This is a genomic window from Pseudoroseomonas sp. WGS1072 (assembly GCF_049340465.1).
Lineage (GTDB): Bacteria > Pseudomonadota > Alphaproteobacteria > Acetobacterales > Acetobacteraceae > Pseudoroseomonas.
Genome location: NZ_JBMPSU010000004.1, coordinates 1 through 92363, shown reverse-complemented (window position 1 = coordinate 92363; position 92363 = coordinate 1). Strand labels below are relative to the sequence as shown.

The following is a 92363-nucleotide window of genomic DNA, read 5'->3' as shown; positions in this document are numbered from 1 at the left end:
CTAGAGCATTTTCCATCTACTCCGGCTCATATCCGGCGGCGGTGAAGTAGTTGGCGCATTCTGCTGGTGTGAAGGCATCGAGGAGTTGGCCGATGGTGGCCCAGAGCCCGTCCAGGGTGCGCTCCGCCGCCTTGCGCAGGAGCGCCTTCAGCTTGGAGAAGGCATTCTCGATTGGATTGAAGTCCGGCGAGTAGGGCGGAAGGAACAGCAGGGACGCACCCGTGGCCTCGATAGCCCGGCGGGCCTCGTGGCGCTTATGCGCAGCCAGGTTGTCCAGGATGACGGTGTCGCCGGCGCACAGGGTTGGACAGAGGACCTTCTCGACATAGGCCTGGAAGGCCTGCGCGGTCATGGGCCCATCGAGCAGCATAGGCGCGGTCAGGCCTGTGAGGCGGAGACCGGCGACGAAGGTGGTGGTCTTCCAATGTCCGTGCGGCACGCCTGCACGCAGGCGCTCGCCACGTGGGGCACGGCCCCGCAGTCGCGCCATCTTGGTGCTGGCACCGGTTTCATCGATGAACACCAGGCGATCAGGATGAAAGTCAGGCTGCCGATCGAACCAGGCTTCGCGGGCCGCGGCGATGTCCGGCCGGTCCTGCTCGGCGGCGTGCGCGGTTTTTTTTGAAGGTGATCGCCCGTGCCGCGAAGAAGCGCCAGAGCGTGCCAATCCCCGCCGAGAGGCCGCGCTCGTCATGCAGCCGCTGCTGCATCTCGCGGAGGGTAATGAGGGGCCTGACGGCGACCAGGTCGAGCAGGAAATCGGCCTGCCCATCAAGCTTGGAGCCTCTGGGCTGCCCCTGGCGGCGTGCCGCCGTCTCACCCTCATCCCGCGCTCGCCGTACCCACACAACGGCTGTTGCCACACCCACTCCGAAATGGGCTGCGGCCTGCCGTGCCGACATCCCGCGTGCCGTTGCGTCGAGCACACGCGTCCGGAGATCCTGGCTGTAGGCTCGGGCCATCCTGTCCTCCCTCGCAGGAGGAAAAGCGAATCACATCCCGCCGCAGAAGGGAATCCTCTTCTGAATCGGTGAACGCGGAAACTGCTCTAGACCATGTCTCGCATCTTGCGCAAAGCCCGGGTGTGAAGGTCGAGTGGTGCATGCTGCGGTCGTGCCCCGGGTGGTGGTGTAGGAGGCAGCCGCCCAAGTTAGGGCGGCCATCGCGGTGATCCTCGGTAGGGTTGTGTTGCAACACGCAACTCTGACGCAAGGACGCCACGATGACCGACGAGAGGATTGCCCTTCGCGAGCTTCTGGAGAAGGGCTCTGACGCGACTTTTCTGCGGGAGATGATCGGCTTTGCCGCCCAGCGGCTGATGGAGCTGGAGACGGACGGCCGCTGCGGTGCGGGGCATGGCGAGCGCAGCGCCGAGCGGGTGAACCAGCGCAACGGTTATCGCGAGCGGGATTGGCAGACCCGAGCCGGCACGGTGGAGCTTCGCATCCCCAAGCTCCGCAAGGGCAGCTACTTCCCGGCTTTCCTGGAGCCTCGGCGGCTGGCGGAGAAGGCGCTGACGGCAGTCATCCAGGAGGCCTATGTCCAGGGCATTTCCACGCGCTCGGTGGACGACCTGGTCCGGGCCATGGGGATGGAGGGCATTTCCAAGAGCCAGGTCTCCCGGCTCTGCGCCGAGATCGACGGCCGGGTGCAGGACTTCCTGGGCCGCCCTATCGAGGGCGACTGGCCCTACCTGTGGCTCGACGCCACCTACGTGAAGGTGCGCGAGGCTGGCCGCATTGTCTCGGTCGCGGTCACCATCGCGGTAGGCGTCAACAGTGACGGACGCCGCGAGGTGCTCGGCATGGCGGTCGGCGCCTCCGAGGCGGAGACCTTCTGGACGGACTTCCTCCGCGGCCTGACCCGGCGCGGCCTGCGCGGCGTCAAGCTGGTCATCTCCGACGCCCATGAGGGCCTCAAGGCCGCAGTGGCCAAGGTGCTCCGGGCCACATGGCAAAGGTGCCGCGTGCATTTCGGCCGAAACGCCGCCGCCCATGCGGGCAAGACCCAGCGCCGCATCGTCTCGGCTTGGATCGGCACCGCCTATGCCGAGGCCGATGCCGCGGCCGCCCATGCCCAGTGGCGATCCGTGGCCGACCAGCTCCGCCCCAGGGTGCCGAAACTCGCCAGCCTGATGGATGCGGCCGAGGAGGACGTGCTGGCTTTCATGGATTTCCCGCGGGAGCACCGCGCCAAGCTCCACAGCACCAACCCCATCGAGCGCCTCAACGGCGAAATCAAGCGGCGCACCGACGTCGTCGGCATCTTCCCCAACGAAGCCGCCATCACCAGGCTCGTCGGCGCTCTGCTCCTCGAGCAGTCCGACGAATGGGCCACACAGCGGTCGCGCTACATGACGCTGGAGACCATCGGCGCTGTGAGCGATACTGCCCCCGTCAGCCTGCCCGCCGCGGCAGCCTGACACCGCGGCTCAGCCCGCTGAGGAGCGCCGCTCCTACACCACAGGGTGGGACACGATCCATGCTGCTGCTCTCCAAGACGCAAGGAACTGGCAAAGACAGTGTCCTGCTGCCGGTGCGGACGGGCGCGGTGGGGGCAGACAACTGGAGTGTGGTGCAGCTCCAGGATCTGCAGAGCGCCTATAATGGGCACTGGGCTGAAAGCCAGGTGGTGCTGGTCATTGAGCTGCCCGATGGTCAGCAGCGCAGCGTGGTCGAAATCATGAAAGGCCATATTGCCAGTGTGGCCGGCGACAGGACGGTCAATCCTAAGTATGTGACGCCGTACCGGGTTCCCGACCGCATCAGCTGGATCGCTACGACGAATCACGAAGATGCAGTGGATTTAAAAGATGACGACCGGCGCTTCGCCGTATTGCAGACGCGCGAAGAACGCATGTCCGAAGCCTTGGCCAATGAGTTGCATAGCTTCTATGACGCAGCAGCCAGCCAACGTGGTCTGCAGTTGGTGGGCGAGTGGCTGAGGCAGCGGACGATCTCAGCGGACTTCAACCCGAAGCGCTGCCCTCCGCCTAGCCTCGCCAAGCAGGCCATGCAACGTAACAGCATCAGTGGCGCACCGGCCGAGCAGTTGCTCGATCGGCTGACGCATCAGGATGCGCAAGGCAGCCTGGCGCACCGGACCTTGCTCTGGCACCGCGAGGTGCAAGAGATCATCCAAGCCGCGCAGCGGGACTCCCGCTGGAGGGGCAAGAATGGCCACGTAGAAAGGGCCATGAAGTCGGCCGGCTGGCAGCGGCACGGCAGCTCGGGGGCCGATGGACGACTGCAGATCAGGGCGTCACGCGCCGTGGATGGCAAGCGACCTGGCACCAGTCTGACGGTCTGGTCACGCGCGGATGATAAACAGCTGAATGCCTTGTCACCACGTTTAGTGGTCCACCGACTGCTCGCCGAGCTACGTGAAGCCGGCCGCGTGGTTCTGGCCCAGGACCTCGCGAAACTTCTGAAGTGAGTGGCGGCAGGCGCGGGGCCGGCGCATGCTGGCCTCAACGCGGAACGCGCGCCCGGAAGGGAAACGTCCATGACCGGCTGAGTGGCTGTGAGGCAGGGAGGGTATACGGTGTCAACAGCATGGACACCTCGAACTACCCGCTGCTGCATGGCCTTCGCGTGCAGGATGGTCGCCTCAGGCCGTGACGTGCCCCTGTTGACCCGGCTGGGTCACCGGCTTTGGGCGGCGGGTTCTGCCCTTCGTGGACGCTGTGGGGTTATGCGGGCGCAGCTCGGGCGCTGAGCCAGGCCAGGCGGGTGAAGTTGTAAGCCAAGTTGGCGATGCCGATCTTCACCTGGGCCCGGGCCAGGCCGATGGTGCGGACGAACAGCGCCATGCGGTGTTTCTGGGCGGCAAAGACATGCTCGATGCCGGAGCGGATCCGGGCGCGTGATGCATTGGCTTTCGCCTGCTGCTCAGGGAGTTCGCGCCGTGGCGGTCTGCGGAACAGGATGCGCTCGCTCAGCCCGCGCCGTTCCAGCGCTTCCAGATTGCGCTTCGTGCGGTAGGCCGTGTCCGCCCAGACGCGGCTGGCCGTGTTCTCGGGATCGAGCAGGGCAGGAAAGCTACGGCTGTCGTGCTGGGCGGCATCAGTGACCGTCCAGCGGCGGATCAGCCCGTACCGCCGGTCGATGCCGATATGGCTCTTGTAGCCAAAAACCGGCACCGCGATCTGAATGGCTTGGCGCTGCGCACCTTCTGGTTTGGGTTTGGTTCTGCCGCGCTTGAGCGTCCAACGCGCGTCGCGATCCTTCTGCGCCCGCTTGGCCTTTGACCAGTGCGTCGGCGTGTTGCCCTCACGAATAGTGGCTTTCTCATCGAGGGTGAGCTTCTGGCGTGGCGCGGCGATCAGGGTCGCGTCGATGATCTGCCCGCCCATGGCCAAATAGCCTTGCTCGACCAGCACCGCGTCGAAGCGGCGGAACAGCCCTTCGATGGCACCCGCCTGCTTGAGCTGCTCGCGATAGAGCCAGATCGTCTTGGCGTCGGGCACTGCCTGGTGCAGGCCGAGACCTGCGAAGCGCATGAAGGACAGCCGGTCCCGCAATTGGAACTCGGTCTGCTCGTCGGAGAGGCTGTAGAGCGCCTGCAGCACCAGGATGCGGAACATCAGCACCGCGTCATAGGGCGGGCGACCACCGCGGCTGCGATCCGACCGCGCCAGCGCCGCCTCCAGCACGGGCCGGAAGACCTCGAAGCCGACCGCGGCCGCAAGACGTTCCAGCGGATCGCCGGCGGCAGAGAGGGCCGCATACCGCTCATCGACATCGAAGAAGCCAGGCTGACCCGCCATCGCCACTGCCTCCGCTGACCGGAGCCAGTGAATCACCTCAGCGCACTAGCAGCGAGGTATTTCGAAGTGTCCAGCTGGCGGCCGGCATGAACATCGTCGACGCTGCGCGCAACGCGGGATTCGCGCCCAATACAGCCAGCCGGAAGGCTTACCTCTTCATTCGGCGGCCGCCCGTCGCAGCACGCCTTCGGGAACTCGGCACCAGCGTCGAGGAAGTCCGCGCCCGCACCTCTTCTGGTGCTCGCGCCTGCGGCCCGGAAGAAAGCTATTTCCCGGTCGCTAGAATTCACCGACGGGCCTCCGTGGCACTGGAAGCGGCTCTCACCGCGGCAGCAGTGCCGGAGGTGCTGCCGGCTGTCCAGACGGCCCTCGCTCCAGTCCTTCCCACAGACACCCCTCGCTTGTCGGAGATGGGCAGCGACGCCGTTCGGAACTGGCTGATCGATTTCCTGACTGGCGTTGCCGAGGATGCGCGGGCAAAGCACGACCGGCGCGCCGCGATCGCCGCCAGCGCGGAAATTGCCAGGCTGCACGCCCTGCACGCGCGGCAGACGGATCCCGGCCACGGCAGCGTGCTCGACAGGCTGACCGGCCAGCAACTGCTGCTCTTGCACCAGCTGCTGGAGCAGGATGGAGGTAGCCCAGTGATCGACGGCGACGCTGAAGAGGCCGAAGCCGGCGGTCAACGGGAGCTGGCGGTTGCGGCCGATCCGACGGCGGCAGAGCGGACCCGGTAGGCGAGGGGAAGTCATCCCTCCTACCTTGCCCTATGGGGCGTGACCGCAAGGCTCAGGCGGGTTTTGTCTGCTTGCTAAAGGAAGCAGACAGATCTATGTCTCGTCCATGCAAGCCGACAAGCAGACAACCTCGCGTCGCGCCAACCCTTCCACGAAGGTCGGACGGGTGGTCGGCTATTGCCGCGTCAGTACGGTGCAGCAGGCCGATGCGGGCGAGAGCCTGCTGGTGCAGCAGCGGCAGATCGAGGGCTGGTGCCACATGGCCGGTCAGACCCTCTCCGAGGTCTTCGTGGAGCGCGGCGTCAGCGGCAGCCTGCCCCTGGCCGAGCGGCCGGAAGGCAGCCGCCTCTGGACGAGCCTGCGCGCCGGCGACACCGTCGTGGTGGCCAAGCTGGACCGCCTGTTCCGCTCGGCGCTCGATGCGCTGCAGGCGGTGGAGGCGCTGAAGCAGCGCGGCGTGCACCTGGTGCTGCTGGACCTCGGCGGCGACATCAGCGGCAACGGGTTGAGCCGGCTCTTCCTGACCATCGCCGCCGCCTTTGCCGAGGCCGAGCGCGACCGCATCCGTGAGCGCATCACCCAGGTCAAGCGCGACCAGCGCGGCCGCGGCCGCTACCTGGGCGGCAAGGTCCCCTTCGGCTTCCGCCCGACCGCGGAGGGCGGTCTGGAGGCTGTGCCGGAGGAGCAGGCGGTCATCGCCACGGCGTGCCAGCTGCGGTCCAAGGGGGCGAGCCTGCGTGCCATCCGTGACGCGGTGGCCGAGCAGCACGGCAGCCGCCTCTCGCTGGATGCCCTGGCGCGGGTGACCCGGGATCCGCCGGGATGACGGGCCACAGGACAAACCCTGGCGAGCACTCAGACCCCCCCGCCGGGTAGGCCCCCCGGGGTACTCATCGCGCCCTGACTATCCCTCTCTCAGAACAGCGGCCTCTTCTCGGCCCTGTGGTCACGTCGCGGGCGTTTGTCACGGCACCTCGCCGTTCTGCCGACTCCGCCAACTGCGCAGCATGGAGGGCTGGATCCCCAACTCGCCGGCGACTTGCATCAGCGGGCAGCCGCTGGAGCGCAACAGCGCGACCGCCTTCTGCTTGAACTCCGGCGTGAACTCTCGCCGCGTCTTGTTCATCGGACACCTTGCTCCCAGGGAGCTTACTCAGGGGTGATCCACCAATTCGAAGGAGGATCAGCGGTCGTGCCCCGGGTGGTGGTGTAGGAGGCAGCCGCCCAAGTTAGGGCGGCCATCGCGGTGATCCTCGGTAGGGTTGTGTTGCAACACGCAACTCTGACGCAAGGACGCCACGATGACCGACGAGAGGATTGCCCTTCGCGAGCTTCTGGAGAAGGGCTCTGACGCGACTTTTCTGCGGGAGATGATCGGCTTTGCCGCCCAGCGGCTGATGGAGCTGGAGACGGACGGCCGCTGCGGTGCGGGGCATGGCGAGCGCAGCGCCGAGCGGGTGAACCAGCGCAACGGTTATCGCGAGCGGGATTGGCAGACCCGAGCCGGCACGGTGGAGCTTCGCATCCCCAAGCTCCGCAAGGGCAGCTACTTCCCGGCTTTCCTGGAGCCTCGGCGGCTGGCGGAGAAGGCGCTGACGGCAGTCATCCAGGAGGCCTATGTCCAGGGCATTTCCACGCGCTCGGTGGACGACCTGGTCCGGGCCATGGGGATGGAGGGCATTTCCAAGAGCCAGGTCTCCCGGCTCTGCGCCGAGATCGACGGCCGGGTGCAGGACTTCCTGGGCCGCCCTATCGAGGGCGACTGGCCCTACCTGTGGCTCGACGCCACCTACGTGAAGGTGCGCGAGGCTGGCCGCATTGTCTCGGTCGCGGTCACCATCGCGGTAGGCGTCAACAGTGACGGACGCCGCGAGGTGCTCGGCATGGCGGTCGGCGCCTCCGAGGCGGAGACCTTCTGGACGGACTTCCTCCGCGGCCTGACCCGGCGCGGCCTGCGCGGCGTCAAGCTGGTCATCTCCGACGCCCATGAGGGCCTCAAGGCCGCAGTGGCCAAGGTGCTCCGGGCCACATGGCAAAGGTGCCGCGTGCATTTCGGCCGAAACGCCGCCGCCCATGCGGGCAAGACCCAGCGCCGCATCGTCTCGGCTTGGATCGGCACCGCCTATGCCGAGGCCGATGCCGCGGCCGCCCATGCCCAGTGGCGATCCGTGGCCGACCAGCTCCGCCCCAGGGTGCCGAAACTCGCCAGCCTGATGGATGCGGCCGAGGAGGACGTGCTGGCTTTCATGGATTTCCCGCGGGAGCACCGTATCCATACGGACACTTCGAAATACCTCGCTGCTAGTGCGCTGAGGTGATTCACTGGCTCCGGTCAGCGGAGGCAGTGGCGATGGCGGGTCAGCCTGGCTTCTTCGATGTCGATGAGCGGTATGCGGCCCTCTCTGCCGCCGGCGATCCGCTGGAACGTCTTGCGGCCGCGGTCGGCTTCGAGGTCTTCCGGCCCGTGCTGGAGGCGGCGCTGGCGCGGTCGGATCGCAGCCGCGGTGGTCGCCCGCCCTATGACGCGGTGCTGATGTTCCGCATCCTGGTGCTGCAGGCGCTCTACAGCCTCTCCGACGAGCAGACCGAGTTCCAATTGCGGGACCGGCTGTCCTTCATGCGCTTCGCAGGTCTCGGCCTGCACCAGGCAGTGCCCGACGCCAAGACGATCTGGCTCTATCGCGAGCAGCTCAAGCAGGCGGGTGCCATCGAAGGGCTGTTCCGCCGCTTCGACGCGGTGCTGGTCGAGCAAGGCTATTTGGCCATGGGCGGGCAGATCATCGACGCGACCCTGATCGCCGCGCCACGCCAGAAGCTCACCCTCGATGAGAAAGCCACTATTCGTGAGGGCAACACGCCGACGCACTGGTCAAAGGCCAAGCGGGCGCAGAAGGATCGCGACGCGCGTTGGACGCTCAAGCGCGGCAGAACCAAACCCAAACCAGAAGGTGCGCAGCGCCAAGCCATTCAGATCGCGGTGCCGGTTTTTGGCTACAAGAGCCATATCGGCATCGACCGGCGGTACGGGCTGATCCGCCGCTGGACGGTCACTGATGCCGCCCAGCACGACAGCCGTAGCTTTCCTGCCCTGCTCGATCCCGAGAACACGGCCAGCCGCGTCTGGGCGGACACGGCCTACCGCACGAAGCGCAATCTGGAAGCGCTGGAACGGCGCGGGCTGAGCGAGCGCATCCTGTTCCGCAGACCGCCACGGCGCGAACTCCCTGAGCAGCAGGCGAAAGCCAATGCATCACGCGCCCGGATCCGCTCCGGCATCGAGCATGTCTTTGCCGCCCAGAAACACCGCATGGCGCTGTTCGTCCGCACCATCGGCCTGGCCCGGGCCCAGGTGAAGATCGGCATCGCCAACTTGGCTTACAACTTCACCCGCCTGGCCTGGCTCAGCGCCCGAGCTGCGCCCGCATAACCCCACAGCGTCCACGAAGGGCAGAACCCGCCGCCCAAAGCCGGTGACCCAGCCGGGTCAACAGGGGCACGTCACGGCCTGAGGCGACCATCCTGCACGCGAAGGCCATGCAGCAGCGGGTAGTTCGAGGTGTCCATACGGCCAAGGCCGCGGATGCCGAGGTCAGGTGGTGGGCGGCGTTCGCCGCTACCGGTCGGGGCTGAGCTCCTCGGGGGTGCCGATCCTGGGAGGGCCGTGATCAGCTTGCTGGCTTGCGCCTGACGGCTGGTTTGCGTGACCATGCCTTGGCGAGGTCCGCGACGGCCTTCGCATGCTCGTCGATGTCGATCTTGGCTGGGTCGAATGGCTCGCCCGCCCCCTCGCTCATCTCAGCATGGTTCTCGTGCTTTGGATCGGCGATGGCCTGGAGGAATTCAGCGTAGCCCCAGGGACCACCAACGTCCTCGGGCGGGCAGCGTCCGGTCGCGTCGATCAGGAGCGGGTATGTGAGGCCCGCGCGACCTCCGTGACGCGCTCGATCTTGACCGTGTGCTCCCAGCCATCACCGAAGTCGTAGAGGTACTTCAGCGTCTTCGCACCGGTGTCCTCGAGGACATCGACGAGGCGTGCCTTGCGCGCATCGAGAGGGCCTCCGCCCCAGTCCGGGTCGGGCATGCCCCAGCCCACATCGCGGGCCCGGATTTCGTAGAGATGGCTGTTGGTCCAGCCCATTGCGGCCTGGAGGACGAGGTGCAGGCGATCGAGGCGGATCGTCAGCGGCACCTCGACCCGGCGCAGGACCACGGGCTTGACCTCATCGAGGGTGATCTTGAGAGGGGCAATGCTGTTGCTGGTCATGCCGCCACCTTCCGTCGCTGCATCTCCCGCGCCCAGTTCCAGGGCATCAGCTCATCCAGTTTCGAGAGGGGATGGTCGGCGATCCTGGCCAGCATATCGGCAAGCCAGGCACGCGGGTCGACGTCGTTCAGCTTGGCCGTGGCGACGAGGGAGTACATGGCGGCAGCACGCTCGCCACCGCGGTCGCTTCCCGCAAAAAGCCATGCCTTTCGGCCCAGAGCCACACCGCGCAGCTCGCGTTCGGCTGCATTATTCGTCAAGCAGATCCGGCCATCGGTCAGGAACCGGGTGAACGCGTCCCAGCGCTTGAGCATGTAATCCATGGCCTTGGCGAGGTCGGCATGCCGCGACAGCCTGCCGCGTTGCTCACGCATCCAGACCTCGAGCTCGGCCGCCAGAGGCGCGATGTGCTCGCGACGCACGGCAAGGCGCTGTTCGGCCGGCAGCCCGTTGATGGCGCGCTCGGCATCAAAGATCGCGTCGATCCGCCGCACCGCCTCGGCCGCGAGTGGTGCGCGAGCAACCTCGGCGAGCTTGAACAGTTTGCGCCGGCCATGGGCCCAGCACGTTGCCTCGGTGATCGGGCCGGGCTTGCGTCCCGCTTCGTAGAGATTGTTGAACCCGGCATAAGCGTCCGCCTGCAGGATCCCCGTGTATCCGGCCAGGTGTCGGTTCGGGTGCTCGGCCGTGCGGTCCCGCGAATACCGGAACATCGCCGCCGGTGGTGCCGGCCCGGCAAAGGGCCGGTCGTCGCGCACATAGGTCCAGAGGCGGGCCGTGACGGTCTTGCCGCGGGCCATGAGCGGGACGGTGGTGTCGTCGCCATGCAGGCGTTCCGCCGCCAGGACATGGGCATCGATCCGCGCCACCAGAGGCGCCAGCATGGCCGTGCAGGTGCCGACCCAGTCGGCCATGGTGGAGACGCTCAGTTCAACCCCTTCGCGGGCAAAGGTCTCGCTCTGGCGGTTCAGCGGCAGGTGTTGGCCGAACTTGGCCTCCAGGATCATCGCCAGCAGGTTCGGCCCGGCCCGTCCGCGGGCGATGGGGTGGAATGGTGCCGGTGGCTGTGTGATGGTCTCGCAGGCGCGGCAGCTGAGCCGCTCCCGCACGGTCTGGATCACCTTCCAACTCCGGGGCACCACCTCGAGCGTCTCCGTGATGTCCTCGCCCAGCTTGGCGAGCTTGCCGCCGCAGCAGGGGCAGGCAGAGGGCGACGGGAGCACCACCCGCTCGCGCGGCAGATGGGCCGGCAGGGGCGCGCGAACGGGCTGGCGGCGCGGCGGGAGGCCGGCGCGATCGCCGCTCCCCTGCCTGCCGGTCTCGTTCCCGGTCTTGGCCGCGTCCTCGCTGGCGGCCGTGACCAGCTCGTCGAGCTCGAGTTCCAGCTGGTCGAGCAGCTTGCGGCCGCGCTCGGAGGAGGCGCCGAACCGGTCATGCTTGAGCTTGGCGATCAGCAGCTTGAGATGCGCCACCATCGCCTCGGCGCCCGAGGCACGCGCCTCGGCCTCGCGGCGCGCCAGTTGTTCGGCCGCAAGGGCGGCGCGCAGGGCGGCGACATCATCGGGCAAGGCGTCCGGCGTGGGTGTCACGCCGTGGATGGAATCACAGATCCGCGCCTGGCTGGTAGTCGAAATGCGTGCCGATCTGCCTTATCCCGCGACCTCCGGGCGCCATGTCCGTTGTGGGTTCCGCCAGTCGATCCCGTCGAGCATGTAGGCGAGTTGGGATCCCGAGATCACCACAGAGCCATCCGCCGGCGAGGGCCAGATGAACCGCCCGCGCTCCAGCCTTTTCGCGTAGAGCGACATACCGACCCCGTCGTGCCAGACGACCTTGAGCAGGTCACCTCGGCGCCCACGAAAGACGTAGAGATCACCGGCATAGGGATCACGCCCCAGCGACTGCTGCACCTGCAGCGCCAAGCCATTCATGCCGCGCCGCATGTCGGTGTGGCCCACGGCCAGCCAGACCCGCACACCCGTAGGAACCGGGATCATCCGCGCAACGCCGCCACCACGCGCCGCAGCACCGCCGAGCCGATCTCCTCGCCCACCCGGATCACCGTACCATTCGGCAGAGTAATCTCGATCCGCCCTCCACCAACCTCGCATCTCGCCCCGTCCGGGCCAGAGGGCGCTGAGGACGCGGCTGGCACACTCCCGCGCGGGGCGGGCACATCCGCCGTCACCTGCACCGGCACGAACATCGGCACCGGCTCGGGCGCCAGCGCCCCCTCCCGCACCTGCGTGCGCCAAGTCCACAGCACGCTCCGGCTCACCTCGTGCCGCCGCGCCACCTCAGCGAAGCGCGCCCCGGGCTCCCCGGCCTCCGCCACGATCCGCAGCTTGTCCTCAAGCCGCCAACGACGCCGCCGTTCAACCCCGGTGATGATCTCCATGCCTCGCTACCCCGATCTTAAAGACGCTCCTACGAACGTCGCTAAGATCAGAAGACAGGTTCAGCCGAGAGACGAAAGGCGGCCGTCGGCGGATGGGTACGGAGCACCGCGCCAAGCTCCACAGCACCAACCCCATCGAGCGCCTCAACGGCGAAATCAAGCGGCGCACCGACGTCGTCGGCATCTTCCCCAACGAAGCCGCCATCACCAGGCTCGTCGGCGCTCTGCTCCTCGAGCAGTCCGACGAATGGGCCACACAGCGGTCGCGCTACATGACGCTGGAGACCATCGGCGCTGTGAGCGATACTGCCCCCGTCAGCCTGCCCGCCGCGGCAGCCTGACACCGCGGCTCAGCCCGCTGAGGAGCGCCGCTCCTACACCACAGGGTGGGACACGATCGGATCAGCCTGCGCATGCCTCATTGCTGAGGACGCAAAGGAGGCCTCACAACCGGACAGCTAAACATGCCGTTCAACTGGATGCAGGGGCATGAGGATCCATGAATAAGGGCGGTGTAGCCACTTCTGTGAATTCGCCGCTGAACATCTTTTCTCTGACGGCATCACTTTCTTCGAAGGAGGAAAGGCTATTAAAATTTACATCGTTGAGCAACACGCCTACGATCCGGTGATGCAATTGCGGCGAGTTCGCTAATTTACGGGCAACTATGTGGCGGGAAGTCTGACCCCACCGCACCACTAAAAGAACATGTTCAAGGGCAGCCATGATAGCGCGTGCCTCGGCGCATGAGTCGACAGTGGGTATGTCGACAACCACTAGATCATACTCGCTGCACAGTTTCTCAAATGACGTAGCTATTTCGGCCGGCCGGAGGGCCGCAGTGCCCGAATGGGAATCTCCTGAATTCAGGCATAAGAAGTGAAGCTGCCCTGTCTGGAACCGCAGAAGCAATGAGACCGACATGTGGTGGCGCTGCAAGGCAGGATTTGCATCAGCTACGAACCGGGATGAGAGGTCGCTGCGTCGTAGATTGCCATCAACGAGTAGGACGGAGAGCCCCTCACTCGCTAGCAAGGTAGCAAGATTAGCTGCAACCGTTGTCTTGCCCTCTCGCGGAAGCACAGAGCCCACACCAACCACCGCGCCCTTCTCTGACCGCTCCGCAATGGCCACGTAAGCAGCACGCAAAGTATCGGCGAAGCGAGATTTCGGATGATCTATAGCGTATCGCATCTCCCGCGGGATGCTTTGTGCCACCGCCTTGCTAGGCGGCTTCCGGCGCAGGTGAGGCAAAAATCCGATGAATGGCAAGCCAAGAGTGCTACGCACTGACTGTGCCGTTCGGAAGCTGACGTCCAGGAGCTCTCGTATCCCGGCGATACCTGCCCCGAGCAGAAGGCCAGCCGCTACGCTGAGGAGAAGCACCATGCTCTTGCGGGGACGAGTAGGTTTGTCGGGCTCGGTTGCCGCAACGATCATCCGTCCCGCTGCAACGACACCAACCGGGTACCGAGCCATTGCTTGTAGCCGCAACGAGACCCCCTCCAGCTCGGTACGCAGTTGCTCGGCCCTGAAATCCAGCTCGCGCTTTGCAACAAGGGCCTGATCCGTGCTTCGGCCACCGCGAAATATGTGGGCGCTCTGCTGTTCAACAGCTGCGATTTCCTGCGCTAGATTCACGGAGCGGGCCTGTAGTTGAGCCAGTGCCTGACGGGTGCCTTCTTCCTGCACCTTCCGCTGGTTATCAATGAATGCAAAGCCGAAGGCATTAGCAACGTCTGCAGCGAGAGGTGCAGAGGCTGATCTGTAGCTGACCAAGAAGACATAGGTGCGCTCAAGGCGGCTGACACTAAGATTCCTTCTGAGTGTCTCAAGTTCCGACAGGTTTGTGTCGCCGCTAGCCGCTTGCCGCAGGCCAGCTAATTCAGCATCTTGGCGCAGCGCAGCCTTCTGGTCCGGCGATAGTGCTTGCAGCACGGCATCCAGGGTTATGTCAGCCGCGAGAAGCTCGACCTGTGTATCGACGCGAACTGCATCAACCGCAGCTTGCGATGCATCGGTCCCGCCGCCCACAAGCTGCGCCTCTCCCACAGCCAGCAGCCGCGCCGTCGCAGTATAGAGAGGCTGGGCAATCTGCAGGTAAGCCAAGCCAACAATCAGACTACCCGCAAGACTAGCGACGAGGAACCACTTCTGCCGCCTAGCCGCCGCGACGAGCCGCAGAACGTTTAGGGTCTCTTCCGGTTCGGGTCGAAGCCGGTATTGGCTATGAAGGCTCGCCGGCTCGATCCGTATGTCGCCTGAAGAGTATTCCGACCGCCCTGATGGTTCAGGCGAATGACGGAATCTAAGCATAACGAGGGTTGCCTCCAGTGCTCTGTCAATCTGGTCTGTTTGATGCCGGGTTCAGGTCGCGCACCGCTCCACCCGGGTGGGATGTAGCGACGGCTTCTAGCGGCGCAGCGCGGCCTGCTGGAGGAACCATTGATAGGTTGCCGCAACACCCTCTTCCAGCGGGATCTGGGGCCGCCAGCCGAGCTCCGTGAGCCTGGACACGTCCATACGCTTCAGCATGGTGCCATCGGGCTTGGATTGATCCCAGACAACCTTTCCTTCATAGCCTGTCACGGACGCGATTAACTCGGCAAGTTCAGCAATCGTAATATCGGTTCCGGTTCCAACATTGATAGTCTCGTCCTGCGAGTAGTTCTTCAAGAGGAACACGCAGGCATCAGCTAAATCGTCAACATGCAGGAACTCACGACGTGGACGGCCGGATCCCCAGCACACCACTTCCGAAAGATTGTCGAGCCGCGCGCGATGGAAGCGCTGCAGCAGGCCGGGCAGAACGTGGCTGCGTTCTGGGTGGAAATAGTCGTTAGGACCATACAGATTAGATGGCATCGCGCTAATGAAGTCGGCGCCATACTGCTTGCGGTAGGCCTCACATAGCTTCAGTCCGGCAATCTTGGCGACGGCATACCATTGGTTTGTGGGTTCGAGAGGGCCACTCAGCAATGCTGACTCGACAATTGGCTGTGGTGCCGCACCGGGATAAACGCAGGAGGATCCCAAAAATAGCAGTTTTCCGACTCGAGCCCTGAATGAAGCCTCGATGATATTCGACGCTATCATCAGGTTCTCGTACAGGAACTCTGCGGGATAGGTATCATTGGCCAGGATTCCGCCGACCTTCGCCGCCGCTACAATAACGACGTCGGGTCGGCTGTCCTGCAGGAACTTGCGAACATCCTGTTGCTCAATGAGATTGACATCGCGTCGATCGGCCGTGAGGACTGTGCACCCCTCATGTGACAAGCGCCGCATGCAGGCCGAACCCACCATCCCGCGATGGCCAGCAACAAAGACCCGGCGGCCGGCGATGGGGAAATGCATCAAGGCGCTCCATTCTCGGGGAGTTCGGCCGTAAGGGGTCGTAGCGCTCCCGGCTGCAGTGTCTTCATCGCCGCGACGTCGCTGTCAACCATCTCTGTGACGAGTTCCTGAAGGCTGATCCGCGGGAACCATGACAAGACCTCCTTCGCCTTCGATGGGTCGCCGACCAGCAGATCCACCTCGGTGGGACGGAAGTAAGCCTGGTCGATGCGCACAAGCACCTTTCCGGTATCCTCACACCGCCCCTCTTCCTCGACATGCGAGCCATGCCAGCCGATTTCGATGCCCACCCGGCGGAACGCAAGTTCAACGAAATGCCTAACGGTGTGACACTCTCCCGTTGCAAGAACGAAATCATCTGGAACAGGGTTCTGCACAATACGCCACATCCCTTCGACGTAATCGCGCGCGTGACCCCAATCTCTTTTGGCGTCAAGATTCCCGAGCCATAAGCAGTCCTGAAGACCCAGACTAATAGCCGCCGCAGCTCGAGTGATCTTGCGCGTCACAAAGGTCTCGCCGCGCCGAGGGCTCTCATGGTTGAATAGAATGCCGTTGGAAGCATGCATTCCGTAGGCCTCCCTATAGTTTACTGTCATCCAGTAGCCATACAGCTTGGCCACAGCATAGGGGCTACGCGGGTAGAAAGACGTTGTCTCGGACTGGGGTATGGCCTGCACCTTACCATAAAGTTCACTAGTTGAAGCCTGATAGAAGCGGGTCCGTTTTTCCATATTGAGGATGCGGATCGCTTCCAGCAGCCGCAGTGTGCCGAGCGCATCTGAGTTACCTGTGTATTCTGGTGCCTCGAAGCTAACTCGGACATGCGATTGTGCTCCGAGGTTGTAAATCTCGTCCGGCTGGGTTTCCTGAAGAATGCGGATCAGGTTTGTTGAATCGGTGAGATCACCGTAATGCAGCGAGAAGCGGAGCGGTCTTTCATGAGGATCCTGATATAGGTGGTCGACCCGTCCGGTATTGAAGGATGATGAGCGGCGCTTAATACCGTGGACCTGATATCCTTTCTGAAGCAAAAGCTCCGCAAGATAGGACCCATCCTGCCCCGTAACGCCCGTGATTAATGCAACCTTGGGTTTAGAAGCAGCGCCAGGCGCGTCCGCAGAATGCCCGCTCATATCGTCTCCTGATACCACATTTTGTCCTTTTTATATACTAATTGCTAAATCGATCACAGTTCTTTCCTTCACTCCTTTTTTTTGCAACTCATTTTTTGAGTCCGCAGCAACGGCATGCCTAGGCGGCGTGGACAAATTCCGATGAGCGCAGCAGCGCTCAGTCAGGGTTGTTCCGCCTAGCGGTTTTGACTGCCCAGCGGACGAGAAGGCCGACCCCGATGGCGATGACAGCGGAGGGTAGTAAGACTTGGGTCAGAAAGCCCTTCTTGCACGCGGTGTCCGGCACGCAGTCCACCAACGCATCGACAAGCAGCAGGAACATGAAGACAGGTACGCCCAGGACGGCGGAGGCTATACATCCCCAGCGGCCTTCGACCGTCGCCCCACCTTTATATCCACCATCGGTCATTGGCATTGGGTAGCCCAGTGCTCTCTATTCGCAAAGAGGCCCGTCCATCTTGATTCAAGAACCAGATTGACGCGAGCTGATGATATTGATTCAAGGCTGCTTTTTGGAGGCAGGCTTGAGCCGTGGCGATCTCACTGAAGCGGAATGGCGCGTCCTGAAGGATTTGCTGCCGATCGAGCCCGAGAACCGTGGTCGCGGCAGGCGTCCTGAACAGAACCGCTCTGTCATCAACGGCATCCTCTGGCGCCTCCGCTGCGGCGCTCCATGGCGTGACGTTCCACCAAAATACGGAAGCTGGAACACCATTTATCGACGGTTCCGGCGCTGGAGCGAGGCCGGTGTCTGGGAGACCGTGGCGGTAACACTCGCTGAGGTCATGGCAGACAGCGGCCATTACAGCATCGACAGCACCACCGTTCGCGCCCATGTCTCGGCAGCGGGCGGAAAAGGGGGACTCATCGACGCGCTCTTGGCCGCTCGCGGGGCGGGTTCACTAGTAAGCTTCACTGCCTGGCTGATGCCCTCGGACGACCGCTCGCCTTCCATCTGACGGTTGGCGAAGCGGCAGATTGCAAGGCATATGACGCTCTGATCGGCTTGCCCGAACACGCGCCCGATGCCCTGCTCGCCGACAAGGGGTACGATGCAGACGCCATCCGTGCTGATCTGGCGGAACGGAAGATCAAGGCTGTCATACCCGGTCGGTCAAATCGCCGTGTGAGGATCGAGCATGACCGGGTCCTCTACAAACAACGTAACCGCATCGAGCGCATGTTCGGCCACCTGAAGATCAACCGTGCCATCGCCACCCGCTACGATCAACTGGCCAACAGCTTCCTCGGCATGGTCCATCTCGCCACCGCCAGATACTGGCTCAAATTTGTCCACGCCGCCTAGGCGCCGCGGCAGGCTCTTCGTTCATTTAGCGAGCATGCGTGAAAGAGGCAGGCGGTAGTGACAAATAGTAGCGACATCCACCATGCAGGCACGGCCCGCCAGGCGCCGATCAAGCACATGCTTTTACGATTACGCGGCCCAGTTCTCGCCGTCCTCGATCAGGCCCTCTATGCCTTATCGAACCTGATGCTGCAGGTGCTGGTCGCGCGCTCTGTAACGGAGGATGCCTTCGGGGCCTTCACGGTGGCAACCAGCCTCTTCGTCATCCTCGCCATGGCTCATCAAACTATCCTTGTCGAACCGATGTTTGTACTCGGCCCGAGGCACTATTCCCGCGAACTGGGTCGTTACTACGACATATTGCGCGGGCGCTGGTCAGCCGGCGCGGGGTTGGGTGCTATGATGCTCTGCCTGTTGTCCGCTTGGGCATTCCGTCAATGGGAAAGTACAGAGATCGCATTATGCATGATCGCCTACGCGCTGGCAGCACCTCTTATCCTCTATTTTTGGCTGATGAGGCGGATGGCGTTCGCCTTGCTGCGGATCGATTTAGCCGTGATCGCCAACGGGATCTATTGTACTATCATGCTACTCAGCTTGGCCGGCTTCATGCTTGTCGGCTTGGCGAATGCCTATAGTGGCATTGCCCTTTCCGCCGCCGCATCACTGGTGGGGGCGCTGATCATCCGGATGCGGCTGCCGTGGCCGCAGCGAGGCCAAGATCAGCCGGGCGGCGTCTTCCGTGAACATCTTCAATATGGCAGGTGGGCCTTCGGAAGTGAGGTTCTCAGTTGGGGAATCGCGAATTGCGCCATGCTTATCCTTCCTATTTGGATGGGCCTCGCCACTTCCGCTTTGCTCCGGATCCTGATCCTGCTCTTTATGCCAATGCTACAGATTTGCTCTGTGATGGCACTGCTGCTGCTGCGGCGTTCCGCTAAAGCTTCCCCTGAGATATCCCAATCCCGCGGTGCCTTACGCCACTGCCTGATCTTCCTCGCCGCCGGCTCCGCCTACGGCATCGGCGTCGTGCTGCTGGCGCCGCCGCTCATCCCATTGGTGTTCGGATCGCAGTACGTGGTGGAGCCTGGTTGGATTCTCCTGGCGGCGGTTTCTGGCGCCTTCACGGTGGGTGCGCAGCCGCTGTTTACCGCATTGAGAGCTGCTGAAAGGCCCCGTGACGTGATGATCGCGCACATGGTGGCATTCATTCTGATCATAAGCCTCCTATATGGATTAGAAGATGCGGGCATTGCCGGGGCTTTGATAGCTCAAACCGTCGGGTGGCTCGCGGCGATGCTTTCAGCAATTTTCTTCCTCGCCCGATTGGATAGGCACTTGGCGTAGGAAGCCCTCAGAGATGGTGAGTTCGCCTAGAGGGCGGCATGCGCGCCTCTGGAAACGCCATGACCGCCTAGTGCAATGCGCTCCCCTACTCGTATCATGTTTCGATTTAGTAACTTATAGTTGCTGTTTTGCCGTTCGAGCTCTTCTAGAGCAGTTTCCGCGTTCACCGATTCAGAAGAGGATTCCCTTCTGCGGCGGGATGTGATTCGCTTTTCCTCCTGCGAGGGAGGACAGGATGGCCCGAGCCTACAGCCAGGATCTCCGGACGCGTGTGCTCGACGCAACGGCACGCGGGATGTCGGCACGGCAGGCCGCAGCCCATTTCGGAGTGGGTGTGGCAACAGCCGTTGTGTGGGTACGGCGAGCGCGGGATGAGGGTGAGACGGCGGCACGCCGCCAGGGGCAGCCCAGAGGCTCCAAGCTTGATGGGCAGGCCGATTTCCTGCTCGACCTGGTCGCCGTCAGGCCCCTCATTACCCTCCGCGAGATGCAGCAGCGGCTGCATGACGAGCGCGGCCTCTCGGCGGGGATTGGCACGCTCTGGCGCTTCTTCGCGGCACGGGCGATCACCTTCAAAAAAAACCGCGCACGCCGCCGAGCAGGACCGGCCGGACATCGCCGCGGCCCGCGAAGCCTGGTTCGATCGGCAGCCTGACTTTCATCCTGATCGCCTGGTGTTCATCGATGAAACCGGTGCCAGCACCAAGATGGCGCGACTGCGGGGCCGTGCCCCACGTGGCGAGCGCCTGCGTGCAGGCGTGCCGCACGGACATTGGAAGACCACCACCTTCGTCGCCGGTCTCCGCCTCACAGGCCTGACCGCGCCTATGCTGCTCGATGGGCCCATGACCGCGCAGGCCTTCCAGGCCTATGTCGAGAAGGTCCTCTGTCCAACCCTGTGCGCCGGCGACACCGTCATCCTGGACAACCTGGCTGCGCATAAGCGCCACGAGGCCCGCCGGGCTATCGAGGCCACGGGTGCGTCCCTGCTGTTCCTTCCGCCCTACTCGCCGGACTTCAATCCAATCGAGAATGCCTTCTCCAAGCTGAAGGCGCTCCTGCGCAAGGCGGCGGAGCGCACCCTGGACGGGCTCTGGGCCACCATCGGCCAACTCCTCGATGCCTTCACACCAGCAGAATGCGCCAACTACTTCACCGCCGCCGGATATGAGCCGGAGTAGATGGAAAATGCTCTAGAGCGGTTTTCGATCAGGCTGCATCGTACCCTGCGGCGGCGAAGTAGTTGGTGCATTCAGTGGGCGTGAAGGTGTCGATGATCCGGCCGATAGCGTTCCAGAGGTCCTCGACACTGCGCTCGGCGGCCTTGCGGAGGCTGGCCTTCAGCTTGGCGAAGGCGTTCTCGATGGGGTTGAACTCGGGGCTGTAGGGCGGGAGATAAAGCAGGCTTGCCCCGGCGGCTTCGATTGCAGCCCTGACGCCCGCGCCCTTGTGGCTGCCCAGGTTGTCCATGATGACGATGTCACCGGGCGCCAGTTCGGGTACCAGCACCTGGTCGACGTAGGCTTGGAAGGCGGCGCCGTTGATCGGCCCGTCGAGCACCATTGGCGCGACCATGCCGCTATTCCGCAGCCCAGCGATAAAGGTCGTGGTCTTCCAGTGCCCGTGCGGAATTGCGGCCCGCAGCCGTTGGCCACGACGTGCTCGACCATGGGTGCGCGCCATCTTCGTCGACGCCCAGGTTTCATCGATAAACACCAGGCGGTCCGGTTCGAGATCGGGCTGGCCCTCGAACCAGTCCCAGCGCCGTTTCAGGATGTCCGGACGGTCCTGTTCCGCGGCATACGCCGTCTTTTTTTGCGCGTGATCTGGCGCCGCTGAAAGAACCGCCAGATCGTCGTGATGCCTGCCGCCACACCGGCCCTGGCGAGCTCAGCCCGGATCTCCGTCAGCGCGATGTCAGACTTCCGCTCGACGAGCGCCAGGATCAGCGCTGCGTGGGCTTCGATGTGCGAGGACCGGCGGTCGCCGCCCAGCGGTCCGGGTGCGACTGACCCCGCTTCCCGCGACAGAGCGCGCCAGCGGATTGCGCTGGAGGCACTCACCCCGAAGCGGGCTGCCGCCGCCCGGCAGGATGCTCCTGCCGCCATTGCCGCCACCACTCGCTCGCGCAGATCCACCGACAGCGCTTTCGACATGCCCGTCGCCCCTCCAATACCAGGGCAACTGAATCACCTTCCGCCCGGCGCCGGGATCACAAGCGATTCAGTCAGGCCGAAAACCGCTCTAGGTTGTATTTTCTAGTTACACTCCCGCGTGGCGGATAATATTTCTTCGGCTTTCGCTAAATAGTTAAGTATTGAACCTATTTTAGGTAAATAAAATGTGAAACGAGGCCGAAATATTGCGGCGCACGCAACCTTTGTATTATCCCCGATACAGAAGTAGCCCCCCCTCGCCGGGCGACGTTCACTTCCATAGCGCGGACGATAAATTCAAAGGAGCGTGCGTTGCACGATTCGATGTCTGCTGGCTACGCCAGTACGCCTCCGGAGATTGCTTCCAAGCAGCCGCCCTGCGGGTTTCCCAGCGAAAGCGCGATTTCACCACCCCGCTTCGATGTCCTCGCAACGTCCATCAGCATCGTCAATCCGGCGCTCTTCTGCGACACCGTCGACGCGTTTTTCGCCATGAAAGAACGTCAGCCGGGTGCCTATGTCGTGTTTCGAGACGTACACGGTGTTGTCCGCGCTATCGACGAGCCACGGCTTCAAGAAGCGCATCGTAAGGCTCTCATAGTGGCGCCAGACGGGCTACCACTCGCATGGCTGGGTCATATTCGCGGCCATCGCGGCATCCAACGCGTTTGCGGTCCCGATACCCTGCCCCTGATGTGCGCTCATGGTCTTACCAAGGGCCGACGGCACGTTTTCGTCGGCGGAACGCCGGAGACGCTCGCCGCCCTCGCGAAAAACCTTGAAGCACGCTTCCCCGGCCTCATTATCGCGGCTCTCATCTCGCCACCGTTCCGGGCGTTGAGCGAGGACGAGACACTGGATCTCGTGCGGCGCATCAACGATGCGAAGCCTGACTTTATCTGGGTTGGCCTTGGTTCGCCAAAGCAGGACCTGTGGATGCTGGACCACGCGAGGCAGTTTCCTGGAGCGTTGTGCATGGGTGTCGGAGCGGCATTTGATATGCACGCTGGCCACGTCAAACGTTGCCCAGACTGGTTACAAAGCCTTGGACTTGAGTGGTCCTACAGGGCAGCTCAGGAGCCCGGCCGGTTGCTGAAACGCTATCTGTCAGTCGTTCCAAGATTCCTGTGGCTGCTGACAACTGAATCGCTTCGGCGCCGTGGGGCAACTGTAGAGATCGGCAGGTAGATATGCGCAGATCTTCGTCAGAAGCATGCCGTGGTGTGCGGTTCGATGAACATCAGGCGGCTTGCAAGCCCGCCAGTCAAAACCGAGACGTGCTCCCATGGTGTAGCTCCCCACTGTTCAAGAAATCAGCCGATCTATTGATATCGATCTTACTCCTCTTCTTCCTTTCGCCACTGATGCTGCTCATTGGCGTGGCCGTGCGCCTAAATAGCCCCGGCCCAATCTTCTTCGTGCAGGAGCGGTACGGCCTGAATGGCAAGGTCATCAAGGTCTTCAAGTTCCGCACCATGAAGAGTGATTGCGAGGACAGGCTAGGTACTAAGCAAGCATCCGCTAATGATCCGAGAATAACGGGCGTCGGTACGATCCTTCGAAAGACAAGCCTAGATGAGTTGCCACAGCTCTTCAATGTCATCCGCGGCGACATGGCCCTTGTCGGCCCACGACCGCATGCTTTGGGCATGCGGGTTGAAGGCCATCTCAATCACGAAGTGGTTCCAGCCTATTTCGATCGGTACCGGGTCAAACCAGGCATGACAGGTCTCGCTCAGATTAACGGCTTGCGTGGAACTGCGGATACGGCTGACCACCTTCTGAGTCGATTTAGGTATGATATTGAGTACATAGAGCGACAGTCGTTGTTGTTTGATATCCAGATCATGGCCAGGACGGCATGGATGCTGTTGAGCGTTGACAACCTGAAAAGTGAACGACCGGCTCGATCGATCGGCGAAGACAAACTGAATCCTCGCTTGATCTCCCACAGCCCGGTGGAACAGTGATGTCGGGGGACAACTGAGCGTGCTATCACTCGACATTGTGCGGGCTGCGGCCATTTTACTTGTTACTAATTCGCATCTTGAGGCTTTTCTGCCATGGCCTGCGCTAGCAACGGGCGGCATGCTCGGAAACGGTCTATTTTTCTTTGCTTCCGGCTTCGCAGTCACTCTCGCATTGCGGCGGGCGGGGCACGGTTTCGGCGCCTGGTATGCTAGGCGCATAAAAAGGATCTTTATCCCTTACCTGTTGATTGCGGTTCCTCTGCTGTTCCTAGGGTGGAAAGCGGTATCTGACGTCGAGGATTTGTTGTGGTTTCTGCTGGCGCCACGAGAGTTCTGGTTTCTTCCCGCGATAGCTATACTCTACATCCCTTCATATTGGTTGATCCGTCATGCTTCCCTGCGCAGCACACGGATCGTGTTGTTTTCGAACCTCGCTACATTTGTTGTTGTTGCTCCATTCTTTGCAGATCTTAGTCAATGGAGCATTGAGCAGAACGCCCCGCTGAAGACCTTCTTCTACTTCAGCCTGATGACGGCGGGCATCCTCAAGGCGAGACTTCCGGAGCCTAGCCACCATTCGCTACTACCAGCCTTAACGCGACTGGCGACGGCGACGGCCCTTTACTTTGGCTTCCTGGCATTCCTTGCCTACACTGACATGTTCGAGATTCAGGCACTCGCACATCTTCTATCCTTCATCTGGGTTCTATCTGCATTCGATGTCGCAGCGCATCCTGAAGTGGAGAAGATTTTTCGGCGCTACCTGAATAGTTCTATAATCTTCCTTAGCCGGACAACATTGCAGATCTACCTCGTGCAGGTTCCACTCGTCACCCTGAGCAGTCTCCGGGATTGGCCATTTCCGCTGAACATTCTATTTCTGCTCACGTCGATCATCGTGTTGGCAGCGGTACTCGCCTATCTGGCCAAGCATTTCCTGGACAGATTGGGGACGAGGTGGTTTAGAACTGCGTAGTAGAACAAGCATGCCCGATACGTCATCGAACCCGACCCCTGCCCTGGCCGCTACATGCGGAGCAGGAGCTGGAGCTGTGCCCGCGCCCATCCTGCTTTCCGCCTTTGCATGCGATCCCCGAACAGGGTCCGAACCTTATGTGGGTTGGCAATGGACCCTAATGCTCGAGCACGATTTTGATCTTCATGTCCTGACCCGATCGTACAGTCGGAAGCTTATTGAAACCGAACCACCACGGGAGAATGTGCGCTTTCATTATTTCGATCTGCCATTCTGTAGCGGCTTCAATCATCATTGGCGATTCATCAAGTTATACTACTGTTGTTGGCAGCTGGCGGTTCTGCCTTATGTCCTTACACTGCATCTGCGTACCCGCTTCGCCATTATGCAGCATCTCACCTACAACAATTTGGATGTGCCGGGTTTTCTCTGGCTGTGTCCCGGGACGCGCTTTGTGTGGGGTCCTGTCGGGGGCGGTCAAGTTCCGCCAGCTAGCTTGCGCGCGATCTACGGAAGAAACTGGTGGAAGGAGCGACTGAGGGCGCTTCTGAAAGCTTCAGCTCGCTATAATCCGCTGGTACGCTTGGCTTTGAGACGCGCTCGCCACGTGTTCTTTGCCAATGAGGAAACAGCCCAGCGCGTTGCTGATCTGCCCCGCGCATGGTCGATCATGCTGGAGACGGCGATTGACGAGGGCAAATCAGGATTGCCGCTTCCCGCTTCTCGGCCGGGCCGTCCGGTGCAGATCCTGTGGCTAAGCCACGTCTTCCCGCGAAAGGGTCTTGCGTTGGCCATCGATGCCTTCACCGAGGCTTGCCGAAAGGCGGGCGATAGTTATGACATGAAGCTGGTGGTTGTCGGCGATGGCCCGGCCCTACCCCAGGCTCGCCTGCAGGCGGAGCGGTCGGCAGCCAAGGACCACATCGCCCTGCTTGGCGCCGTTGACCACGATGTGGTTCAGGCTTTGATGCGTTCGGCAGATGTCTTTCTGTTCACTAGCGTTCAGGATACGTCAGGTAATGTTATCCTTGAGGCGATGATCAATGGCGTGCCGGTGGTCGCGCTAGATCACCAGGGCGCTAAATCGATCACTGCTCATCAAGGAAGCATCCTTGTTCCTGTCGGCTCCTATGCGGACACCGTGTCCGGTATTGCAGCAGCCATCAACGCACTAGCGGAGGATCCGCATCGGCGGCACGTTCTCGGCATGGCCGCAAAACAAAGGGCGGTTGAGCAGCATACCTGGCGCTCGAAGCGGAAGCAGGTTCAGACGTTGTATCAGGCGTTGCTGAAATAAATAGCGACGGCGGACCTGCGCTGTTCTGGTCTGTCTTCGTGCAACGGATAGGCTGCATGGGTTTGGAGTTCACTGGTGCCCTTTGCGGTGTAGGTCGGCGGCAGATCCCTATGCTCGCAATAGCTGCCACGCTGCAGAGGCAGGCAAAGGCGCAGTCTCGTGTCGGTCAACTTGCGGCGGGAGGGCGCTATCCGCAATTCCTGAGTGGATCTGTCCGAAGCCTACTCAGCCGGGTTCAGCATCATGCCCGTGATACAATGGCTGGGGCCTCCTTCCTTTACCTCAACCACTTCGGCAGCGCGGAAGCTTCGCCAGGCCAAACGGCCAGACTTTACGTTTGGGTGGAGTATCCGAGCGGCCATTTTTATCAACTGACTTTCGCCGGACAACTCTCGGCATATCTACAGGATGGCGCGGAGCGACTCTCCGATCCTCTGCCCGTTAGCATTCCGGCCGGTGCGCGCTTCTGGGAATGGACTTATTATGAAGGCACGACTGGCGTGCTGTTCTGCATGACGAATAATCAGGTGGACGCGGCTATTTTGGGCGAACCGGTACCGCCGCGATGGCCTGTTCCCGGCATGGCGCCATCATCCCGGGTCTACGGCGCTACAGCAATCATCGGCGTCACCGATCGCCCCGCTATTTTACTTCTTGGCGACAGCCGTGCTGCGGGGACAATGGGCGGATCAATCGGCAACGATGGCGGTAATGTCCTGCCTTCCATCAGCAGAGATTTCGCGTTTATCAATGCAGCAGTTCCAGGTGAGACACTCTGGCAGGCACTCACGGCAGCGAACCACCGGCGTTCACTGGCGAGGTTTTGCTCTCACGTCGTGATATCAGGCGGCGTCAATGATTTGATGGGCACAGATGCCCAACAGGTCATTGAAACTGTCACGCGCCTGGTTGCCACCTTTCCGCTGCCGGTGTTCCTCGTTACCGTCGAGCCTTTCTCCTCTGGGGGCTTCCAGGCGGCTGATGGAGGCGACCAGGTTATCAACCCAATTTTCGAAGCCCGGCGCCGGCTCTACAATCAGGCTGTCCGGGACGGCATTCCTGGGGCGGCCGGGTATTTCGACATTGCGAGCTTGGCTGAACTGCCTGGACATCCGGGAAAGTGGCGACCGGGCCTGACGGAGGACGGTTTGCATGGAAATGGCGAGTTCGCACGACATGTCGTATCCAGCCGAGTTATTTCGGCAGAGGTTTTCCGCCGGTAGGACAATGCGCACTGCTCGCGAGCCTTTGGCGTGCGAGTGACGTAGTCAGGGGATAGGGAATGAGTGTCTGGGTTGCAGCTAAGCGTCGTCTGTTTGTACGTGGGCCTGTCCGGATCGGGCGGGATTTTCACCTTGGTGCGCTATCGTGGATATCTGCATCGTTGTCTCTCGACATTGGTGATGACGTTTATGTGGGAAAGATGTGCACGATCCAATGCAATGGGCGGATCGGAAGCGGTGTTCTGATCGCGAACCAGGTCGGCATCGTCGGACGCATGGATCACGATTTCCGGCAGATCGGTACCAACATCCGGCGGGCGCGATGGATCGGCGCGGACCTTTCCCTGCAGACTGATTCACGCAATGCCGTCGATATCCGTGACGATGTCTGGGTTGGCTATGGTGCCATTATTCTCAGCGGGGTCGTGATCGGACGGGGGGCCATCATCAGTGCCGGTGCAGTCGTCCGCTCCGATGTGGCCGCTTACGACATCGTGGCAGGCAACCCCGCGGCCCCAGTTGGCCGGCGCTTCGCCCCGCAGCAAATTATCGAGCATGAGGCCATGCTACGGAAGCGTGGCCGAACTGCCCAGAACGCCTAGAAGCGTCTTCTGGACACTTCGAAATACCTCGCTGCTAGTGCGCTGAGGTGATTCACTGGCTCCGGTCAGCGGAGGCAGTGGCGATGGCGGGTCAGCCTGGCTTCTTCGATGTCGATGAGCGGTATGCGGCCCTCTCTGCCGCCGGCGATCCGCTGGAACGTCTTGCGGCCGCGGTCGGCTTCGAGGTCTTCCGGCCCGTGCTGGAGGCGGCGCTGGCGCGGTCGGATCGCAGCCGCGGTGGTCGCCCGCCCTATGACGCGGTGCTGATGTTCCGCATCCTGGTGCTGCAGGCGCTCTACAGCCTCTCCGACGAGCAGACCGAGTTCCAATTGCGGGACCGGCTGTCCTTCATGCGCTTCGCAGGTCTCGGCCTGCACCAGGCAGTGCCCGACGCCAAGACGATCTGGCTCTATCGCGAGCAGCTCAAGCAGGCGGGTGCCATCGAAGGGCTGTTCCGCCGCTTCGACGCGGTGCTGGTCGAGCAAGGCTATTTGGCCATGGGCGGGCAGATCATCGACGCGACCCTGATCGCCGCGCCACGCCAGAAGCTCACCCTCGATGAGAAAGCCACTATTCGTGAGGGCAACACGCCGACGCACTGGTCAAAGGCCAAGCGGGCGCAGAAGGATCGCGACGCGCGTTGGACGCTCAAGCGCGGCAGAACCAAACCCAAACCAGAAGGTGCGCAGCGCCAAGCCATTCAGATCGCGGTGCCGGTTTTTGGCTACAAGAGCCATATCGGCATCGACCGGCGGTACGGGCTGATCCGCCGCTGGACGGTCACTGATGCCGCCCAGCACGACAGCCGTAGCTTTCCTGCCCTGCTCGATCCCGAGAACACGGCCAGCCGCGTCTGGGCGGACACGGCCTACCGCACGAAGCGCAATCTGGAAGCGCTGGAACGGCGCGGGCTGAGCGAGCGCATCCTGTTCCGCAGACCGCCACGGCGCGAACTCCCTGAGCAGCAGGCGAAAGCCAATGCATCACGCGCCCGGATCCGCTCCGGCATCGAGCATGTCTTTGCCGCCCAGAAACACCGCATGGCGCTGTTCGTCCGCACCATCGGCCTGGCCCGGGCCCAGGTGAAGATCGGCATCGCCAACTTGGCTTACAACTTCACCCGCCTGGCCTGGCTCAGCGCCCGAGCTGCGCCCGCATAACCCCACAGCGTCCACGAAGGGCAGAACCCGCCGCCCAAAGCCGGTGACCCAGCCGGGTCAACAGGGGCACGTCACGGCCTGAGGCGACCATCCTGCACGCGAAGGCCATGCAGCAGCGGGTAGTTCGAGGTGTCCTTCTGCCTCTTTTTGCTGGCGCATAACTCTCAAAAAATGCACATAAGAGGTTCATGAACAGAAATGAGGCGAGGACTTCTAACTATGCGCGTCCGACTAGTGGTGGCGACTGTGCTGGTGGGGTTGGCCGTACATGGTATCCCAGGATCCTCGTCGCAGGCACAGACTCGTTCCGACATACCACTTACGGAGGGCGACATCATTGAGCTGACCGTGATTGGCGTGCCCGAGCTCAGCCAACGCGTGCAGGTGGATGCGAATGGCCAAATTGCGCTTCCCCTGGCTGGCGAACGGCGGGCAGCCGGGCTGACCGAGGCGGAACTGCGTCAGGGCGTGCAGGAGGATTATGAGAAGGTTGTCTTGCGGCGCACAGATTCTTCCGGGCGGGAGAGCCAACATGGCATTGCTGCGCAAGAGGTGTACCTTCGAGTTGTGGAACACGCACCGATTTATGTCAGCGGACTAGTTGGCCGACCTGGTACCGTCGCCTATCGGCCGGGCTTGACGGTGCGCCAAGCGCTGGCGATGGCAGGAGGCATTGGTAGCCCCAATACTGAGCGCCCCTCTCTTTCTAATCTACTGGAACTTCGCACGCAGGCCCGCCTGACACGGCTCGACCTGAGCGTGGAGCTTGCACGGGATTGGACGATTCGGAACGTTCTCGCGTTAGCGAATGGCGATCAGCAGGCATCCTCACGGATCGCAGGAGACGAGGCTATTTGGCAAGCGGAGCAGGAGAAGCTCCAGGTCATCACGTCAAGCCATGAAGCGAGGTTGCAACGGCTGAAGGAGGCCATCGCCTTCGCTGACCAACGTATCACTGCGCTTGTTAGTCAACAGGAAGGCGAAGAGGCCGGTGCGGCGTTGGATTCTGCCGAAGTTGAAAAGGCCAACGACCTCTACCGGCGCGGCCTAGTCAGTAGCACGCGTGTCACCGAAGTGCGTCGATCGGCTCTCCTTGCTGCCAGCCGAGCACTGCAAACCTCTGTTGCGGCAGCGGATGCACGTCGCCAGAAGCAGGATCTGGAAGCCCAGCTACAGAAATTGTCGGAAGATTTCCGGATCGACTTGCTGAAGGATTTGACAGCGGCAACGGCTCGGATTCTCACCTTGCGTGAGCAAGTGCAGGCTATTGAGGCGCGGCTGACGATGTTTGGCCACCCTATGCGAGGGAATGGGCAGCTTGAGGTAAATTACGATCTTGTCTTGTATCGGCGTAACGGCACAGAGACAGGGCAGCGGATCGACAGCAATGCAACCTTGCGGCCAGGCGATACGGTGGAAGTGAAGTCGGCCGAAGACGCTAGCTGATAATTTGGAGATCTCGCCCGTGGCTGCACTATCATTACGGTCTTAAATGCGAAGCTCGGCTTATATCGGCTTGATGGCCTTGGTGCTCGCGCTGGTTAGCGGGAACATCCTCTTCACCAGTGCGTTCATGCTGCTGCGTGTTCCCCCCGCCGGCGCCGGAGTGCCTATCAACGAAGCAGCTCTTGTCGCTACGCTTCTGGTTGTCCTTTTCTCGCGCCAGTCCATCGCAGGCTTCGTGCACACCCCTATTTTTTTTCCATTAATGGTCTTTTGGTCCATTGCATCAATCCAATTGACCCTGGGCGTTTTCGGAGGCGGCGGCATATGGGCCGTTCGTGATGCAGCGAATGCGATCGAAATTGGCTTCTTGTTCGTTGGATACTGCCTCGCTCTTGATCAGCGGTTCGATCGTCCGTTTGCATCCTGGTTCGTGACGATCTTTGTCGTCGCAGCTCTCTACTTATTGCTCTATCCGTTTCAGGGCAGCTTGGTGGGCTTCTCGCCTACCATCTCATCACTTTCCGGGTATGATGCGGCGTTCCTGTTCTCCTACGGAAATCCAGCCTCTACCGGGGTTGCCGCCGCCTGCCTTCTAATCGTTTTGCATAGCCACCGTCTGGTATGGCGATTGGTTCTCACCGGCGCCGTCGTGATGACGCTGATTGTTTTTGTTCAGGCCCGCATTGCCTATCTCCAGCTCGTCCTTCTATTTGGGTTGATCGTAGTTCTGCGACCGGGACGAGTTCTCAGCCTTCTGGCCATGGCTGTCGGGGCCCTGACAATGATGCTGTTGTTCCTGGCCAGCGGTATTGAACTGTCCGGCCGCCTTGGACAGACCTTCAGCTTTGACTTCCTCATGAATCACATCCAAGCGATCTGGGGTGGCGGAGACACCACGGTACGCGACGCTGCCGAAGGGGTAGATCTCCGCCTCGAATGGTGGCTTAGCATTCACGAGCGCTTACAAAATGACTTTGTTACCTTCATCTTCGGTCTCGGTTACGGCATTCCGCTGACGTCCTTCCGGGGCCTCAGCGACGATATCGTCCGGGAGCCCCACAACTCTTTCGTCTCAATTTATGGCCGCCTTGGCATGTTCGGACTTGCCGCCTTCCTCATTCTGCAAACAAGCATCGTCCAAGCGACGATACGCGTGATTCGGGCGGCGCACCGGCTGAGCAATCCTGCCTTACATGACATCGGGATGACGATCTTGTGCTTTTTGGGCGTCCATTTGATTTATTCAGTTGCGGAAGGAGGGTTCGAAGTAAGCTTCATTGCTGTACCCTATTACTTTTTCGCCGGTGTGATGCTGGCATTCGACCGTCGGATACGGGTTGGAAACCTGGCGCCTGACGCCGCCAGACTCACGGTCAAGCAAGAAGAGGAGGTGTCCCAGGCATACCTAACCCGGCTTGATTCGGCGCGATGAGCCTCGACATCCCCTTCGGACGCCGAGCTCTGTTGGCCGCAGCAGTGACGCGCCCGACGAGCCTGCCATGTTTTCTTGCTGACGAAGGCATTATCCGCGGGATCAGTACCATTCCGCCGCAAATGAATTGGGAGGCAGCCTCCTACGGCCTGACCAGCCGGCGCGTCGCGGCACTGCATTCAGCTGGCTTTAATACGCTTCGACTGTTCCTGCCGCTCCAGCCCTTTCTTGAAGCAGCGTCGGTTCGGACCGCGCTCACTTCTTTTGTAGAGCCCTGGCTAGATTATATCGCAAGAGGTACCTCCTTGGGCTTCAGAGTGCTGGTGAGTTGGGGAAGCACTTACGAGGAGCGTCTTGAGATCCTCCAGAAAGCCTTTGTGGCCCAGCGCTTCCACCATGTGCTTGCGGCGGTGTCGTCCGGCCTTGCCTCGCGCTTCAGCCCGCAGCAGGTGGCCCTAGAGATTATGAACGAACCGCCAGAAGATGCTGAGTTGAGGCGCCTGGGCTTCGCGCCATGGTCGGGTTCATTCGCGCCAGCCCTCGCTGATACAGTCCGGCTGCATGCGCCCGACCTGACCATTGTTGTCCAATCGGCTTCTGGTGGCTGGGCGGAGGCAATTCCGGATTTTGATCCGGAACGCTTTGATACCAACACCATGCTGTGCTTCCACTTCTACACGCCCGGTGAGTTCACCCATCAAGGTGCCCACTACCCCAACCTGTATGATATCCCGTTTCCGATCACGCGATATCCCGGAGGTAAGGCAAAGATGCACGTAGATGTGGATGCCCGTATCAGGGCAGATCCCCATTTATCGCTGGAGGAGCGAAGGGCCCAACTGGAACGCCATCGGATATTGCTGGATTACCTATGGTATGCGCCTGCTCCGCTTGGGCCGTCCTGGGTGACTTGGCCCAAGCTTGACGCCTGGATTGCCAAACATCGCATCAATCCACTTCGGCTCCTTTGCGGAGAGTTTGGCGTAGTCAGCCATTTCAATTTCAACGGCAGCCGCGGCTGCGACGTAAATTCCCGTGCTCGCTACCTGAAGGCAGTACGTCTGGCTGTGGAGAACCGGGGCTTCGGAGGGTGGGTCGCGCATCAAGCTATGGGCGATTTCAACCTCATGGAACAAACCAGCGTATCGCAACATGGCGAGGCGCTCATCCCCGAAATCACCGCGGCCTTGTTTGGGTAGCCGAAGCCTTTATGCCGCTTGTCTAATTGCGGCTTCCCTCGTCAACGCCTCTGCGCTCGCCGCATCCACCCTCGGATCTTGGTTGTCTCTGCGGTCGACCCTGCTGGCCTCCGCAACATGCGCCTCGAGACAGTGCCGCTCCATGTCGAATGCGCGGCCCGGACGAATCAGCCGCGAGACCCAACCCGGGGTGGCCCCATCCGCGTCCCGACGGGGACACCTGCGTCCGCCTGCTCAGCGGAGCTCTTGCATGCGCTGCGTCATGCGGTAGCGGCCGCGACGGCCATCTGACGATGGCCACGCCTGGAGCAGCCTGCCGGTTTTACACATGGCATGCAGCACCACGCCAATCTTCCGGGCCACTGCCACCGCGGCGCGCTTGACACCAAGACGCTCCACAAGGTCGATGCCCAAGACCTTCAAGGCCGAGATACGCCCCGATCGTGCGTGACCGCGGGAAATGTGCCGGCGCCTTGATGGCGGCCGCATAATACCAAGTCCCTGTGATCAGAACCCATGCCTGTAGCGCCTTCCGCAGCGGTGGGGATCTGCCCCAGCGCTCTATAGGTTCTGATCAAAGAGACTTGGTATAACTCGCAGCTACGGCGAGCTCAACGCCGGGACAGGTCAATAGCAGCCGGCAGGTCGCATCCTCCCTGGCAGCCTTGATGAGGCGCTTGGACACGTCGAAGTACCTGCTGCTGAGTGGCCTGTGTGAGCAGGGTCATCGCCTCAGGTTGTGCTTGCTGTGATCGTGTCCCACCCTGTGGTGTAGGAGCGGCGCTCCTCAGCGGGCTGAGCCGCGGTGTCAGGCTGCCGCGGCGGGCAGGCTGACGGGGGCAGTATCGCTCACAGCGCCGATGGTCTCCAGCGTCATGTAGCGCGACCGCTGTGTGGCCCATTCGTCGGACTGCTCGAGGAGCAGAGCGCCGACGAGCCTGGTGATGGCGGCTTCGTTGGGGAAGATGCCGACGACGTCGGTGCGCCGCTTGATTTCGCCGTTGAGGCGCTCGATGGGGTTGGTGCTGTGGAGCTTGGCGCGGTGCTCCCGCGGGAAATCCATGAAAGCCAGCACGTCCTCCTCGGCCGCATCCATCAGGCTGGCGAGTTTCGGCACCCTGGGGCGGAGCTGGTCGGCCACGGATCGCCACTGGGCATGGGCGGCCGCGGCATCGGCCTCGGCATAGGCGGTGCCGATCCAAGCCGAGACGATGCGGCGCTGGGTCTTGCCCGCATGGGCGGCGGCGTTTCGGCCGAAATGCACGCGGCACCTTTGCCATGTGGCCCGGAGCACCTTGGCCACTGCGGCCTTGAGGCCCTCATGGGCGTCGGAGATGACCAGCTTGACGCCGCGCAGGCCGCGCCGGGTCAGGCCGCGGAGGAAGTCCGTCCAGAAGGTCTCCGCCTCGGAGGCGCCGACCGCCATGCCGAGCACCTCGCGGCGTCCGTCACTGTTGACGCCTACCGCGATGGTGACCGCGACCGAGACAATGCGGCCAGCCTCGCGCACCTTCACGTAGGTGGCGTCGAGCCACAGGTAGGGCCAGTCGCCCTCGATAGGGCGGCCCAGGAAGTCCTGCACCCGGCCGTCGATCTCGGCGCAGAGCCGGGAGACCTGGCTCTTGGAAATGCCCTCCATCCCCATGGCCCGGACCAGGTCGTCCACCGAGCGCGTGGAAATGCCCTGGACATAGGCCTCCTGGATGACTGCCGTCAGCGCCTTCTCCGCCAGCCGCCGAGGCTCCAGGAAAGCCGGGAAGTAGCTGCCCTTGCGGAGCTTGGGGATGCGAAGCTCCACCGTGCCGGCTCGGGTCTGCCAATCCCGCTCGCGATAACCGTTGCGCTGGTTCACCCGCTCGGCGCTGCGCTCGCCATGCCCCGCACCGCAGCGGCCGTCCGTCTCCAGCTCCATCAGCCGCTGGGCGGCAAAGCCGATCATCTCCCGCAGAAAAGTCGCGTCAGAGCCCTTCTCCAGAAGCTCGCGAAGGGCAATCCTCTCGTCGGTCATCGTGGCGTCCTTGCGTCAGAGTTGCGTGTTGCAACACAACCCTACCGAGGATCACCGCGATGGCCGCCCTAACTTGGGCGGCTGCCTCCTACACCACCACCCGGGGCACGACCGGCCGCGCCATTCCAGCGCCTCCAGATTGCGCTTGGTGCGGTAGCCGGTGTCGGCCCAGACGCGGCTAGCGGTGTTCCCGGCATCCAGAAGACCCACGAAGCTGCGGCTGTCATGTTGGGCCGCATCGGTGACCGTCCAGCGGCGGATCAGGCCGTGCCGCCGGTCGACGCCGATATGGCCCTTGTAGCCGAAAACCGGCACCGCGATCTGGATGGCCTGGCGCGGCGCGCCTTCTGACTTGGGTCTGGCTCTGCCGCGCTTGAGCGTCCACTGCGCATCCCGGTCTTTTTTCGCCCGCTTGGCTCGCGACCAGTCCGCGGGTGTACCGCCCTCCCGGATAGTCGCCTTCTCCTCTAGGGTGAGCTTCTGGTGTGGCGCGGCGATGAGGGTGGCGTCGATGATCTGCCCGCCCATGGCCAGATAACCCTTGGCTGCCAGCACCTCGTCAAAGCGGCGGAACAGCCGGTTGATGGCGTCCGCCTGCTTCAGCTGCTCGCGGTAGAGCCAGATCGTCTTGGTGTCCGGCACCGCCTGGTGCAGCCCGAAGCCCGCGAAGCGCATGAAGGACAGCCGGTCCCGTAGCTGGAATTCGGCTTGCTCGTCGGACAAACTGTAGAGCGCCTGCAGCACCAGAATGCGGAACATCAGCACCGCATCATACAGCGGGCGTCCACCGCGGCTGCGACCTGACCGCGCTGGGGCTGCATCCAGCACGGGGCGGAAGATCTCGAAGTCGACCACGGCCGCGAGCCGTTCCAGTGGATCGCCCGCCGCCGACAAGGCCGCGTAGCGCTCATCCACATCGAAGAAGCCAGGCTGACCCGCCACCGCCACTACCTCCACTGACCAAAGCCAGTGAATCGCCTCATACCAAGTCTCTTTGACCAGAACCTATAGACGTTGAGGCAGATACCCTCTGCTGCGGGAGGCGCTACAGGCATAGGTTCTGATCACAGGGACTTGGTATCAGCGCCTCAGTCGCGAGGTTTTTCGAAGTGTCCGAGTGTCCGGTCAAAAGGTCGTGCCCCGGGTGGTGGTGTAGGAGGCAGCCGCCCAAGTTAGGGCGGCCATCGCGGTGATCCTCGGTAGGGTTGTGTTGCAACACGCAACTCTGACGCAAGGACGCCACGATGACCGACGAGAGGATTGCCCTTCGCGAGCTTCTGGAGAAGGGCTCTGACGCGACTTTTCTGCGGGAGATGATCGGCTTTGCCGCCCAGCGGCTGATGGAGCTGGAGACGGACGGCCGCTGCGGTGCGGGGCATGGCGAGCGCAGCGCCGAGCGGGTGAACCAGCGCAACGGTTATCGCGAGCGGGATTGGCAGACCCGAGCCGGCACGGTGGAGCTTCGCATCCCCAAGCTCCGCAAGGGCAGCTACTTCCCGGCTTTCCTGGAGCCTCGGCGGCTGGCGGAGAAGGCGCTGACGGCAGTCATCCAGGAGGCCTATGTCCAGGGCATTTCCACGCGCTCGGTGGACGACCTGGTCCGGGCCATGGGGATGGAGGGCATTTCCAAGAGCCAGGTCTCCCGGCTCTGCGCCGAGATCGACGGCCGGGTGCAGGACTTCCTGGGCCGCCCTATCGAGGGCGACTGGCCCTACCTGTGGCTCGACGCCACCTACGTGAAGGTGCGCGAGGCTGGCCGCATTGTCTCGGTCGCGGTCACCATCGCGGTAGGCGTCAACAGTGACGGACGCCGCGAGGTGCTCGGCATGGCGGTCGGCGCCTCCGAGGCGGAGACCTTCTGGACGGACTTCCTCCGCGGCCTGACCCGGCGCGGCCTGCGCGGCGTCAAGCTGGTCATCTCCGACGCCCATGAGGGCCTCAAGGCCGCAGTGGCCAAGGTGCTCCGGGCCACATGGCAAAGGTGCCGCGTGCATTTCGGCCGAAACGCCGCCGCCCATGCGGGCAAGACCCAGCGCCGCATCGTCTCGGCTTGGATCGGCACCGCCTATGCCGAGGCCGATGCCGCGGCCGCCCATGCCCAGTGGCGATCCGTGGCCGACCAGCTCCGCCCCAGGGTGCCGAAACTCGCCAGCCTGATGGATGCGGCCGAGGAGGACGTGCTGGCTTTCATGGATTTCCCGCGGGAGCACCGCGCCAAGCTCCACAGCACCAACCCCATCGAGCGCCTCAACGGCGAAATCAAGCGGCGCACCGACGTCGTCGGCATCTTCCCCAACGAAGCCGCCATCACCAGGCTCGTCGGCGCTCTGCTCCTCGAGCAGTCCGACGAATGGGCCACACAGCGGTCGCGCTACATGACGCTGGAGACCATCGGCGCTGTGAGCGATACTGCCCCCGTCAGCCTGCCCGCCGCGGCAGCCTGACACCGCGGCTCAGCCCGCTGAGGAGCGCCGCTCCTACACCACAGGGTGGGACACGATCCTCAAAAAAAGCATGGTCGCGGATGGGGACAACGACGAATGAGATATCCCGCATCCGAGAAGCTCGAGATCATCAGAACCGTCGAGCAGTCGCACCTGTCGGCCAAGCGCACGCTGGACCAACTCGGCATCCCTCGTCGGACATTCTACCGCTGGTATGATCGCTACCTCGAAGGCGGGCCGGAGGCGTTGGAAGATCGGCCATCGGCGCCGAGCCGGGTGTGGAACCGCATCCCGGCGGGCATCCACGACCAGATCATCGAGCTGGCGCTGGAACAGTCTGAGCTGAGCCCCCGGGAACTGGCCGTGCGCTTCACCGATGGGCAGCGCTACTTCGTGTCGGAATCCACGGTTTACCGCCTGTTGAAGGCCCACGACCTGATCACCAGCCCGGCCTATGTCGTGATCAAGGCTGCCGATCAGTTCCACACGAAAACCACGCGGCCGAACGAGATGTGGCAGACCGACTTCACCTACTTCAAGATCATCGGGTGGGGCTGGATGTATCTGTCGACCGTGCTCGACGACTTCTCGCGCTACATCATCGCCTGGAAGCTGTGCACCAACATGCGAGCCGAGGACGTCACCGACACGCTGAACCTCGCCCTGGCGGCTTCTGGTTGCGACAGCGCCACGGTGCTGCACAAACCCCGGCTACTCAGCGATAATGGCCCCAGCTACATCGCGGGTGAGCTGGCGGAATACATCGAGGCCCGGAAGATGAGCCATGTCCGCGGCGCCCCGTGTCATCCCCAAACCCAGGGCAAGATCGAGCGCTGGCACCAGACCCTGAAAAACCGCATCTTGCTGGAAAACTACTTCCTGCCCGGCGACCTCGAAGCCCACATCGAGGCCTTCGTCGAGCACTACAATCACCAGCGATACCACGAGAGCCTGGCCAACGTGACGCCTGCCGACGCCTACTTCGGCAGGGCTCCGGCAATCATCAAACTGCGCGAAAGGATCAAGCGACAGACCATCGAACATCGGCGCTTGCAGCACCGCAAGTTCGCCGCCTAACATCAACCCCCTGACGAGGTCCGCACTCCGCTAATCTACGCCGCGAGTTGTGCCGAATGTTCTGACGACGGACAAGATCCGACACCGCTCGCCGCAACCGGCTGTTCTCCTGCTCGAGCTGCTTGAGCCGACGCACCTGGTCCAGCTTCAGGCCGCCATACTCCGCACGCCAGCGATAGTACGGGGCCTGCGTGACCCCGATTGCCCGAGCACCCTCGGCCACCGTCTTGCCCTGGCCCACCAAGACCTCAACCTGCCGGAGCTTGGCCACGATCTCCTCCGGCTTGTGCTGCTTCCGAGCCATCCCAACCCTCCGAACTGCACCACCGATCTCACATGATCGGCGGCTCACTTCTACGGAGGCAGGTCACCGGCGTAGAGCCCGATAATTATAGTTTATCGGGCTTTCTAATAAGAAAGCGCTGGTTGCCCTATTTGACGCGGGGTGGCACAGTCTCGGCATGCGGCGACTGCGAAACGAAGCGGAGACCCTGTTACTTCGGCGCGGAGCTTCGGCCCGGCTGTCGCACGATGTCGCACGCCGGATTGGGGGACGATCGCACCCCAGTCTAGGGCGTCCGGGCCCAACAGATCGGGCGAGAGTTCTCGAAACCAATGTGCCCGGCTGTGCTATAGAGAGCGGATGTCCGCGTTGTCGCCCATCGAGTCCGAGTTCTCCTCGACCGAGGAAGGCGAGGCCTATGAGCACTGGCTCCGCACGAAGGTGGCGGCGAGCCTTGCGGACCCACGGCCGCACCTCCCGCATGACGCGGTTATGGCCGAGGTCGAGGCCATCCTCGCCGAGGCCGAACAGCCGTCGCAGCGCTAGGCCGCCGCGTACTGCCGATTGTCTGGCAAGCCAGCGCCAGGGACGACCTGCTCACTATCATTCTCTACATCACGAAGCGGAATCCGGCGGCGGCCCGACGCCTCAAAGGCGTGGTCGAGGAGGCGGTGTTGCCACTGGCCGAACACCCCTACCTGTTCCGGCCGGGGCGTGTTCCGGGGACCCGCGAACTGGTAGCGCACCCGAACTACATCATCATCTATCGCGTCGCATAACACGCGGTGGAGATCGTGAGTGTTGTCCACGCGCGGCAGCGCTACCCCTAGCAGAAGCGGCTGAGCGGCCCGGCCCGTTTGGCTCAGCGTCCACTTGCCTGGCCCTCCCATGACGTCCCCTCGTGCTTCTGCGGGGGCTGCCGTGCCCGAAGGGAAGGGCGAGATCTTGCCGCCCACTCGCCCTGTCCTGGCCACCCCCTTGCTTCGCGCCGCAGTGGGCCAGAGCCCGGCTGCCGTGCTGGCGCTGCTCTCCGGCCCGGTCGGCGAAGCCGTCGCCAAGGCGTCCGGTTATGCCGGCAAGGCGCTGTCCGAGAACACGCGTCGCGCCTACGCGACCGACTGGAGCCTGTTCTCGGCCTGGTGCGAGGCGGGTGGCGTGTCGCCGCTGCCGGCCGAGCCGTTGGTGATTGCCGGGTATCTGGCGAGCCTCGCCGGGCAGCTCGGCCGTTCGGGGCTGCGCCGCCGGCTCGCCGCCATCGCGGAGATGCACCGGCGCACCGGTCATCCGGTCGAGCCCGGGCATCCCGCCATCCGCATGACACTGCGCGGCATCTTCGCCAGCCACGGCAAGCCGGCCCGGCCCGCCGCCGCGCTGACCTCGGCTGAGGTGAAGCGGCTGCTCGCCAGCTGCGGCACCGACATGGCGGGCTTGCGGGACAAGGCGCTGCTGCTGACCGGCTTCGCAGGAGCGCTGCGACGCTCCGAGCTGGTCGCGCTCGACCGCGAGGCGCTGCGCTTCACCAGCGAGGGCATGACCTTGCAGATCTTGCGCTCCAAGCGCGACCAGGAAGGCGAGGGGGCCACGGTCGGCATCCCGCGGGGACTCAATCCCCTGACCTGCCCGGTGCGGGCGGTGGAGGAGTGGCTGCGGCGGGCGCGGATCGAGTACGGAGCGGTGTTCCGCGGCCTCAGCGGGCGCGGCGTGCTCGAGGGACGACTCGACACCAAGAGCGTGTGGCGGATCCTGCGCAAGCGGGCCGAGCTCGCCGGGCTCACCGTGGATGAGACCGAGCGTCTGTCCCCGCATGGGCTGCGGGCCGGCTTCATCACGGAGGCCTACCTCAAGGGCGCGCTGGACGAGCAGGTGATGCACCACACCCGCCAGAAGAGCATCGCCACCACCCAGGGCTATCGCCGCCGGGCCAAGATCACCCAGGACAGTCCGGCCCGACTGCTCGACCTGTAGGGCAGGGCAGTGGTCTCCCGTCTTTCTCCGGCCGCCCCGAATGCACCGGCCCCGACGGCACTCCCGGCGCCGGCACACACCGACTGGCTGCGCAATGTGCTGGTGGTGAGCGGGCCAACGGAAGGGACAGGTCGGTTCCGGGCGGCAGCCGCCGGGGCAGGGGTGATCCCCTGGGTGCTGGATCTCGACGGCATGGAGGAGGACTGGTTTCTGTCGCTCGCGGCGCCAGCCGAGGGCAAGCGGGCAATCAGTGTGCAGGGCGCGCGGATCCTGGCTCGGCGGCTGCGGGATGCCACTCATGCCAACCACCAGCGGGCGATCGCCCGCATCGGCACAGATCGAAGCCACCCCTTCGACCTGCACCGCCTGCTGCCGGTCCCATCCGGCATTCTGCGCCTCGGGCCCAACGACCCGCAGAGCCGCACTTGGCTGTGGACGCATTGGGGCACCACCCGTCCGCTGCGGCATGTGCGGGAGCTGGAGTCCACCCTCGACGGCCGGAAGCGGCGGATGGCGGAACTGCGGGTGGAATTCTGGTCGGCGGACTGGTCGCCGTGGCAGGCGCTGCGCCGGCTCCGAAGGTACTGGCCAGCTCTGAGCTTCACCCTCCAGCCGGACTACGCGGACGGTGAGGGCGATGAGCCCACGAGCGAACTTATCGCACCCATCCAGCACAAGCAGGGCAATCGGGACAGGAAAGACAACCGAGAAAAGTCGACCCGAGCGGCCAGGGCGCAGCGTGGCTGACGCCGCCGCCGCAGCCGAGGTTGAGGATGGTTGGCAGGAAAACGAAGGGCCCGGCGGGCGCCCCCGGCCGGCCGATATGCCTCACCTCAGTGTGCAAGGCTTCGAGGGCCCGCTCGATTTCCTGCTGGAGATGGTGCGCCGGCATCAACTCGACCTCGGCCGGCTGTCGATCGTCCCTCTGACCGACCAGCTGGTGGCCGCGCTGGAGAGTGGTGTCACCCGGCTGGAACGCCGGGCCGACTGGCTGGTGATGGCGAGCGAGCTCTTGCGGCTCCGGGCGCAGTTGCTCGCTCCTGCTAGTCCACAGGCCGCCGAAGAGGCTGCGGCGGAAGCCGATCAACGGCTCGGGCAGCTGGAAGAACTTGCGGCGATGAAGGCGGCCGCCGCCTGGCTCGCCGCTCGGCCGCAACTTGGACAGGACGTCTTCACGCGCGGCAATCAGGAGCGGCCGGCGCCGAAGCCGCAGGCGGAGCTCTACGTCGCCTTCCTTGAGGCGACCCTTGTCATGCTGGAAGGACGAGAACGACAGGGGGATAAGGCACCACTGGCCTACCGGCCCTCGATTCCGAACCTCTGGCGCGTCCCGGATGCCTTGGACCACATCCGCAGCATTCTGGGACAGCGGCCAGAGGGTGGCGATCTGGCTCTGTTCCTGCCGCCGCTCTCAGTGGGGGATACGCACCAGCTGCTGAACGCCCGTGCTGCGCTCGCCAGCACCTTTGTGGCGGCCCTGGAGCTGGCCAGGAATGGCGCTGCGGAAGTCTCTTCGTCGGACACCCGTAGTCGTGTTCATCTCCGCCAAAGTAGCGCATATCGGCATTGAAGGGGCCTGCGCGCTCGCCGACCTCATCACAGCGGGCAACACTGGATCCGCACCTTCACGCCGATGGGATGGCGAGGCTCGTTCGGTGGGATCGCGGCCCCTTTGCCTTCCTGCTTCGCCGGCCACGTCCTACGTGAGGTTCCGTTGCTCTGTCGAAATTATAAGCCATTGATTTGATGAAAAAGCATTGTCTGGATATGGACAATCAGCTCGCGCGCTTTGCGGAAATGGCAGCAGCCGTGGCGCGTCAGGTGGGCGGTGCATGGCATCAAGCGCCTGCTCGCGGCGGCGCTGGGCCCCCCCGTGCCGCCGAGGTCGTTCCCCTGCCGGTGGCGCGCGATGGAAAGCTCAGCCGCAAGCCGCGCTCTGTCGGGGCCATGGTGCGGGAGTTCCAGGAGGGCGCGGGCAAGCTCCTGGTGCAGGAGGGGTGGTGATGATCAGCCTGGGAGAGGCGCTTGCTTCCATCGCGTCGCGCGACCATGCCATGACCGTCCCGGATCGGTCGCGCGACCTTCCACGACCTTCCACGCGACCGCTCAAGCGCTGCCTGCCGTGCGCGATGTTCCTTGGTCCACATCCAGCCCATCTGGGCACGTGGGAACGCCCAAACACCTCACCACCAGCATTCTCAAACGGGCACTGAGGGATAACCTGTCCGTGCCTTGCCTTCATGCGATGCCGAGGAACACGGCAAGTGAGCGGGTCACTGACAACAGGGCGTCGTCCTCCAGTCGGCCGAACGGCGCGCTGAGCTTGTCGCGCTTCACGCTCATGGTCTTGTCCACCATGATCTGCGAAGGCTTGCGCAGGCCATTTTTTGCGCTCGGCTGCACTGTGGGCCGGATCAGCGGAGCATCCACCAGTGTCCCCGACACCAGCAGCACCGTCACCGTGCCGATCTGGTCGAACTGATCCGCCTGGACCACCAGTGCAGGGCGCGGCTTGCCGAAGTCACCGGTGAGGGCGACCGTCACCAGATCCCCTCGTCTCACCCTTCGTCGTCCATATCGGTCAGCGCTGCATCGAGAAACCTGTCGAGTTCGGAATCGGCCGCATCCGCCGCCGCAACGAGGCGCGACTGTCGGCGGCACTCCTCCGCAAAGCCTGGCTGGCGGGTGTCGGGCACCCAGATTTGCACTGGTCGCAGCCCGGCGGCCCGCAGGGCCTCCCGGTGCTTCTGGACACGCTTGCGAAGAGGGACAGGCATGGCAGCCTCCGGCATGGGTTACATGTAACCTATGCCGCTCCCTAACGGGGTTCAAGGCCGCTGCGTAGCCCGTCGCGTCCACCTTGTTGCACGGGTTAGCGGTGAGGAGGTGATGAGCCAGAGCGCCTCTGTGGTCAGCTGATGCGGACGTAATCCAGGCGACCCAGGTCCAACATGCGGTTCAGGGCCGCCGCCGTGATGGATACCTCGGTTGCCTGACGCCGATCAGTTCGGGAGCGCAGGCCGGGACCGATGACACGTTTCCAACGTGACACGTCGGGCTCGACGAGCGCGCGCCAGTTGTAGCCGGAGGCCTTCTGCCATCCCATGCGGCCGCGTTCGGCAATGCTTTGCAGATGCTGGTCCCGCCTCGTCGGCGCGGTCCCGGCTGTTGCACTCAGCACCGCGCTCGATCGTGGCGGGACAACGACATCCGCATGCGGATGTCGTGCCGCGACCGCAGCATAAACGTCGTCGCGGACGTAGGCGCCGTCGCCAGTGAGGGAGGCGACTTAGCCAGCGCCTTCGTAGCGGGCCGACTTGCGCACCGTCATCTGCATCAGGACCGGTCAGCTTCGTCGCGACGATCCGGCCGGTGTCGGCGTCCGTGGCAAGGTGTAGCTTCCTTCAGCGCCGTCGCGATCGCCAGATCCGAGTAGATGGGCTGGCCGCCTCGCGTGGTGCGGGGCTCAGCTTGCTGCCCTTCGATCGCCTCCTCCGAGAACCAGACCGTCAGGCTGCCGCGGGCACGCAGGCCCGCCTCGTACGCAGGCCAATTCCTGACCCGGTGCTGCTGTGGAATTCGATGCCGCCGGTCGGCGTTCGCCTTGAAGGGCAAGGGAGTGCTCTCCCACGCGGGGCTAGACCCCACCCTATCCCAAGGAAATCACCCGCTCGATCCATGCACCACGCCAATGTCGCGCGCCACGGTGCGGCCCGCTGTTGGACAGGCGGACCGGCGACGGAAAACTTGCCATGGGCGATGCGTTCTGCAGGCCTTGAGGGATAACAGGGCGTGATGAACTTTCGGAAGAAGCTCCGGTACGCCTGGCCAGCCAATCCGCAGGGCAAGAGCGTGGCGGAAGTGCCCTCGGGAAGTTTCTGCTCGGGCTGCCCGTACCACACGCTCAACCCGCTGAAAGCCACGGGCGAGGAGGGCTACTGCACCCTGCTAAATGTCGGCGACTGGATGCGGGGCGAGTTGCCGCTGCTGTGGGATGGCATCAAGATCTGCCACATCCGGCCGCTAGAGCAGTTTCCGCGTTCACCGATTCAGAAGAGGATTCCCTTCTGCGGCGGGATGTGATTCGCTTTTCCTCCTGCGAGGGAGGACAGGATGGCCCGAGCCTACAGCCAGGATCTCCGGACGCGTGTGCTCGACGCAACGGCACGCGGGATGTCGGCACGGCAGGCCGCAGCCCATTTCGGAGTGGGTGTGGCAACAGCCGTTGTGTGGGTACGGCGAGCGCGGGATGAGGGTGAGACGGCGGCACGCCGCCAGGGGCAGCCCAGAGGCTCCAAGCTTGATGGGCAGGCCGATTTCCTGCTCGACCTGGTCGCCGTCAGGCCCCTCATTACCCTCCGCGAGATGCAGCAGCGGCTGCATGACGAGCGCGGCCTCTCGGCGGGGATTGGCACGCTCTGGCGCTTCTTCGCGGCACGGGCGATCACCTTCAAAAAAAACCGCGCACGCCGCCGAGCAGGACCGGCCGGACATCGCCGCGGCCCGCGAAGCCTGGTTCGATCGGCAGCCTGACTTTCATCCTGATCGCCTGGTGTTCATCGATGAAACCGGTGCCAGCACCAAGATGGCGCGACTGCGGGGCCGTGCCCCACGTGGCGAGCGCCTGCGTGCAGGCGTGCCGCACGGACATTGGAAGACCACCACCTTCGTCGCCGGTCTCCGCCTCACAGGCCTGACCGCGCCTATGCTGCTCGATGGGCCCATGACCGCGCAGGCCTTCCAGGCCTATGTCGAGAAGGTCCTCTGTCCAACCCTGTGCGCCGGCGACACCGTCATCCTGGACAACCTGGCTGCGCATAAGCGCCACGAGGCCCGCCGGGCTATCGAGGCCACGGGTGCGTCCCTGCTGTTCCTTCCGCCCTACTCGCCGGACTTCAATCCAATCGAGAATGCCTTCTCCAAGCTGAAGGCGCTCCTGCGCAAGGCGGCGGAGCGCACCCTGGACGGGCTCTGGGCCACCATCGGCCAACTCCTCGATGCCTTCACACCAGCAGAATGCGCCAACTACTTCACCGCCGCCGGATATGAGCCGGAGTAGATGGAAAATGCTCTAGAAGTGGGGGCGACGCGTGCGGAGCGCCGCTATCGCGCAGCGTCTGGCGCCTCGCATCGCCGGGGCGGCGGCTGGGCCGTGTTGTTCGCCTGCAATGCTGCATGGCGGCCGCGACACGGCCGGCGCGCCGGCTGGAAGAACCGCTCTCCCTGGGAGTGGTAGACCTATACCGGCCTTGGTCCCGCCGATACGTGCAGGGCGCCGGGCGCTTCTGTCGCCGCGTTCGCCTGGAGATCGGCCAGCGCCCAGCCCTGCAGGAACGGCGCCGGCGGCAGGATGATCCAGCCATCCGCATCGCCCACGGCAACGAACTCCTGGGCCGCCACGCCCAGCGCGGTGAGAGCGCAGACCAGCGCGGCCCGTTCGTCGTGGTTGGTCACGGCGGCCAGAAATTGGGTGAGGGAGCGTCCGGGCAGGAGATGGTTCAGCAAGCGCTGCAAGCCGCCCGTGCGGGCCAGGTGCTGAAAGAACACGTCCGAGCGGTCCTGCCGCCGGGCCGGGACAGCCGCGGGATCTTCCAGCATCACGCCAAGGAAGCTGTTGGGGAAGGCCTCCACCACCGCCTTGGCATCGATCGGGACCGCATGACGGGTCGGCGCCAGATCACCATGCGCCAGGATGATCCGGGCGCAGCTGTTGGCCGCGGCGTTGAGGGCCTGCCCCACCGGCGCACTGGCCTGTCCGGGCTTGCCGATCCGTGGCTGCAGCCGGCGCGTCAGCATCCGCTCAGCCGTACGGTAACGTCCAATGACATCGAAGCCCGCCCGCAGGGGGCCATCCAGGGCCGCCGCCTCCAAGCGCCCAGGACGAGCGACGCTGCGCAGCACATGGAGCCGCTCTTCAGGCTGCGCCCGGAAGCGCTGCAGTGTCCAGCGGATCTCCTGGCGGTCCCAATCGAGCCGGCAGACAGCACTGCTGGCCTGGGTCAGCGAATAGCCAACGTCGACGCCCAACACGGAGCCTGCCTCCGGCAGGTTGCGGTGCGCCGGCCCCCGCCAGCTGGAGAACAGCTTAGCGAACAAGGATGATAAGTTCGGAATAGGGCGGCAGCAGCGGATCGGCGGTGTAGAAGCGCACCGGCTCCGCTATGGCCTGGGCCACCAGCAGGCGGTCGAAGGGATCCCGGTGGTGTGGCGGCAAGCGCGCGACCAGCACTGCCGCGGCGGAGCGCACGGGCAACTCGACGAAGCCGGTGTCCAGCGCCGCCTGGAGGATCTGCTGCGGCTCGAAGGCGAAGTCCACCCGACCGAGCCCGGCCTTGATGGCGATCTCCCAAAGACTGGCCGCGCTGAACAACACCTCGTTGTCAGGCTCCTCCAGCGCCGCGCGCGTGACGGCGTCCAGCCGCTCGGGCGTGGCCAGCGCCCAGAGCAGCAGGTGGGTGTCGAGCAGCAGGCGCATCAGCGCCCTTCGAAGGCGTCGAGCACGGCGTCCGGCAGCGGCGCGTCGAAGTCGACCGGCACGGTGAGCTGGCCGGCCAGCCGGCCCAGGCGGCGGCGCGGCCGGTCAGGGGCGTCCTGCAACGGCACCAAGCGGGCGACCGGGCGGCCGGCGCGGGCGATGAGGATTTCCTCGCCGGCGGCGGCGGCGTCCACCAAACGCGAAAGGTGGGTCTTGGCGGCGTGGATGTTGACGGTCTGCATGAGAGCCTCCGGCCACCAAGATAAGGAGTTGACTAAGCTTAGTCCAGGCAGGAATGCTTCTTGGTTCAGGGTGCCGCCCGACCAGGAAGGTCCTGCTTGGCTCGCAGCGCCTCCCAGAGCTGCCCCGGGCCGAGCAGGGTTGCCAGGATACGGCCGCGGATGTTGTCCGAGTTGAGCACCTGACGGCTCATGGTCTGATGTGCGGCCATGGCGTCCATGATAGCGTTCATCAGCTTGTCGCTAAGGTTCGGCGAGTTGCCGAACTGCTCCTTGGTGTTGACCGCCGCCTGGCTGCGGAGCAGTTCCGACTCCAGCATCTTTTCCTTGAGCACCGTGTCCACATAGGCCACGGCATCCCCCTCGGTGATCTCGCCCTCGAAAAGATCGTTCATCGCCAGGATGATCTCCTGCAGGCGCAGCTTGTGCTTGTCCTGCATCTGGCCGGAGCCCACCTGCGTGATCGGCGTCAGGGACGGGCCCGCCTCACCGCCCAAGAGGTTGAGCTTCTGCTGCCCGAGGTCGCGCATGCGGTGGTGCGTCAGCTTCAGGACCGAGAGGTCCAGCCCCTCGCGCTCACTGCCTGGTTCGCCACGGCGCGCATCCGGGTGGACGACGGCGCCGTGTGGGGCAACAACCGGCACCTACCGGGTGATGAGGCCTGGCTGGTGGGCAAATGGCGCGCGGGTGGCGAGCGAAAGTACTACCTAAGCAACCTGCCTGCGGGCACGCCGCTGCGAGTGCTGGCAACCGCCCTCAAGGCCCGTTGGGTCTGCGAGGGTGATCATCGCAGCTCCTGAACCTTCCCGGAGGCGACGGATCAGCTCGGGAGAGCGGGGGGCTGGAGCAGCATCAGGACCTGCCGGCGGAGGGCAGGGGGAGAGAGGCCCTGGATTCTCAAATCAATCTCAAAAACGGCCGGTTTCCAGGCGCGTCTCACCGTCTCATTGTCTCAGTGACAGTGAGATGGTGAGACAGTCTCAGATCGGGGTTTCAGGCCGGGAGGGAGGCGGAGGCGCGGGCGCGCGCGGCCTGCGCAATCGGGTTTCGTCCAGGCAATTCGGCACATGGATCGCGGCAGGAAGGGCCGGCGGATTGCGGACGGCATGGAGCACCCCGGCCATTTCATCCCGGCGCTCGCGCAGCGGCCGCGCATAGGGCGCCAGGCTGTCCATCAGGTCGGCCCCGCGCATCCACCAGCCGCCGGCATCGCGCAGGACCACGGCCGCCAGCTCGGCCTTGAAGCACATCACCGGCAGCACGCTGAGGTAGTCGATCGCCGCGCTGATCTCCTCCTCCAGCGTCTCGGGATCCGGGCGGTTCTTGGCCAGGAACGAGATGCGCAGGAGGAAGCCCCGGATCATCGCCCGATCCGCCGGCTGGAGCAGCTCGGTCAGCGCGGCGAGCCGCTCCTCGGCCTCCGCCACCGCCGCGTCGCCCAGCGGGATCGGCATGACCATGGGGGCCCGCCAGATCGCCACCGCCGCCTGCAATTCGCCGCTCATGGGCCGGTTCATGATGGCCAGGGCCATCCGGCGGGCCGTGAGCAGATCGCCACCACTGCGCGGCGGCGGCGTGGGATCCGCATCCCGCGACGGTCGCGTGGAAGGTCGTGGAAGGTCGCGCGACCGATCCGGGACGGTCATGGCATGGTCGCGCGACGCGATGGAAGCGAGCGTCTCTCCCAGGCTGATCATCACCACCCCTCCTGCACGAGGTGCTTGCCCTCGCCCTCCCGGAATTCCCGCATCATGGCGCCGACAGTGCGCTTGCGGGGAGGCCTCCCGTCACGCACCACCGGCAGGGGCACAACCTCGGCCGCACGGGGCGCCAGCGCCGCCGCGAGCAGGCGCTTGATGCCATGCACCGCCCAGGCGATCCCCGGACGGTCCCCAGGGTCGCGCTCCAGTTTCGCCGCCAGCACCTCCCTGGCGGTGCGCTGGACCCACCCCGGCATGTCCTCGCTGGCCACGCCGAGCGCCGCCATCGTCTCGCACAGGCTCACCGTGTGCGGCCAGGCCTTGGGGTCGGGCTTCGGGGCCTCCCCATAGACCTCCTCGAAGGCCGTGCGGAACGCGCTGTTCACCGCGCGGGACTCAGCGTCGCAGACATCGACGCGGCGTGGAGTACCCGAGAGGACAGCCAGCGCGGCCGACCGTGGCGGCTGGCCCACCGGCCGGGCATTGGCGTCCAGCACCAGCCCCCCGGCCTCCCCCTCGCGTGCGTGCGTGTGCGCATGTGCGTGTGCATACGCGCGCGCGTCCCGAGGAGAGGAGATAGATTCTATTCTATTCTCTTCAGTTCTCTTCTCTTCAGGAACCGGTCCGATAACCGGTGCGGTAATCAGACCGTTAATCGGACCGTTAACCGGTTCGATAATCGGTCCGTTATCCTCGATCTTAGAGATTTCAATATGTTGTTGGGGGGGTATCTGTTTCCTGGCGCGCTTCTTCGCGCTGTGGACCACCCCGGCAGCCACTCCAGCCTCCTTCGCCATGGTCTTCCGAGTGCCCGCTTTCAGCGCACGTTGGGACAGCGCAGCGTGATAGAGCCGGTCATCCGAGCACTCGATGAAGCCAGCCAGAGCGCCCTGGCTGCGGATCTTGCGCCAGAGGTTCAGGTCACGGCCATAGCCCAGCAGGTAGCAGAGCTGCCGGTCATCGTTCGGCAGAGAAGCGGCCGGCACCTGATGCCAGGCGCGGGCCTGCGCCATGACGTTGGCGATGCGCGCGGCATCGTCCAGCAGCGGCATCTCGCCCTCGGTCAGGCTGTTGATGTCGATCATCACCGCCGAGAGGTGCCGCAGGTCCAGGTCCGGCGGTGTCAGCGGCGCCGGCCGGTTGTCGTTGCGCCGCCTGCTCATGCCGCGACATCCAGGCCGAGGTTGAGCTGCCCGGCATTGCGCGGCGTCGCCACCGCCACCGCCTTCTCCTTCCTGGGCGTCCGCTTCGGACCACCGTTCAGGTAGGGCTGCTTCGCGACACGCGCGGCCACAGCGGCGCTCCGGGGCGGCAGCACCCCATTCCTGGCCTCGCTGCGGCGCGCCAGATACCGCTCCACGTCAGAGGCGAGATAGAACACGCCTTCCTTGGCATAGGTCCAGGGCAAGTCATCCGGGGCCTTGATGTTGTTCGGGCGGCGCCAGTTCTGGAGCGTCCAGGGAGACACCTCGATCATGGCCGCTACCTCATGCAGGGAGAGGTATCGGTCGCCCCGAACAAGATGAGCCAACACTTCAATGGAGGGATAGCCAGCTCGTGACATCATGTCGTCCACTCCCAGATGCTGACAACCGTGTGGGGTGTGATCTCGCGCGAGATGCGCTGTGACTTCGCCTCTAGCATGAGCCGGTCTGGCGAATCATCCCAGATAATCCTGGCCCGTGAGGATGCCTGACGATCATCTTGCGATTCTTTCCTCCTGTGGCGGATGCACCAAGCCTTCACCTACGAGATCCTTATCCCCAAGACGGTTCCGGCCGAGTACGTCATGGCCGTAGAGACGCCTGAATAGGTCTGGCAAAGCAGTTTCAGATAGCCTGAAGGTCAGTCCTCCTCGTCCTCCGCAGCAGGCTCCTCGGCAGCCTTCTTGAGCACGAAGCCAACCTGATATCCGAAGGGCTTACCGATCTTCGCGAGTGTCTCCGCGGTGGGATTTGCTCTCCCAGCCTCCAGGTCCACCACCAAGCGCCGTGTCAGCTTGAAGGCCTGCGCGAAGCGGGCCTGGGTCATGCCCAGGGCCTGCCGCATCCGCCTGACGGCCTGGCTCCACTCCAGACCACCGGCAGTGATGTCCTCGTTCAGCCCGACACGCAGGGCGATCCGCTCATCAGTCGATGGCCGTCTAACGCGGGGCATGGGTTCGCCTCCGGCTCAAGGCCTCCAGGGCGTCGGCGTGCTGACCGCAGAAGCCCATGGCGCCCGCGATGACCGCATCCGGCACGCCTATCCCGCGGGCGAGCTCCGGCATCCGGCGCAGGCAGTCCGCCTTGCCCGCCAGCGTGTCCATCAGGTCCTCGGCATCCAGCCCTGGCACACCGTCTGCCGCCACACGGCAGACTTTTTCCCAGTCGGGATTGAGGTCGCGGCTGGGCCCGTTGAACGGCCGCATGCACGTCCAGGTCGTGGAGCGGGCGATGCCGGAGGAGTCCAGGCGCATTGGGCAGAAATCGTAGAGCGGCGTCAGCCGCACTCCACCATCGGCAGTTTTCTGGAGGGCCGTGTTCCGCCCGTGGTTGTCCGGGTTGCCCAACCCCAGATTCAGGACATCCCGGAGTACGTACTCCGTCACTTCGGCGGCCGGGTCGTCGCAATACGCCTTGATGGCGTCGAGGTATTCCTCGTGGGATGCCTGGTAGCCGAAAGCTGCGACACCGGCGGCGGAGACAATGCTCTCCTGGCCGAGACGCACCACACGGCCACCCACGACTTCGCGATCGAAGCGCGGGATGAACAGTGTGCCGCCCCGGTGTTCGAGTGGCTGGGCGCATCGCACTCCGAAGGCGCGTGCGAGTTCCAGGTACGGCGCCTCGGCCGCCAGGATGAGCCTGGTCGCCTTGTCCTTATCGCCGACCCACTTGATGATTGCGTGGCCGGCGGCCTGGTCGTCAGGACACTTCGAAATACCTCGCTGCTAGTGCGCTGAGGTGATTCACTGGCTCCGGTCAGCGGAGGCAGTGGCGATGGCGGGTCAGCCTGGCTTCTTCGATGTCGATGAGCGGTATGCGGCCCTCTCTGCCGCCGGCGATCCGCTGGAACGTCTTGCGGCCGCGGTCGGCTTCGAGGTCTTCCGGCCCGTGCTGGAGGCGGCGCTGGCGCGGTCGGATCGCAGCCGCGGTGGTCGCCCGCCCTATGACGCGGTGCTGATGTTCCGCATCCTGGTGCTGCAGGCGCTCTACAGCCTCTCCGACGAGCAGACCGAGTTCCAATTGCGGGACCGGCTGTCCTTCATGCGCTTCGCAGGTCTCGGCCTGCACCAGGCAGTGCCCGACGCCAAGACGATCTGGCTCTATCGCGAGCAGCTCAAGCAGGCGGGTGCCATCGAAGGGCTGTTCCGCCGCTTCGACGCGGTGCTGGTCGAGCAAGGCTATTTGGCCATGGGCGGGCAGATCATCGACGCGACCCTGATCGCCGCGCCACGCCAGAAGCTCACCCTCGATGAGAAAGCCACTATTCGTGAGGGCAACACGCCGACGCACTGGTCAAAGGCCAAGCGGGCGCAGAAGGATCGCGACGCGCGTTGGACGCTCAAGCGCGGCAGAACCAAACCCAAACCAGAAGGTGCGCAGCGCCAAGCCATTCAGATCGCGGTGCCGGTTTTTGGCTACAAGAGCCATATCGGCATCGACCGGCGGTACGGGCTGATCCGCCGCTGGACGGTCACTGATGCCGCCCAGCACGACAGCCGTAGCTTTCCTGCCCTGCTCGATCCCGAGAACACGGCCAGCCGCGTCTGGGCGGACACGGCCTACCGCACGAAGCGCAATCTGGAAGCGCTGGAACGGCGCGGGCTGAGCGAGCGCATCCTGTTCCGCAGACCGCCACGGCGCGAACTCCCTGAGCAGCAGGCGAAAGCCAATGCATCACGCGCCCGGATCCGCTCCGGCATCGAGCATGTCTTTGCCGCCCAGAAACACCGCATGGCGCTGTTCGTCCGCACCATCGGCCTGGCCCGGGCCCAGGTGAAGATCGGCATCGCCAACTTGGCTTACAACTTCACCCGCCTGGCCTGGCTCAGCGCCCGAGCTGCGCCCGCATAACCCCACAGCGTCCACGAAGGGCAGAACCCGCCGCCCAAAGCCGGTGACCCAGCCGGGTCAACAGGGGCACGTCACGGCCTGAGGCGACCATCCTGCACGCGAAGGCCATGCAGCAGCGGGTAGTTCGAGGTGTCCAGCTGCCTCTGCTCTCATACGGCTATCTGAATGCAAGTCTCCTGCCGCCAGGTATGGAAGGTCTTTTTGCGGGTACGCCGGTATTGATCCGCGGTCATCAGCTACCGCCGCGGACGGAAATGGCCCGCGTTATCGGGGCATGTCCGCGACGGCCGCTGCAACAGCGTCGGGGGTGCGGGAGATCGCGTGGAGGTAGGCTCGGGCCGGCTGATCGGGCCGTGCCCTCCCCTGCTCCCAATCGCGCACGGTCCCTACCGGAATACGATACCGAGCCGCGAACTCAGGTTGAGTCAGCCCAAGACGGCGCCGCACGGCGCGGACCTGCGCACCGAGGACCTGAGTCTCCGACATGCCGGACGTGTCGGGCGCGACATCCGGATCATCCGCGATCTGCCGGGCGATGTCCTCGTCCGTCATCGCGTCGATGGCCTGCCAGTCGGTCGCGGAGAGCGCCTTCGCGACGCTCTCGGGGGTCGCCTTTACCCGAGCCATTGTGCCTGCTCCCGTGAGTTCGCCTTGCGGAGGCTGATCACCCAAACGACCGGCTCCCTGGCCTCCTCGCGCATTGTGTAAACGCCGACCATCAAACGGCCACCCACGAGGCCCACCGCGATCATCCGGGTTTCGCCGTAGTCGTGTCGGGTATCCTCCCACTCGGCGATGAGGTTTTCCAGCAACGCCACCATTAGCAGGAACGGCAGCTTGCGCTCCCGCAGGTTCCGCTCCTCTTTAGCTGCGTCGCCGTTGATCCACATACGGAGTATATACGGAATACCCGTATTACTGGCAAGCTGTCTAGCCGATCAAACGACCTGCAATGCCTGATAACCGTAACCGTCGTCTGGACCCCACGGCGATCGTGGCTTGACGGTGCGGCGAAGGCCGGTTCAGCGCGGTGTTTGGTGGCGGCGCCAGTAGTCGCGGATGCCGCAGACGGCTTCAGGGATGTGGTGGTAGGCGCGGCCCACGTGGTCGCGGACTTCCTGCGGCCGTCCGGCAATCAGCTTCTCCACCTCCTCGGCTTCCGAGCAGGTGATGATCGGCAGCACGAGGCCGACATGGTCGTTGCGCTCGAACATGGGGCGCCAGGCGACAGGCCAGCGCTTGACCGCGAACATGAAGCCCACGGCCCAGGGTTGGGCGAGGACGGTGCCGTCGTCGGTGCGCATGTAGATCGGGCGCCAGCGCTGGCCTTGGTCGATGTGGAGGTCGTGATGGACGGCGTTGCGGTGATCCAGCACGGCCTGGACGGCGGCGAGGCCCATCGGCGTGGTCGGCAGGCTTGGCCCGAAAATCACGCGGAGCCAGGCCTCGGTGGCGATGCGCTCAGGACCAACCACGAGGGCGGCGCAGAAGCCGTTGATGGCGGAAACGGTCCAGTTGCGCCGTGCGATGTCGGGCTGGCCGGCGAGCCAGGCTTTGAGGTCGTCGAGGGCCAGCGCCGGGAGGCGGGCGCGCCGGGGGCTCATGCCGCGGCGGCGGTGCCGGGCTGGCGCCGGTTCCAGGGCAGCAGGGTGGCGAGCTGGGTCGAGCGGACCTCGCCGCTGACCATCCGCTCCAGCACGTCCGTCAACCAGGCCTGCGGGTTGATGCCGTTCAGGATGGCGGTGCGGATGAGCGTGGTGGCGATCGCCCAGTTGTCTCCGCCGCCCTCGCTGCCCGCGAAGAGTGCGGCCTTCCTGGTCACGGCCACCGGGCGGATTTCGCGCTCCACGATGTTGGTATCCAGCTCGAGCCGGCCGTCGGTCAGGAAGCGCTCCAGCCCGGTCCAGTGGCGCAGGCCGTAGCGGATGGCCTTGGCGAGCGCGCTGTCGCTACTGACACGGTTCAGCTGCGCGCGAAGCCAGGTCTGCATGGCGGCGACGAGCGGCGCGGTGCTGGCCTGGCGGATGGCGACGCGTTGCTGCGGCGACTGGCCGCGGATTTCGCGCTCGATGGCGTAGATCTGCCCGATGCGCAGCAGGGCCTCGGCGGCGATCGGCGAGGCGGTGCCGGCATGGATCTCGAAGAAGCGCCGGCGCAGATGGGCCCAGCAGAAGGCGAGCACGACCGAGCCGTCGTTGCGCGATCTCTCCAGCGCCTTGAAGCCGGCATAGCCATCGACCTGCAGCACGCCCCGGAAGCCGGCGAGATGGGCGGCGGGCCGTATGCCCTTGCGGTCCGGGGCGTAGAGATAGGCGACCGCCGGCGGCCCGGTGCCGCCGCAGACGCGGTCGTCCACGGCGTAGGCCCAGAGCCGGCCGTCCATGGTCCGTCCCAGGCCTCGCTCGAGGGTCGGCAGCGGCGTGTCGTCCGCGAAGACCCGGGCGTTGCCAGTGATGTGGGCGAGGATCAGCCTGTGCAGCGGCCGTAGCCACCAACAGGACTTGGCGACCCAGTCGCACAGCGTCGAGCGGTCGAGGTTGATGCCCTGGCGCGCGAGGATCGCCGCTTGGCGGTAGAGCGGCAGGCCATCGCCGTACTTGGCCACCAGCACCTGGGCGAGCAGCGCCTCGGTCGGCAGGCCGCCGGGGATGGCGCGTGCTGGTGTAGGGGCCTGGTGCACGCCCTCCTCACACCGGCGGCAGGCATAGCGCGGGCGGATGGTGACGCGGACGCGCAGCTGCGCCGGCACCACGTCGAGCCGTTCCGACCGATCCTCACCGATCCGGCGCATGGCGATCCCGCAGCAGGGGCAGCCCTGGTCGGGGAGGTCGAGCACCTCCTCGATCCGCTCGAGATGGGAGGGCAGCGCGCCGCGGTTCCGCCGGCGCCGGCCAGCATCTTGGGGATCGCGGGGCTTGGCCGGCGTGTCGTTCGCTGGCTCGGGCAGTACCGGCGCGCGGCCGAGTTCCAGCGCGAGTTGGCCAGCCTCGACGCGTTCGCTGCTCTGCCCGAAGCGGGCCCGCTGGAAGCCCTTGATGATCTGCTCAAGGGCTGCGATCCGGACCTCCGCCGCGGCAAGCGCGGCGCGCAGCAAGGCGGTGTCGTCGGGCTCGGCAGGGCTTTGCGGAATGTCGTCCGGCACGAGGGAATCGTCACCGATGCGGCCGTGTCGCGGCAAGTCAAAATCGACATCCGCGCCGCAGTCACGTCGCGCTCGGCCGCCAGGTTCGCTGCGGATTTCGCCAGTCGATTCCTTCAAGCAGCATCGAGGCCTGTGCGGCCGACAGCGCGACGCTGCCGGTGCTGGTCACCGGCCAGGGGAAGTGCCCCTGCTCCAGCCGTTTCGCGAACAGGCACAGCCCCTGCCCATCGTGCCAAAGGCACTTCACCAGTCGGCCGCGACGGCCGCGGAAGAGCCACACCGCGCCGACGAAGGGATCCGCGCCGAAGGCCTGCTGCACCAATGCCGCCAGCCCATCCATGCCGCCCGCATATCGGTGTGGCCGCAGGCGAGGAAAATGCGCGTCCCCGGCGCCGGGCCGATCATGGCGACGCCAGCGCGGCGAGCACCCGGCGCAGCGCGGCCCCGTCCACATCGGCGCCGACCCGCACGACCGCGCCGCCCGGGAGTACGATCTCCATCTGGCCGGCCGCCGGCGCCGTGCCGGCTTGGACGGCAGGCGGATGTGGCGGCGCGGACTCAGGTTCTGCCAGCGGCGCCAGACTGACCTGGGCGAAGGCCGGCGCCGGCGGCTCGCCCAATTCGCCCGCGAAGAACTGCTGCCGCCACGTGTAGAGCAAGCCCGTGCCGATGCCCCAGCGGCGCGCCACCTCCGTCGGCGTCGCGCCCGGCTGCATCGCCTCGGCGACAATCAGGCGTTTCTGTTCCACCGACCAGGCCCGGCGCCGCTCACCGCGGGTCACCACCTCCACCACCTCACTACGCGCGCTCATACGACTTCTCGTATGAGCGCTCACAGCCTCGGCCTCGATCTCCATCCCGAACCCCATCACGACATCAGCCGCGACAGCGCACCATCAGAGACCCGCGCCGCAAGGTGGGTCCCAGACGACGGTTACTGATAACCAGCTTAATAGTGCTTGCTATCCGCCTCCGATCTCGGCGCAGAGAATTCAGGATCAAGATGCCGATCCGTCGTGAGTTACGTTCTCTTTATCCGCCGCACTGGCGCGCACTGAGCGCGGAGGTTCGCTTTGGCCGCGCCGGCGGCCGGTGTGAGCGCTGCGGCCGCCCTCACAAGACACTGCTGCGCTGTCTGCCGGATGGGCGCTGGTTCTGCGAGCGCAGTGGCACTTGGCGCGACGGTCGCAACCGCCCTGCCCGCTGGCCCAATCTGCTCGACGCGGTGCAGATCCGCACCACGAAGGCGGTCCTGGCTACCGCGCACCTGAACCACGATCCGCGCGACAACCGCCTGCGCAACCTTCATGCCCTTTGCCAGCGCTGCCACCTGCTGCACGACCGCGCCTACCACCGCGCGCAGCGGTGGAAGACCATGCGTCGGCGCTGGGCCATGGGTGACCTCTTCCTTGGCCTCTACGCGTGACGAACCCTGAGTTGGATCGGCCTGTAGCCTCCCACCTCTTCCTAAACGGAAGTGAAACCGCCGATGCGGCAAATGACAAGCGGGGCGATCCCGTGTCTGACAATGCTCTATCCTGCTGGAGCTGGCTCGGCGCGGAGCGGCGAAGAGGGCAGCCGGTGAGAGCATGCCCGGCGAGGGTCTTTGCCGGAGGCGGGCCACCTCCCTCCCCTCACCCTAGGCGAGACGCTCAGCTCCGGCACCTTGCTCAAGTGCGGGCAACGGACGAGGCCGCCGGGGTGGTACACCAGGGCATGGCCGGCGACGCGGTTTCCGGCGGGGACAGGCTCTCCTGCAGCGCCTTGTCGACGGCGTCGAGGTCGTGCGCCGGGTCCTCGGCGTGCCAGACCCGCTCCGCCAGCGGCACCTCCACGCCCATCCCGTCGAGCAGCCGGTGCAGGGCCAGCCAGGCCAGGAAGCGCTCGCCGCCGGCTGTGCTGGACCGACTCCTTTCCTTCCGCATGCGCGGTTCTCTGATGCACTTGAGAAGGCGCCGGATAAAGCTTGCAGCCCGAAGCGGACGATTAAGGAGATGGACCAGGGGGTTGATATACCCAAATGCCTCCATACCCCGTATCCCCCTATCCACGTAATCCCATAGCTCCCTTGCCCCCTAGGCGCTTCTATGCGCCTATCCACAAAGGGCGACTGTGGGGATAGCCGCCTAATGTGGGGATAGGGGGATATGGGGACTATTATAACGGTTGCCTCAGGCAAGGGCGGCTGCGCCAAAACGACCACGGTGATGATCCTAGCAGCCAACTTGGCGGCAAAGGGCTTCAAGGTCGCAGTGGTCGATGCTGACCGGAACCAGAGTTTCGCATCATGGCATGCTGCTGCCTATGAGGGACCTCCTCTCACCTGCCGCAGCGAGGTGGATCATATCAAAGTGGTAGACCTTGCAGCCGAGTTGGCTGAAGGCCATGACATCGTATTGGTTGACACCGCCGGTTTCGAAAACCTGACCGCTGCCTCTGCGATCGGCATGGCCGATCATGTTCTTATCCCCTGCATGCCCGACCGCGGCAGCGTGCTTGAAACAATGCGGACTGGCCAGCAGGTTGGTAGTCTCTCTAGGGCGGCTAGGCGGTCTATCCCATATAGCGTGGTGCTGACTCGCTGGAAGCCGCGTGGACTTTCAGAGCGGGCTGCTCTGGAAAGCCTCCAGGAAGAAAAGATCACTCCACTTCAGCAAAGTTTTGGAGATCTGGCCGATTTTGCAAAAATGTCCTTCAGCGGCATGGTTCCGACCTCTGGGAAGGTGGGCCAACAAGCATCTAGCCTGATAGAGGAACTAACCGGAAAGGGGGCTATTCCCCTTACACCAAGTACTTCCGCTAAAGAGGTGGCGGCATGAGCAGCTTCAAGCCTAAGCGGGTTAGCGGCGCGGATCTGGCTGCTCAGCTTTCCGATGCCACTCGGCACACCCCAGCAGCGGTGGTTACTCAAATCCGCCCTGAGGCGCAGCCTGTCCCGACAGCCGTGGAGGCCGCCAACACCCAGGTCAACTTCAAGGTCACGGCCGCCTTTGCCGACCTAATTGCGGAGGAAGCGGCGAAAGTCGGCAGTACCCGGCGGCTCTTCGCACGGCTGATGCGGGATGCTGGCTATCCAGTGCCTGAGGCGGACGTGAATCCACCTGAAGGACGTCGCAGGGGGCGTAGGGAAGATAGTCGGAAAGGGGGATAGGCCGTCTACCCGCATAGCCGGGTAGAGGAAACTAGTACCGGTATCTTATGCCCTGGCCATCCTTGTGGAGTCGCGCGCCCATCTACTGTGCCTTCTTGCGAGGGGAGGCCATTGACAACCCTCAGGGTTCCTGTGCTTTTTTGCGATGAAAATGTGCCTTCTTGCGAGGAGCGCTCTGAGCGAATCAAGGGCTTCTCGAGTTATCCCGTGCCTTCTTGCGAGCAAACTAATAGTTAATATTCCCCAAATAGCTTCCTCGCAAAAAGGCACGGGGACGCGCTGTACCAGCATATGGCAATAGGGGATTGAGCTGGCGAGCGGCTACAGGGGCGGCCTGAGCATGGGCACAGTGCATGAATTGCTGGAGGCCAAAGGGAAGACCGGCGCCATCCAGGCAGGGCTAGATCGTACCATCGTGGAGGCAGCCAGCCTCTACATGGCAGATGAAGATGGTAGCCTAGGCTTTGCCTTCAGCGGCTGGGCTCAATGCGCTCTTCCGCACCGTCGCTTGGCTCCGAGTGACCGTTGGGAGATCGCCGGAGAGAGGGTCCGGCTGGTTGTTGAGCCAGGCCTGCGGCCCTCTGACAACGATGGTCCTATGGAATACGTCGGAGTCCCATACGGCTCGATTGCCCGGCTCATTCTGCTGTTCCTACAGACCGAAGCACTCCGGACGGGCTCGCGCGAGATCGAATTGGGCGGCAGCCTGCGCCAATGGTTGTCTAGGCTCGGCGCTAGCATCGGTGGATCGAACGCACGCGCGGTGCGAGACCAAGCCGAGCGCATCAGCCGTTGCCGCCTGACTTTCCATATCCAAGGTTCTGGCAAAGTCGGACTGGTTAATCAGAGCATCGTTGACCGGGCATTGTTCATTGACGACGAGATGGCTGGCCGGCAAGGCCGCCTCTCACTTGAGACTGCCAAGCTAAGCGAGGGCTTCTTCGAGCAGCTCCAGAAGCATCCAGTACCGCTGGAGGAAGCCGCCATCCGGGCCATCAGCAACAATCCAGCTGCTCTCGACGCCTACCTTTGGCTGGCCTACCGCCTACATGTGCTTTCTGGCGATAAGCTTATCACTTGGAAGGCCCTCAAGGCGCAGTTCGGCGCCGGCTATAAGGAACTGTTCCACTTCAAGCCTCGCTTCACTCACGCATTGAGCTTGGCGGCCGCCGTTTATCCCAAGGCGAAAATCGACGTAGTGGAGCAGGGAGTGATCCTAAAGCCATCACCACCGCCTGTACCCTACAGACAGTTCGCTATCCGCTAAACCCCCCCCCTCGCAAAAAGGCACACACTGGACCTGCTGCGCGAGACAATCTGCGTCGGTGGATATGCGGCGCAACGGTTTACAAGGCCAAGGCTCGAGGTCTCGGTCGGAGATTGACGATCAGGCAAGGGATACCGGATCTCACCGCTCTGGTGGACGCGCGGCTGCGGGAGGTGGGCCCTCTGTTGCCTGACCTCGCGCCGTTGGGGATCGATGCCTTGGAGAGGCGTTTGAACGTCTGATGTCGGCACAACCCGGCACCTTCGCCGAAGCGGCCGAGTAGGGCAGCTGATACCGTGCGCGTCGCTGCAACTGCGTACCCATCCGGTGATGGCCGCGGTTGACGTTCAGGCGGCAGCGGTTGCGGGCGCTTGAGCACGCTGCCAGTTCCACGGCAGAAGTTCGTCGAGCCTGGAGACGGGGTGATCGGCGATACGGGCGAGCACATCAGCAAGCCAGGCACGGGGGTCAACGTCGTTGAGCTTGGCGGTGGTGATCAGGGCGTACATCATCGCAGCCCGCTCGCCGCCACGGTCGCTGCCCGCGAACAGCCATGCCTTTCTGCCGAGGGCCACCCCACGGAGCGCGCGTTCGGCCGCGTTATTTGTGAGGCAGATCCGGCCGTCGCTGAGGAACTGAGTGAACGCGGCCCAGCGCTTCAGCGCGTAATCCAGTGCCTTGGCCAGGTCATTGTGTCGTGACAGCCTGCCCCTGGTCTCCAGCATCCAGGCATAGAGATCGGCAACGACTGGGGCGACAACGCTCTGCCGGTGCGTGAGCCGATCGGCCGCCGGGCGCCGGTTCACCGCTCGCTCGGCCTCGAACACCCGGTCGATGCGCCGCACGGCCTCGGCAGCCAGCGGCGCGCGGGCGACCTCGGCCAGCTCGAACACCTTGCGCCTGAAATGCGCCCAGCACGCCGCCTCCGTGATCGGCCCGGGCTTGCGGCTGGCCAGGTAGAGATCACCGAACCCGGCATAGGCATCAGCCTGCAGGATCCCGCTGTAGGAGGCTAGGTGCCGCTTGGGGTGCTCGGCGGTACGATCGCGCGAGAAGTAGAACACCGCGGCCGGTGGCGCGGGTCCGGCAAAGGGCTGGTCGTCCCGCACATAGGCCCAGAGGCGCGCCGTGACCGTCTTGCCGCGGGCCAGCAGCGGCACGGTGGTATCATCCCCGTGCAGGCGCTCCGCCGCCAGAATATGCGCCTCGATGAGCGCGTGGAGCGGCGAGAGGGTGGCCGCCGCGGTGCCGACCCAGTCCGCCAGGGTGGAGACGCTCAGCTCCACGCCCTCGCGGGCGTAGCTCTCGCTCTGCCGGTTCAGCGGTAGGTGCTGGCTGAACTTGGCCTCCAGAACCATGGCGAGCAGGTTCGGTCCGGCCCTGCCGCGGGCGATCGGATGGAATGGAGCGGGCGGTTGGGTGATGTGCTCGCAGGCTCGGCAAGAGAACCGCTCCCGCACCGTTTGGATGACCTTCCACGAGCGCGGGATCACCTCCAGGGTCTCGGTGACGTCCTCGCCCAGCTTGGACAGCCTGCCCCCGCAGCAGGGACAGGCAGAGGGCGACGGGAGCACCACCCGTTCGCGCGGCAGGTGGGCAGGCAGAGAACCACGGGATGGCTTGCGCGGCGGCGGAGAGCCGGGCCGGGTTCCGGCCTGGCTCTCCGCCCGCGCCGCGTCCTCGGCCGCCGTGGCGACCAGTTCGCCGAGTTCCAGTTCCAGTTGATCCAGCAGCTTGCGGCCGCGCTCGGAGGAGGCGCCGAACTTGTCGTGCCGCAGCTTAGCGATCACCAGCTTGAGGTGGGTGATCATCGCCTCGGCGCCGGTAGCACGAGCCTCGGCCGCGAGGCGCGCCTCCCGCTCGGCCGCCAGTGCCGCGCGCAGGGTCTCGACGTCATCAGGATCAGCCGCGGCGGGCGTCATGCCGGAAGTGAATCAGGGACAGCCGCGCTTTGCCAGCACAATCCTCCGCTGAGGGTCAGCCCGCGGCCTGAGGTCTGTAAGTCAGTTGCGGGTTCCGCCAGTCAATGCCGTCAAGCATGTAGGCCAACTGTGCGGCGGAGATCGGCGCCGCATCACCCGCGGCCGTGGGCCAGAGGAAGCGTCCTCGTTCCAGCCGCTTGGCGTAGAGCGACATGCCCAACCCGTCGTGCCACAGGATCTTGAGCAGGTCGCCGCGGCGGCCGCGAAAGACGTACAGATCGCCCGCGTGCGGGTCACGCCCGAGCGCCTCCTGCACCTGCAAGGCCAGGCCGTTCATGCCGCGGCGCATATCCGTATGCCCGACTGCGAGCCAGACGCGGACACCAGAGGGAACCGGGATCACCCGCGCAGCACCAACAGCAGACGGCGCAGGGCAGCCGCCCCGATGCTCTCCGCCACGCGCAGGCGCGTGCCGTCCAGCAACACAATCTCGACGGAGCGCTCACCCTCCAGGGCATCGCCTGCACAGGATGCTCCTCCAACCCGTTCCATGGCCTCGGCCCCAGGAAGGGTTGATACGACATGAACCGGCACAAAGCTCGGCGCCTCGACCGCCAGCCGCCCCCGCCGCTGGGCGTCACGCCACTGCCAGATCAGGCCGCGGCTGACGTCATGCCGCCGCGCGACAACAGCAAGCCGGGCACCGGCATCAATCTCCGCCAGGATCCGGAGCTTGTCCTCGGTCCGCCAGCGTCGACGTCGCTCCACCCCATTGATGATCTCCATCCACGCCCGCCCTTACCAACACACTTAAGAACGTCCGTAAGATCAGCGATCACCCTAAGCTGAGAAGGCGTGACTCACCGGATGGGTACGCAACTGCCGACCAAAGCGGGCGATCACGGCGCCGTCGCTGGTCGAAGCAGGGCAGGGGGATCGTCCCTCGGTTAGCGCCCAGGACCGTCTGCGCTGCACAGCCTATGGCCATCGCGGTGCACCGTGGCAGCGGTGAGGTTGTTGATTGGGACCCAGCCTGCCAATCAGGCGGGGACGGTCGAGGCAAGGATGTGGCGAATGTTCCAGCCCGATGGGCCCGCCTGAAGCGTCCCCTTTGAGCGGGGGCTAGACGCGGCAATGGCCTTCTCCGCCTACCGCCCGAACAACTGGACACCTCGAACTACCCGCTGCTGCATGGCCTTCGCGTGCAGGATGGTCGCCTCAGGCCGTGACGTGCCCCTGTTGACCCGGCTGGGTCACCGGCTTTGGGCGGCGGGTTCTGCCCTTCGTGGACGCTGTGGGGTTATGCGGGCGCAGCTCGGGCGCTGAGCCAGGCCAGGCGGGTGAAGTTGTAAGCCAAGTTGGCGATGCCGATCTTCACCTGGGCCCGGGCCAGGCCGATGGTGCGGACGAACAGCGCCATGCGGTGTTTCTGGGCGGCAAAGACATGCTCGATGCCGGAGCGGATCCGGGCGCGTGATGCATTGGCTTTCGCCTGCTGCTCAGGGAGTTCGCGCCGTGGCGGTCTGCGGAACAGGATGCGCTCGCTCAGCCCGCGCCGTTCCAGCGCTTCCAGATTGCGCTTCGTGCGGTAGGCCGTGTCCGCCCAGACGCGGCTGGCCGTGTTCTCGGGATCGAGCAGGGCAGGAAAGCTACGGCTGTCGTGCTGGGCGGCATCAGTGACCGTCCAGCGGCGGATCAGCCCGTACCGCCGGTCGATGCCGATATGGCTCTTGTAGCCAAAAACCGGCACCGCGATCTGAATGGCTTGGCGCTGCGCACCTTCTGGTTTGGGTTTGGTTCTGCCGCGCTTGAGCGTCCAACGCGCGTCGCGATCCTTCTGCGCCCGCTTGGCCTTTGACCAGTGCGTCGGCGTGTTGCCCTCACGAATAGTGGCTTTCTCATCGAGGGTGAGCTTCTGGCGTGGCGCGGCGATCAGGGTCGCGTCGATGATCTGCCCGCCCATGGCCAAATAGCCTTGCTCGACCAGCACCGCGTCGAAGCGGCGGAACAGCCCTTCGATGGCACCCGCCTGCTTGAGCTGCTCGCGATAGAGCCAGATCGTCTTGGCGTCGGGCACTGCCTGGTGCAGGCCGAGACCTGCGAAGCGCATGAAGGACAGCCGGTCCCGCAATTGGAACTCGGTCTGCTCGTCGGAGAGGCTGTAGAGCGCCTGCAGCACCAGGATGCGGAACATCAGCACCGCGTCATAGGGCGGGCGACCACCGCGGCTGCGATCCGACCGCGCCAGCGCCGCCTCCAGCACGGGCCGGAAGACCTCGAAGCCGACCGCGGCCGCAAGACGTTCCAGCGGATCGCCGGCGGCAGAGAGGGCCGCATACCGCTCATCGACATCGAAGAAGCCAGGCTGACCCGCCATCGCCACTGCCTCCGCTGACCGGAGCCAGTGAATCACCTCAGCGCACTAGCAGCGAGGTATTTCGAAGTGTCCAGTTGTGTCGCACGCTGAGCGCGCGCTCCGGCCCGACAACTTGACGATGCCTCCCGCTAAGTTCCGGAAATGAGCCGCTGCGCTCCCTGCTTTTGCCGAATGGCCGCGAGGCGGTCGCCAAGTTTGGTTGGCGCCGGCAACCGGCCCGCCGCTGCATCCATGGCGGCGGCGATGTTAGGGTCGTCCTTTTCTGGCCGCGTCGGTGTCAGCAGCTTAGCCTTGGCGTTGGCCGCCTCGGCCTGGGCCAAGTCGCGCGCAGCGGCGTCCTGCATCGACTTCAGCGCCAGGCTCAGCCCATCGGTGGCCCCGCTCAGCCCTGCCGCCTGTCGGGCAGCTTCGGCCCGGCGCTCGGCAGCATCGCGCTGCGCATCGGCTCGCGTCATGTCCCGCTGCGCGCGGGTCAACTCAGAGCGGGCTTCCCTCAGCTTGGCGCCTGCCTGTTCGTAGGTCTGCTGCAAGGTGTTCAGGAAATCCAGCGCGTCGGCGGCATCCTGCTTCTCCCGCTCGATCTCCGGCGTCATCTCTTCCAGCATCGTCAGCAGCGTGGTCAGCGAGCGTTCCAGTTCCGCCTTCTGGGCCGGGTCCACCGCCGCCTCCGCCCGGCCCTGCAGCTGCTCGGCGGCCGCGAGGCGTTGCTGCGAGAGCGCCTGGATCGTATCGGCCTCCCGCTTCTCGCGTTCGTAGGACTGCCGCGCCTCGGCCACCTGCAGGCCTAGGCGGTCCAGGTGCTGCTCCATGGTCCGCAGCTCCGCTTCCGTGGCCGATTTCGGATCCCACCGGACGATGGCCTCGACGGCGTTATTCATGGCTTGGTCGGTCTTCACGCCGACAAGGTTGCGGATGAAGGCAAGCATGGCGTTCTCCTTCGGAAGTGTTCTGTCTAGCCAGCCATGGCGCCGGCGTTGAGCAGAGCCACGGCGAGTTGCAGCCCCACCAGGAGCCATGCGGCGGCGATGTTGCCAGCCTCGATCATGCCACGCAGGCCGCGGATCAGAAAGGTTGCGGCCACGAAGGCCAACAGTTGCAGCACCAGCGCCACGAGGCCCCAGATCAGGATGTCGAGGGTGAAGCGGCTGGTCGCCAACGTGGCAGCCAGCGGGATGGTCAGCGCCACGAGGCTGCCTGTCATCACAACGCCGGCGGCGGCGTTGCCCTCGCGGATCAGCCGCATCTCGTGGAACGGCGTGATGACCATGTAGGCCGCCATGCCCGTGGCCAGCAGCGCCAGCGTCAGGGCGAACTGCGTGACGAGAACGGGCAGGCCTTCCTGCAGGGTCTCGAAGATCACGTCCATGATTGTTGCTGCTTCCTTTGCGGCACGGGTTCAGGCGAGTGACAGGGAAGCCGGGTTGACGTCGAGCCCGGCACGAACCTCCACCCAGGCTTGCCCGCCATCCTCGACGGCGGCCACCAGAATGTATTCCGTCTGCGGCGCGGGCGCAGCGAGGCCGGTGGGGGCAGCGTAGAGCATGGCCTGGGAGTGGACGGTACGCCGGCCGGACGCCGCTTCCACCTCCTCTACCAGTCGCCGCGGCGGAATGCGGGACGACCCAGGCGACCAGACGCGAGCATAGAGCCGGCCGTCCTGCGTCTGGAACTCCGGCCAGCCGATCATGCCCTCCTGCGGGTCCAGCCAGACGCCCCACTCGGCCTCGTCGGCAGGCGTGATCTCATCAAGCAGGGCGAAGTAGCGGCATTCGTCAGGCTCGTTGTCCCCGCGAAGGTGCAGCTGCAACATGGCCCTGCCGTCTGGCAGGTAGAGCCGAACCAAGCCCTCTCCGGCTGGGTCACCGATGCGGCCGACCTCCTCGACGCTCACCATCTCGCCAGCGTGGCGCGGCTGGGCGAGGTGCGTGGCGCTTCCCGCCAACAGGAAGGGCGTCGGGTCCAGTGTCAGCGTCATGCCGACCCGGAAACGCGAAGGCGCGTAATCTGCACCGGATGCCTTGTGGCGCAGCATCCCGGCCACACTGGGCAGGGTTCCGCCGGTGCCCATGCCGCCTGCCCCTCCGGGAGACCCGCCACCCGATGACGCGGCCCGGCGGCGGCGCCAGGCCAGCAGCGCCAGCAGGCCGCCGCCGACCAACACCACCCCCCCCACCGAAACCGGGATACCGCCGCGGCCATCCTCCCCGGCGGGCGCCGCGCTTGGCGTGCGGCGGTCCGGCAGCCCGGCGTCCGCGCCGCCTGTGGCAACCTCGGGCGGAACGCCAGGAGGCAGGTAGTTCGGGTTGCGGGGCTGGTCGCGGCCCGCGGCGAGGTTGCGGTCGAGTTCGTCGAGGCGGGCACGCACCTCGGCATCGCTCTGCGCGCGGCGCTCGGCATCCTGCCGCCATTCCCGGTAGCCGGGGTCGTCCTGGTGGTTGCGGAAGAAGTCCGCGTGGCCTGGGCGGTTCAGCGTGCTGAACAGGAACCACATGAAGGCGGCATCCCAGATGCCGAAGGAGCGCGGCCCGCTCAGCACCGGGCCCGGCACGGACCAGCCCCGGTCGCGGTACCAGCCGCCATAGGCGGCGCCGGGGGCGGTCCGGTAGCCACCGCCGCCATAGCCGCCTCCGCCCGGAATGCCGAATTCACCAGGCTGCCGTGCCGGGGAGGGCATGGGAGCGGTACGCGCCGCACGCTCGGACGCCGCCTGACTCTCGCGCATCCGGCGCAAGGCGTCGGCGGATTGAGCGCGGCTGTAGCCACGGTCCCCCGCCGATGTCCCGCCGCCATAAGGCACCGCCAAGCCGCCGCCGCCAGGGCGCGAATAGCCGCCGGAGGAGGGCGTCCTCGGCCTGGAATAGCTTCCGGAGCCGCTGGTGGAAGGTGTGCGAGAAGCCCCGCCAGGGCGTGAATAGCCGCCGCTGGAGCGGGGCCGCGCCTCCGCCGGTGCGCTAAAGCCCGCTGTGGCCCCCGAGAGTACCAGGGCTGCTGGTAATGCGGGAACCCCGCCTGGCCCCTGCAGCATCAGCAGGCCCAGCAGACTTGCCGGCAGACATATACGCATCAGCGACAGGATCCCGTAGGTCGGAGACGTTGAGGCCGTCAGGTCAACGGCGAATGGAACAGGGAAGCCTTGCAACGAGTTGGGAAGGCATAGGGCATACGGTCCGCCCTGTTAATCTTCGGGCGAAACAGCTTCCATCACGTATTCATCACTGGGCGCCTACGCTGTTCGCCTTCCGTCGGCGAGCGGCCCGGCTGCGTAGCAAGCCAGGCTGTACCGCCCCTCTTGGTCGTGCCTCGGTGGTGTAGGAGGCGATTGCCTTCGATGAGGCAGTCACCGCAGTGATCTTCAGTTAGGGTCTGTGTTGTCGAGACCGATAGCTTTCGAGCCGCGCGTTGGACAGTTGAGCTCCAGGGCATAGCGCTCACACGTCCATCGCGATGGCCGTCAAGCCTATCAGCAGCTTCGCCACGGCATCCGGCTGCTCCTGCTGCACCCAGTGGCCTGCGCCCGGGATCAGGTGCAGGCCACGGAAATCAGCGCAAGCGTCCTCTTGCATACGGAGCAGGGCAAAAGGTGTCTGGTGAATGCCCCAGTCGCTAGCGCCAGCGATGAAGATGGTCGGCACCTCGATCCGCCGGCCACCGAACAGGGTGTCCGTCGTCAGAACATTCGGCACAACTCGCGGCGTAGATTAGCGGAGTGCGGACCTCGTCAGGGGGTTGATGTTAGGCGGCGAACTTGCGGTGCTGCAAGCGCCGATGTTCGATGGTCTGTCGCTTGATCCTTTCGCGCAGTTTGATGATTGCCGGAGCCCTGCCGAAGTAGGCGTCGGCAGGCGTCACGTTGGCCAGGCTCTCGTGGTTGTCCGCCGTCAGCGCCAATGGCACAGATTTGAGGTTGTGATTTAAGGAGGATCTGGGCTTCGTCGTAGTGACGAAGGAACGAAGATGAAGCCCAGATCCTCCAATGTAAAATCGCCCGCCAAGGCCCCAGCAGAGCGGGTAGTGAAGGACATCCGCCGACAGACCCGGCGCCACTTTTCGGCCGAGGACAAGATCCGCATCGTGCTGGATGGCCTGCGCGGGGAAGACAGCATCGCCGAGCTATGCCGCAAGGAAGGCATTGCCCAGAGCCTGTATTACACCTGGTCGAAGGAGTTCATGGAAGCTGGCAAGCGCCGCCTGGCCGGCGACACCGCCCGTGCCGCGACCACCGGAGAGGTCCAGGACCTGCGCCGCGAAGCCCGGGCCCTGAAGGAATGCGTGGCCGATCTGACACTGGAAAACCGTCTGCTCAAAAAAAGCATGGTCGCGGATGGGGACAACGACGAATGAGATATCCCGCATCCGAGAAGCTCGAGATCATCAGAACCGTCGAGCAGTCGCACCTGTCGGCCAAGCGCACGCTGGACCAACTCGGCATCCCTCGTCGGACATTCTACCGCTGGTATGATCGCTACCTCGAAGGCGGGCCGGAGGCGTTGGAAGATCGGCCATCGGCGCCGAGCCGGGTGTGGAACCGCATCCCGGCGGGCATCCACGACCAGATCATCGAGCTGGCGCTGGAACAGTCTGAGCTGAGCCCCCGGGAACTGGCCGTGCGCTTCACCGATGGGCAGCGCTACTTCGTGTCGGAATCCACGGTTTACCGCCTGTTGAAGGCCCACGACCTGATCACCAGCCCGGCCTATGTCGTGATCAAGGCTGCCGATCAGTTCCACACGAAAACCACGCGGCCGAACGAGATGTGGCAGACCGACTTCACCTACTTCAAGATCATCGGGTGGGGCTGGATGTATCTGTCGACCGTGCTCGACGACTTCTCGCGCTACATCATCGCCTGGAAGCTGTGCACCAACATGCGAGCCGAGGACGTCACCGACACGCTGAACCTCGCCCTGGCGGCTTCTGGTTGCGACAGCGCCACGGTGCTGCACAAACCCCGGCTACTCAGCGATAATGGCCCCAGCTACATCGCGGGTGAGCTGGCGGAATACATCGAGGCCCGGAAGATGAGCCATGTCCGCGGCGCCCCGTGTCATCCCCAAACCCAGGGCAAGATCGAGCGCTGGCACCAGACCCTGAAAAACCGCATCTTGCTGGAAAACTACTTCCTGCCCGGCGACCTCGAAGCCCACATCGAGGCCTTCGTCGAGCACTACAATCACCAGCGATACCACGAGAGCCTGGCCAACGTGACGCCTGCCGACGCCTACTTCGGCAGGGCTCCGGCAATCATCAAACTGCGCGAAAGGATCAAGCGACAGACCATCGAACATCGGCGCTTGCAGCACCGCAAGTTCGCCGCCTAACATCAACCCCCTGACGAGGTCCGCACTCCGCTAATCTACGCCGCGAGTTGTGCCGAATGTTCTGACGACGGACAAACTCCGCTGCAGAAGCTATTCACGAATGTAAGGGTATTTGAAATGCATCCATTCTGTACGATGCTAAGCGGTTCCTTTTCAAGAGAATCCCTATGATCCAGATCTGTATGGTGGCCGGAGCAAACGCAATCTCCTACGCAGAGCATGCGATCGAGAGCCTCTTCCGCAATTGTGCTCAAGATTTTTCGTTTGCACTAATAACTGATAAATTGGCAGACAAAGTAGCTTATGAGACAGTCCTCTCTCGTTTAGCGCCGCGTGGGCCAATCCAAGTGGTTGACGAGGATTACTGTGACCGTATGGCAAGTGAATTCTTCAAAAACCATCCGAATGTGCAACGTTTCAGAAAGGGTCACCCTTGCTGGCGCAAGATCACAGATCCTTCCCTCATCGCTCCTCCGGGCGCTGACATCATCGTTCTGGATCCTGATATTTACTTCCCGAATCGCTTTCTCTTCGAGGCAACACGGCCTGGTCAGCTACTGCTGATGCGCCAGCAACGACATTGCTTACTACCAGACCATGTTGTGCAAACAGCCTTCAGAATGAAGCTAAGCTTGGCGCATCACACCGACATCGGTGTTGCCCAGCATACGGCATTGCCCTGGGACTGGATTGATCAGGTGATCGTCCAATTAGGGGGAGAAGGCCTTCCAAGAGTACCCCACATTGAATCCATTTTGTGGGCCGCCATCGCAATGAAGATCGGGGGAGGCTATCTTGACAGCAAGAAGTGGAGTTGCTGGGAGCGCACGGCTGTGAAGCGCCTGCTGATGATAGCAGGAATCCAGGGCGCCCTCATGCTGAGGCTTGAGAAAATCAACGCCATGAAATGCTTCCATGCCAGTTCAGGCGCGAAAGATTGGCTGGTGGAGGGCTACCGGCGCGGTCTCCTGCAAGGCAATATGCAACAACTAGAACCATCGCCTGTCGAGCCGTACATCGAACTCACGCAGCAGGCCTATCAGAAAGGCGAGAGGCTGAAAGCTCGCTACCATGCAATCCTGCGAGCCGTTCGGCTGCGTGATCCCCTACGCGCGCAGGGATGATGGTGATGGCCGTGACAGCCTTCCGAAAGCCGCTGAGGCCGCTACAGCATGACACCAAGTTTTGCTCTGTTGAAAACTTTTGGGCGGGCGGGGCGCTGGAAAGCATCTGAGATTTCGGTGTGAGGTCATCGATGCGCAGGATGACGAAATCGGCGGTGCGGGTCGCACGTGAGGCCCTGGCCGTCGGGCGACGAAGCTTTCTGGCCTATGGCAGCCGGACTTCCCGCCACGACTTCACCCAAGCCCTGGACTTCCCCCTGAGGGCTGGAGGGTTGTGACCTTCCCCCGTGAACTCGGCCCAGGTGGAGTGAGAGAGTTGGCCTTCTGGGAAGGAGGCTACGGGCATGAAGAAGCGCTACACGGCAGAGCAGATCATTGGCCTGCTGCGCCAGGCGGAGGTTGAACTGGCTCAGGGCCGGTTGGTGGGGGAGATCTGCCGCGGGCTTGGGGTGTCTGAGGCCAGCTACTATCGCTGGCGGTCGGAATATGGCGGGCTGAAGCTGGATCAGGTGCGTCGGCTGAAGGAACTGGAGCGGGAGAACGCACGGCTGCGCAAAGCCGTGGCGGATCTGACGCTGGACAAGCAGATCCTCAAAGAAGCCGCGGAGGGAAACTTCTAAGCCCCGAGCGTCGCCGGGCCGGGGTGCGGCATGTGCGGTCAGTGCTCGGGGTCTCCGAGCGCCGGGCGTGCCGCACGCTGGGTCAGGCGCGCTCCACCCAGCGGCGAGTGCCGAAGCCCCGGCCTGACGAGGCGGTGCTGAGTGATGCGGTGGTCAGGCTGGCGCGCCAATACGGGCGCTATGGCTACCGCCGGATCACGGCGCTGCTGCGGGTCGAGGGCTGGCGGGTGAACGCCAAGCGGGTGGAGCGCATCTGGCGGCGCGAGGGGCTGAAGGTGCCGCGGCGGCAGCCGAAGCGGGCCCGGCTGTGGCTGAACGATGGCTCCTGCGTTCGGCTGCGGCCATGCTGGCCTGGGCATGTTTGGGCCTACGACTTTGTCCAGGACCGGACCCGGGATGGGCGGGCATTCCGGATGCTGACGGTGATCGATGAGTTCAGCCGGGAATGCCTGGCCCTTGTGGTGGCACGTCGGCTGCGGGCGGATGACGTGCTGCAGGTCCTGGCCGACTTGTTCATCGAGCGCGGACCGCCGAACCACATCCGCTCCGAGATCGTGTCCCACCCTGTGGTGTAGGAGCGGCGCTCCTCAGCGGGCTGAGCCGCGGTGTCAGGCTGCCGCGGCGGGCAGGCTGACGGGGGCAGTATCGCTCACAGCGCCGATGGTCTCCAGCGTCATGTAGCGCGACCGCTGTGTGGCCCATTCGTCGGACTGCTCGAGGAGCAGAGCGCCGACGAGCCTGGTGATGGCGGCTTCGTTGGGGAAGATGCCGACGACGTCGGTGCGCCGCTTGATTTCGCCGTTGAGGCGCTCGATGGGGTTGGTGCTGTGGAGCTTGGCGCGGTGCTCCCGCGGGAAATCCATGAAAGCCAGCACGTCCTCCTCGGCCGCATCCATCAGGCTGGCGAGTTTCGGCACCCTGGGGCGGAGCTGGTCGGCCACGGATCGCCACTGGGCATGGGCGGCCGCGGCATCGGCCTCGGCATAGGCGGTGCCGATCCAAGCCGAGACGATGCGGCGCTGGGTCTTGCCCGCATGGGCGGCGGCGTTTCGGCCGAAATGCACGCGGCACCTTTGCCATGTGGCCCGGAGCACCTTGGCCACTGCGGCCTTGAGGCCCTCATGGGCGTCGGAGATGACCAGCTTGACGCCGCGCAGGCCGCGCCGGGTCAGGCCGCGGAGGAAGTCCGTCCAGAAGGTCTCCGCCTCGGAGGCGCCGACCGCCATGCCGAGCACCTCGCGGCGTCCGTCACTGTTGACGCCTACCGCGATGGTGACCGCGACCGAGACAATGCGGCCAGCCTCGCGCACCTTCACGTAGGTGGCGTCGAGCCACAGGTAGGGCCAGTCGCCCTCGATAGGGCGGCCCAGGAAGTCCTGCACCCGGCCGTCGATCTCGGCGCAGAGCCGGGAGACCTGGCTCTTGGAAATGCCCTCCATCCCCATGGCCCGGACCAGGTCGTCCACCGAGCGCGTGGAAATGCCCTGGACATAGGCCTCCTGGATGACTGCCGTCAGCGCCTTCTCCGCCAGCCGCCGAGGCTCCAGGAAAGCCGGGAAGTAGCTGCCCTTGCGGAGCTTGGGGATGCGAAGCTCCACCGTGCCGGCTCGGGTCTGCCAATCCCGCTCGCGATAACCGTTGCGCTGGTTCACCCGCTCGGCGCTGCGCTCGCCATGCCCCGCACCGCAGCGGCCGTCCGTCTCCAGCTCCATCAGCCGCTGGGCGGCAAAGCCGATCATCTCCCGCAGAAAAGTCGCGTCAGAGCCCTTCTCCAGAAGCTCGCGAAGGGCAATCCTCTCGTCGGTCATCGTGGCGTCCTTGCGTCAGAGTTGCGTGTTGCAACACAACCCTACCGAGGATCACCGCGATGGCCGCCCTAACTTGGGCGGCTGCCTCCTACACCACCACCCGGGGCACGACCCGCTCCGACAACGTCCTAGATCGGGAAAGCGCGGAACGCGCTGGCCAGCAAGTCTCCATCGCCAGTTTGCACTGACGTCGAAACGCGCATCAACACAAAACCAGGTGGCCTCCACCGTGAAGGGGGAGCTCTCGACCATAGCAAACACAGGGTCCGTCGGCGGCACCCGTGCAGGCACCGCCGCGGCCCTCACCGTCCTCGAGACGAGATGCAGACCCAGGTGGAAGACCCGAACATTGTCTACAGGGTCGCGGATGCGCCCTCACGGCTCCGACAGAGAGGGGTTCTTTCACCTGGCACCGGCCCCTCGACGAAGGGCCGATAATCGACACCGCTCTTGATGATCGCGTGGACCACGCGGGCCATCTTCGCGGTGATGGCAGTGAACGCCTTGCGCCGGAGGTCCGGATCCTCCCGGTCCTTGGCGACGTAGCGCTCGAACTTGGCGCGGAAGCTGTTCTCCCGCTGACGGATGGCCACCTGGGCGGCCATCCAGAGCGTCCGGCGCAGGCGGGCATTGCCGCGCTTGGACAGCTTGGTCTTGCCGCGGAACTGGCCGGACTGGTGGGTGGCGAGGTCGAGGCCGCAGAACTTCAGGAATTGGCGGTGGTGGCCGAAGCGGCGCAGGTCACCCGCCTCGGCCAGGATGGCCAGCGCGTTGATCGGCCCGATGCCCGGGACCTGCTGCAGGCGGCGGAAGTCGGCGTGCTCACCCAGCAGTTCGCCCGCGAGCCGCTCAATGACGTCGCGCTGCGCGATCAGGTGCCGTGCCTCGGCGATGACGAGCCGGAACATGGTGACCGCAGGCGCCTCGGGCGGGATCGGCAAGGCGATGGAAGCCCGGGCGGTGTCGTAGATGTCGCCGAGCAGGCGCGCCTTGGCGACCTTGTGGCCGGCGAGATCCCAGGCCGCCGCGACGAAGGCTTCCTTGCTGAGGGCGGTGATGCTGCTCGGCACGGGGAAGCGCTCGAGGAGGGCGAAGAACCAGTCGCTGCGGGTGTTGTTCCGGAAGCGGTCAACCTCGGGGAAGTACAAAGGCAGGTAGTGGGTCTGGATGCGGTGGAGCGTCTCGGTCTTGGCCCTGGACACCACCTCGTGGGTCATCGACAGTTCCTGGATGTCGTTGATCCCGTGCTCCAGCGGGTCATGGTAGGGCTTGGCCGCGCCGATCCGCAGCATGTGCAGGATGACCTGGGCGTCCTTGGGATCGTTCTTGTCCCAGCCGTTGTGCAGGGCCTCCCTCGTGCGGGCCAAGGCTACGGAGGAGATCAGCCGGACGTCGAAGCCGGCCTGCACCAGCCGCCAGGCGAGCGGGCGGTGGTAGTGGCCGGTTGGACACCTCGAACTACCCGCTGCTGCATGGCCTTCGCGTGCAGGATGGTCGCCTCAGGCCGTGACGTGCCCCTGTTGACCCGGCTGGGTCACCGGCTTTGGGCGGCGGGTTCTGCCCTTCGTGGACGCTGTGGGGTTATGCGGGCGCAGCTCGGGCGCTGAGCCAGGCCAGGCGGGTGAAGTTGTAAGCCAAGTTGGCGATGCCGATCTTCACCTGGGCCCGGGCCAGGCCGATGGTGCGGACGAACAGCGCCATGCGGTGTTTCTGGGCGGCAAAGACATGCTCGATGCCGGAGCGGATCCGGGCGCGTGATGCATTGGCTTTCGCCTGCTGCTCAGGGAGTTCGCGCCGTGGCGGTCTGCGGAACAGGATGCGCTCGCTCAGCCCGCGCCGTTCCAGCGCTTCCAGATTGCGCTTCGTGCGGTAGGCCGTGTCCGCCCAGACGCGGCTGGCCGTGTTCTCGGGATCGAGCAGGGCAGGAAAGCTACGGCTGTCGTGCTGGGCGGCATCAGTGACCGTCCAGCGGCGGATCAGCCCGTACCGCCGGTCGATGCCGATATGGCTCTTGTAGCCAAAAACCGGCACCGCGATCTGAATGGCTTGGCGCTGCGCACCTTCTGGTTTGGGTTTGGTTCTGCCGCGCTTGAGCGTCCAACGCGCGTCGCGATCCTTCTGCGCCCGCTTGGCCTTTGACCAGTGCGTCGGCGTGTTGCCCTCACGAATAGTGGCTTTCTCATCGAGGGTGAGCTTCTGGCGTGGCGCGGCGATCAGGGTCGCGTCGATGATCTGCCCGCCCATGGCCAAATAGCCTTGCTCGACCAGCACCGCGTCGAAGCGGCGGAACAGCCCTTCGATGGCACCCGCCTGCTTGAGCTGCTCGCGATAGAGCCAGATCGTCTTGGCGTCGGGCACTGCCTGGTGCAGGCCGAGACCTGCGAAGCGCATGAAGGACAGCCGGTCCCGCAATTGGAACTCGGTCTGCTCGTCGGAGAGGCTGTAGAGCGCCTGCAGCACCAGGATGCGGAACATCAGCACCGCGTCATAGGGCGGGCGACCACCGCGGCTGCGATCCGACCGCGCCAGCGCCGCCTCCAGCACGGGCCGGAAGACCTCGAAGCCGACCGCGGCCGCAAGACGTTCCAGCGGATCGCCGGCGGCAGAGAGGGCCGCATACCGCTCATCGACATCGAAGAAGCCAGGCTGACCCGCCATCGCCACTGCCTCCGCTGACCGGAGCCAGTGAATCACCTCAGCGCACTAGCAGCGAGGTATTTCGAAGTGTCCAGGTGCTCTGTGCGCCACGCGCTCAACTGGCCAGTGCTGAGGCCCAGCTCGGTCGCCACTTCCGACAGCCCGCGCCCACCCTCCAGCAGCCGCTTGACCGCTTGCGCCTTGAACTCGTTCGTGAACCGCCGCCGGGTTCCGCCTCTCCGCCATATCGCCCTCCTGGGGTGCTCGGGTTCGTTAGCAAACCCTCCAGCCCTCAGGGGGAAGTCCATCCCCGCCTCCTCTATCATCAACGTTGGCACATCGAGAGCGGCCTCAGCCAGCACAAGCGCCGCCTCGGCTCAGCGTTGAGGGCACGCGGCCATCAGGCTCAGCGGCGCGAGCTTATCCTGCGCGTCCTCACCCATAACCTCATGATCCTCAGATCCCGACCAGGAAGGTGGATACCTCCAGAAACCCTGCGGCTTCGGCGGATGATGTTGGTTTGAGGCTGCCGGTGCTTCAGGGATGCGGATGCGCGTGCCCATCTGGTGGACGGAGCCGCTCAGTCGATGGCGGCGGCTTGCCTACTTGCGTGCCGCTACGACGTCGCGGGCTTGCTGCTGAGCCAGACGAACCGCTTGAGGTTATAGGCGAGATTGGCGAGGCCGATCTTCACCCGTGCCCTGGCGATGCCGATGGTGCGCACGACCAGCGCCATCGGCCCCTTCTGCCGGGCAAAGACGTGTTCGACCGCGGAGCGCACGGCCGACTTGCGGGCATTGGCCCGTCGCGTCCTTGCCGCCATCGGCCGCCCCGGGGGCTTCTTGCGGTGGATGCGCGAGACCATGCCACGCTCAGCCAGCCAGGCCTCGTTCTTCGCTGAGCGATAGGCGGTATCGGCCCAGACATCGCTGGCGGTGTTGCCGGCATCGACCACCTCCGCCAGCCGCGCCCCGTCATGGGCGGCCGCATGGCTCGCGGTCCAGCCGCGGATCAGGCCGTGCCGGCGATCGATCGCGACGTGGTTCTTGTACCCGAAGGCCGGAACCGCGAGATCGACCTGCGGGGTGCCATCCTCGCGCGGCCTGGCCTTGGAGAACTTCACCGTCCAGCGCGCGTCGCGGTCCTTCTGGCGCAGCTTCGCAGGCATCTCCGCCCAGCCCTCAGGGATCTTGCCCGCCTTGATCGCCGCCCGCTCGGCCTCGGTGTTGCGCTGCTTCGGTGCGGCGACGATGGTCGCATCCACGATCTGCCCGCCCATCGCCAGGTAACCCGCGGCACGCAGCGTGGCGTCGAACCGCGCGAACAGCCGCTCCACCGCGCCGGCCCGCTTCAGCGCCTCGCGGAACGCCCAGATCGTGTTGGCGTCCGGCACCGGGTCGGCCAGCGCGAGGCCGAGGAAGCGCATGAAGGACAGGCGGTCCTTGATGAGGTACTCGCAGCGCTCGTCGGACAACCCGTGCATCGCCTGCAGCAGCAGGATCTTGAACATCAGCACGTGATCGAAGGCGGGGCGGCCACCCTTCGTGCCGTCCGCGCGCGGCACGGCCTGCTCCAGCTCGGCGCGGAACATCGTGAAATCAACCAGCGCGACGATCCGCTCGAGGTCATCGCCCTTGGCCGACAGCTCCCGCAAACGCTCCTCCACATCGAAGAACCCAGGCTGCCGAACCATCGCCTTCCCTCGCGCTGATCCGCGTCAGTGAATCAGCCGAACGGCATCAAGGCGAGGGGTTTCTGGAGGCGTCCAGGTTTCAACAGAGCAAAGCGGGCTCTCAGAAGGTTTTCATAGGGCTAAGCGGGCTCTGAACGAATTCTTAACTATTCTGGAATTTGATGGTTATTTCACGAAGGAGTAACCTTATGAACAACTATGTTCAGAACATCTCGCATAAAACAGTATATATTCGTCCCAATGACGATATAAATTCCATCATGAAATCAAGTAAAGATGGAGATACATTCGTATTTAGTTCTGGAATTTACAAGAATGTAACTATTTACCCGAAAAATCATCAGAATTTTATTGGTGAAGAAGGTGTCGTATTTGATGGATCTATCCCGATTAAAAATTGGATTTTTCAAAATGGCTTTTGGTGTGCTGATGGTTTCCCTGAACCATCCTTCAACCATGGCGAAGGCCGTGACGGGATGGCGAAATTTACCGAGGATTTGGTCGTTGACGGAATCCCTTATCAACGGGTTTCAGCGCTGTCAGCTTTGGTGGCAGGGGCCTTCTATTATGAAAACGGAAAAGTATACATTATTGATAATCCGGAGAATAAAGTTACCGAAGCACTCAGCACGACGACAGCGTTTGTCGGCGGGACCTCTACTGGTGTCAGTCTCCACAATATAACGGTCCAAAAATACGCTAGCATGGCCCAGCGCGGCGCCATTGATGCCCATGATACACAGAACTGGACACTGACCGATATTGTCGCCACCCTTAACCACGGCGCAGGTGTGGCTGCCGGCGACGGGATGCAGATCATAGGTGGATCGTTTCATCGGAACGGCCAAATTGGGATCCATGCCTGGGACACGATCAATCTTTTTATTAAAAATGTTGAAGTGACAGACAATAATTATGCTGGCTTCTCTGACACATGGGACGCTGGCGGAATTAAGGTTCTAACATCCAGAAATGTAAATATTGTTGATAGTATTGTAAAAGAAAATGACGGATTTGGTATTTGGGTAGACTGGGATAATAAGGGAATTTCAATAAATAACAATATAGTTTCTGGAAATAGTAATGCAGGAATATTCATCGAGGCATCCTATGACACCAAAATTGTAGATAATGTTGTCTCGATGAACAACGTCGGAATGTATACCGTCGGATACTGGGGATCCGATATTTTAGTAAACAACTCCTCGAATGTGCTTGTTCTGAACAACCAAGTCATATCCGATGTTGGTCAAGGGATTGGAATGCAGCAGGCGGAGCGAGCGCCTGGAATTTTTGGCGAGCATTGGACGTGGAACAATGTCGTATCAGGCAATACAATTGTCATGCTATCGCCAGGTTTGAACGGGTTTGCTTCCGACAATAAGCCTGGCTCCTATGGAAACCTGACCTGGAACGGAAATTCATACCACTCTGAGAAAATAGAATACTTATCTTTTACATGGGATAATGAGATGTTTTCAGTAGAAAACATGTCTGATCACCATTTCGAACAGCATGGTTCCTTTACCAGCGAGGCCTCCGCATCTGGTGCCGCGGCGGTGGTTCCACCCGCTGTGAAATCATCTCTCATTTTGCGCATTTCTGGCGATGCCTACAATGGCAACCCCGAATTCAATGTGACTATCGATGGGAAGACCATCTCCGGCTTTTCAACCGATGCTTCCCATGCTGATGGCGAGTGGCAGGATATTGTGATTGCCGGAGATTTCGGGCCCGGCGGACCGCAATCAGTGCGAGTTGATTTCACCAACGACGCTTGGCATGGGCCCGGCATGGACCGCAACCTCTACATCCATAGCCTGCATGCCCGCGATCAGATCTATGACGCGAGCCTTGCCGACAGCTCTGCTGGATGGACCAATGCGGAGGGTGCCCTCCTGTCGACAAACGGGTATGTCGAGTTCAACACGACCCTGCCCCCATCGTCTCTCATTTTGCGCGTTTCTGGCGATGCCTACAATGGCAACCCCGAATTCAATGTGACTATCGATGGGAAGACCATCTCCGGCTTTTCAACCGATGCTTCCCATGCTGATGGCGAGTGGCAGGATATTGTGATTGCCGGAGATTTCGGGCCCGGCGGACCGCAATCAGTGCGAGTTGATTTCACCAACGACGCTTGGCATGGGCCCGGCATGGACCGCAACCTCTACATCCATAGCCTGCATGCCCGCGATCAGATCTATGACGCGAGCCTTGCCGACAGCTCTGCTGGATGGACCAATGCGGAGGGTGCCCTCCTGTCGACAAACGGGTATGTCGAGTTCAACACGACCCTGCCCCCATCGTCTCTCATTTTGCGCGTTTCTGGCGATGCCTACAATGGCAACCCCGAATTCAATGTGACTATCGATGGGAAGACCATCTCCGGCTTTTCAACCGATGCTTCCCATGCTGATGGCGAGTGGCAGGATATTGTGATTGCCGGAGATTTCGGGCCCGGCGGACCGCAATCAGTGCGAGTTGATTTCACCAACGACGCTTGGCATGGGCCCGGCATGGACCGCAACCTCTACATCCATAGCCTGCATGCCCGCGATCAGATCTATGACGCGAGCCTTGCCGACAGCTCTGCTGGATGGACCAATGCGGAGGGTGCCCTCCTGTCGACAAACGGGTATGTCGAGTTCAACACGACCCTGCCCCTATCGTCTCTCATTTTGCGCGTTTCTGGCGATGCCTACAATGGCAACCCCGAATTCAATGTGACTATCGATGGGAAGACCATCTCCGGCTTTTCAACCGATGCTTCCCATGCTGATGGCGAGTGGCAGGATATTGTGATTGCCGGAGATTTCGGGCCCGGCGGACCGCAATCAGTGCGAGTTGATTTCACCAACGACGCTTGGCATGGGCCCGGCATGGACCGCAACCTCTACATCCATGAGATCAACATCACTACCGATTTGACAGAGCGCCATTCCGTTATTGATGAGAATGGCTTGGCCCTTTCATCGAGCTTCCAATTCGAATTCATCCTATAAAGCTGACCGTAGCCCCGAAACTGGTCCGCCCGCAGGGAGAGCTTTCCGGCTTCATCAGCAGCCCTTCCGGGCTGCTTTGGCAGCAAATTCCTGGGGCGTCAGGTGCCCCAGAGCACTGTGAGGGCGGTACTCATTGTAGTCCCGTCTCCAGACCTCGATCTTGTCTCGGGCGTACTCCAGGGACAAGAACCAATGCGTGTCCAGGCGCTCGTCCCGGAGCTGCCCATTGAAGCTTTCCACGAAGGCGTTGTCGGTCGGCTTGCCGGGTCAGCGGGAGCGACTTCCGCTACGGCACCCCGGCTGCGGCCATGGAGGGCTGATCCACCCAGGAACTCAGCCCATAGAACGCAGAGTTCGTCTGCCTATGGACCGCGGTGGAAGCAGGCCACTGAACACTTGGTCGCACCTCCAAGGTGCCGCCCCTTTCGAGATCAGCCCTTCCCTCGCATCAGGCCGCCTCCTGTGGCTGCCGCCGCGCAGACCACGAACAGAAGCAAGATCCGCGACCGGACGACGCCTGCGTTGACCATCCGGACACCTCGAACTACCCGCTGCTGCATGGCCTTCGCGTGCAGGATGGTCGCCTCAGGCCGTGACGTGCCCCTGTTGACCCGGCTGGGTCACCGGCTTTGGGCGGCGGGTTCTGCCCTTCGTGGACGCTGTGGGGTTATGCGGGCGCAGCTCGGGCGCTGAGCCAGGCCAGGCGGGTGAAGTTGTAAGCCAAGTTGGCGATGCCGATCTTCACCTGGGCCCGGGCCAGGCCGATGGTGCGGACGAACAGCGCCATGCGGTGTTTCTGGGCGGCAAAGACATGCTCGATGCCGGAGCGGATCCGGGCGCGTGATGCATTGGCTTTCGCCTGCTGCTCAGGGAGTTCGCGCCGTGGCGGTCTGCGGAACAGGATGCGCTCGCTCAGCCCGCGCCGTTCCAGCGCTTCCAGATTGCGCTTCGTGCGGTAGGCCGTGTCCGCCCAGACGCGGCTGGCCGTGTTCTCGGGATCGAGCAGGGCAGGAAAGCTACGGCTGTCGTGCTGGGCGGCATCAGTGACCGTCCAGCGGCGGATCAGCCCGTACCGCCGGTCGATGCCGATATGGCTCTTGTAGCCAAAAACCGGCACCGCGATCTGAATGGCTTGGCGCTGCGCACCTTCTGGTTTGGGTTTGGTTCTGCCGCGCTTGAGCGTCCAACGCGCGTCGCGATCCTTCTGCGCCCGCTTGGCCTTTGACCAGTGCGTCGGCGTGTTGCCCTCACGAATAGTGGCTTTCTCATCGAGGGTGAGCTTCTGGCGTGGCGCGGCGATCAGGGTCGCGTCGATGATCTGCCCGCCCATGGCCAAATAGCCTTGCTCGACCAGCACCGCGTCGAAGCGGCGGAACAGCCCTTCGATGGCACCCGCCTGCTTGAGCTGCTCGCGATAGAGCCAGATCGTCTTGGCGTCGGGCACTGCCTGGTGCAGGCCGAGACCTGCGAAGCGCATGAAGGACAGCCGGTCCCGCAATTGGAACTCGGTCTGCTCGTCGGAGAGGCTGTAGAGCGCCTGCAGCACCAGGATGCGGAACATCAGCACCGCGTCATAGGGCGGGCGACCACCGCGGCTGCGATCCGACCGCGCCAGCGCCGCCTCCAGCACGGGCCGGAAGACCTCGAAGCCGACCGCGGCCGCAAGACGTTCCAGCGGATCGCCGGCGGCAGAGAGGGCCGCATACCGCTCATCGACATCGAAGAAGCCAGGCTGACCCGCCATCGCCACTGCCTCCGCTGACCGGAGCCAGTGAATCACCTCAGCGCACTAGCAGCGAGGTATTTCGAAGTGTCCATCCGCCGCCTAATGACAGAAGGCCTCCAGTTGGCGCTCCCCATTAGAGAGACTGGAAAGCCCCTGCCCTGCCCCCGCAGCGCACGTCATTCAATCCGATAATCCAAGCTTACCGCGTGCTACACGGCCTTGCCCGATTCCTGTGATAATCGCTTGGAGGATGGCGCGATCCTGGTAACCGAGTATCTCATCGACAATCAGCATGACGTGCTTACGCTACCTCAACTCCCTGAACCGCCGTGCGAGAACTTCGGTCTCCGACGCGACGGCTGATCGCTAGACAGTCAGAAGGGCGTCTCGGTAGCCGTAGACCGCCGGTCGCCTCTACCCTTTGACCTCTTGATCGTCTTGAGCACCTGTTCCCTCATGTGAGGCCCCATTTTGCAGCCAACCGTGCCATCATGGCTGCCGTCACAGCTGAAACCCATCGCCCCCGACCATCTCTTTGTTTTCCTTCTCTCATAGAGAGAGAGTCTCCTACGAGGTCAGTCTGAGCCTCCCTGATCTCCGGGATTCTGGTCGGGAACGTATAGGCGTTACTGGTCGTCATCTCGGCTCTGCGCAGGAAGATGCGCCCGGCCACCATGGAGGGCACCGCTCCGGCCAATGTCCGAGGGTGGATCAGTAGAAGGCGCCACTCAGCCAAGGCCGAAATTGCCCGCTTGACGGTTGCCAGTGAGACGCCGGCAGCGCGTGCAATAGTGGCCTTGCTGGGGATCAGAACGCCGAGGCCGCGGGGCGCCTTCCACAGGAGGTAGTCGAACACCTTGGCAAAAGCATGGGTGATTGGTCCCTGCCCTCTCGGAGAACGGTGAGCGTGATTAATCCTGAGCATCCGGCGCCAGAGTTCGCCGCGATGCTTGTGGGTAGCAGCGCACGAGGGCGCGCCCGGTGGTCGAGCCATGCTCGTACCTCCTCGGTTGGCCCGAGGACCCTCACTTCAGGCACACCTCTCTTGTTCACGCAAAATCGGGTTGCGCGAGCCGATAGGCGATGGCAGAGTCCAGGAAGCATCCAAGCTTCTCGGTCCTCTTATAAGGGTCCGACACACGCCTCAGACCCGGCAAGGTCTGGGGCGTTGTGCATTCTGGGGCTCGGTTATGACGTTGCTCGAATCATCCTCTGCTCCTGAGCATCAGTCAGCATATATATGGTGAACCAGCGGGCAAGACGAAAAAGTCTGCCGAGCAAGATACGTGGCGGGAGAGGCACGCTGCTACTTCCTTAGCTGCCGTTGAGCAAAGAATAGGTTTTCACCCGAGAAGGAAGTTCTCTACCCAATTCCGATGGTAATTGAACGAAATTGCTTCGATTACTCCCCGGATGCCTCGGCGATTTGCGCCTGAACACGCTCAAGATCGCGCACAAGACGAGCTTGCTGATCGGCCAAGCGGTCCAGCTCACGACGGATGCGGTCCCGCTCACGTTGCAATCCGCGCAGGGAGACGGTCCTTTCGACCGACTCGGCCATACCCTCGATGACGATTCGGCCTGCCTTCATGTCCCGCTTAAAGGCGAGCAACTCATTCCTCCCGACATCAGGCCGGACGAGATTTCGCGCTGCGGCAATAGCGAGTACCGAGCGGTCCAATGTGGACAGCTCGTATGCGGACGAAAACGCGCCAGGCAGTTGCCGCTCATCGATCCGCCGGTCCTCTACTGCAAGGGCAATTTGGCGGAACTTGCTGGCGTTAGCGTCGCTGAATGGCAGGATTTTTGCGCACTCGGAACGGAACCGTCGATACTCCTCTGGTGTGAGAAGGCCCTCGATCTGCAGAAGCGCACGTCCGATCGCCAGAAACGCTTTCCCGGCCCGGCCCCATTCTTCGCGAATAACAGATCGGGTGCTTAGAAATTGGTTGAGTCGGTCAGCATCCCGGGACAAAGCCGTTCCCGCGAACATGGCTTCAATGACAGGACGGCTCTCCTCGGCTTCTACGTGATCGGCGACAGCAACTTCGCGCCGAGGGTCGCCTACGGTGAGGTCGTCATTGCCGAGGTCGAGGTTCTTAGGTTTACCTCGCAACTTGCCGCTCACAGCGCCACCTCTTGCCGCACGTAAGTCCAGAGGTCTTGCATGGCTGACCCTGCTTTGTTGCGCTCGTAGTCTACTGCCGCCAGTCCGTTTACATGTGGTAGATGCATATCTTCTAACGCGGGTATTTCGAGCGGCGCGAGGGAGCCCACCTTAAGCAGCTTGCTTCGAGCCGATTCGAACGACTTGGTGCGGCGGTTCGCTCTGTTGAGAAGAAATACCGTCTTGGCGCCGCCTTGCTTTAGGGTCACTGACCATGGAGCCACTGATTCAAGGTCGTCGTGTGTCGGGCTGGTGGGGATTAACACCAAAGCCGCACGGGCACAGAGTGAAATCATTGCCCGCATGTGCTCTTCAACGGATGGGGCTGTATCGATAATTGCGAGCTGATGCCCCGTCGCGGCTGCTTCGATGGCGCCTAGGTTACTCACCTCGGCATGAATAATATTTGGCACCACTATCTGTGGCAACTTTAGTTTGGCCTTCTGTCGCCGTTCGCCCCACCGGGACAGAGTGCCCTGCGGGTCAAGGTCGATTCCAACCACATCTATCCCGTCAAGCGCCGCGGCAATCAACAGGTTGCGGGCACAGCTTGATCTACCACACCCTCCCTTAGATCCGCTGAGAATAAGAGACTTTGCGCCAGGCGCAGATTCGCGTCGGGGCGAGCGTGCCATAAGTGTCTTCCGCTGTTGCTGCAGCGATGATGAGCACGAGCAGGTAGAATGACAAGCCATACAGTATTTCACGCGTGAAAAATAGTCCGAATCGGACTATTTTTCACGCGTGTGGGGCCAAATGATTGGCCGACTCTATCTTACCTGCGCTGCGGATCACCGTCCTGCCAACTGGCTACTGGTCGGCGCATCGGCCGGTCTGACGCCGAAAGCGGTAGATGCAGGGGTTCAGGTTGGCTACCGGGATTATCAGTTAGGAATGGCCACGCTGCCGCGACATCGCCGCTGTTTCGGGCTACGGCAAACTGGCAGGCGTGTCTGACATCACCTGCCGCAAGGTGCAGTTCAACAAGCTGATGCCACAGATCCGGCGACGCTACGCGCCATGGTGAACGGCGACGTCAAGGCGGACCTGCTGAACAACGCCACCTTCACCCAGTTCAGAGCTGCTGCAATGAGAGTGTGGCGCCCAGATGTTCGGTCATATCGGCCAGCGCTACGGCTACAGCGTCTTTAGCAACCAGAACGTCCGGGCCCACAGGATCCGAGCTCTCCCGGCTTACCGTCATCGACGGCCTGCTGTCCGGCCTCGTACGGGTACGCGGTGATGCTGGCGCGGTCCTGACCGCTGAACCCCTGCTGGCCCTGCTAGGTCCGAGCCCAGAACCGGTCGCCGCAGGCCTTGCAGCGAACTGTGCCCTCTTTCCTCATGGGAAGCCTGAGGCCGGTCGAGCAACCTGGGCACCACCGGATCACCTTGCCAGGCCCTTCTTGGCTGCTCTCGCTCTCCATGAAGGAGGCATCCTTGTCAGAGGCTTGATCCGCCTTTCCGGCGTGCGGATCCAACATACCAGCCGGTCTGGGCATTGATGGCCTTACCGGCCAGTCCCGGGCTTGCTCACGACGAAGAGGAACCAGTAGAGGCCAGCACCCGCCGCCGCCGCCAAGAAGACCACGCCTAATCCGGGTCTAGGCGTCATGGGGATCATGATCGCGGCGGCCAGGATGACAGGCAGCAGGAAGTACGCCCAGCGCGCTTTATAGATCTCCCTCTTGCCTTCGAATACCCCTACCGCCTTGTCGTAGTCCTGCCAGTCGCTCCGCGCTTGCCGGGCACGCCACTCCTCCTCAGCGGCCGCGCGAGCCCTCGCTGCCGCTGCTTCCCTTTCTCTTGCTTCCCGGGCTTGCCGTGCCAGGCGTTCGCGGGCTTCAGCCTCCTCCCGGGCGCGGCGTTCCCTGGTTGCTGCCAGCTCCCGCTCCTTGCGAGCCTTCTCCCTGGCCTCGTGCTCCTGCCGAGCCCGAGCGGCCTCGACCGACCGGTCGAATTCACAGTGGCGCTTCAAGTCCGACAGGCGGACCAGCTTGACCCCGGTGCTCTCGGCCAATGTCTTGGCTGCGCGCGTGAAGCCGGAGCGGGCAACGACAATCGCCATATCAGCCTTGAAGTGCCTCTGGGCTGTAAAGGCTTGCTGCACGGCGGATAGGCCGACATGGTCCTTGTAGTATTTGCACTGGATGACGATGCTGGTCGTGCCGGAGTGGGCGATCACGTCGGCGCCGAAATCTCCGCTGGCCTGGGTCAGCTTGGTGGTCCAGCCGAGATTTTCGAAGGCGGCGGCGGTGGCACGCTCGAAGGCAAGGCCTGTCACCGGGCCATCCTCGGGGCGCAGTGCCTGCCTTCAGGCCGAGAGACGCGGAACCGAACAACCTTTTCGCACGCTGTGTCCCTGCGATTCCATGACATACCAGAATTGCCCGGCCGACCTTCACCGGGGTGAGGCAGCTAACATGCTGTTTCGATAAGAGGACATTCTATCCCAGGGTATTGAGGGATTGTACTCCCTCAGTGTCAGTAACGGCTAGGTCAGAGCTCAAAACATCGCTAGCCACCTGCACCAGAGTATCTGGCGCTTGGTGGCAAAAACCGGTTGGGCTTGCTTCGGTTGAGTGGAGAAGTGTTGGATCAGTTGGCGGCCATTCTCTCGAACTGGGCCGGGCTTGTGAAGTCGAGCGCGGAGTGGCGCCGGACGGGGTTGCAGAAGCCGTCGATGTAGCGGCCGATGGCCTGCCCGGCATCCTGGCGGGCGTCGCAGACGGTGCGCCAGACGAGTTCCGGCTTCAGCGTCTTGAAGAACGTCTCCACCATGGCGTTGTCGTAGCAGTTCCCCTTGCCCGACATCGAGATCAGGATGCCGTGCTGTCGGAGTTCGGTCTGGTCGTCCGTGGAGCAGTACTGGCTGCCACGGTCCGCATGATGGATCAGCCCTGGCACTGGGCGGCGCATGGTGATGGCCTTGCGCAGAGCCGCCAGCGCCAGCTCCCGATGCAGCCGGTCCGCCACGGCCCAGCCGACGACGCGACGCGCGAACAGGTCAATGACCACCGCCAGATACAGCCAGCCTTCGCGGGTTCAGATGTAGGAGATGTCGCTGCCCCATTTCTGGTTAGAACCCTCGGCCGAGAAGTCCTGGTCCAGCAGGTTGGGCGCGATCAGCCAGGCATGGTGGCTACACGGTGGTCCGCCTGAACCGCCGATTCTGCCAGGCGCGGAGGCCATTTTCCCGCATCAGGCGGGCCGTCCGGCGGCGTCCGACGCTCAGGCCGCTGTCCTGCAGCCGAGATCCTCGGGGATCTCGCGCTGGCTGCGCCCGCTTGTCCGGACCAGCCGGACTGCCTCGTCCTCAAAGTCCCTCGTGAACCGTCTCTGCTGCTTCATGGAGCTTCCTTTGCCTCATCAGGAACCCTCCACTTTTCCGAAGCAAGTCCAGCAATCAACATGCGGCTGTCGTGCTGGGCCACATCGGTCACCGTCCAGCGGCGGATCAGCCCGTGCCGCCGGTCGATGCCGATGTGGCTGGCCTCTCAGGACCCTACTGATAGGTTCAGTCGGAGGATCCTTCTGACTTCTTTGGCTTCTTGATTTTTGTAGCCGATTTTCCGCTCCTAGACTTAGATCTGGCCGCGACGTCCGCCGGCTTCCCGTCTTCGGGACCGCGAGAGGAGGCAGCTCCTGCTGAGCTCTCTGCCTCCGGGTTTGCCGGGTGGGCGAAATCCAAGCCGGGCTGGTCAGGCGCCAAGGAAGATCGCCGGCGGTCCGCCGAGTTGAACAGGGCTTCGTCCTCATGTGGTGATTCGGTGGCGGAATCGCCTTGGACGGAGGTCGGAGCTTCGGCCAAGACAACGCCCGCAGTCACGACGTCAGAACCAGCAGACTGTTCGCCCGTGCCCGCTGACAGCATCGGGCACTCCATGGGAGCCGCCGCTTCTATGGTCTGTGGCTGAGGAGACAGATTGGGGGTCGAAGCAACGTCCGCGCAATCGCCCTGATCCGGTACCCGGGCCGCGTCTTCGCCTCCCAAGGTGTGCACCCCAGTTGGCGCACTGGCGCAGGTCACGCCCCGAACCTTTAGCGTGCGGATCAGTTCGCCCGGCACTCGCTCGCCGAGGGCCTGGACGAGAAACCCCGCCGCTCCAACGTCGAGCCCCTCGAGAAGTCGGATGTCTTCGATTAGACTCGGGAGGTCGAGAGTGGCACCCTCCCGCTTAATGACATAGCGCTCATGCTGCTTTAGTGACGCCATCGCGAGGAGATCCGAAGGCCGGTCTTCCTCGTCAGCTAAGCTGACAACAAAGGCGCGCAAGCGTGGCGCGCGGGCGAGGAAGGGCTGATCAACAGCGAAATCTCGCCGCAGAGCGTCTGCCTCCTCCTTAACATCTGCCGGCAGAACCGGCGCCACGCCGGTACGCACCTTCTGCGCATTGAGTACGCAGGCCCAGCCGAAGAACATGCTGTCGCGAGCCCGGACGATGTCATCGGGCGCGATGCACCGTTCTTGGTCAGCGAGCCAATTCGTGGCCTGACCGAAGCGGTCGCACCGCGGCACGCGGAGCAGCGCCAGCATCGCCTCGCCCTGGGCCCGGCGGTCCGCCGCCTCTACGGCCGCTGCCCAATAGGCCCATCCCGCGGCAAGTGGAGTGAGGTCGATGAAGACGCCGGCCGCCTCGGCATCAGGGCGGTGGACGGCCAAGGCCGTGTCACTGAATGAATGGAACGAGCGCACCGTCTCAAGATTTAGGCGCTGTCCGAGGTCGATCCCGCCCTCACGCATTCGATCGAGCACCTCCGGCTCGAGCATCGCTAGGACAAAGCTTGTGGCAGAGGTTCCTAGGTCTGGCGCGCCCAACATGAGGTTGGCAACCACCTCGGCCGGATCAGCCCGATCCGGCCGCCATCGGACGATCCGCGCCTCGGCGAGGCGAATGGCGCCAGTTCCTATTAGCCGGACCCATTCAAGATAGCTGAGCGCGACGGCTTCCTGGCGCATCAAAACAGCGCATCCTCTTCTTCGGCCGACGTCTCCCGGTGCTCGCTGAAGGCCACGGCGTCCCGCGGTAGCCCCTCGACAAAGGGATCCGCTCGGCTTCCGGAGTAAGTCATGATCAGTCGTTCGCGTGAGCGGGTCATGGCGACGAAGAAAAGCGTCCGGGCAAGGTCAGGTGCTTCCAGCAAGGCGCGAGGAGAAACGATCTGCATAGCGGAGACGAGCCCGGGCATATGAACGACGTCGAAGTCGAGCCCCTTCGAGCTGTGGTAGGTCATGACAAAGACGAGCGGACGTCCATCGGCGTCCGACAGCTCGCCTATCCCGTTGCCGAAATATCGTATCGGCATACGATGGGCCTCAAAATGGGCGTTTAACTCCCGGTAGTCTACGATCCTGCCATCCCTCACCTTGATCGCGGGGCCCGTCGCGGCGATTCCCAGATCTTCGGCCAAGGTGCGGCAGAAATCGAATATCGCGCGATGGTTAGGCAGGAGGACGGCCGAAGGGTATTTCGGTCGCGCCAGCGCCAGGGCCTCGTCATAGGTCCAACGTACCTCACGCTTTGGACTGTCAAACCGCTTCACCGCCGCGGTGACGTCGCGCAGCTTGCGGACGTCGTTCTCCACGAGCCGGGTGCTGGGAAGAACTGTCCTGACCGCCCGAACGATGAACCTGGTGATCCGGAAGAGCTCGAGCAGGTGACCCTTCTCGAACCGGATTACCTCGTCGATGGCGGCCTCGGTGTTCACGACCTCGTAGATGCGCTGCTCACAATCTCCAGCGACTACAAGATGGGTGCAGCGCCGCCGCACCGCTTCGAGGTCTACGCGCTTAACGTCTTGGATTTCGTCAAGCAGTATGACGTCAGCGCGTCCCTGCTGGGAATGAAGGAAGTAGAGGTGGGTCGAAACCTCCGCGTGGACGCCGGACTGCTTAACCGCCTGCTGGATCATCCCTGCCAGGGCATGAGTGTAGGTCAGGAACACAACACGCAAGCCTGGTTGCTCGGCCTTCAGACGTCGAGCGATATGCGTGAGCACGATAGTCTTGCCCGAGCCTGCGCCACCTTGGATCCAGAAGGCGGCGCCGTCCGGCGTCGCACGGATCCGGTCCACGGTCTTCTCGACCAGTCTGAGCTGCAACTGGCTCAGGTCGCTTGCCACCTTGAACCAGGACATGTCAGCGCTCCTGCCCGAGAAGACGACCGCCGCTCCGGCCCTGCGCCAAGTTCTCCTCATAGAAGACTGCGTCGCGTGTCGCCACCTCCCGCTCGCGACGCTCGATCTCGGCTGTCGCTTGGTCGGCAACCGCCGCTTGACCCGCGCTGCGGGCTGCGTCGCGCAGCCGCCGCAACTCGCTCAGATCCGCGTCCGGCGAGCGGATCTTGGGCTCGAGTGCGGCGACGATGCCTTCACGTAGCTGTCTCGCCTCGTCCGGACTGCGGCCCTCAATCATTTTTGCGAGGATCGCAGCGGATGCAGTGTAACCGGGGTCACGGTCGAGCGCCTCCCGTAGAAGCTGTTCCTTTGCTACTGCGTCCAATTCTCCACAGGCAAGGTTGTGCGCGGTCAACGCTGTCGGCCTGCGCCGGTGAGCGATGGCCGCCCATTCGTGGCTCGCCCGATCGCGGCCGGCCATCGAGTAATGATAGCAGATGTCGGTCGCGTGGTCGCTGCGCGGAGTGATTCGCTCCAGCGCCAACAAGAGATCGGCAGCCAACTCATGCTCCCCTGCCTTAGCGGCTGCCCGGCTGTAGGCCTGAACCACGCTCGCTTCGGGTCGACCGTGGTTGCGAAGCATGGACTCATTGAATCGCTGCCGCTCGCGCAGCATGGCCAACTCGGCCGGTGAGGTTGCCGAGTTTGAGAGGGGGTTCATGATCTCTGCCCGCGCCGTTCTCCCCGCCACAGTCACTGTCACATCAAGCAGCTTCTCTTTGCTCAGCCGCCCGGTGACAATGACAGCATCCCCGCGTGCGAAGCCGCTGGAACCGGCCGGCTTGACCGACACGATCCCAACCAGTTTTTCGCGACTACCCGAACAGATCGGCACGTCGAGCTGCCGCTGGCCATCGTCGGGGATTGACAGTTCGATCACAAAGGGAGCTTCGGTTGGCACCGGCGTCGAGGCTGGGATCAGGGTTTCAACTGAACCGCCGCGTGCCACCACCGAGATGGCCTCGGAGGTGATCGGGGCGATGAAGTCGAAATTGAAGCCATGCAGGCCCAGGCTATGGATAGCCGCCCCTTGCGACACGAGGGCGCGAAGGTTTCGAGGCACCACCTCGCGCACCTCAGGCGGGAATAGGTCCATCACCGCCGCACGAACCAGCGGGTTCTGGGCGCTTCCACCGATGAACAGCACCGCATCCACTTCACTCGGATCGAGTGAGGCTTTGTCAAGCACGTCGTGAACCGGACCTA

General features: G+C 63.7%; 86 protein-coding genes and 13 pseudogenes. 40 read left to right on the top strand and 59 right to left on the bottom strand.

Going from position 1 to position 92363, the window contains the following annotated elements; genetic code table 11:
- Positions 1–16: 16 nt before the first annotated feature.
- Positions 17–962, bottom strand: a protein-coding gene (locus ACF3NH_RS21370; RefSeq protein WP_198368402.1) for an IS630 family transposase whose coding sequence is annotated in 2 segments (ribosomal slippage) — positions 17–623 and positions 622–962 — 948 coding nt in all. Because the reading frame shifts where the segments join, the coding sequence is not laid out codon by codon here.
- 260 nt (positions 963–1222) lie between these two features.
- On the opposite strand from ACF3NH_RS21370, the gene ACF3NH_RS21365 reads away from it, so the two are divergent.
- Together ACF3NH_RS21365 and ACF3NH_RS21360 are read left to right on the top strand one after the other, a co-directional pair.
- Positions 1223–2422 carry an IS256 family transposase gene (locus ACF3NH_RS21365; protein WP_422921854.1) on the top strand — a complete coding sequence of 400 codons (1200 nt, stop codon included), beginning with the start codon at positions 1223–1225 and terminating at the stop codon, positions 2420–2422.
- 59 nt (positions 2423–2481) lie between these two features.
- Positions 2482–3435, top strand: a complete 954-nt coding sequence (locus tag ACF3NH_RS21360; protein WP_422925804.1) for a primase-helicase family protein — start codon at positions 2482–2484, stop codon at positions 3433–3435.
- Positions 3436–3691: 256 nt separating this feature from the next.
- Here ACF3NH_RS21360 and ACF3NH_RS21355 read toward each other — a convergent pair whose 3' ends face one another.
- Positions 3692–4768, bottom strand: a complete 1077-nt coding sequence (locus tag ACF3NH_RS21355; RefSeq protein ID WP_422922789.1) for an IS5 family transposase — start codon at positions 4766–4768, stop codon at positions 3692–3694.
- Between the two features lie 86 nt (positions 4769–4854).
- Between ACF3NH_RS21355 and ACF3NH_RS21350 the strand changes: the two genes are divergently transcribed.
- Positions 4855–5505, top strand: a complete 651-nt coding sequence (locus ACF3NH_RS21350) for a hypothetical protein (RefSeq protein ID WP_422925802.1) — start codon at positions 4855–4857, stop codon at positions 5503–5505.
- A 106-nt stretch (positions 5506–5611) separates the two neighbouring features.
- Positions 5612–6331 (top strand): recombinase family protein, encoded by a 720-nt coding sequence (locus tag ACF3NH_RS21345; RefSeq protein ID WP_422925800.1) that lies wholly within the window; start codon positions 5612–5614, stop codon positions 6329–6331.
- A gap of 141 nt (positions 6332–6472) precedes the next feature.
- Here the strand turns inward: ACF3NH_RS21345 and ACF3NH_RS21340 are convergent.
- Positions 6473–6631 (bottom strand): annotated as a pseudogene (locus tag ACF3NH_RS21340) (transposase); the annotation flags it as partial.
- A 175-nt stretch (positions 6632–6806) separates the two neighbouring features.
- Here ACF3NH_RS21340 and ACF3NH_RS21335 point away from each other — a divergent pair.
- Positions 6807–7775: pseudogene (locus tag ACF3NH_RS21335) on the top strand (IS256 family transposase); the annotation flags it as partial.
- An 80-nt stretch (positions 7776–7855) separates the two neighbouring features.
- A complete protein-coding gene (locus ACF3NH_RS21330; RefSeq protein WP_422922789.1) occupies positions 7856–8932 on the top strand; it encodes an IS5 family transposase in 1077 nt (358 codons plus the stop codon).
- A 238-nt stretch (positions 8933–9170) separates the two neighbouring features.
- Here the strand turns inward: ACF3NH_RS21330 and ACF3NH_RS21325 are convergent, their stop codons facing one another.
- The 6 genes and pseudogenes from ACF3NH_RS21325 to tnpA (ACF3NH_RS21300) form a co-directional block, all read right to left on the bottom strand.
- On the bottom strand, positions 9171–9299 hold the full coding sequence (locus tag ACF3NH_RS21325) for a hypothetical protein (protein WP_422925798.1): 129 nt from the start codon (positions 9297–9299) through the stop codon (positions 9171–9173).
- Between the two features lie 6 nt (positions 9300–9305).
- Positions 9306–9404, bottom strand: a pseudogene (locus ACF3NH_RS21320) (IS1096 element passenger TnpR family protein); the annotation flags it as partial.
- Entirely contained in the window at positions 9404–9769 is a 366-nt protein-coding gene (locus ACF3NH_RS21315; RefSeq protein WP_422925796.1) for a plasmid pRiA4b ORF-3 family protein, read from the bottom strand. The gene ACF3NH_RS21315 and the pseudogene ACF3NH_RS21320, both read right to left, overlap by 1 nt.
- Positions 9766–11358 carry an IS66 family transposase gene (gene tnpC / locus ACF3NH_RS21310; RefSeq protein ID WP_422925490.1) on the bottom strand — a complete coding sequence of 531 codons (1593 nt, stop codon included), beginning with the start codon at positions 11356–11358 and terminating at the stop codon, positions 9766–9768. Before tnpC (ACF3NH_RS21310) ends, ACF3NH_RS21315 begins: the two co-directional genes overlap by 4 nt.
- A 60-nt stretch (positions 11359–11418) precedes the next feature.
- Positions 11419–11766, bottom strand: coding sequence for an IS66 family insertion sequence element accessory protein TnpB (gene tnpB, locus ACF3NH_RS21305; protein ID WP_422925488.1), 348 nt, complete (start codon positions 11764–11766; stop codon positions 11419–11421).
- Positions 11763–12167 carry an IS66-like element accessory protein TnpA gene (gene tnpA / locus ACF3NH_RS21300; protein ID WP_422925486.1) on the bottom strand — a complete coding sequence of 135 codons (405 nt, stop codon included), beginning with the start codon at positions 12165–12167 and terminating at the stop codon, positions 11763–11765. The genes tnpB (ACF3NH_RS21305) and tnpA (ACF3NH_RS21300) overlap by 4 nt, the downstream gene beginning before the upstream one ends.
- 104 nt (positions 12168–12271) lie before the next feature.
- On the opposite strand from tnpA (ACF3NH_RS21300), the pseudogene ACF3NH_RS21295 reads away from it, so the two are divergent.
- Positions 12272–12508, top strand: a pseudogene (locus ACF3NH_RS21295) (transposase); the annotation flags it as partial.
- 130 nt (positions 12509–12638) lie between these two features.
- On the opposite strand, the gene ACF3NH_RS21290 reads toward ACF3NH_RS21295, so the two are convergent.
- The 3 genes from ACF3NH_RS21290 to gmd form a co-directional block, all read right to left on the bottom strand.
- On the bottom strand, positions 12639–14483 hold the full coding sequence (locus tag ACF3NH_RS21290; RefSeq protein WP_422925794.1) for a nucleotide-binding protein: 1845 nt from the start codon (positions 14481–14483) through the stop codon (positions 12639–12641).
- A 96-nt stretch (positions 14484–14579) separates the two neighbouring features.
- Positions 14580–15524: a GDP-L-fucose synthase gene (fcl, locus tag ACF3NH_RS21285; RefSeq protein WP_422925792.1), complete on the bottom strand. Its 945-nt coding sequence runs from the start codon at positions 15522–15524 to the stop codon at positions 14580–14582.
- Positions 15524–16660: a GDP-mannose 4,6-dehydratase gene (gene gmd / locus ACF3NH_RS21280; RefSeq protein ID WP_422925790.1), complete on the bottom strand. Its 1137-nt coding sequence runs from the start codon at positions 16658–16660 to the stop codon at positions 15524–15526. The genes fcl and gmd overlap by 1 nt, the downstream gene beginning before the upstream one ends.
- A 524-nt stretch (positions 16661–17184) precedes the next feature.
- Between gmd and ACF3NH_RS21275 the strand changes: the two genes are divergently transcribed.
- The 3 genes from ACF3NH_RS21275 to ACF3NH_RS21265 all read left to right on the top strand — a co-directional run bounded on the left by ACF3NH_RS21275 (position 17185) and on the right by ACF3NH_RS21265 (position 20494).
- Positions 17185–17966 (top strand): IS5 family transposase gene (locus ACF3NH_RS21275; protein WP_422925811.1). Its coding sequence is split into 2 segments (ribosomal slippage): positions 17185–17509 and positions 17509–17966, totalling 783 coding nucleotides; the frame shifts between segments, so codons are not numbered across the junction.
- A 57-nt stretch (positions 17967–18023) separates the two neighbouring features.
- Entirely contained in the window at positions 18024–19313 is a 1290-nt protein-coding gene (locus ACF3NH_RS21270; protein WP_422925788.1) for a lipopolysaccharide biosynthesis protein, read from the top strand.
- Positions 19314–19548: 235 nt separating this feature from the next.
- Positions 19549–20494 (top strand): IS630 family transposase gene (locus ACF3NH_RS21265; protein WP_198368402.1). Its coding sequence is split into 2 segments (ribosomal slippage): positions 19549–19889 and positions 19888–20494, totalling 948 coding nucleotides; the frame shifts between segments, so codons are not numbered across the junction.
- A 28-nt stretch (positions 20495–20522) separates the two neighbouring features.
- Here ACF3NH_RS21265 and ACF3NH_RS21260 read toward each other — a convergent pair.
- Positions 20523–21469, bottom strand: a protein-coding gene (locus ACF3NH_RS21260) for an IS630 family transposase (RefSeq protein WP_422925786.1) whose coding sequence is annotated in 2 segments (ribosomal slippage) — positions 20523–21121 and positions 21121–21469 — 948 coding nt in all. Because the reading frame shifts where the segments join, the coding sequence is not laid out codon by codon here.
- 312 nt (positions 21470–21781) lie between these two features.
- On the opposite strand from ACF3NH_RS21260, the gene ACF3NH_RS21255 reads away from it, so the two are divergent.
- From ACF3NH_RS21255 to ACF3NH_RS21210, 10 genes are all read left to right on the top strand, one after another.
- Positions 21782–22657 (top strand): WecB/TagA/CpsF family glycosyltransferase, encoded by an 876-nt coding sequence (locus ACF3NH_RS21255; protein WP_422925784.1) that lies wholly within the window; start codon positions 21782–21784, stop codon positions 22655–22657.
- Positions 22658–22692: 35 nt separating this feature from the next.
- Entirely contained in the window at positions 22693–23439 is a 747-nt protein-coding gene (locus ACF3NH_RS21250) for a sugar transferase (RefSeq protein ID WP_422925782.1), read from the top strand.
- A gap of 19 nt (positions 23440–23458) precedes the next feature.
- Entirely contained in the window at positions 23459–24415 is a 957-nt protein-coding gene (locus tag ACF3NH_RS21245; RefSeq protein WP_422925780.1) for an acyltransferase family protein, read from the top strand.
- 76 nt (positions 24416–24491) lie between these two features.
- The gene (locus ACF3NH_RS21240) at positions 24492–25712 is read left to right on the top strand and encodes a glycosyltransferase family 4 protein (RefSeq protein ID WP_422925778.1); all 1221 of its coding nucleotides are present in this window, start codon (positions 24492–24494) and stop codon (positions 25710–25712) included.
- A 341-nt stretch (positions 25713–26053) separates the two neighbouring features.
- Complete coding sequence (locus ACF3NH_RS21235; protein ID WP_422925776.1) at positions 26054–26935, top strand: SGNH/GDSL hydrolase family protein; 882 nt, start codon at positions 26054–26056, stop codon at positions 26933–26935.
- Between the two features lie 59 nt (positions 26936–26994).
- The gene (locus tag ACF3NH_RS21230; RefSeq protein WP_422925774.1) at positions 26995–27537 is read left to right on the top strand and encodes an acyltransferase; all 543 of its coding nucleotides are present in this window, start codon (positions 26995–26997) and stop codon (positions 27535–27537) included.
- A gap of 83 nt (positions 27538–27620) precedes the next feature.
- Positions 27621–28697, top strand: a complete 1077-nt coding sequence (locus tag ACF3NH_RS21225) for an IS5 family transposase (RefSeq protein ID WP_422922789.1) — start codon at positions 27621–27623, stop codon at positions 28695–28697.
- Between the two features lie 198 nt (positions 28698–28895).
- Positions 28896–30143: a polysaccharide biosynthesis/export family protein gene (locus ACF3NH_RS21220; protein WP_422925772.1), complete on the top strand. Its 1248-nt coding sequence runs from the start codon at positions 28896–28898 to the stop codon at positions 30141–30143.
- A gap of 82 nt (positions 30144–30225) precedes the next feature.
- A complete protein-coding gene (locus tag ACF3NH_RS21215; protein ID WP_422925770.1) occupies positions 30226–31575 on the top strand; it encodes a hypothetical protein in 1350 nt (449 codons plus the stop codon).
- A complete protein-coding gene (locus ACF3NH_RS21210) occupies positions 31572–32774 on the top strand; it encodes a cellulase family glycosylhydrolase (RefSeq protein WP_422925768.1) in 1203 nt (400 codons plus the stop codon). Before ACF3NH_RS21215 ends, ACF3NH_RS21210 begins: the two co-directional genes overlap by 4 nt.
- Before the next feature lie 234 nt (positions 32775–33008).
- On the opposite strand, the pseudogene ACF3NH_RS21205 reads toward ACF3NH_RS21210, so the two are convergent.
- The 3 genes and pseudogenes from ACF3NH_RS21205 to ACF3NH_RS21195 form a co-directional block, all read right to left on the bottom strand.
- Positions 33009–33212 (bottom strand): annotated as a pseudogene (locus ACF3NH_RS21205) (hypothetical protein); the annotation flags it as partial.
- Positions 33213–33582: 370 nt separating this feature from the next.
- Positions 33583–34782 carry an IS256 family transposase gene (locus ACF3NH_RS21200; RefSeq protein ID WP_422921854.1) on the bottom strand — a complete coding sequence of 400 codons (1200 nt, stop codon included), beginning with the start codon at positions 34780–34782 and terminating at the stop codon, positions 33583–33585.
- A gap of 51 nt (positions 34783–34833) precedes the next feature.
- Positions 34834–35724 carry an IS5 family transposase gene (locus ACF3NH_RS21195; RefSeq protein WP_422925766.1) on the bottom strand — a complete coding sequence of 297 codons (891 nt, stop codon included), beginning with the start codon at positions 35722–35724 and terminating at the stop codon, positions 34834–34836.
- 302 nt (positions 35725–36026) lie between these two features.
- Between ACF3NH_RS21195 and ACF3NH_RS21190 the strand changes: the two genes are divergently transcribed.
- Together ACF3NH_RS21190 and ACF3NH_RS21185 are read left to right on the top strand one after the other, a co-directional pair.
- On the top strand, positions 36027–37226 hold the full coding sequence (locus tag ACF3NH_RS21190; protein ID WP_422921854.1) for an IS256 family transposase: 1200 nt from the start codon (positions 36027–36029) through the stop codon (positions 37224–37226).
- 60 nt (positions 37227–37286) lie between these two features.
- Positions 37287–38303, top strand: a pseudogene (locus tag ACF3NH_RS21185) (IS3 family transposase); the annotation flags it as partial.
- Between the two features lie 73 nt (positions 38304–38376).
- On the opposite strand, the pseudogene ACF3NH_RS21180 reads toward ACF3NH_RS21185, so the two are convergent.
- A pseudogene (locus ACF3NH_RS21180) lies at positions 38377–38607 on the bottom strand (transposase); the annotation flags it as partial.
- A 339-nt stretch (positions 38608–38946) separates the two neighbouring features.
- Here ACF3NH_RS21180 and relB point away from each other — a divergent pair.
- The 6 genes from relB (at position 38947) to ACF3NH_RS21150 (ending at position 42555) form a co-directional block, all read left to right on the top strand.
- Positions 38947–39132, top strand: coding sequence for a type II toxin-antitoxin system RelB family antitoxin (relB, locus tag ACF3NH_RS21175; RefSeq protein WP_198368308.1), 186 nt, complete (start codon positions 38947–38949; stop codon positions 39130–39132).
- Between the two features lie 11 nt (positions 39133–39143).
- Positions 39144–39365, top strand: coding sequence for a type II toxin-antitoxin system RelE/ParE family toxin (locus tag ACF3NH_RS21170; protein ID WP_198368329.1), 222 nt, complete (start codon positions 39144–39146; stop codon positions 39363–39365).
- A 166-nt stretch (positions 39366–39531) separates the two neighbouring features.
- On the top strand, positions 39532–40551 hold the full coding sequence (locus ACF3NH_RS21165; protein WP_198368309.1) for a site-specific integrase: 1020 nt from the start codon (positions 39532–39534) through the stop codon (positions 40549–40551).
- Positions 40552–40725: 174 nt separating this feature from the next.
- On the top strand, positions 40726–41298 hold the full coding sequence (locus tag ACF3NH_RS21160) for a hypothetical protein (RefSeq protein WP_198368310.1): 573 nt from the start codon (positions 40726–40728) through the stop codon (positions 41296–41298).
- Complete coding sequence (locus ACF3NH_RS21155) at positions 41291–42121, top strand: segregation/condensation protein A (RefSeq protein ID WP_198368311.1); 831 nt, start codon at positions 41291–41293, stop codon at positions 42119–42121. The genes ACF3NH_RS21160 and ACF3NH_RS21155 overlap by 8 nt, the downstream gene beginning before the upstream one ends.
- A 197-nt stretch (positions 42122–42318) precedes the next feature.
- Entirely contained in the window at positions 42319–42555 is a 237-nt protein-coding gene (locus ACF3NH_RS21150) for a hypothetical protein (RefSeq protein ID WP_198368312.1), read from the top strand.
- A gap of 234 nt (positions 42556–42789) precedes the next feature.
- Here ACF3NH_RS21150 and ACF3NH_RS21145 read toward each other — a convergent pair whose 3' ends face one another.
- The 3 genes and pseudogenes from ACF3NH_RS21145 to ACF3NH_RS21135 form a co-directional block, all read right to left on the bottom strand.
- Entirely contained in the window at positions 42790–43113 is a 324-nt protein-coding gene (locus ACF3NH_RS21145) for a type II toxin-antitoxin system PemK/MazF family toxin (RefSeq protein ID WP_198368313.1), read from the bottom strand.
- Positions 43110–43328, bottom strand: a complete 219-nt coding sequence (locus tag ACF3NH_RS21140) for an antitoxin MazE family protein (protein ID WP_198368314.1) — start codon at positions 43326–43328, stop codon at positions 43110–43112. Before ACF3NH_RS21140 ends, ACF3NH_RS21145 begins: the two co-directional genes overlap by 4 nt.
- Positions 43329–43462: 134 nt before the next feature.
- Positions 43463–44166 (bottom strand): annotated as a pseudogene (locus tag ACF3NH_RS21135) (transposase).
- Between the two features lie 177 nt (positions 44167–44343).
- On the opposite strand from ACF3NH_RS21135, the gene ACF3NH_RS21130 reads away from it, so the two are divergent.
- On the top strand, positions 44344–44634 hold the full coding sequence (locus ACF3NH_RS21130; protein WP_422925761.1) for a hypothetical protein: 291 nt from the start codon (positions 44344–44346) through the stop codon (positions 44632–44634).
- A gap of 30 nt (positions 44635–44664) precedes the next feature.
- Positions 44665–45610, top strand: a protein-coding gene (locus tag ACF3NH_RS21125) for an IS630 family transposase (RefSeq protein ID WP_198368402.1) whose coding sequence is annotated in 2 segments (ribosomal slippage) — positions 44665–45005 and positions 45004–45610 — 948 coding nt in all. Because the reading frame shifts where the segments join, the coding sequence is not laid out codon by codon here.
- Positions 45611–45789: 179 nt separating this feature from the next.
- On the opposite strand, the gene ACF3NH_RS21120 is transcribed toward ACF3NH_RS21125, so the two are convergent.
- The 4 genes from ACF3NH_RS21120 to ACF3NH_RS21105 form a co-directional block, all read right to left on the bottom strand.
- Entirely contained in the window at positions 45790–46581 is a 792-nt protein-coding gene (locus ACF3NH_RS21120) for a hypothetical protein (protein ID WP_198368316.1), read from the bottom strand.
- Between the two features lie 55 nt (positions 46582–46636).
- Entirely contained in the window at positions 46637–47026 is a 390-nt protein-coding gene (locus ACF3NH_RS21115; RefSeq protein ID WP_198368317.1) for a type II toxin-antitoxin system VapC family toxin, read from the bottom strand.
- Positions 47026–47268, bottom strand: coding sequence for a type II toxin-antitoxin system Phd/YefM family antitoxin (locus ACF3NH_RS21110; protein ID WP_198368318.1), 243 nt, complete (start codon positions 47266–47268; stop codon positions 47026–47028). Before ACF3NH_RS21110 ends, ACF3NH_RS21115 begins: the two co-directional genes overlap by 1 nt.
- A gap of 65 nt (positions 47269–47333) precedes the next feature.
- Positions 47334–47795 carry a hypothetical protein gene (locus tag ACF3NH_RS21105; protein ID WP_422925758.1) on the bottom strand — a complete coding sequence of 154 codons (462 nt, stop codon included), beginning with the start codon at positions 47793–47795 and terminating at the stop codon, positions 47334–47336.
- A gap of 45 nt (positions 47796–47840) precedes the next feature.
- Between ACF3NH_RS21105 and ACF3NH_RS21100 the strand changes: the two are divergent.
- A pseudogene (locus tag ACF3NH_RS21100) lies at positions 47841–48056 on the top strand (IS701 family transposase); the annotation flags it as partial.
- Positions 48057–48245: 189 nt separating this feature from the next.
- Here ACF3NH_RS21100 and ACF3NH_RS21095 read toward each other — a convergent pair.
- The 5 genes from ACF3NH_RS21095 to ACF3NH_RS21075 form a co-directional block, all read right to left on the bottom strand.
- Positions 48246–48962, bottom strand: coding sequence for a hypothetical protein (locus tag ACF3NH_RS21095; RefSeq protein ID WP_422925756.1), 717 nt, complete (start codon positions 48960–48962; stop codon positions 48246–48248).
- Positions 48962–50128, bottom strand: a complete 1167-nt coding sequence (locus ACF3NH_RS21090; RefSeq protein WP_422925754.1) for a hypothetical protein — start codon at positions 50126–50128, stop codon at positions 48962–48964. The genes ACF3NH_RS21095 and ACF3NH_RS21090 overlap by 1 nt, the downstream gene beginning before the upstream one ends.
- Positions 50125–50442: a hypothetical protein gene (locus ACF3NH_RS21085; protein ID WP_422925752.1), complete on the bottom strand. Its 318-nt coding sequence runs from the start codon at positions 50440–50442 to the stop codon at positions 50125–50127. The genes ACF3NH_RS21090 and ACF3NH_RS21085 overlap by 4 nt, the downstream gene beginning before the upstream one ends.
- 368 nt (positions 50443–50810) lie before the next feature.
- Positions 50811–51122 (bottom strand): helix-turn-helix transcriptional regulator, encoded by a 312-nt coding sequence (locus ACF3NH_RS21080; protein WP_422925750.1) that lies wholly within the window; start codon positions 51120–51122, stop codon positions 50811–50813.
- Positions 51109–51888 (bottom strand): HipA domain-containing protein, encoded by a 780-nt coding sequence (locus ACF3NH_RS21075; RefSeq protein WP_422925808.1) that lies wholly within the window; start codon positions 51886–51888, stop codon positions 51109–51111. Before ACF3NH_RS21075 ends, ACF3NH_RS21080 begins: the two co-directional genes overlap by 14 nt.
- Positions 51889–51946: 58 nt before the next feature.
- On the opposite strand from ACF3NH_RS21075, the gene ACF3NH_RS21070 reads away from it, so the two are divergent.
- Positions 51947–53023, top strand: coding sequence for an IS5 family transposase (locus ACF3NH_RS21070; protein ID WP_422922789.1), 1077 nt, complete (start codon positions 51947–51949; stop codon positions 53021–53023).
- Between the two features lie 264 nt (positions 53024–53287).
- Here the strand turns inward: ACF3NH_RS21070 and ACF3NH_RS21065 are convergent, their stop codons facing one another.
- From ACF3NH_RS21065 to tnpA (ACF3NH_RS21040), 6 genes are all read right to left on the bottom strand, one after another.
- Positions 53288–53650, bottom strand: a complete 363-nt coding sequence (locus ACF3NH_RS21065) for a helix-turn-helix domain-containing protein (RefSeq protein WP_422925748.1) — start codon at positions 53648–53650, stop codon at positions 53288–53290.
- Positions 53638–53913, bottom strand: a complete 276-nt coding sequence (locus tag ACF3NH_RS21060) for a BrnT family toxin (protein WP_422925746.1) — start codon at positions 53911–53913, stop codon at positions 53638–53640. Before ACF3NH_RS21060 ends, ACF3NH_RS21065 begins: the two co-directional genes overlap by 13 nt.
- 132 nt (positions 53914–54045) lie before the next feature.
- Positions 54046–54627: a YecA/YgfB family protein gene (locus tag ACF3NH_RS21055; RefSeq protein ID WP_422925744.1), complete on the bottom strand. Its 582-nt coding sequence runs from the start codon at positions 54625–54627 to the stop codon at positions 54046–54048.
- A complete protein-coding gene (tnpC, locus tag ACF3NH_RS21050) occupies positions 54624–56153 on the bottom strand; it encodes an IS66 family transposase (protein WP_422925806.1) in 1530 nt (509 codons plus the stop codon). Before tnpC (ACF3NH_RS21050) ends, ACF3NH_RS21055 begins: the two co-directional genes overlap by 4 nt.
- Before the next feature lie 73 nt (positions 56154–56226).
- A complete protein-coding gene (gene tnpB / locus ACF3NH_RS21045; RefSeq protein ID WP_422925742.1) occupies positions 56227–56505 on the bottom strand; it encodes an IS66 family insertion sequence element accessory protein TnpB in 279 nt (92 codons plus the stop codon).
- Between the two features lie 61 nt (positions 56506–56566).
- A complete protein-coding gene (gene tnpA, locus ACF3NH_RS21040; RefSeq protein ID WP_422925740.1) occupies positions 56567–57022 on the bottom strand; it encodes an IS66-like element accessory protein TnpA in 456 nt (151 codons plus the stop codon).
- A 146-nt stretch (positions 57023–57168) separates the two neighbouring features.
- Here tnpA (ACF3NH_RS21040) and ACF3NH_RS21035 point away from each other — a divergent pair, with 146 nt between their 5' ends.
- Complete coding sequence (locus ACF3NH_RS21035) at positions 57169–57591, top strand: hypothetical protein (protein WP_422925738.1); 423 nt, start codon at positions 57169–57171, stop codon at positions 57589–57591.
- A gap of 244 nt (positions 57592–57835) precedes the next feature.
- Here ACF3NH_RS21035 and ACF3NH_RS21030 read toward each other — a convergent pair whose 3' ends face one another.
- Positions 57836–58090 carry a hypothetical protein gene (locus ACF3NH_RS21030; protein ID WP_422925736.1) on the bottom strand — a complete coding sequence of 85 codons (255 nt, stop codon included), beginning with the start codon at positions 58088–58090 and terminating at the stop codon, positions 57836–57838.
- A 222-nt stretch (positions 58091–58312) separates the two neighbouring features.
- On the opposite strand from ACF3NH_RS21030, the gene ACF3NH_RS21025 reads away from it, so the two are divergent.
- Together ACF3NH_RS21025 and ACF3NH_RS21020 are read left to right on the top strand one after the other, a co-directional pair.
- A complete protein-coding gene (locus tag ACF3NH_RS21025) occupies positions 58313–58984 on the top strand; it encodes a ParA family protein (protein WP_422925734.1) in 672 nt (223 codons plus the stop codon).
- 672 nt (positions 58985–59656) lie between these two features.
- Entirely contained in the window at positions 59657–60583 is a 927-nt protein-coding gene (locus tag ACF3NH_RS21020) for a replication protein RepA (protein ID WP_109519168.1), read from the top strand.
- A 347-nt stretch (positions 60584–60930) separates the two neighbouring features.
- Here ACF3NH_RS21020 and tnpC (ACF3NH_RS21015) read toward each other — a convergent pair whose 3' ends face one another.
- The 9 genes from tnpC (ACF3NH_RS21015) to ACF3NH_RS20975 form a co-directional block, all read right to left on the bottom strand.
- Complete coding sequence (gene tnpC / locus ACF3NH_RS21015; RefSeq protein WP_422922189.1) at positions 60931–62505, bottom strand: IS66 family transposase; 1575 nt, start codon at positions 62503–62505, stop codon at positions 60931–60933.
- Positions 62506–62560: 55 nt separating this feature from the next.
- On the bottom strand, positions 62561–62908 hold the full coding sequence (gene tnpB / locus ACF3NH_RS21010; RefSeq protein ID WP_422922188.1) for an IS66 family insertion sequence element accessory protein TnpB: 348 nt from the start codon (positions 62906–62908) through the stop codon (positions 62561–62563).
- Positions 62905–63291: an IS66-like element accessory protein TnpA gene (tnpA, locus tag ACF3NH_RS21005; RefSeq protein WP_422922187.1), complete on the bottom strand. Its 387-nt coding sequence runs from the start codon at positions 63289–63291 to the stop codon at positions 62905–62907. The genes tnpB (ACF3NH_RS21010) and tnpA (ACF3NH_RS21005) overlap by 4 nt, the downstream gene beginning before the upstream one ends.
- A 514-nt stretch (positions 63292–63805) precedes the next feature.
- The gene (locus ACF3NH_RS21000) at positions 63806–64882 is read right to left on the bottom strand and encodes an IS5 family transposase (protein ID WP_422922789.1); all 1077 of its coding nucleotides are present in this window, start codon (positions 64880–64882) and stop codon (positions 63806–63808) included.
- A 128-nt stretch (positions 64883–65010) separates the two neighbouring features.
- A complete protein-coding gene (locus tag ACF3NH_RS20995) occupies positions 65011–65808 on the bottom strand; it encodes a hypothetical protein (RefSeq protein WP_422925731.1) in 798 nt (265 codons plus the stop codon).
- Between the two features lie 26 nt (positions 65809–65834).
- Positions 65835–66248 carry a DUF350 domain-containing protein gene (locus tag ACF3NH_RS20990; RefSeq protein ID WP_422925729.1) on the bottom strand — a complete coding sequence of 138 codons (414 nt, stop codon included), beginning with the start codon at positions 66246–66248 and terminating at the stop codon, positions 65835–65837.
- A gap of 30 nt (positions 66249–66278) precedes the next feature.
- A complete protein-coding gene (locus ACF3NH_RS20985) occupies positions 66279–67556 on the bottom strand; it encodes a DUF2491 family protein (protein ID WP_422925727.1) in 1278 nt (425 codons plus the stop codon).
- Between the two features lie 754 nt (positions 67557–68310).
- On the bottom strand, positions 68311–68565 hold the full coding sequence (locus tag ACF3NH_RS20980; protein WP_422925725.1) for an alpha/beta fold hydrolase: 255 nt from the start codon (positions 68563–68565) through the stop codon (positions 68311–68313).
- A 49-nt stretch (positions 68566–68614) separates the two neighbouring features.
- Positions 68615–68770, bottom strand: a complete 156-nt coding sequence (locus ACF3NH_RS20975; protein WP_422925813.1) for a hypothetical protein — start codon at positions 68768–68770, stop codon at positions 68615–68617.
- 66 nt (positions 68771–68836) lie between these two features.
- Here ACF3NH_RS20975 and ACF3NH_RS20970 point away from each other — a divergent pair.
- The 3 genes and pseudogenes from ACF3NH_RS20970 to ACF3NH_RS20960 all read left to right on the top strand — a co-directional run.
- Positions 68837–70200, top strand: a protein-coding gene (locus ACF3NH_RS20970) for an IS3 family transposase (protein ID WP_370592090.1) whose coding sequence is annotated in 2 segments (ribosomal slippage) — positions 68837–69184 and positions 69187–70200 — 1362 coding nt in all. Because the reading frame shifts where the segments join, the coding sequence is not laid out codon by codon here.
- 167 nt (positions 70201–70367) lie between these two features.
- Positions 70368–71324 carry a hypothetical protein gene (locus ACF3NH_RS20965; RefSeq protein WP_422925722.1) on the top strand — a complete coding sequence of 319 codons (957 nt, stop codon included), beginning with the start codon at positions 70368–70370 and terminating at the stop codon, positions 71322–71324.
- 344 nt (positions 71325–71668) lie between these two features.
- Positions 71669–72495, top strand: a pseudogene (locus ACF3NH_RS20960) (IS3 family transposase); the annotation flags it as partial.
- 57 nt (positions 72496–72552) lie between these two features.
- Here the strand turns inward: ACF3NH_RS20960 and ACF3NH_RS20955 are convergent.
- From ACF3NH_RS20955 to ACF3NH_RS20940, 4 genes and pseudogenes are all read right to left on the bottom strand, one after another.
- Positions 72553–73752: an IS256 family transposase gene (locus ACF3NH_RS20955; protein WP_422921854.1), complete on the bottom strand. Its 1200-nt coding sequence runs from the start codon at positions 73750–73752 to the stop codon at positions 72553–72555.
- Between the two features lie 353 nt (positions 73753–74105).
- Positions 74106–75197 (bottom strand): annotated as a pseudogene (locus ACF3NH_RS20950) (IS110 family RNA-guided transposase); the annotation flags it as partial.
- A gap of 136 nt (positions 75198–75333) precedes the next feature.
- Positions 75334–76410 (bottom strand): IS5 family transposase, encoded by a 1077-nt coding sequence (locus ACF3NH_RS20945; RefSeq protein ID WP_422922789.1) that lies wholly within the window; start codon positions 76408–76410, stop codon positions 75334–75336.
- 32 nt (positions 76411–76442) lie between these two features.
- The gene (locus ACF3NH_RS20940; protein WP_422925720.1) at positions 76443–76697 is read right to left on the bottom strand and encodes a transposase; all 255 of its coding nucleotides are present in this window, start codon (positions 76695–76697) and stop codon (positions 76443–76445) included.
- On the opposite strand from ACF3NH_RS20940, the gene ACF3NH_RS20935 reads away from it, so the two are divergent.
- A complete protein-coding gene (locus tag ACF3NH_RS20935) occupies positions 76650–76913 on the top strand; it encodes a transposase (RefSeq protein ID WP_422925718.1) in 264 nt (87 codons plus the stop codon). The two genes, ACF3NH_RS20940 and ACF3NH_RS20935, sit on opposite strands and share 48 nt — an antisense overlap.
- Positions 76914–77005: 92 nt before the next feature.
- On the opposite strand, the gene ACF3NH_RS20930 is transcribed toward ACF3NH_RS20935, so the two are convergent.
- On the bottom strand, positions 77006–78082 hold the full coding sequence (locus ACF3NH_RS20930; RefSeq protein WP_422922157.1) for an IS5 family transposase: 1077 nt from the start codon (positions 78080–78082) through the stop codon (positions 77006–77008).
- A gap of 188 nt (positions 78083–78270) precedes the next feature.
- Between ACF3NH_RS20930 and ACF3NH_RS20925 the strand changes: the two genes are divergently transcribed.
- The gene (locus ACF3NH_RS20925; RefSeq protein ID WP_422925716.1) at positions 78271–81087 is read left to right on the top strand and encodes a carbohydrate-binding domain-containing protein; all 2817 of its coding nucleotides are present in this window, start codon (positions 78271–78273) and stop codon (positions 81085–81087) included.
- 54 nt (positions 81088–81141) lie between these two features.
- Here ACF3NH_RS20925 and ACF3NH_RS20920 read toward each other — a convergent pair.
- From ACF3NH_RS20920 to ACF3NH_RS20880, 9 genes and pseudogenes are all read right to left on the bottom strand, one after another.
- Positions 81142–81354 (bottom strand): annotated as a pseudogene (locus ACF3NH_RS20920) (integrase core domain-containing protein); the annotation flags it as partial.
- 400 nt (positions 81355–81754) lie between these two features.
- Entirely contained in the window at positions 81755–82831 is a 1077-nt protein-coding gene (locus ACF3NH_RS20915) for an IS5 family transposase (protein WP_422922789.1), read from the bottom strand.
- A 1384-nt stretch (positions 82832–84215) separates the two neighbouring features.
- A complete protein-coding gene (locus ACF3NH_RS20910) occupies positions 84216–84941 on the bottom strand; it encodes a hypothetical protein (RefSeq protein WP_422925714.1) in 726 nt (241 codons plus the stop codon).
- Positions 84938–85615, bottom strand: coding sequence for a nucleotide-binding protein (locus ACF3NH_RS20905; protein WP_422925712.1), 678 nt, complete (start codon positions 85613–85615; stop codon positions 84938–84940). Before ACF3NH_RS20905 ends, ACF3NH_RS20910 begins: the two co-directional genes overlap by 4 nt.
- An 875-nt stretch (positions 85616–86490) precedes the next feature.
- Positions 86491–87264: a restriction endonuclease gene (locus ACF3NH_RS20900; RefSeq protein ID WP_422925710.1), complete on the bottom strand. Its 774-nt coding sequence runs from the start codon at positions 87262–87264 to the stop codon at positions 86491–86493.
- 314 nt (positions 87265–87578) lie between these two features.
- Positions 87579–88230 (bottom strand): annotated as a pseudogene (locus tag ACF3NH_RS20895) (IS3 family transposase); the annotation flags it as partial.
- A 267-nt stretch (positions 88231–88497) separates the two neighbouring features.
- Positions 88498–89940 carry a hypothetical protein gene (locus ACF3NH_RS20890; protein ID WP_422925708.1) on the bottom strand — a complete coding sequence of 481 codons (1443 nt, stop codon included), beginning with the start codon at positions 89938–89940 and terminating at the stop codon, positions 88498–88500.
- Complete coding sequence (locus ACF3NH_RS20885; protein ID WP_422925706.1) at positions 89940–91118, bottom strand: AAA family ATPase; 1179 nt, start codon at positions 91116–91118, stop codon at positions 89940–89942. Before ACF3NH_RS20885 ends, ACF3NH_RS20890 begins: the two co-directional genes overlap by 1 nt.
- A 1-nt stretch (position 91119) precedes the next feature.
- On the bottom strand, positions 91120–92363 hold a 1244-nt coding region (locus ACF3NH_RS20880), incomplete at its 5' end, for an Hsp70 family protein (protein ID WP_422925704.1).

What these genes read in the sequence shown, in the direction of transcription:
- ACF3NH_RS20915 (WP_422922789.1), bottom strand. Translation starts at nt 82,831, where the DNA reads ATGGCGGGTCAGCCTGGCTTCTTCGATGTCGATGAGCGGTATGCGGCC.
- ACF3NH_RS21365 (WP_422921854.1), top strand. Translation starts at nt 1,223, where the DNA reads ATGACCGACGAGAGGATTGCCCTTCGCGAGCTTCTGGAGAAGGGCTCT.
- ACF3NH_RS21150 (WP_198368312.1), top strand. Translation starts at nt 42,319, where the DNA reads ATGGACAATCAGCTCGCGCGCTTTGCGGAAATGGCAGCAGCCGTGGCG.
- tnpA (WP_422925486.1), bottom strand. Translation starts at nt 12,167, where the DNA reads ATGGAGATCATCACCGGGGTTGAACGGCGGCGTCGTTGGCGGCTTGAG.
- fcl (WP_422925792.1), bottom strand. Translation starts at nt 15,524, where the DNA reads ATGCATTTCCCCATCGCCGGCCGCCGGGTCTTTGTTGCTGGCCATCGC.
- ACF3NH_RS21080 (WP_422925750.1), bottom strand. Translation starts at nt 51,122, where the DNA reads ATGCCCCGCGTTAGACGGCCATCGACTGATGAGCGGATCGCCCTGCGT.
- ACF3NH_RS21030 (WP_422925736.1), bottom strand. Translation starts at nt 58,090, where the DNA reads ATGCGGAAGGAAAGGAGTCGGTCCAGCACAGCCGGCGGCGAGCGCTTC.
- ACF3NH_RS21020 (WP_109519168.1), top strand. Translation starts at nt 59,657, where the DNA reads ATGGGCACAGTGCATGAATTGCTGGAGGCCAAAGGGAAGACCGGCGCC.
- tnpA (WP_422925740.1), bottom strand. Translation starts at nt 57,022, where the DNA reads ATGGAGATCGAGGCCGAGGCTGTGAGCGCTCATACGAGAAGTCGTATG.
- ACF3NH_RS21025 (WP_422925734.1), top strand. Translation starts at nt 58,313, where the DNA reads ATGGGGACTATTATAACGGTTGCCTCAGGCAAGGGCGGCTGCGCCAAA.
- relB (WP_198368308.1), top strand. Translation starts at nt 38,947, where the DNA reads ATGTCCGCGTTGTCGCCCATCGAGTCCGAGTTCTCCTCGACCGAGGAA.
- ACF3NH_RS20990 (WP_422925729.1), bottom strand. Translation starts at nt 66,248, where the DNA reads ATGGACGTGATCTTCGAGACCCTGCAGGAAGGCCTGCCCGTTCTCGTC.
- ACF3NH_RS21200 (WP_422921854.1), bottom strand. Translation starts at nt 34,782, where the DNA reads ATGACCGACGAGAGGATTGCCCTTCGCGAGCTTCTGGAGAAGGGCTCT.
- ACF3NH_RS21330 (WP_422922789.1), top strand. Translation starts at nt 7,856, where the DNA reads ATGGCGGGTCAGCCTGGCTTCTTCGATGTCGATGAGCGGTATGCGGCC.
- ACF3NH_RS21210 (WP_422925768.1), top strand. Translation starts at nt 31,572, where the DNA reads ATGAGCCTCGACATCCCCTTCGGACGCCGAGCTCTGTTGGCCGCAGCA.
- ACF3NH_RS20925 (WP_422925716.1), top strand. Translation starts at nt 78,271, where the DNA reads ATGAACAACTATGTTCAGAACATCTCGCATAAAACAGTATATATTCGT.
- tnpA (WP_422922187.1), bottom strand. Translation starts at nt 63,291, where the DNA reads ATGGAGATCATCAATGGGGTGGAGCGACGTCGACGCTGGCGGACCGAG.
- ACF3NH_RS20985 (WP_422925727.1), bottom strand. Translation starts at nt 67,556, where the DNA reads ATGCCCTCCCCGGCACGGCAGCCTGGTGAATTCGGCATTCCGGGCGGA.
- ACF3NH_RS20965 (WP_422925722.1), top strand. Translation starts at nt 70,368, where the DNA reads ATGATCCAGATCTGTATGGTGGCCGGAGCAAACGCAATCTCCTACGCA.
- ACF3NH_RS21360 (WP_422925804.1), top strand. Translation starts at nt 2,482, where the DNA reads ATGCTGCTGCTCTCCAAGACGCAAGGAACTGGCAAAGACAGTGTCCTG.
- tnpB (WP_422925742.1), bottom strand. Translation starts at nt 56,505, where the DNA reads ATGGATGGGCTGGCGGCATTGGTGCAGCAGGCCTTCGGCGCGGATCCC.
- ACF3NH_RS20940 (WP_422925720.1), bottom strand. Translation starts at nt 76,697, where the DNA reads ATGGACTTCCCCCTGAGGGCTGGAGGGTTTGCTAACGAACCCGAGCAC.
- ACF3NH_RS21085 (WP_422925752.1), bottom strand. Translation starts at nt 50,442, where the DNA reads ATGATCGAGGTGTCTCCCTGGACGCTCCAGAACTGGCGCCGCCCGAAC.
- ACF3NH_RS20905 (WP_422925712.1), bottom strand. Translation starts at nt 85,615, where the DNA reads ATGGCACGCTCGCCCCGACGCGAATCTGCGCCTGGCGCAAAGTCTCTT.
- ACF3NH_RS21095 (WP_422925756.1), bottom strand. Translation starts at nt 48,962, where the DNA reads ATGATCAGCCTGGGAGAGACGCTCGCTTCCATCGCGTCGCGCGACCAT.
- ACF3NH_RS20930 (WP_422922157.1), bottom strand. Translation starts at nt 78,082, where the DNA reads ATGGTTCGGCAGCCTGGGTTCTTCGATGTGGAGGAGCGTTTGCGGGAG.
- ACF3NH_RS21325 (WP_422925798.1), bottom strand. Translation starts at nt 9,299, where the DNA reads ATGAGCGAGGGGGCGGGCGAGCCATTCGACCCAGCCAAGATCGACATC.
- ACF3NH_RS21355 (WP_422922789.1), bottom strand. Translation starts at nt 4,768, where the DNA reads ATGGCGGGTCAGCCTGGCTTCTTCGATGTCGATGAGCGGTATGCGGCC.
- tnpC (WP_422922189.1), bottom strand. Translation starts at nt 62,505, where the DNA reads ATGACGCCCGCCGCGGCTGATCCTGATGACGTCGAGACCCTGCGCGCG.
- ACF3NH_RS21060 (WP_422925746.1), bottom strand. Translation starts at nt 53,913, where the DNA reads ATGTGGATCAACGGCGACGCAGCTAAAGAGGAGCGGAACCTGCGGGAG.
- ACF3NH_RS21035 (WP_422925738.1), top strand. Translation starts at nt 57,169, where the DNA reads ATGCCGATCCGTCGTGAGTTACGTTCTCTTTATCCGCCGCACTGGCGC.
- ACF3NH_RS20890 (WP_422925708.1), bottom strand. Translation starts at nt 89,940, where the DNA reads ATGCGCCAGGAAGCCGTCGCGCTCAGCTATCTTGAATGGGTCCGGCTA.
- ACF3NH_RS21115 (WP_198368317.1), bottom strand. Translation starts at nt 47,026, where the DNA reads ATGCGCCTGCTGCTCGACACCCACCTGCTGCTCTGGGCGCTGGCCACG.
- ACF3NH_RS21220 (WP_422925772.1), top strand. Translation starts at nt 28,896, where the DNA reads ATGAGGCGAGGACTTCTAACTATGCGCGTCCGACTAGTGGTGGCGACT.
- ACF3NH_RS20885 (WP_422925706.1), bottom strand. Translation starts at nt 91,118, where the DNA reads ATGTCCTGGTTCAAGGTGGCAAGCGACCTGAGCCAGTTGCAGCTCAGA.
- ACF3NH_RS20995 (WP_422925731.1), bottom strand. Translation starts at nt 65,808, where the DNA reads ATGCTTGCCTTCATCCGCAACCTTGTCGGCGTGAAGACCGACCAAGCC.
- ACF3NH_RS21055 (WP_422925744.1), bottom strand. Translation starts at nt 54,627, where the DNA reads ATGAGCCCCCGGCGCGCCCGCCTCCCGGCGCTGGCCCTCGACGACCTC.
- ACF3NH_RS21225 (WP_422922789.1), top strand. Translation starts at nt 27,621, where the DNA reads ATGGCGGGTCAGCCTGGCTTCTTCGATGTCGATGAGCGGTATGCGGCC.
- ACF3NH_RS21000 (WP_422922789.1), bottom strand. Translation starts at nt 64,882, where the DNA reads ATGGCGGGTCAGCCTGGCTTCTTCGATGTCGATGAGCGGTATGCGGCC.
- ACF3NH_RS21110 (WP_198368318.1), bottom strand. Translation starts at nt 47,268, where the DNA reads ATGCAGACCGTCAACATCCACGCCGCCAAGACCCACCTTTCGCGTTTG.
- ACF3NH_RS21105 (WP_422925758.1), bottom strand. Translation starts at nt 47,795, where the DNA reads ATGCGCGACCTCGGGCAGCAGAAGCTCAACCTCTTGGGCGGTGAGGCG.
- ACF3NH_RS21345 (WP_422925800.1), top strand. Translation starts at nt 5,612, where the DNA reads ATGCAAGCCGACAAGCAGACAACCTCGCGTCGCGCCAACCCTTCCACG.
- ACF3NH_RS21230 (WP_422925774.1), top strand. Translation starts at nt 26,995, where the DNA reads ATGAGTGTCTGGGTTGCAGCTAAGCGTCGTCTGTTTGTACGTGGGCCT.
- gmd (WP_422925790.1), bottom strand. Translation starts at nt 16,660, where the DNA reads ATGAGCGGGCATTCTGCGGACGCGCCTGGCGCTGCTTCTAAACCCAAG.
- ACF3NH_RS21090 (WP_422925754.1), bottom strand. Translation starts at nt 50,128, where the DNA reads ATGAGCAGGCGGCGCAACGACAACCGGCCGGCGCCGCTGACACCGCCG.
- ACF3NH_RS21315 (WP_422925796.1), bottom strand. Translation starts at nt 9,769, where the DNA reads ATGACCAGCAACAGCATTGCCCCTCTCAAGATCACCCTCGATGAGGTC.
- ACF3NH_RS21350 (WP_422925802.1), top strand. Translation starts at nt 4,855, where the DNA reads ATGAACATCGTCGACGCTGCGCGCAACGCGGGATTCGCGCCCAATACA.
- ACF3NH_RS21190 (WP_422921854.1), top strand. Translation starts at nt 36,027, where the DNA reads ATGACCGACGAGAGGATTGCCCTTCGCGAGCTTCTGGAGAAGGGCTCT.
- ACF3NH_RS20955 (WP_422921854.1), bottom strand. Translation starts at nt 73,752, where the DNA reads ATGACCGACGAGAGGATTGCCCTTCGCGAGCTTCTGGAGAAGGGCTCT.
- ACF3NH_RS20945 (WP_422922789.1), bottom strand. Translation starts at nt 76,410, where the DNA reads ATGGCGGGTCAGCCTGGCTTCTTCGATGTCGATGAGCGGTATGCGGCC.
- ACF3NH_RS21290 (WP_422925794.1), bottom strand. Translation starts at nt 14,483, where the DNA reads ATGCTTAGATTCCGTCATTCGCCTGAACCATCAGGGCGGTCGGAATAC.
- ACF3NH_RS21140 (WP_198368314.1), bottom strand. Translation starts at nt 43,328, where the DNA reads ATGCCTGTCCCTCTTCGCAAGCGTGTCCAGAAGCACCGGGAGGCCCTG.
- ACF3NH_RS21070 (WP_422922789.1), top strand. Translation starts at nt 51,947, where the DNA reads ATGGCGGGTCAGCCTGGCTTCTTCGATGTCGATGAGCGGTATGCGGCC.
- ACF3NH_RS21065 (WP_422925748.1), bottom strand. Translation starts at nt 53,650, where the DNA reads ATGGCTCGGGTAAAGGCGACCCCCGAGAGCGTCGCGAAGGCGCTCTCC.
- tnpB (WP_422925488.1), bottom strand. Translation starts at nt 11,766, where the DNA reads ATGATCCCGGTTCCTACGGGTGTGCGGGTCTGGCTGGCCGTGGGCCAC.